We start from the raw sequence: 115,343 nt of genomic DNA, 5'->3' as shown, positions 1-115,343 counted from the left end.
GCCGAAATCTGTGGACCCAGTGGGCCTGTTGTCTCTGAAGAAGTGATTTTAGGTGTGGTTTTATTTGCACCGGGTTGTATCTATCCGTCGCATGCTCATGACGGTATTACAGAAAGTTATATATGTCTTTCGGGGTCAGTTTCAGAAAACAATCAGGGTGTTTATTCACCTGGATCAATGATTTTTAATCCGCCTGCACATACGCATCGAATTACGGTGTCTAAGCGTGAACCTGCGTTATTACTGTATGCCTGGGTGGGCGAGAAAGATAATTTGAAACAACAAGAAATGGTATTTAGTCGTAAGAAGTCTAAACAGTAAATAAAAGTTTTACCGATTGATCATTTGATTATTGGTGAATTTTATTGTGAGAACTGTCATTTAATACCCTTTATAATGCCGTCAATATAAGATATTGCTGTGCAATGATTTAGCTTTGTGTGTTGTGATATTTTTATATACTAATTGGAAAATTGTTTTAAACAGAAAAATGAAAAATATCATCTTCGCTATATTTACAGTTGTTGTCGCGCTGTTTTCGGGAATTAATGTATTTGCTGCAGAGAAGCAATTTGTCATTGTCGGTGACTCTTATCCCCCTTATTCCTACATTGAAAACAACGAATTCAAAGGCACTGATGTAGATATCATCAAAGCGGTTTTTGAAAGACTCAAGATTAAACCCTTATTTAAATTCAGACCATGGGCCAGAGCCATAGCAGAGGTAAAAAGTGGAAGGTCCGATGCTATTTATTCTCTATTTCGCACTAAGGAAAGAGAGGCCTATCTCACTTACCCAGTGATGCCTTTGAGCTATGAAAAGAATATTCTCGTGGTAAATAATGACAGCGATAAAACGGCTAAATCATTAGAGGATATCAAAGGCTGGAGAATCGGAGTAGTCACTGAAAACTCATACGGAAAATCCTTTGATGAATATAAGGATGTGTATCGCGTTGAAAGCATAAGTAATGAACTTCTGGTGCTGCAACTTGACGCTAAAAAGCGTTTTGATGCGATTATTATCAACGAATTATTATTCGACACGATTGTTAATCGTTTTGTCGCCAAAGGTGAGATCAAAAACCCCGCTTTCAGAAAGTTGGAATATGTTCCTAATAATGCACCGTTGTATATGGGTTTCTCAAAAAAGAGCCTTAGTGAACACAAGGATATCGTTGAAAGGTTTAGTGATGCCTTGTTTGCTTTAAATAACGAAGGCGTGGTTGATAAAATCATGAATCAGTATTCGAATCAGACCACAATGAAAGAAACGACTGTTACTGAATAAGCACTGTTACTGAATAAGCAAAGAATTAATCAAAAAAACGCCTCCAAAGTAGGGGGGTGTATATTGGTAATATAGTAAGGGAGTAGTTGCGAAATAAGCACTTTCATAACCTACGCAAGCCTAAAAAATACATTGCTAAAAGAGGCGCATGACCATTAAACGCTTTAAAACTGGCGACTAAATCTTCTATCAATCTGGAAAGCTGATTAGTTAGATATTGGCTAATAAATGTGAATTATCAGTAAATATAAAAATATTATAGTCAATTACAGTATGTACGGTACTTTATTGCGAATAAGCGGTCTTGTGGAGATAAAAAGTCTGTTCTAATATGTTAGAAAACAATTTTAATTTAAAAATAAAAATATGAAATTACTTTTACTATCATTTCTTGTGATCTTCGCGATGACGGATGCCTTTGCAAAAGAGAGGCAGCTTACCATTGTGGGTAATTTCTATCCTCCGCATTCTTATATAGAAAATGATGAGTTTAAAGGCATTGATGTTGATACCATCAAAACAGTGTTTAAAAAGTTAGGTATCAAACCATTATTCAAATTAAGACCATGGGCAAGAGCTTTAGCAGAAGTGAAAAGTGGTGAATCTGATGCAATATTTCCCTTATTTAAAACGAAAGAGAGAAACGTGTTTTTGGAGTATCCAACCGAACCTTTGAGTTACGAAAAAAATATTTTAGTGGTTAGTGGAGATAGCAAGAGAACAGCGAAAACCATTGAAGATATTAAGGGTTGGGGTATTGGTGTAGCGGCTGAAAACTCTTATGGGGAAACATTTGATGAGTATCAGGATATTGAGCGTCTTGAGGCAACTAATAACGAACGTTTGGTGCTACAACTAAATGCCAAGAATAGAATAGATGCGATTATCATTAATGAATTAGTGTTCGATACTATCGTGAGTAATTATATCAAAACGGGAAAAATTAAAAAAGCGAACTTTAGAAAGCTCGAATACGTCCCAAACAATGCGCCATTATTTATAGGTTTCTCCAAGACCAGCGGGATTAATCATGAGCTACTTGCAAAAAAGTTTAGCGACGCAATGAAGCAGCTGAAAGAAGAAGGCGTGTTAAAAAATATCATTGTTTATTAGATCTATAAGGCCAAGAATACTCTTTGTAATAATCGATTATTTGTAGATAAAAAAGTGCCCCAAAGTAGGGGGGTGACTTAATTCATGGGATAAACGGCTTATTCACTTTGTATTAATTCAGCGTGAAATATACTCGCTGTTTACCGATAGATTTAAGCTATCCAGATATTAAAGCAACCCAAATATTAAAGCGCAGCAAATACTCATGAATAAAAATAATACGAAAACAGACTTCACTATCTTACGTTGGGCGGCTCTATTAGAAGGATCATCATTGTTACTTCTATTGTTTGTTGGGATGCCATTGAAATATTATGCTGGGATGGCGGAAGCGGTAAGAATAATTGGTCCCCTGCATGGTGTTTTATTTTTGTCGTTTATCGTTTTATTATTTTTGCATGCAGCAAAAAGAGAATTAGGGATTATAAATACACTGCTTGGTTTTGCTGCCTCATTTATTCCATTCGGTACGTTTGTGTTTAAGGCAAAAGCCTTGGCGTAACTTAGCTTTTACAAAGCTTAAAAATAGCCTCCAAAGTAGGGGGGTGGCTTCGCTTAAATTTCGATTAATGGAGTATTGGTAAAGGGTATGTTGCAAGCCTTTCAGGCTTGTTTAGATGATAACCCTGGGCGAAATCCACGCCAATCTCTGAGATTTTTCTTAAGATTTCTGCATCTTCAACAAATTCTGCAACCGTTTGAATAGACATAGCTTTAGCGGCTTCTGTAATAGACCTGACTACGATCTGGTCGATTTCATTGGTACAAATGTCACGGATGAAAGAACCATCAATCTTCAGGTATTTTACGGGTAAGTTTTTCAGGTAGCCGAATGAAGATACGCCGGTGCCAAAATCATCCAGAGCAAAACTCACGCCATATTGTGAGGCATTATTCATAAAGCGAATGCATTTGTTGAGATTGGTAATCGCTACCGTTTCTGTGATTTCAAGACACAGGTTTTTTGCTTCTTCCGGGTGTTCTGAAATTAACTGATAGAGTTGTTTTCTGGCACAATCATCACTGAGTGTTATGCCAGAAAGGTTTACATTCACATCGGTGTCTTTGCAGTGCTTTATATATTCTAAAGAATTTTTCACCACCCATAAATCGATGGCGGCTATTTTTCCATAACGTTCAGCTGCAGGCAAAAAGGCATTCGGCAGGATGATTTTGTTTTTGTGTTCCATCCGTAGAAGAATTTCTATGTGGTCTTTTTCTTCTTCTGCAATCGCCATGATTTGTTGCTGATAGAGTACAAAATTATATGAATCATCAATACTTGATAAGGACTTGTTGACGTGATTAATGTAATTAATTTGTCTGGTAGGGTCCTTTTTAGACGTGTTTAGTGCGTTTTCCTGAGCTAATGTAACCTGATTGCGCCCATTATTTTTGGAGAGCATACAGGCATCATCTGCTTTAAAAAATACCATATCAGCATCTTTATCTCCGGGTTTAATCGATGTTACGCCTATGCTGATTCCGATGGTAAAGACGTTGTCTTTCCACTGAAATCTTAAACGTTCCACTTTTTCCCTGATTCTATGAGAAAGTTCTACGGCATATTCTATTTCGCAGCGTTTGGTGATGATACAAAACTCATCACCGCCAATTCTGGCCAGATGGTCTGATTCTCGTATTTCCTGCTGCATGATCTCTGCAACCTGTTTTAAAAGAGCATCGCCTGCCAAATGTCCGCCTAGGTCATTGACATACTTAAAACGATCAAGATCCATGTAAATCAACGCATGATTGTGCGATGTGTTTTTAATTACAATATGATCGAGGATCTTTTCGAAACCACTGCGGTTTAAGCACTCTGTTAAATGGTCATGGGTTGCCTGCCACGCAAGTGTTTGTTCCATTTCATAGGTTTCTGTGATGTCATGGAAAGTAATCACAAAATAGTAATTACTCCCTGTATGATTTTGTCGCTTATCTTTTATTTTTTGTACATTAATTTCACAAACGCTGGTTTTTCCGCTTTGTGTTTTAAATACAACCGACTCCTTGGGGGACCAGCTGGTATTTTTTGATGCGTATCTTTCTAATTTTTGGGTGATATCTTCAGTTTGATCGATATTGAGCAAGCGAAAGTATTCATAGTACTTTTTATCAATATCGGTATGTTTTTCAACGTCCATGTAGGCACGTGCAGAATCATTCGCATAAAATATTTTTTTGTTAATGTTGATCGCAATCACGCCATCTTTGATTGCGCCCAAAATGGATTCAAACTTTTGTTTATCAAGCCTTAACATGCTTGATATTTCATGGATTTTATTTCGTTGTTTGGTATTTAATTCAAACTGTTTACGGCTAAGATAAGCAATAGAAAAACGAAGCACAGGTGGAATTAAAGCCTGAATTAAACTTTCATCGAAAGCCTTTAATCGTCTCTCTAATAAAATATAACCGAAATTTTTGATACCGAAACTATAGAAAAAACTGCCGTTGTGTTCGATTTCTTCGATAAAACTATTTTCTGTCGGTAAAAGTTTATTGTAATAACGCGCAAGTTTCTGGTTTTCAGAAATAATATCTTTTGCAGATAATGGAATACAAAATGACTTTTTACGAATGCCAACGAGTTTATTGCTTTTCTGAAAGAAATGAATTCGCTTCAAATTAAGCGTCTTGATTGCTTTAAAAGAAAATTCTTTTAGCAACGCTTCAGGGCTTGTATGAGTACCGATTGATAACAGTAATTCGTGTTGTAACGAAATTAAGCTTTGTGCTTCACAATGAATCATTTGTACATCCTGGATACCACAAGTGACATATTATGCAAACGTAATAAGCCCGCTTCGTTGGTTACCAGTTCCCCTAGGGAAGCGGTGCCAATAATTGATTCTGTGGGTTTTAATGCGTTTGAAATTCGAGAAAGCTCTGTATCACTGACAGATCCCATGTGCGCGCGTCTACCGACACAACTAAAGATTAGCGATAAATTATTATCTGGTTTGTTTTCAATGATTAGATTATTCAGGTTTTGATCAACATAATTGAGTAAGGATTTTGGCTCACCTGCAAGAATGTATATATTAGAAAACTCTGGGATATCCCCCATAAATTCGATGGCACCGTCACTGTAACGAAATGCATCACGCACGATGAGTTCTTCGTCGTAATACTTTATTCCGATGGGGTGTTGGCTTAATAGTTCTTCGATGGATTTGTCAGAAATATCCTCGTCCACATTGTCTTGAATAAACTTACGATATTGCTCTTTAATGGGCAGGTAATCTAATGCTTTTAAACGGTAGCCTGATGCCTCGGTAACCAGGTGCGGACCAGATAAGGCTGACCAGCCATGACAAAGTTGATTGTTTTGATAAAAAGGTAAGTTAATCGTTTGTAAGGCGTCCTCAAGAATGCCGTCATTGGTAAAAATACAAGGTCTTTTATTGTCCTTTAGGTAGCCGGCACCGCCACCTGCAAATCTATAATCGAATTCATTTCGGTAGTAGAGGGCATCTAATGCTTCTTCCAGGCATTTTGCTTTAGCATCGATAAAAATTAGGCAACCTTCGACATCGGGTGGTTTGCTGTCTGAATTTGATTGGGTATACAGCTCTGACTGCGTATTGCTTATTTCCAGAAATGTCTTAACCTGAATTGGGTGGTTCCATGCAATAACGACAGCCCCATCGTTGTAATAGCTGTCATCATGTATTATTTCTGGGAAAATTGCTCCAGACACAGTAATGTCAATTGTCTTTAAATACGCGCTTAAAGAATCCATTTCAGGCATATAGTCTGCCGCTATAATCAGGGTAACGCCTTTTGCGCCTGATTCCATGGCATTGTTTATCAAATTTGAAATATGTTCTGTGGTTCTTATTTGATTATCAAAACTGACTGAGAAATGGTTTTTATGCATAAAGTGGATGAGTTTATTTTTATTATATTTTTTTGTTACGATTAAAATTTCGAGGAATAAGCCCAGAAATACTGAATAATTATTATTAACATAATAGCTAATAATAACTGTAGTGGTAAAAACTTCGGATAAAAGGTTTGTATAAAAAATTCTTTTCTATGAAAACTATTTTTAAATAGAAGTAAAGTTTTGATATTCGAGTATTTACTCCAGAAGAATTACAAAAAAATGCCATAAAAGTGGGGGGGTGTACTTTATTATTCTATACTCTTACTTTTACCTAGAGTGTTAATCATGAAGTTGCGATTGCCCTTTCTTCTCAGTGTGTTTTTTCTATTCTTTCTCTCTTTCGCATCAGGGGTTATTCACGCCAAAGAACTTAAAAACCAAATTGATACAAAAGCACTAGCGGATAAGATGGTTGGTCATTTCATCAAAAAAGAATTTACTGAGGGAATGGCAGTAGCTAAGCCACATTGGCCTTTACCTAAAGTTGAGCTTGATAATCTTATTAAAACCATAGAAAAGCAGTGGCCCATTGTTGATCAGCGATTTGGTCAGGCTGTCGGTTTGGAAATGGTGAGTAAAGAAAAAATAGGAGATTCATTTTTACGTTATTACTATCTACATAAATTTAATAATCACGCTATTTACTGGAAGATAACGTTTTATAAGCCCGAGAAAAACTGGGTTGTGAATGGCGTTAGCTTTAAAGATAACTTGGACATTCTGTACAAATAAACGATTACTAATCAACTATGAATAATAAAACACAAAATAACGAAGCAGCAGACAACGACACTGAGCTCGAACTACTCGCCTCTCAAAATCTCCGTGATGAGTGGTTGATGCTTGAAGACATTAAAAGGGGGGAATCTAAAACGCCTTTGGAATGGTTTATTGCAGCATTAGCGGTAGCCTTTGGTGTTTGGCACATCCTCACTAATATCTTTCTTAATGAGCCGGGGCTTTGGCAAAATGCGATACATTTTGCAGGCTTTGCTTTTTTAGCTTCTACTATTTATAGCGCTTTTGGCAAGAATAAACACAAACCCTGGGCAATTAAGCTTGATCTCTTTTATGGTTTACTCGTTGCTGCATCTGCGCTCTGGGTGGCCGCATCTGAATCGCGAATTTATGATGATACTTTAGCGGTTACCGGTCAGTCTTGGCAGTTTAGTCCTGTGGATTGGTTAGCAGGCGGAATACTGCTATTTGCTGCGCTGGATTTATCCCGAAGAGTATCTGGTTGGGTTATTCCAATACTAATCCTGTTGTCGCTCTCCTATATTATGTTTTTAGGCGAACAGTTACCTGGTGTTTTTCGTTCGGCTAGTTTGCCCCTTAATGACATCATGTTCCGCTCTTTGTTTAATGACGAAGGTATGTTTGGAATTCTGGCGAGTATCTCATCCACAAATATTACCTTGTTCATGATTTTTGGTGGTTTTCTGGTGGTCTCAGGCGCCAGCGATTTTGTTATCGAAAGTTCAAAATTAGTTGCAGGTCGTATCCGTGGTGGTGCTGCATTTGTTGCGGTTCTATCATCTGCCTTAACAGGCACGATTAGTGGTTCAGCGATAGCCAATACAGCGTCTACAGGCGTTATTACGATTCCATTAATGAAGTCTAATGGTTTTCGTGGCAGGTTCGCAGGCGGTGTTGAAGCGGCGGCATCTACCGGTGGGCAGTTAATGCCACCAATAATGGGTGCTGGTGCCTTTGTTATGGCGAGTTACACGTCTATTCCGTATTCGACCATTGTGGCTGTTTCGGTTGTTCCTGCGATTCTATATTTCCTTTCTGTTGCATTTATCGTGCGTATCGAAGCGGTTAAATACAAAGTAGGTGATGATCAGGACTTGGTTATTGATAAAGGTAAAATCATCTCTGGTGGCTTAACCTTTATCCTTCCTTTAACGGTGATGATCTGGTTGCTTATGACAGGTGTAACCCCGAGTTATGCAGCGTCATGGGCGATTGCAGCATTGGTGTTGGTATCATGGGCAACGTTAGTGATTGGTAAAATATTAAACCGCGATGATTTTAAACCTACGGTGATGGGCCCCTCGCGCATTGCGGAAGCGTTTATGTTTGGTATTAGAGCATCGATTCTGACGGGTGTTTTGTTAGTGGCTATCGGTATTATGAATAATGCGATTGTTACCAGTGGTATCGGCAATAGCTTCTCGTTGATGATCGCTCAATGGTCTCAGGGGTCGATGGTAGTTGCCATCATACTCATAGGATTAGCATCATTGGTCTTGGGCATGGGGCTACCGGTTACTGCCGCTTATATTATTCTCGCTATTTTGAGTGCTCCTGCTTTGGCTGGGATATTAGCGGATGGTGTGATCGTCGATCAATTGATCCAAGGTATTACAGATCCCGCTAAATCTGCGATGTTTATGTTAGTTGATAGTCCACACGTGGCATCAATAGCCACAGGAATGACTCGACCCGAAGCGTTAGAGTTAATGTCTGCTATTCCGTTTGAAGTGGCTATTACGCTTCGTCCAGTATTGGTCGATGCTGAACAATTAACCATGTACTTACTGATTGCGCATTTAATCGTGTTCTGGCTGAGTCAGGACAGTAATGTTACTCCACCAGTGTGTTTAGCCGCATTTACCGCTGCGGGTATTGCAAAATCACCGCCTATGGCGACCGGTTTCCAAGCATGGAAAATCGCAAAAGGTTTATATATTGTGCCTTTGATGTTTGCTTATACACCTCTGATTAGTGGCAGCTGGATGGAAATTATTCAGATTGGTTTCTTTGGGCTATTTGGCATTTATGCACTGAATTGTTTGGTACAGAATTACGCTGAAGGCCCCTTGAAAATCTGGCATTACCCGCTATTAATCTTGGGCATTATTGGTGCTTTCCTACCTTTAAATATTATGGCGAATATAGTGGGTGCAGCGTTGATTACCCTTGTCGTAGTGTTGACACATAAAGGTTTATTGAAAGAAAGCCTGACTGAAAGCGCAGCATAAATTAACGAGACAATCGTTTTAATGCGCGTTTTAATGCGCGTTTTTATACGCATTGTATAGATTAAACAAACATCAGACTGATACAGGATTATGTTAGATCAAACAAATAATAAAGTGATAGAGACGATGTTGAGTCATCGTTCGATTCGGAAATTTCAAGATAAATCCATAGATACCGAAACACTGGAAACAATCATTGAATGTGGGCAGGCAGCGGCATCATCCAGTTTTATTCAGGCTTATTCAGTGATTCGTGTTACCAATAGTGATACGCGACGTCAGATTGCAGAAGCCGCAGGTGGGCAAACCTGGGTAGAAGATGCCCCTGAGTTTTTAGTGTTTTGTGCAGATTTAAAACGTATCGAAGTAGCCTGCATCGAACAGGGGGCAGGTAAGCTAGAGGGAAACACCGAGCACTTTTTGGCAGCCAGTGTTGATGTGGCTTTAATGGCTCAGAATGTCCTGCTGGCCGCTGAATCGATGGGTATGGGCGGAGTGTTTATCGGCGGGATTCGAAATAATCCGCAATTGGTGTCTGATTTACTCGGATTACCCGATCAGGTTTATCCGGTATTTGGCATGTGTTTAGGTTGGCCTTCGATAGACCCTGATGTTAAACCTCGCTTTCCAGTAACAACTATTTTGCATCAAGACCATTACGCAACTGAAAAAGTGGAATCTCAAATTGAGTCTTATGACGCACAGATGGAAGCTTATTACCAATCTCGCTCAGGTAAAACACGTGTTTCTAATTGGTCAGAGCAAACAGCGAAAGCCGTTCAGGATAAAAAGCGCGAGCATATGCGATCTTTTTTAAACAATCGCGGATTACTCATTAAATAATTTCACATCCTTTGCCATGCTCCTTTTTTCTAAAGGAGTATGATATTTATTTCTAAATATCAAATAAAAACAATCTCTTGATGACTCTCGAATTAAGTCTATTAACAAGGCTGAAATTGATTTAAGTCAACTATTTTAATAGTGTGCAAATAAAATACTTTACTGACAAGATAATTGCGAGTAAATTTAAACCTACGTTAAGTAAGTTAATAATAATTAAAAGCACAAAACGCTTAAGAGAGGGAAAACAGCACGTATTCTGATTAATTCATATTTATATAACTGAAGAATAAAGCGAAAGAATAGTTGTTCTTAAATAGTCAGTAATAATTATCAGAAATCCGAAAAAATTAACTTACAACAAGTCATTTTGAAAAGCGTTTTTTATAACGTTTTTCGATCAAGAATTGAGTCTTAAGGAAGAGAACTTAAGTATCATTTGGGCTCAATGTGAGGGTATAAGAGAATAATCGTTAGTGGTTTTATTTCATTGTCTACTATCGATTAGTTGGTTATTAATCTCATTATGGTTTGGTGAGACAATCAATTAAATCTTAAATCCATTATATAAAGCGGACTCCGGTCCGCTTTTTTTTGTCTCATATTTATCTATTTTTTTGAAATTTCATCTAAGTCATTGAGTTATAGCGCTTAAAGACATTGTTATTAAATAGACTATAATTATTAAAGCTGCTGAGCAATAATTCTCAGGTTTTAGTAGATTATCAGCGTTTGGTATAAGGAGCTTAGTGACTTATAGTAAATCTTCCACAATATTTTTCACCAGTAGAACGACTATTATTGTCATTCTAAGTATTCTTTTGGCATTTATTGCGATGAATACCAAGCGTATAGATCATCCCCAAAGTAGTATATCAACCAGGAAAAACACCGATTCAGCAAACGAACAAAGTTTCTTCTCTCAGCTTTTTCATACAATACAGAAATTAAATAAGCAGGTCGATACTAACAAGCTTCCTATTATTCTTGCAGACTTGAAACCTTCAATTCCTTTTTCAAAATTAAATTTCAGGCTACATGGTGTTGTTTACAAAGGCGATAATAGCAGTTATGCATTGATCTCTCAGCATGGAGGAGTGCAGGAGGTTTATCAAATAAAATCAATGATCTACCAAAGAGCGATTGTCGAGGAAATCACTAGGAATCAGGTTGTGGTTAACTATTATGGCGAAAAGCATGTGTTAGAAATGGGGGGCTATGGAAGTCAAACCAAGGTGCAATATTTGAATGAGATTTTTAATGATGTGAACGGCGCTGATGAAGATATTTTTCAGCAACGAGTTATGCTGGAACAGGATAAACGTAGAAACCCAATTCGCTTATTAATGATCAGGCGGCCTTATGCCGTTTATGAACAGGGGCAGTTTCTTGGGTATAAAATTATGCCAGGTGGAAATGCAGATCAATTTATTCGACTAGGCTTTCAAAGCGGTGATATTTTAACCAGCCTCAATGGTCAAACTTTTGAAGGACCGAGCATGCAACAATTTATCATCAATGAATTAACTCATTCCCGTAACATTGATTTGGTGGTCGTTCGTGATCAGGACACTTTAAGTATTATCTATGGGTTTTAAAAGAATGGCTTTTTTATCGGGTGGATTAATTTTAAAAATTGCTCGATTAATTGAGAGTCTTGTATAATCAAATAATTGCACACAATCTAAATAAATGATATTTATCAATATATATTAAATGTTATATGCGATAAGGTTGCCTGCAAATATCATTTATTGTTGGTTGCATAGTGAAAATAAGAGGTAAATAACAGATATGTGGCTAGTGAAATCCAAGTTGCTTTGGGGGAGACTTTTTATTAATTTGAAAAGCCAATGCAATGATTAAAAAACTATTATTTATAACAATACTTTTTGCTCAACTATCAGTACCTGTATACGCGGAAACCGTAAAACTAAACTTTGGGGTTTATGGTTCTGAACGGCGAAACTGGGTGGATGATCAAAATGCCCCCATTCTGAAAAATCTTGAAAAAAATCTGGGTAAGCAACTTAATCAAAAAGTAGAAATTAATATCGTCTTTTTTCCTGCCTACAAAGATGCCGTCGATGCGCTGGTGAATAAAAAAATTGATTTCTCACGTTTAGGCGGTGCTTCATACGTTGAAGTCAAACGTAGAAGTCCAAATGTCTCAATCCTTGCGGCAGAATCCAATAAAGGCCAACCTTATTATGATGGGGTAATCGGCGTACTTAAAGATAGTCCTATAAAAAAGTTGGAAGATCTGAAAGGTAAGAGTTTTGCCTTTGGCAATAAATCATCCACGATAGGCAGATATTTATCTCAAAAATTCTTATTTGAAAATGGTATCAGCGCAGATGATTTGGCAGGTTATAACTACCTGGGACGACACGATAATGTCGCCATAGCGATTATTCGTGAGGTTTACGATGCCGGGGCTTTCAAAGAAGATATTCTTAGAAATAAAAATTTTAGTAAAAGAATTAGAGCATTAGCAAGATTTAAAGCGCCGACACAATCCTGGGTTGCTCGTGAAGGGTTGGACCCCGTTTATCTAAAAGGTCTTAAGAAAGGTTTGTTAAACACGCCTAAAGAAGTATTCATCATCAAGAATAGAGATGGTTTTATCGAAAGTAAGGATAGTAATTTTAAAAGCCTCAGAGCATCGATAGAAAATAATGCATTCTTTTTCCTGAACAATGTGGCCCCGGCCAAGCAGTAATTATATCTCTGCGTCTATCTTGTAAAAAAGGCCCCAAAGTAGGGGGGTGACATTTAGTTTTGAAGAATATGTGTTAAACGCTCGTACAAGATTGAAATCAGCTTAGGATGCTCGCTGATCAATGGGCTGATCGAAATCTTAAACGCTGGATATTTTTTCATCACGTTATCACAAATTTCGATAATATCACCGCCTTCACCCGCATGATTTCCCGGAAGAAAAAACATCAATATAACCGAAGCCTGTGTTTCACCTGCCTCTGCTTTTTGTATTAACCAGTCTTCTAAAAGATCACCGTTGAAATCATATTCTTTCCCTTCGCGTCGTTCCATTACCGCTTCTTCTAACGCTGCAGGATTTGCTCCGTTTTCAGCTAACTTTTCTCTAACACGATTCGCCAGATGTTGCCTTACTGCGGTAACTCTGGGAACCGGCGAGCCGTGGTCTACAAGTACCACATTTTTAAGCTCAGCATAGTTTTTAGATCGATAAGAATCGTTAAAAACCTTTAATGCTGTAGCGATAACATGATCATATATGATCGTACTCAGTTCCTCTTCCCCCTGAGGAAGCGGATAGATGGTGTCGGCAATTTTTATCGTAATTGGTCCGAAGGTTTCTTCCAGAGTAACAACCTCGTCCGGAATGAAAGAGGTCAGTGCTCTACTATTCCCAAAGAACAGGGGTAGCAGAATAAACTCTTTCTCTCCTTTGGATAGCTGTTGCTCCATGAAATAGCTAAAGGTATATGCTGGTCTGCCATTTAGTTCGCTCTCGGGAATTCGATTGGAGTGCTTGCAGGATACGGGGTGAATTTTAAATCCGGATTCTATGCTTAGAATTTCAGCCAAATTTCGAAGTTGTAACGTGGCATTGGCACGAAGAGATCCATTATCAATGAGCAGAATGCATGGCATTTATCGTTTTCCTGTGTCGTAAAACTGAGTAAAAATCATAGTAATAAAAATGCTTAAATGATGTCTATCTACCTTAAGTTCATTGTGGTGATCGAACAATTTATTGTTGATGTGTCAGCTTCAGAAAGCTTATCCAACAATTTAAGTCAACAAGCGTTATCAAAGTTAAATCAAGGGAATCCACATAACGTTCTATAACTCACTGAGAAAGAGGGCTTTATCTTTTCGGAGCAGGTCCTGTGGTTTCTCTTACAATTAATTCTGCTTCTAACTCAATACGCTCAATAATATTAGTCTTATCTTTTATCTGCTGCAAAATGTAATCGGCCGCTTTTTCACCCATGCGTCTAGAGGGTGAATTTATGGTCGTTAGTGATGGCTTTAAGAAAGGCAATATCTCGATATTATCAAAACCCGTAATCGATAAATCTTCAGGAACTCTTATGCCTCTCTCCTGTGCGCCATGTAATGCACCAATCGCGAGAACATCATTACCGCAAATGATCGCGGTAATATCCGGGTGCCTATCCAGTAATTTATGGAAAGATTTGCTTCCATTTTCTACGCTGAAGCGACAGTCAATTACTCGGTCGTCCTCTAGTATAATTCCGGCTTCATCCAGTTGTTGTTTCAGTCCTTTAAATCTTTCTTCTGCACGGTCATTGTTTTCTCTGGTACCAGAAATGACACCAAAACTTTCATGACCTAATTCAAGCAAATGTTTAGTGATTTGTTTGCCCGCCTTAATATGATCAAAACCAATACAGCTATATTCTGAATCAGGATCATAAATCCACAGATTAACAATAGGGATCTGATATCGATTGATGGCCTTGTAAATTTCGGGATGATGTTGAGCACCTACCATCACTATCCCATCAATGCCTCTGGATAATAACGTTTGTACTTCGCGTAATTCTATTTCTTCAGAAAAGCTATTGTTGGTTAACAGCAGGGTGTAATTAGCTTTGTTTAAGCCTGTTTGTAAGTATTGAAGGGCTTTAGAGAAGATACTGTTATCAATCGTAGGAACGATAACACCAACCGTATTTGTGCGTCGAGATGCAAGCGCTCTAGCCGCGCCGTCAGGCACATATCCTAATTCATCAATCGCCTGATTAATTTTCTGTTGGACTTCAGTGCGAACCTTATCGGGGGCATTCAGGCAACGCGAAACAGTCGCAGTAGACACATTAGCTTTAGCGGCAACATCTTGTAGGGTCGGTTTTTTCTTTTGCATATGGGGCTCAAGTGTAACAGCGAAAAAATAAATTACCTACAGGTCTAATTTAATAGTACCTGTTTTCAATAGCTTAACTTTTGTGTGACAAATAAATTGTAATTTTATCGCGTAATAAATTGACAAGAATCATTTCCATTACTAATATGTAAGCGCTTACATTAAATTATTCTGGAGAACACAAATGGCTGTTACCTATATCAAAAAAGCGGAAATGAACGCGACAACATTAGAAGACGATACACGTGAAATCGTTTCAAAAATGCTTAAAGAAATTGAAGCAGGTGGCGAAGAACGCTGTGCTGAATATGCAAAACAGTTAGATGGTTACGAAGGAAATATCGTCGTTACACCAGAAGAAATCGAAGCTGCTGAAGGGCGTTTGTCTCAACAGGTTAAAGACGATATAAAATTTGCTTACGATCGTGTTTATGGTTTTGCCGTAAAGCAACGCGAAGCACTCATCGATTTTGAAACGGAATTGTCTCCGGGCTTATGGGCGGGTCAACGCCAAATACCAATGCAAGCGGCTGGTTGTTATGTTCCCGGTGGACGTTATGCTCACGTTGCATCGGCGATTATGTCTGTGGGTACTGCTAAGGCAGCGGGTGTTGATCACGTTATCGCATGTTCTCCACCTAAACCTGGCCATGGAATTAATGATGCGATTTTATACACTGCCAACTACTGCGGCGCAGATACAATCCTGGCACTTGGTGGTGTTCAAGGTATCGCAGCAATGGCCTTTGGTTTATTCACCGGTAAGCCAGCCGATATTCTGGTTGGTCCTGGTAACCGCTTTGTTGCTGAAGCAAAACGTATGTTATATGGCAGAGTAGGTATCGATCTATTTGCAGGACCAACGGAAATCGCCATCATCGCTGATCATACGGCTGATCCGGTTCTTGTGTGTTCGGATCTTGCAGGTCAGGCAGAGCATGGTTTCGACTCACCAGCATGGTTATTTACAACAGACAAAGCGCTAGCAGATAAAGTGATCGAGATGATGCCAGGTGTTATCGCTAAATTACCAGAAACTGCACGCAATGCTGCAACAGCAGCGTGGCGAGATTACGGCGAAGTTATTCTTTGTGATACTGATGAAGAAATGGCGGTAATCAGTGATCAGTACGCAGCTGAGCATTTAGAAGTTCAGGCTGAAAATTTAGATTGGTGGGTTCAGCGTCTTCGCAATTACGGCTCACTATTTGTTGGTGAGGAAACAACGGTTACCTACGGAGATAAATGTTCTGGTACTAACCATATTCTTCCCACTAAAGGTGCAGGCCGTTACACGGGCGGCTTATCTGCCAGTAAATTCGTTAAAACAGTGACGACACAACGCATGACTCGCGAAGCAAATCGTGAAGTAGGTGCGGCAGCGGCAAGAATCTCACGTCTTGAAGGTATGGAAGGTCATGCCCGTTCAGGCGATGATCGTCTCGCTAAATACTTCCCTGAAGAAGAATTCCTACTAGAGATTCCAGGACATGGCGTTGAAGCTTGATCTTAGCGGTAAGGTAGCACTCATAACGGGTGCTACTTCCGGAATCGGTGCGCAGCAAGCGAGAGCTTTAACCGCTGCGGGTGCCAGTGTGGTTTTGATCGGGCGTCGTGAAGATCGCCTGAAAGAATTAGCCAAAGAAATTCGTGATAGCGGCGCAAAAGCGGAGTATTTAGCCGCAGATCTAGCTGATGAAGGCCAGTGGGATATCATTGTTGGAGCGAGTCTTAATTTTTTCGGTCGCGTCGATATTCTGTGTAATACCGCTGGTGTAAACCTGCGTCAGCACGCAGATGATGTGACCTCAGAAAGTTGGGATCAAACACTCACATTGAATTTGAAAGTGCCTTTCATGTTGGCACAAAAGTTAGTCCCTAATATGCGAGAGCGTGGCTGGGGCAAGATTATCAATGTCGCCTCATTGCAGTCCGAGCGAGCATTTGCAAACGGAATCGCTTACGGCGCATCGAAAGGCGGTATTAGTCAGTTAACGCGTGCAATGGCCGAGGCCTGGTCAAAAGATGGAATAGGGTGCAACGCGATTGCCCCTGGATTTTTCCCCACTGAATTGACGGCTCCGGTTTTTGAACAGTCTGAGCTTGCCGATAAACTGGCACAACAAACCGCTATTGGCCGTAATGGCAATCTCGAAGATCTTGATGGCCCCTGTGTGTTTTTAGCGAGTCACGCGTCTGATTATGTGACAGGACAAACGCTTTATATCGATGGTGGGTTTACTGCCAAGTAAGGCTTTTACACTTTCTGGATATCCCCCAAAAAACCTGCTCAAAGTAGGGGGGTGCCATCAGCTTAAGACAAGTATGCACCGATTCTTTTACAACGAAGGAAAAATGCATAACGCAGAAAAAATCAGAAAAAAATAAGAGAAATATCAGAGAGATTTAACTAAAAACAGGAGGATAAGATGAAAGCACTCGTTTACACAGATACGCAAGAAATCACTTACCGTGACGAACCACAACCGAGCCCAAGAGTAGGCGATGTTGTGATGGATGTGTCTGCTGCAGCAATATGCGGTTCTGATATGCATGCGTATCATGGGCATGATGAACGCCGAGTTCCTCCATTGATTTTAGGTCACGAAGTCTGTGGCACAGTTATCGATGGTAAACACGCAGGTAAACGCATGGTTATCAATCCATTGATGACCTGTGGGGTTTGTCATGACTGTTTGAGTGGACGCAGTAATCTTTGTACCAAACGGGAATTAATTGGCATGTACCTGCAAGGCGCATTCGCTGATCAAGTCGCGATTGAAGAGCGCAACTTATTGGAAATCCCTGATGATATGAGTCCTATCAGTGCGTCGATTACAGAGCCAACCGCAACCGCATTACACGCGATAGCTTTAGTTGAAAGAATTGCTTATAGACCATTGTCAGAAATGAAGTGTCTGGTTTTAGGTGGCGGTGCTATTGGCTTGTTAGCGGCTCTGGTACTGAAAGCGAAAGGCGCGTCACAAATAGACCTTGGAGAAACCAATGCATTAAGACGCGCGAGTATCGACGAACAACATTGCGCGACAACCTATGACCCAATCAAAGAGCAACCAACGCATTCGGGAGATTACGATGTGGTTTTAGACTGCGTTGGTTCTGGTATTACCCGCAATGTGTCATGTGAAGCCGTAAGACCAGGTGGCATCATTTCACACGTCGGATTGCAAGACAGTGAAGGTGGTTTTGATAGTCGCAAAATCACACTGCAAGAAGTTACAGTGTTAGGTAATTATTGTTACACAACGGCTGATATGAAAGCGTCAATCGACATGCTTTATCAACAAAGACTAGGAAATTTAAATTGGATTGATGTGCGCCCTATGTCTGCAGGCGGACAAGCATTTGATGATTTACATAACGGGCGCGTCGCTGCAGCCAAAATCGTACTGCAACCTGATCATCTCATTAATTAGTGATCGAGTAATTTTAGATCGCAAAATTAGAACTACCTTGTTTAAGAAGAAAATGATTAAGGATTTACTATGAACAACCCTCAAAAAATCTGGGCAGCTTTATCATATAACTCAGTAGATACTGTTGCATATTTGCCCTGTAATAAATTAAATAATGTTATGAAATACAAGCCAGATGAGTTTGATGTTTGGGATATCACCAAAGAATCAGCAGGCTTGGGTTTATGTTTTGGTCGAAGTCTGGCGGATAAGCGTACCGCAATGATGATTCAAAATACCGGCTTGGGCAATCTGGTCACAGACCTGTACACCATGCAAAAACTGTATCAAACCGCATTACCCATTTTTGTTTCGTGGCGTGGACATTACAAAGAGCCTATCGAAGCACAGATTATCTTTGGTGATAAAGTCGAAGACTTACTCAATGCGATCGACGTTGAATATAAAATTCTCGCAACTGCCGATGATCTTGTCGGTTTAAATGAGGACGTTGCGACTTGTTTTAGCGAGAACAAAGTAAAAGTATATCTACTCTCTCCTGAATTATGGGAAGAAAACCTGCCAGATTACCATCAGTTTGGTGAGCCTAAAATCAATGCGATTCAGGTTGAAGCACCAGCGTACGACGGATCTCCTTCGGTAAACCGAATCGGTGCGATAGAGCAGATTATGGAAGTGGTTGATGATAATGACATCATACTGTCCCAAATCGGTTTCCCGTCAAAAGAGGTGTACAACACCAAAGACAGAGATAACAATTTCTATATGTTGGGTGCATTAGGTTCTGCAACGGAAGTGGGCATCGGGTTGGCAAAATCAATTGAAGGTAAACACGTCTACGTTATCGATGGCGATGGTTCTTTCTTCTTTAACCCGAATCAACTGTTTGATCTGGTGGCGTATAACCCATCGAATCTTACAATTATTTGTCTGGATAATGGCAGTTGGGGATCGACCGGTAATCAGCCAACATTGAGCTCGCAGGGTTATAATTTATCAGCTGTGGTTCGTTCTATGGGTATCGAATCTAGCGTGATGACGGATAATGTCGATGAAATGGCACAAGCGATGAAAGATAAAACACGTTTCTTACATTACATGATCAATGCGGGTAATGATAAAGTCGGTGGTGAAATCCCGATGAAAGCCATTGAGATTAAAGACCGTTTTATGAAGTCTATTCGTTAAAAATAACGTTAAACTTAACGGTAAAAATAGAAAGTCCCCAAATACAGACTGATATTACGAATGAGTTTTTCATTGAAAAAATGAAAAACTCATTCGAGCGTATACAAAACGGGGGAAGGGTGGTTGCATAGTCAGTGAGTATTATTCAAATGCCAAGTTCTTAAAATACAAGAGGCTGTTAGAGACAAATGGTACAAGCACTAATCAGAAAATCTGCCTGTGTTGCTGATCTTAAAAAAAGAGCGAAGTGGCGTATCCCCAAATTTGCATTCGATTATATTGAAGGTGGCTGTAACAGTGAGCTAGCCTTAAGCAATAACAGAACAGCATTAGATGATATTTTTCTTAGACCCGAGTATCTACAGAAATACCAAACACCAGAATTAGGTACGACGTTATTTGGCAAACAGTATGCCTCACCTTTCGGGATTGCGCCCTTAGGTTTGTCAGGTTTGGTTTGGCCAGATGCCTCAGCAATGCATGCGCGAGCAGCGCTCAAAGCCAATATTCCATTTGTTCTAAGCACGGTTTCTACAATCTCAATTGAAGATGCAGCGAAGAACGCAGAAGATAATTTCTGGTTTCAATTATACCCACCTGCAGATGAAGAAATCCTCGATGACATGCTCAAGCGATTGCGTGACGTTGGTTGTCAGAATCTAGTCGTCACGGTTGATGTGCCAACACCCAGTCGACGCATCAGTGCGATTAAAAGTGGTTTGGCAGTACCGCCTAAAATTACCGTGAAAAGTGTGTTAGAAAGTACCATTCGACCATTCTGGTCATTGGCCACGGTAAGGGCTGGGTTACCGCAATTCGCCACGCTTCGACCCTACATTAAAGATGCCAAAAATATTGAAGACATTGCCACGTTTATTCGTGTCACCCTGCGCGATGTCGTTGATGAAAGTAGCTTAAGAAGCCTTCGGGATAAATGGCTGGGTAATTTAATCGTCAAAGGCATTAGCCATGTCGATGATGCACTCACGGTAAAAGAAATTGGTGCTGATGGCATTATCGTTTCAAATCACGGTGGTCGTCAGTTGGATGCCTCTTTACCGCCAGCAGAAACCTTGGAAGAAATTATCGATGCTGTGGGCGCTGATCTAACTGTGATGGCAGATAGTGGCGTGGAAACCGGGGTAGATATCGCCAGATATTTAGCACTTGGTGCTGAAGCGGTATTTGCCGGAAGAGCTTTTTTATATGGCGTTGCAGCGCATGGAGAGCAGGGCGCAGAACATACCATCGATTTATTAAGAGATGAGTTGGAGCAAGTTATGTCTCAGGTGCATTGTGCTAAACCCGAGTTAATGCATCAGTATCTGGAGTGATCTGATTATTAGTGATAAATTGATTCTCTCTAATTCCTTTTTAATGGAGTTGTTATAGGCTTGGTTTGATAGAGAAAGATCAGAGGCAAAGATTAAAGCCACCCCCCTAGTAACAGATACTTTTTCAATCATGATATTCTCACCCCAATGAAGATATCTAAGAACACACCACACTTGACAGAAATAGCGCAGCAACTAAGCTCTGTCGTAGATAGAGACCTAGAGTTTGTTCGGTCAGAACCCATCGGTGGCGGCTGTATCAACCAGATATCCAGACTCATTGATAGCAACGGGAGTGACTGGTTACTCAAAGAAAACCATCCCACATATCTAGAGATGTTTGCCGCTGAAGCCGATGGTCTGGCAGAGATTCAATCCAGCAAAACGATTAGAGTTCCAGATGTGTATTGCCATGGAAAGACACAACAAAGTGCTTACTTGGTGATGGAATATATTGAACTATCTTCTGCCAGCGCGAATGCTAGGACTGGCGCACAATTGGCGCAGATGCATCGACATGTTATGCCTGAGTTTGGTTGGTTTAGGGATAATTATATCGGCACCACCCCACAGTCAAATAAACAGTATTCCTCATGGATTGAGTTCTGGAAAAGCCAGCGTTTACTCCCACAGCTAGAACTAGCCAGAAATAAAGGCTTTTCTAAAAACGATTACGATTCTGGCGTGCGTTTGGCAGAGAGCCTAGGCGTTTTCTTCGACACTTATCAGCCACAAGCATCTTTGTTACACGGCGATTTATGGGGAGGAAATCAGTCACAGGATGACATGGGGAATCCTGTTATTTTCGACCCTGCTGTGTATTACGGGGATCGCGAAGCGGATTTGGCAATGACTGAATTATTTGGTGGATTCAGCGCACAATTCTATTCCGCCTATAAGGATTGCTATCCAGTAGATGAGGGCTATTCGACGCGTAAAACATTATACAACCTCTATCATATTCTCAACCATTTCAACTTATTTGGCGGCGCTTATGCCTCTCAAGCAAAGACTATGATTAACAATTTATTTTACGAATGTTAAAAATGTTTAAAAAAATATGAAAAAAAAACGCCTCAAAGTAGGGGGGTGGCTATTAATTTCTTCTGTTTAGTTTTTAAGCAAGAACAAAACCTTAAAAACGCTTTGTAATAAAAGGCTGAAAATTACGCGCTAAAAGCACATTAGAATTACTGTTGCCCATATAAACTTATTTATGTTTTTGTGGTCTAACCCCGTTACCCGAGATTATTCTATTTCGGGTTCAATGTGAGGGATACACTATGATAATTCGTACAAGATTTAAATTTTTTGTTTTCTCCTTTTATACCTTGTTATTTTCTGCTTTATTCTCCTTGTTACTCTCTTCTCCTCCTGCCTTTGCAGACCTCCCCGAAGCTGTCACCACTAAAAAAGAAATGGTGGTTACGACAAACCCGCTTGCGACAGCTGCGGGTGAAAAAATACTGAGGAATGGAGGTACGGCTGCCGATGCCATGGTCGCAGTGCAAACCGTACTTGGTTTGGTTGAACCACAATCGAGTGGTTTGGGCGGCGGGGCTTTTGTGGTTTATTACGATGCCCGAAAAGGTAAATTAACCACTTTCGATGCTAGAGAAAAAGCACCCGCATCAGCCACTGGCGATCGTTTTGCAGGGCTAGGTTTTGTTGAAGCCTGGCAAAGTGGTTTGTCCGTAGGTGTGCCAGGTACTCCCAGAATGATGGAATACGTGCATGATAAATATGGTCGTTTACCGTGGCGAAAACTCTTTAAACCAGCGATAAAACTGGCACAAAAAGGTTACCCATTGACGGGACGAACCAGTGAACAGGTTCAAGGTCTGCTAAGCCGAAACGCTGCGTGTGATGATCGACTCTATTTCCGTGATCCCACCGCTTTCGAATATTTTGCAAATGCTGACTGTACGGCAAAAGCTGAAGGAACCATGATGTTCAATCAACCTTACGCCGATACGCTCAAAAAATTGCGTAAAAAAGGCGCAGATGGATTCTATTCTGGCGATATCGCTGAAGCCATTGCGGCAGCGACACAAGGTGATTTAGCCATTGCAGGTGATATGACGGTTGAAGATCTTGCTAACTACAATGTGGTTGAACGCGAGCCAGTCTGTCTCGATTATCGTGGTCATAATGTCTGTGGCATGGGCCCACCTTCTTCAGGTGCGCTTGCTGTTGGACAAATCCTCGGTATTTTAGAGAACTTCGATATCTCTGGAGATCCGTTGGCCGTTGAAAACGTCCATCTGTTTACGCAGGCAGGCAGATTAGCTTTTGCCGATCGCGGAAAATATGTGGCTGATAGCGATTTTGTCGAAGTCCCTGTCGATGGCATGTTAAATAAAGATTACCTGGCAACACGCGCAGCGCTGATTGATCCTGAGATGGATATGGGCACGGCATCTCCGGGTGTACCTCCCGGGGTTATCGAATTAGCAGCCGCTGATGTGACCGCAAAAAATAGCGGTACCAGTCATGTTTCTATTGTGGATCAATGGGGCAATGCCTTATCAATGACGACCACTATCGAGAGTTCCTTCGGTAATGGCGTGATGGTGCATGGATTCTTATTAAATAATGAGTTAACAGACTTCTCATTTTCCGCAGAAGATAGCGAAGGTGTTCCGATAGCTAATCGCGTCGAAGCGAATAAACGCCCTCGTAGTTCCATGTCACCTACCATCGTGTTTGATGAAGATGGTCGATTAGAAATCGTGACTGGATCACCGGGTGGATCAAGAATTATTGGTTATACCGCACAATCAATCATGAATATCATTGATTTTGGACTTGATCCTCAGGAAGCGATTAACGTTCCGCACTATATGAATCGTAATGGTCGAACGGATGTAGAAATACCTATTGTTGATGTAACGCTGGATTATGATGCCGAGGCACTTGCCCTATCACTGAAAGAATTAGGGCATAGTGATCCAAGTGTACCTCTGGAAGATCGGTCTGTGGGTGTGATTACCCAAACCAGTGGACTATCGATCATTCAGGTCGTAAGAAAGTCTAGAGGTCACGGACATCATCACAATAACTATGGTGATGAAGAGGAAGAGGAAGTTAACGATGAGGTGATCGATGAAGTGGAAGAAGCAGATGAACTGGTAGAAATAGAAGAGTTGCCAGAAGATACTTTGACAGATAATGTATCAGCCAAAGTGTCAGCTAAAGGTGCTTCTAAAAATCGTGGAAAACACGATTACTCCAAAAGACACTGGAGAAATCATTATCGTACTACTTTAGTCGGTGGTGGTGATTACCGTAGAGATGGAACGGTAGGCGGAAGGTAGTTTAAGCTTATTGTTAACATCTCAGGTGAGGGCGCTTTAGAGCGTCCTCGTTTTATAACGTTCTCATTTTATTCTTAAGGCACCCCCCTACTTATGGGCCGTTTTTTTTAAGCAACTAATCAAGTTGCTTCATATTCGCTAAAACAGTCGTTCGTAATTCATGCAGAGCGCCATCTATTTCAGCCACACTGAATTCATTATCTTTACCGAGTTTTTGCCAGTTTTCTCCCCAGGTAGTGACTAATTTTTCTGATTTTTCTAAAGTGATGTCAGACATTAAATGACTCAAATCTTTAATCAACAATACTTCGGTCCAGCCGCCTCTGGGGCTTCCCTGATAATTATCTTTTTCGAAGTGCGATAAATAGGCTATTTTCTGCAATTCACCCACGTGCATGATTATCTCAAAACCTGCGGTACGGATGTTTCTATTAGACTCACTTTTCTCATTTCTCCAGGTGTTGTATCCCAACGCAGAAAAAGCGACCAACAGGCTAATGATAGCGAGTGAGTTTTGTTTTATTTGTTCCGAAATCTTCATTGTTTACCTACTTTTTCGTTGATTATAGATTGTTAAAAAAATCGTAGAAATCACCTAAGTTATTGATAAATAAATGTATAAAATTCTCTTGAAAAGTACTTAAAGAACCACACTATTGTAAGTGTAAGACATAAGTCGCTAGCCGATTATGACTTATAACTTTATTAATTAATTTATTGCTTCTTAGGAGAATAAAAAATGAATACTATAGATTTAACCCCATTTTACCGCAGTAGTGTAGGTTTCGACCGTTTAGGGTCTTTGATTGATTCTGCAATGCGTTCAGAACAATCAGCTGGTTATCCACCTTACAACATCGAGGTCGTTGGAGAGAGTCAATATGCAATTACACTTGCCCTAGCAGGTTTTGATGATTCGGAAATTGACATCCAGACTGAGAAGGGTGTATTGACCGTAAAAGGCAAAAAAGAAACCAAAAATGAAAAGGCTAATTACCTACATCAAGGCATTGCTAACCGTTCATTCGAGCGTAAGTTTAACCTTGCTGATTATGTAGAAGTCAGTGGCGCATCGCTCGATAAAGGGCTGTTGACGATTCATCTGTTACGCGAAATTCCAGAGGCCATGAAGCCAAAGAAGATTGCGATTAACAGTAACGCTGGCGATACCCTTTCGGTTGAAGACAAGGTCGCTAATCAAAACAACAGTACTCTCGAAAACAAGGTTGTCGAGAATAAGGTTGTCGAGAATAAAGTTGTTGAAAACAATGCACCAGCTAATAGTAACCCAGCCAATAATGCTTCTGAAAGTTACCTCAACGAAGCATCTAAAGGGCAAGCTGCTTAATTAGCAACATTGAGTTTAACTTTTGTTTTTACTATCGTTTTAATTCAGGTTTAACATAAGTTTAACTGAGGTTTAACTCAATTCACTAAAGACGGTGAAAAAGGCAGTCGTAATGACTGCCTTTTTTTGTGTGAAAATTTCATGCATTGGCTGCTTATCGTTTACAATTCTCAGCACTTAACGATCAAAAAGAACTTAACGATCAAAAAGAACTTAACGATCAAAACAGATAACTTAAATAGACAATTCAAATGGCAAACTATGGTGAAGGTGCTGCAACCTATAATGCAGTTGGTGGCGAGAAGGGTTTAACGGCTCTGGTTAACGACTTTTATAAAATCATGCATGAGTCTCCAGATTATAAAAAAATCCGTGATATGCACCCGAAAGATTTAGATCTAACCACCGATAAGTTGTTGGTGTTTTTAACTGGCTGGATGGGCGGCAAGAGTGAGTACTCGAAAAAATACGGTCCAATGAGTATTCCTGGTGCGCATAGTCATTTAGCCATCGATGAGCTGGAGCGTGATATGTGGCTAAGCTGCATGACAGAAGCCTTAATCAAACAAAATTACCCTGAAGACTTAATTGAATACTTAATTATTCAGTTAGGCAGACCGGCAGAGAGAATCAGGGAAGTTAGCGTGATGATGCGCGGGAAGAAACAGAAGTAAGCCACAATAAACTTCAGCAGAACCCAGCGAAAATTGAAAAAGCCACCCCCCTACTTATAGGCACTTTTTTATATGGGTGGCGGGAGAGCAATTACCAGATTTTGATTTTATGGCGATGGCTTTTAGCTGACAAAATATACCAAAAAAGGCCACTAAAGTAGGGGGTGGCTTTTATAAATCGTATAACGGGTTATTAGACTACGGTTAATACATCACAAGGCGCATGATTAATCACACCATTGGTTGATGACCCTACCAAACGCGCTAAACCGCGACGTCCGTGAGAACCCATCACGATTAGATCCACATTGTTTTTACCCGCGTACTCTACAATTTCATCGACGCGATGACCGGATAAAACATGCACATCAATGTTTCTATCAGCAAAACCGAGTTTTTCGATGTGTTCTGTTAATTGTTTCTCGATGTTGGCAATGTGCTTTTCTTCTTGTTCCGGGTTATTGATTAATACCGGTACAGCCAACTCGCCAATGCTGGGGTAAAGCTCCGCAGAAAGTGTTTCAGCCGCATGCACCAAGGATACTTTTGCAGAAAAAGGCTTGGCCAGTTCAAGCGCTTTTTTCAGCGCGATATCAGCGTATTTAGAGAAATCAGTCGCGACTAAAATGTGTCTGTATCCCACGTATTCATTTTCCTCGGCTTTGTTATCGACTTCTTTGAGCCAGTTGATTGCATCTGAATCATTATCAAAAAAGTGAACTTCGGCCTTCATAAATAGATTACCGAGTTCGATCATGACTTTTTCCCAGAGGCTTTCTCCGACAAATGCGATTCGCAGGAAGTCTTCTCCGTGATTCAGTCCAATCTTTAAATCTTCCCACGCAGCTTTAGCTGACCAGCCTTCAAAATCCTCAACCTTTATCAGTAAAGACAGCGGGCTTTCTTTTTTTAAGATTCGCTCTAGCTTAGGGCGAAAAACTGAATAATCTTCCTCGACCAGTTTGCCACTAATTTGAAAAGCATAAATATGGGGTTCGTTTAAGGGAATCTCTTTAATCATGACTTATCTCCAATTAGTTTTTGGTATAACTCATCCACTGAAGCGGTGATTTCCTGATTCATTTGAGCCAGTAAATCATGCTCGTCCTGATCGCCCAGATCTTTGCTTACATTTTTGCTGTAACGGTTGGTTCTAGTAATTTGCTTTCTTACACCAGCTCTTAACTCATCCAGTTGTTTTAAGGCTTTTTCATAATCACCTTGCCATTGCATGGCGTCGTTAAACCAGATTTGTTGCTGTTCAGAAAATTTACTGGCATCGGTTGCCATGTGCTTTTGTAAGTCTTCAGTAAACTCGTTAAAGTCTACAATGGTTTTATCCGCAACTTTTGATAATGAATTCCAGATATTCTCAACCAGATAGGCCTTATCAAAGGCGAAGGTTTCTTTAAGACTTTGATTAAGACGATTAGAAGCATCACCCCATTCACTGAGATTGTTTTTTAATTCGTCGCTGACTTTATCGACTTCTTCGCGGCTTAATTCACTCCATTCGCTGATCTTTTCTTCGGCTTCCTGAAAGGCTTCTTTTAAAGGTTTTTTTTCTTCATTAACGAGCTCTTCAACATGTTTTAGCATGCTCTTGTATGCTTTTTGTAGTTTGTCTTGTAGTTCTATGCTGTCCATTTTGTAATCCTCCCACTGAATATAAAACGACTAAATTACTTATCTCTATGACTTTACTATAGTTTCAATGTTCAAAAATGTATAAGACTTAAGTCAACAATCATGCGTTTTAGACCGCGATTGATTAAGTTGGTTTACTCATGTGATCTTTAAAATAGTTAATAAAATAAAAATGAATCATCAATGGCATGCCGTTTTGCGTAAGGTTTTTAAATGACTGCAATGGTTCTAAATAGATTTTGCTGGCACCTTTGGGGTGGAGTTCATCATAGGAATTCTTGTACTGTTGATAATGCTTTTTAACCATTTTATTGTTACTTATATCAGCACCTTCGGGTACCTGATCGATGGCATTGAATAGAAAGGTTAACGGGATCATTATCCTTGAATTGAATATGACATAATCAGGAATGATTCCAGAGTCGTTCTCACCATATTCCATAATGTACATGAGCTTGTCGCTATCACGATTGAATAGGTTTTGATTAAATTCGGTGAGATTGGTCTGAAAAATCTTTTCACCTTCCAACAGTAAATAATCAGTAAAGGCGTGGATCGACTCAGTGAGTTTTTTATTCGATTGGCTTAAGCGGAATTTCCACAAGCCCAATACATCTAATCGGTTTTTATATTTAGCGATGCTTTGATCCATTACCTCATCAGAGTTAATCATGAGGTTGGTATAAAAATGCCAAAATGCAGGATGTGTATGGGGTTTTTGTTTTTGCCAGCGTAGAATTTTCCCATGTTGTAAGCCTAAATCGCAATGTATCGCCTGGTCTTCTCGCTCAAACTTTACTTTGATAGATTGGCGATAAAAGTCATCATTGAGGTCATCCGTCTTTTCGTCATATTCTTTGTTATCTGCGTACCAGAGCCATTCCACGGCATGTTCTGTGTCACTAAGGCGTTCGTGCGTCCAGCCATTTTCCTTGGTTAGGACCTTGTTCAATTCATCTGCTATCAGGTTTATTTTTTTTTGCTTGTTTCCATCTTTATTAAGCTGTTTAAGCTTGGCTGATTCGATGTTATACGCACTGAGCAAATCATCATTACTGGTTTCAAAGTCCAGCCAGAAACGATGGATGAATAAGATATCTAGCTTATCCGGCTGGATATTGTCTTTGACGTCATCCCATTGTTGTAAGGTTAAATAACCATCTCTTTCTTTATAGGTTTTTATGCCTGCATCAATGGCTAAAGCCTTGCTTTCAATGACGTTTGAATCGGTTATAAAAGCGGGAAAATCTTTATACGCGTTTTCATCAATATATTCTTCAGCGAAACAATTCGATGTCATTACATACCATTGAAGGGTCAGAACTTTGTTTTTCTGTTCTGCCGCTTCCTGCATAATAATATAGGCAAGTTGAGTGATGCTTAATCGACTGGGGGGCGTTGCTGAATCAGTCAGTGTTTTGTTTTTTACCAGTTGATCCCAAAGCTCTGACCCGTAATCAAAATACAGTATTGGTGCACCAGAAACACTGTCTTTTTCGGCGTAATACTGATCAACCCATGTGCCTCTTTGTTGCTCTAAAGTTTTCTCAATATCGACAAGTTGTTCTGGTTTCTCTTTAAAGGGTGGGTAATCTTTTAAGGGGATTTGATACAAATAGCCGGTTTCGATCAAAATCTCTTTGACTCTAAAGTGGGTGAATCCCGTATCGAATAATGCTTGAAATCGATAAAGGTTATAGATGAGTTCGCGTTTTGCTTGTTGTTTTTTCTTAGATTGATTCAGCAGAATAATACTGTCTTCGACCAACCCTTCAATTTCGTGCATCGACATTTTGCTGGTGTATCCCGTAAGTTAAGATTTTATCTATATTGAAGCTGCGATATCGTCCATCGCCTTAGCCAGTGCAAAATCTTTTTCAGTAATACCGCCAGCATCATGGGTCGTTAAATCTACTTTCACTGTTTTGTACACATTAAACCATTCTGGGTGATGGTTATCTCGCTCGGCAATAATGGCTGCCTGAGTCATAAACCCAAAAGCCTGAATGAAGTTTTTAAACACAAATTCACGGTGGAGTTTCTGTTCTTTGATCTGCCATTGATTATGGCTCGCTAGAAATTCCTGTATCTGTTGTTCTGTTGCTTTGCTGGTGCTCATAATAACTCCTTAAAAACGTTATATAGTATTGGGGAGAGGCTTTAGATATACATCTACATCTACATCTACATCTACATCTACATCTACATCTAAAGTTAAAGTAAAACTATTATCGTTCCACGCTAGCCATTTTTAAACCGGCAAATATAAGCATGGCTCCGGCTGATTTGTTGATGATTTTTATCGCTAGCGGTTTCAGGCCAACACTCATGGATTTCCATCCCAGATAGGCGTAAAGGCTATAACAGACTATATCCAGGAGGAAGGTGATTGCACATAAAATCAGTAGCTGAGGAATGATGGCTTGCTCAATATTGATAAATTGAGGAAGCAACGCCGAGAAATAAAGCAGTGCTTTAGGGTTTGAGAACTCAATGATAAATCCCCGAAAAAATACTCGGTGATGACGTCCTACCTGCTTTTCTTCTGGCTTGATAGAAAGTGGCCCTGAACGACTTAGTAATGCGCTGAGACCTAGATATAACAAATACGCTACACCGATCCATTTAATCACTGAAAATAAAGTACTGGAGGCAACTATCAGGGCCGCGATACCTGTAGCGGATAACACAAAATAGACGATATTGGCTGCGGCAATGCCAAGAATTACAAACAGTGAACGTTTGAAGCCATTGGATGCCGCTTCAGCAGTAACGGCAATGGCTGCCGGCCCGGGGGAGAGTACGACAACAAAGGTTGTGAGAAAGAAAAGTAGTAATGTATCAAAGGGGATAATCATATTTCGTTCTCTTTAACTGTTTCTAGTTGTCTGTATTTTTTTAGTGCTTTCTAATTCCCTGTTAAGGAAGCGTTATGTGATTAATTTCAAGGCAAAGTAGGGTGTTATATTTAGCATGATTATCGCAATTTTATAATAGGCGAGGTAATGCATATACAAGCCTTGAAGCTTCTCTTTATCCATACCCAGAAGACGACTGTGTATAGTGCTAATAGGGTCTTTTAGAACGATAAGTAAGATCGTGGAAAAAACCAAAAGACCCATATTGATCACTGAGCACCAGCCGAAGAACGCTATTAATTGTTCCGGGTTGTCCATAATGGCTGTTACTTAGCATCCTCAGTGGCAGAAATAGATGTGTCTAAATCCTTGACGATACCGTCTTCGATACCATAGACCCAGCCGTGAACCGTTAAATCAGCGCCATTTTTCCATGCTCTTTTAACAATGGTGGTGTTCGATACATTCTTTACCTGCTCAATGACATTTAATTCACAAAGACGATCTACTTTTTCATGCTCATCCAGATGATCTAGTTCACCTTCATGAAATCGCTGCACGTCTTCAATATGACGTAACCAGTTATCAATCAGACCATAGCTCTCATCATCCATCGCTGCTTTAATCCCGCCACAGCCATAATGGCCCACCACAATAATATGCTTTACCTTGAGTACATCAACAGCGAACTGGATGACTGATAAACAATTCAAATCAGTATGTACCACGACATTGGCAATATTTCGATGAACAAAAACTTCTCCGGGAGGAAGATTGATAATCTCATTCGCAGGAACACGGCTGTCTGAACAACCTATCCAAAGAATTTCCGGTGCTTGTTGCTTAGATAGGGAAGAGAAAAATTCAGGGTCTTTTCTCTTGATAGAGTTTGCCCATTTCAAGTTGTTTTCAAATAAGTGATCTAGATTTTTCAATTGAAATATTACCGTGTTTTAGTTGGTTTTAATTGGCCCCTAATATAGTGGTTTTTTTCACTGAAGCGAATTGAACTTTTATTGTTTAGGGTTATATTTTATTGATTGTTTAGTGAAATTTAATAATTGGGGATGGTATTCATAACCACTGCCCAGCAGTTTAAGACAATGATAATCAGTAAAAATAAATTACCTACTTTTTTACTCAGTGAGACGATCAGGACTACCGCGATTAATTGCAAAAACTTACCAATGAAAACACCGATGTATAGTCCAAGATTATCGATCAACCACGCGACTACGTTATTCGCTTCTGCATCTGAGCTTAATTTACTCACGAAATACAAGGTGGTGAGATAATCAAAAATGATGGTGACGATGAGTATTGCCCACCAAACGCGATATCTTTTTAACGAAAATAATAAGTTATCTTTTAAGGGTATATCCGAGCCTAAAATTTCCATGGTGCTGTTATTTGTTTTTTCTGCTGCTTATACGTGTATTGATGATTATAAATGACCCACTTTACCGTAAAGTATTAAAATGGCTGCGCCAATAAACACAATAATACCGGTTGATATAATCAGTACTTTTTTTATTTTATCTTTACGAAACTCGTTTTCCAGTATTTTTCGTTGTTCTTCATTCATGCAACTTAGCCTTTTATTTTCATGTTATGACGCGTTTCTCGTGTGATAGCTATCTAATTTCTGAGCTTACTCGTAGGAAAAGGTCTCATCGTCTTTAAGAAACTGTAATATAGGGAGCATATTATCAAAGCAGGCCTTTTATGTCTTATCAAAACGGTTCATCTTCATCTGGTCAAAACAAGTCACGTTCGTCATATCAGGCAGTAATGCAAAAACCTTACTGGGTGTTTGATATGGACGGCACTTTAACCATAGCGCAGCATGACTTTGATGCAATTCGTGAAGAATTAGGGCTACCGGAAGGTTTGCCTATTTTAGAATCCCTGGATAAGTTGCCTGCGGCAGAAGCCAACGCCTTACATACTAAATTGAATCAGATAGAGTTAGATATCGCCCATCAATCAAAACCTGCAGAAGGTGCGGCAGATTTATTAGAATCTCTATCACAGAAGGGATCGAAGCTTGGTTTGCTGACCCGAAATAATGCAATCAATATTGAGGTGACATTAAAAGCAGCAGGGTTGTACGAATTTTTTGACGTTGAAAACTTACTCAGTCGAGATTGTATTAACCCGAAACCTGCTCCAGACGGAATCAATAAATTGCTTTCAGGCTGGCAAGCTAAACCTCAGGATGCTGTCATGGTCGGAGATCATTTACATGATTTACTGGCAGGGAGAAATGCACAAACATTCACACTTTATGTAGATCAGCAGGGTGAGTTTCCGTTTAAGGATCATGCTGATATCTGTATCCAGTCCTTATCGGTTTTACATCAAGTTTGAAGCTGTTCTTGATGTAAATTTTGACGTTCAATGGTCTGGAATGCATTCTGGCGGATATTCATGACTCTATTTATTGGTTTTTTACACCCCCCCACTTTTAGGCCGTTTTTTGTATCATTCTTTTAACTACATTCTATAGCGATATTGTTTAGTTATATTCTTTAGTTATTTTCTTTAGTTACAACAAAAGTGTGAGACCTATTAATACGGGAGTAACAAGCGTCATACCAACATTTAACCCTAACAGAGGTTCAATATTGGCAAACTGCCGGGTTCTGATTTCTTCAATATGAGCATGAAGTCCACGAAAGACTTTGATGCTCGCCAATAACGGCAGTATTGATATCAATGACAGCGCAGGCAAAACTTTTAGACTCACAAGCATAATAATGATTAGACCCGTAATCATGGTGTTGATTGCATACAGCTTTAAGCTGTTCTCAATGCCATAAACAATAGGGAAGTGACGTCTTCCTACCGTTTTATCTGCCTTAATATCGGGGAGTTGATTTAATAGCAGCAGATTATTCGCCAGGAAAAACGGAATCAATGAAAGAAAAAAAGTGTGTATTGAAAGGCTGCTTGTTAACACTAAATAAGTGCCCATTATCATTATTGGTCCGAACGCTAAACCAGGGGCAATTAAGCAAAAGAAGGGGCTACGGTTCAGCCAATTAGTATAGCTTATTATTATTATAATGCCGAAAAGCCCAAAAGGTAGTATACTCGGGCCGTTCTTTATAATAAAAAACAGACCAACCAATATGGTTATGGTTAAAAACACTAGAGCGCTAGAAAAAACGTTGCGAGATGAATTGGGGTTAATAATTAATGCACCACTGCCACCACTGAAACGGGTTTTTTCAGTGAGTGCGTCCAATCCACTTTTGAAGTCGTAGTACTCGTTAAAGCTATTTACACTGATATGTGCTGACACTGCACCGAGGGCAATCAGCAACAAATCAATGACTTGAAAGGATGAACGGTTGTAATAGACTGCCGAATAGGAAAGGAAAATACTGCTGAAAGTAAGCGTTAAAAATGGCAAACGCATTGATTTTAATAGAGTTTTAATGTTCCCCTTCCTCATTCAGTGTTTTTTATATTTATAGTGAAATAGTGTTAGAATACCAATAGAAAAAATTTGCACACAAAAGTTTTGTGATTAATTTCTAAGCAACGTGCATGTGTATTTTAAACTACAATTGTTTTATAAACCTATAACAGAGACAACAATGATGAACTTTGATCTAAATCAATTTATATGCTTTAACTTTTATAACGGCTGGCGAGAGATTACCGGGTTTTACAAAGATACCCTTGGTATGGATGTAACTCCTCAAAAAGTTTATGTGTTAGAAATTCTTGATACCAAAGAAAAACTGACCATGAATGAATTATCAAAAAAGATGAATTTGGATAGTTCTGCCGTTTCTACGCTTATTTCCAGAATGGAAAAGAAAGAACTGGTAAAGCGTACTCACGGAACAAAAGACAGACGTACAGTATATGTGCAACTAACTAGCGAAGGGGAAGCGGTTAGAAACACCTTACGTGAAAACTTTGGTACGTTAACAGACAATATCAATGAAAATATTTCTGAAGAAGACATCAATAAACTTCAAGAAATCGTTGGAAAAATTACAGAAAATCACAAAAAATTAATGGAACAATCTTAATTTATTTTCTATAAAAAATACTATCATTGTTAATTCACAGGCTCTTTATAGAGCCTGTTTAGTATGTGTGACTTTTAGACATCGCTTTTTATACCTCGATTTTTATACCTCAATACTAGAAACAAATGTTTGAAACTCGTGCCTATTAAAGGCACCTAAAAAAGGTGCTCAAAGAATGCGTTTTAAAAAGCATGAGGCGTTAACACTTACAGTTAACGTTTAGTCACTATCCGCATTTTATCTACCTCCAGTTACCTCAATAAAGGTACCCGTTGTATAGCTGGACTCATCCGATACTAACCATGCGATAGCAGCTGCTACTTCCTCGGCTTTGCCACCACGTTTCAGTGGAATATGCTTTTTTATCCTGTCCACGCGATCTGGCTCACCGCCATCGCTATGTATATCGGTATAAATTACGCCAGGCCTAACCCCATTTACACGAATGTTCTCTTCTGCAAGTTCAGTTGCTAAACCTAATGTTAGAGAATCAATAGCCCCTTTTGACGCTGCATAATCAACATATTCACCGCCAGAACCTAAACGCGCAGCCGCTGAAGAGACGTTGACGATGGTTCCGCCTTGCCCTCCATGTTTTGGCGACATACGTTTAATCGCTTCTCGGGAACAAATGAAATAGCTGGTGACGTTAGTGGTCAGGATTTTATTGATTCTATCTGCATCTAATTCTTCCACTCGACATTGCTGCATTAAGATTCCTGCGTTATTGATCAGCGTGTGTAGTGTTCCAAATTCCAGATCGATGATATCGAATAGATGTGCCACGTCAGCTTCAATTGAAACATCAGCTTTTACAGCAATCGCTAAGCGCCCGTGTTTTCGGACCTCATCCACAACAAGGTTCGCAGATGCTTCGTCGTTGTGATAGTTAACGCAAATATCATAGCCATCTTTTGCCAAACGAATAGCGGTTGCCGCACCAATACCCCGACTGGAACCTGTGATCAATGCAACTTTGTTCATGCTTTCCCTCTCATGTTTTATTACTCTATGTGTTAATTCTTTAATCTTAATTTAAGAATAGAATAAAAAAGGCTCCTAAGTAGGGGGGTGACAATAATAGTTATCATTAAATCAAAAACACCGATTAATTTGGCAAGCTTCGAGTTTTAGAACTATCCTTTTGAATACAAAAAATGGGAGATTCAAATGGCTTGTCAATATTTCGCACCCTGCGATCATGGGGCTGATAGTTTTACTATCGCAATTCCAAAAGTAACGTTTGGCAGAGGCACACTGGCTGAAGTCGGTGAACGTGCTCAATCACTAAAAATGTCGAGTGTTGCAGTATTTACCGATAATTTTTTGAAAGAGGGACCCTATATAGAGACGGTTACCAATTCACTAAAAAAAGCGGGAATTGATTACCAGGTTTTCTCTGATATTCTTATCGAGCCGGATGATGTGTGCGTTGACGATGCGGCAAAATTCCTTACTAGCCATGATTTTGATGGCGTGATTTCGGTCGGTGGCGGTTCGGTTATTGATGTGGCGAAAGCTGCAATGGTTTGCGCGAAGTTTCCTGCGCCAGTACGTGATTACTTTGCACCACCTGTGGGTGAGGGTAAGCCAATACCAGGACCATTGTTGCCGCATATCGCTTGCCCAACGACTGCAGGTACGGGTTCTGAATGCACCTCGATTTCAGTGATTCGAATTCGCGAACTGAATACCAAATTTGTGTTTGCCAGCCCGTATATGTTGCCCGATCAGGCTGTCATTGATCCGACCTGTTGTGAGTCTCTCACGCCTAAAGCGGTTGCGTCGACAGGCTTTGATTTACTCAGTCATGCGCTCGAATGTTATACCGCAAGAGCTTATACGCAATGGGATAAGGTTAAAAACCCGAATGCTCGACCACTCACTCAGGGAGCAAACCCCTGGAGTGATCTAGCGGCTACTCAGGCCTTAAAAATTGCTGGTGAATACCTAATACGTGGTGTTACAGATGCGAGTGACCATGAAGCCAGAGATCAACTCATGTGGGGATCAGCGTTGGCGGGCATGGCTTTTGGTAATTCAGGAACACATTTACCGCATGCCTTATCGTATGGTGTGACCCACTTAATGCATGACATCACTACCGAAGGTTATGATGTTAAATCTCCGTTTGTGCCACACGGTATCAGCGTTGTCGTGACTGCACCCGCCACATTTAGATATACCGCGGAAGCAACACCTGAAAGACATCTTGAAGCAGCGACATTTTTACAAGCAGACCAACGCGGCGCTAGCACAGCAGATGCGGGGGAAGTGGTTGCCAATCGTATTATCGAATTGATGCGTGGCACGAATATTCCAAATGGTTTGAGTGGCGTTGGTTTTACTGAAAATGATGTTACACGATTAGCTGAATCTTCTATTCGTCAAGGGCGTGCGATCGCAAATGCACCGAGAGAAAGTAACCTCGTTGATCTTGAAAATATTTACCGTGACGCAATCAGTTATTGGTAAAAAAAGCCCTGAAAGTAGGGGGGTGTATTATTCATAAACGAATAGTACATTCCCTTATTCCTATTCTCGTTTTCATCCTTCATACATCCTTTCTTTGCTTTCAGAGAGCAAAATACTCGAATTCAGACCTAGTTCAGTGAGTAACACTTAGAATACTCAGACTATTAATATATCCAGAACACCGGGAAAATAATAGCTGCAAAATAAAAACAACAGTATTCAACAACAAGGTATTCAACGTGAACAAACAGAGATTAGGTCGTCTTTCAATTCTTTTGCTATCTGCAATTATGCTGAATGCTTGCGAATTATCTTATGAAAGTACGTCACCAAATGACGTTGAGCCAACTGAAACCGAGGCTGCAAAATCCAAGTCAGAAACACACAAGTCAGCATCTAAACCTATAAGCAATCAACCGTTGTCGATTACATGGAACAACGGTGAAAAGCGAATCCCTGATGATGTACGCCTATCAGACCCGTCTTCTTCTATGTCTTTTGTTGATGGGAAAATGGTAAAGGATGATGCTATTCCCTTGATCGATTATCTGGCCAAAAATGGAAAAATAGAATTCAGAAAGGGTAAGGACTTTTTTCCTGATTGGGCGTTAGATATCGATGTTAAAAACCTAAAACCCGATTCTATTATTCGATTAAGTAACCAAACAACGACACTACAAATAACACCAGCAGGAGAAAAACTACCTAAATCAACTTTTCTAAGGAATACCAATGGGGTAATAACCACAGGCAAGTTATCCAACTTGGGAATGCCTATTAACGTCGATGTTAAAACGGGTGATGCAAAGGACGGTATTTATCATGTTCAAGGGAAATCATTCGCAACCATCGGTGATATTCGTGTTAAGGATGGAAAACTTGATAGGCATTACGATAGTTTTCGCACACTAGAACTTGTTACAAGAGATTACCTCAAACAAAAAACAGGTGTTTCGGCATTAATTTTGAAGCACGTTCAATTCAGCAGTGATAAAAACGCCAAAGGCAAAAGCGAAGGCGTAGCAGGATTGCTAGTTTTTAGCCACAAAACGGCGGAAGATCAAACGGCACTCACACGCGTGCACATGCTTAAACAAGCCGAAGGGTGGGTAGCTGATAGAATACTGACGCCAACAGAGCTGATCCAGGTTTCTAGAAAGGGCAAAAAGCGAGAAACGGATCAAATGAAAGTGGCAACGTATGAGAAAGTCGAACGTTTTCTTGAAGAGAAAAAACTCTACAATCACATTGATTCCAGTATTCGTTGTAGAAGCACCAAAGAGATTGGCCTGTGCACAGCCAATATTACGGTATTAGAAAACAACGAAAAGACGTGTACGCGAAAGGCTTACCTCTTTAACAAAGCAAAGGAATGGGAATTTAGTAAAGAAGTCAGCCCAGACCTTAAAATTGATTACAAAACTAAACAGCTGGTTAAAGATAAGAGAAAGGCTAAAAATCTAAAAGAATATATTCTTAATGAATCTATGGGTTTGATGTTTGGTAAATGTTCGATGTTTTAGGTAAGTGTTGACCGAATCGATTTTTGAAAAAACAGCCTCAAAGTGGGGGGGTGTGTTCTAGTATTTTCCATGCCTTGCCATCGGGTTCAACCTGATTTTTAGCCCATTCCAGAAACTCCTTGCGGGTTGAGTAGCCAGAGCTGCGTTTGTTTTTTCCTTCGATGACTTTATAAATTACGATATCTTTATCTGGATCTGCACTTTTAGTGCCTTCAATAATAGGAGAGGATTCATCGACAATCTGGCGAACCGTCCAGTTCTCGCCATGTGTAGCGCTGCTGTAATAACTGCCTACAATCATTTTCTTCGGATCGAATGATGCCTGCTGCGATTTTTTAGTCGCAAGGTTATAGATTCGAATCAAATCATATTCACTAACATCAATAAAAGAATCAATCTCACTCAGTGCATAGACGAAATCTTCGTGTGTGATTGATGGAATCACTTCAGTGTCAGGACTTGGTGTCTCAATCTGGTTTTGCTTTTGTTGTGAAAAGCGATGCAATAAAAAGGGGTAACGACGCCAGGCAAATGGATAGTTAAATAAAATGCCGACCATCAAAATCACAACAACATTGAGCAGAATAGGGGTGAGAATAAACTGGTAGCCTAACTCATGCGTGGCACTTCCCCCGATGACTGCTGACAACGCCGTTGCGCCACCAGGCGGGTGTATGCACTTCAAATAATACATCGCACCAATCGCAATGCCGACCGCAAGGCTCGCTGCCATCAATTCGTTGGGTATCAATTTCGCACAACTCACCCCAATCAAAGCTGAGATCAGATGACCGCCTATAACCGGCCATGGTTGGGAGAGTGGGCCGTGTGGAACAGCAAACAGTAATACCGCAGAAGCGCCCATAGAAGCGATGATTAAGGCGGCACTGCTAGTATCACCACTCAGCATTTGTTGGCTAATAATGATAATGAAGAAAATAGCTGTGAATCCCCCCGTTGCGGATACTATTTTCTCAATGTGGCTGACTGGGGATTGGGCAATTCCGAAGATTGTTTTTAGCTTGGTCATCTACTCGCTTTTAAACTTGGTGAGTTTACTTTCATCAAAAACTAACCTGTCAATTTTTAAGTAGGCGACACGTTCTTCGCTGGAGATGGCTACTTGTTTTATGCCTTCTAACGCTAACAATTCATTTCTTGTTTTTTCAATGTTTTGTAAAGCGTTTAAATTCAATTTAAAAACCTGGTTTTTGAAAAAGTCGGGCTTTGGTAAGCTTACTGCTACGATTAAAAAGACAATCGCGACCAATGCCCCAAAAATAAACACACCTGAAATGCCCCATGATTGCATCACCAAGCCACCGACTGTGCCTCCGAAAAAGATACCTAAAAACTGGGCGCTGGAATATACCCCCATAGCAGTACCTTTGGTGTTCACATCTGAGTATTTAGCGACCAATGAAGGTTGTACGGCTTCCAGAAAATTAAAACCAATAAAGAATAATAAAAAGGCAAACATCAAAGGATAAAAACTGGCCTGACTAATACCTAATAAGCCTTGAGAAAGCACCAGTAACACAACGGCAATAACGAACATGACTTTAATTTTGCGGTATTTCTCCGCGATGATAATCATCGGTAAAGAAACGATGATTGAAATTAACAGAACAGGTAGGTAAATCTTCCAGTGCTGGGTCGTTTCGAGGTTTAAGTAGTCCCGGAATATTAGTGGTAAAACCGTGAAATTAGCAGTCATTAAAAGGTGTAATAAGAACACACTGAGATTCATACGTAATAGGGTGCTTTGCTGCAATACAGGTTTTATATAATCACCAATAATTCCGGCATCACGATGTGTTTTCGTTAGTGTTGGGGTTGGTACTACAAACTGTATTAACAGTATGCCAATAATCGCTAACACGGCAGTTACCCAGAATACGCCAGAAAGCCCGGCAACCTGGCTAATCAAGGGTCCCACGACCATTGCTACTGCAAAGGCTATACCAATACTCATGCCGATAAACGCCATGACTTTTGCACGGTGATCTTCTCGGCTTAAATCAGCAGCTAAAGCCATAGTGGTTGCTGCAATCGCTCCACTGCCTTGAATTGCTCTGGCTAAAATAATGACATAAATATTATCTGAGAGCGCTGCAATAACACTGCCAAAAGCGAATACCAGCAAGCCTCCAATAATGACAGGCTTGCGACCAATCTTATCGGAAAGTAGCCCCAAAGGGATTTGTAACGAGGCCTGAGTTAGGCCATAAATACCAATACATAATCCTATTAGAAAAGGTGTGGAATTTTGTAGCTCTTTGGCAAACAGCGGCAAGATCGGTAAGATCATAAATAAGCCGAGCATGCGGGCTGCAAAAACAGCAGCTAATGATAGTGCAGTGCGGGTTTCGAGCTTATTCATAAATCAGAGCAGTTTTCCTTCGCAGGGCTTTTGTGGGTGCTTTAATGCTGTTAAAAACTTCTTAATAACTTAAAGGTTGCTATCTTTTTATCAAGACGGCGATAATAACAGATTAACTCAAAAACACAGATACTGAATTAAGAATGGATAATATATCTTTACGCGGCGCGCGAACACATAACCTTAAAAATATTGATCTGGATTTGCCTCGCGATAAACTCATCGTCATTACGGGGCTTTCTGGTTCTGGTAAGTCGTCGTTAGCATTTGATACGATTTTCGCCGAAGGGCAGCGTCGCTATGTGGAATCACTGTCTGCATACGCGCGTCAATTCTTATCGATGATGGAAAAACCCGACCTTGATCATATCGAAGGTTTATCTCCTGCCATATCCATTGAGCAAAAAACAACTTCTCATAACCCGCGTTCAACCGTAGGAACGATTACCGAAATCTACGATTATCTTCGTCTTTTATACGCGCGTGCGGGTGAGCCACGTTGTCCGGAGCACGGCACTGCCTTAGATGCGCAAACTGTCAGTGAAATGGTAGACCAGATCATGGCTTTACCAGAAGGCAGTAAGTTAATGATGTTGGCACCTGTGATTCGTAATCGTAAAGGCGAGCATTTACAGTTGTTTGAAGACTTTAAGAGTCAGGGATTTCTGCGTGTCCGAATCGATGGCGTGGTTTACGATTTAGATGATGTGCCGGAACTTGAGTTACGTACAAAACACACAGTTGAAGTCGTTGTCGATCGATTTAAAGTCAAAGATGATATGCAACAGCGTTTAGCGGAATCTTTAGAAACAACCTTACGTTTGGCAGATGATTTAGCTGTTATCGCGTGGATGGATGAAGACGATGCCAAAGCCAACGAAGAGATCCTATTCTCTGCTAACTACGCGTGTAAATTATGTGGCTATTCTCTGCAAGAGTTAGAGCCGCGCCTGTTTTCTTTTAATAGCCCAAGTGGCGCATGCCCGACCTGTGATGGTTTAGGTGTAGAACAGGTTTTTGACGAAGAGCAAGTGGTCAGTAAACCGCAGCTGAGTCTTGCAGAAGGCGCGATCCGAAGCTGGGACAAGCGCAATAATTATTACTATCAAATGATTACATCGTTAGCGGAACACTACGATTTCGATATTGAAGCACCGTTTCAGGATCTGCCTAAAAAGATTCAGAAAATCGTGCTTTATGGTAGCGGTAGAACCAAAGTAGATTTTACCTATGAAGGTAAGAAAGGGCAGCGTTTTATTCGTACCCATCCTTTCGAAGGAATCATTCATAATCTAGAGCGCCGTTACAAAGAAACCGATTCAAATGGGGTGCGTGAAGAGTTAGTAAAGTACATGTCGGTACATGCCTGTTCGAGTTGTCATGGTTTGCGTTTGAACGAAGCGGCACGCAATGTATTTATCACTGATTTAAATTTACCAACAATAACGGATAAAGCGATCGGAGAATGTTTTGAGTTTTTCGAGACGCTCAACCTACCTGGAAAGCAGGGGAAAATTGCAGATAAAATTATCCGTGAAATCAAACTGCGTTTAGAGTTTTTGGTGAATGTGGGTCTTGATTACCTAACCTTAAGTCGTAGCTCAGAAACACTATCGGGTGGAGAAGCGCAACGTATACGACTGGCTTCTCAAATAGGAGCTGGCCTGGTTGGCGTCATGTATGTGTTAGATGAGCCATCGATAGGCTTGCATCAACGCGATAATGATCGTCTGCTGAAAACACTCAGGCATCTGCGTGATCTTGGCAATACCGTGATAGTGGTTGAGCATGATGAAGACGCAATCCGACTCTCTGATTATGTCGTCGATATTGGTCCTGGTGCAGGCGCTCATGGCGGCTATATTGTTGCGCAAGGTAAGCCAGAAGAAATCGAGCAGAATAAAGATTCTGTCACTGGTCAGTTTTTATCCGGTGTGCAGAAAATAGATGTACCGAAAAAACGCGTAAAAGCTGATAAAAAGAAAATGCTTAAGGTGATTGGTGCAACGGGTAATAACTTGCAATCAGTTTCTGCGGCTATTCCCGTTGGCCTTATGACGTGTATTACAGGTGTTTCTGGTTCGGGTAAATCGACCTTAATCAATGCGACTTTATATCCAAATATCGCTCACTTTTTAAATAACAGCTCGCTACGTCGCGCACCCGTTGAAAAAATCGAAGGTTTAGACTTTTTCGACAAGGTTGTGGATGTTAATCAAAGCCCAATAGGTAGAACTCCACGCTCAAATCCAGCAACGTATACGGGCGTATTCACGCCAATTAGAGAGTTGTTTGCGGCAACTGCCGAAGCACGATCTCGTGGTTATTTGCCGGGACGTTTCAGTTTTAACGTTAAAGGCGGTCGCTGTGAAGCCTGTCGTGGAGATGGTGTAACGAAAGTAGAGATGCACTTTCTGCCTGATGTTTATGTTCAGTGCGATGTCTGTCACGGCAAACGTTATAACCGTGAAACCTTAAACGTTCATTACAAAGGTAAAAACATCTACGAAGTTCTGGAAATGACCGTCGAAGAAGCCCGAGTCTTTTTCGATGCGATACCAGGTATCAAAACTAAACTGCAAACCTTATTAGATGTTGGTTTGTCGTATATCACTCTGGGACAAAATGCGACAACTATTTCAGGCGGTGAAGCACAACGCGTCAAACTCGCAAAAGAGTTATCTAAACGCAGTACTGGTAAAACGATTTATATACTGGATGAGCCAACAACCGGATTACATTTCCACGATGTGAAAGTATTGTTATCGGTATTACACCGCCTGCGTGACGAAGGTAACACCATCATCGTTATCGAACATAATCTCGATGTTATAAAAACAGCAGACTGGATTATCGATTTAGGACCTGAGGGTGGAAGCCGAGGTGGACAGATAATCGCCACAGGTACCCCAGAAGATGTGGTTAAAGTTAAAGGTTCGTTTACGGGTGAATATTTAAAACCGATGTTGTAAGTCTTATTAATAAAAAAAGTGCCCGTAAGTAGGGGGGTGATAAGTGTTTTTGCTTTTAATCTAAAGATTAAAAGCAGCTTTCACTAAGCTTGATTCCTGCCAGTACATCAACCACATGCCGTTTTGCTTTCATTACAGTATCAATACTCATATAAAAATCAAAAAAAGTGCTGTCATTTCTTTGGCAACAACTTAAGGTTCATTCGCTTTAAGCTAAATAACCCTATTTCAGATTGAAATCAACCTTCTCAAAGTAGGGGGGGGGCGACCTCGCTCTATAGTTCTGTGTGTTTTTAACATGTAGTCTTTTAATAAAAACTAAAATAAATTATTAAACAATAACTTAGACTAATCTAAAAAATGCTTTGCATATTAATAATTCGTTAAGGTTGTCTTTGATATATTGCAGCCGATCTACTGATATTAATCACATAATTTTAACAATAGCTGAATTAATTCCATTTCAATGTTTTCTTTAGGAATGTCGATTCCAAATATGAATTTACTTTCAAGCTAAACACACTCTCTCAAAGAGCTGGGGAAAAATGATTATAAATACACTTACGATATTTAGTTTACTGCTCCATAAATTTGATAGTTTTTTCAAATTTGTTTTGGCGAGTTTATTCATAGTATCCACTACAGTTATTCATGCTGCTACACCAGTGGTAAACACGACAATAACGTTAGAAAAAACGGGTTCAGAACCTTTTGATACAGGTGTCAGCTGGACTGGTGATGGCCCAGGTGGCGTCGATGGTGGAGTTAATGCAGGTTTAGATGCTGACGAAAATAATAATATCGTCCGTTTACAGGATTCTATTACTTATCGTGTAGAAGTATCAGTGAATGATAGTGACGTCGAAGATTTGACCGCTACTGTTACATTAAATGAAAAACAAAAATGGATCACCATTCCTACGGGCTGTAAAACAGATCCTAGTGAGGTCGGGTCAGAGGGTATTTCTGAAATTCGTAATAGTGATACTGAGTTATTTTGTAATATGGGTCCAGCTATCGAGGGGACAACACGTGTGTTTTTCCCTGCTGCCAGAGCCGTAGGTCTTGATCCTTTAACTGGCGATGTGACTCGAAACGACGATATCGTTACTGCTGGCGTAGTTGCCGAGGCAGTTTCTGTAGAAAATGGAAATTCTGCTCCTGCGTCTGATGGTCCTACTTCCGTTGTTGTTACCGGTTTTTTCCGAGTTGATTTGCAAAAAGAGCTTAAAAGTACAGCTGTTGATCCTGATACAGGTGCTTCGCTTTATAGCGCTCCTCTAAAAAAAGGTCCTACCGGTAGAGCGGGCTCTATTATCGAATACACAGTCTTGGCTGAATATGTTAAAGGGTCACTTCTCGCTGATGGTGATAATGATACAACATCAGGAGGAAGTCCTGGAATTGCAAGCTATAGAATTATTGATGTTTTGACAGATGACAATGAGCATAACAATACGGCAACTCTTTCAACCGGTGCTCAATTGTATACGTGGGATTCACTGACTCCTGCCTGTGAGTTATTAGGAGACCATGGAGCAGCAGCTTCTGTTACCTGTACTCAGCTTTCAGCTGCTATAGATGATATAGGCCCAGGTGCATCAGCTCCAGATGGTTTGAATGATTTAGTGATTCAGATTGATCTAGACAATATTGATGTATCGGATCCAGACAATGATGCGAATTTATTCGAGGTTCGATTAAATGTTTGGTTTGATAAAGTAAATGATATTGATAACCATCAAACCTGTAATGAGTTAAACCAGCCAGAGTGTATTAATACAACAACTAATCGTGTAGGTTTTTGGGATGGCTCAAGTACGATTTTAGACTCATTCGATGAGACTAATGATAATGCTCCTACAGGAAATAACCCTGGTATCGTCTCTACAGAAGATTCAGCGGGCAATCATGTTAATAATTATAATGCTGGTGAAGAGCCATTTCCAAATGAGGTTTCATACCCGTTGACGACGTCTTCACCCGGTTCTTTTGTGGTTCATAAAGCATTTACTAATCTTTTTCCTTTTGCTGATAGGAAGTTTCCTGATCAGAACATGGCTGCTGGTGAGACGCGCCCATTCTTAATGAATGTCTATGATTATCGTTTGATTGATCAGGCGGAAACCCAAGTGTGCGATAAAATCGATACGCAAGTGTTTGAATACGCAGGTGTTGCGCCACCGAATCAAATAGGGAGTCCTGCTCTATATGGTTGGAATCAAAACCAGCCTTGGAATCCAGTTGTTTCTACATGGGGGGGAGCTGTTGGAACGACACTAGCCGATGGCTCGAGTTTAGTAAACTTTCTATTTAGTAATTATCCATACGTTGCTGACCCTGTCACTAATCAAGCCGGTTATCTGGAAGAATTGAGAACTGCTAGTTGTAATGATGATATTAACAATGATGGTTTTGTTGTTATACAAAACGAAGATGGATCATTAGTTGATGAAAACGGTGATGCTGCCACAGGTACTATTATTGATTGGTGGCGAAATGCTGATGATGTACCTCCTCTGGCAGGTGGTGCTGGTGCAGATGAGAATGTTACCCGTGTTAGACAAAACTCAATTTATGATGCTGCCCTTGCTACTGCGCAGGATTCAACACATAAAAACTTTGCAGTTACCGTAAATCATTTAATCACTGCAAAACTTATTACTGCAAGTCCTTATGGTACTAACAATAGATTACCTAACTTTGCTTCATACAACCGTCAAGAAGCTGACGGAACTTACACGGGCTGGACACATGTTGGAGCGAATACTGTAGATCCTTCAGCAGATGCCACGTTTGCTATTCAGTCAGGAACAGTTGATAGAATGACTTTAGTCCCTTCTTCTCATTCCATAGAAAAATACACTGAACCTCGTGGAATTAAAGTAGTACGCGGTGGTGATACTGTCGATTTTATTATAGAACCTGCTGTATTTGGTTTGTGGGATGACACCTCTGTAAACACTGCAACAATCGGTGATAACTTGCCCAATGGCACAGACTATATAGCTAATTCTGAAATGTTTAGTTCTGATGGTGGAACAACCTGGTATACCCGTGCGGAATGGGATGCCCGATTTAATGGTGGTATGGAGGATGTATCTGTAACAAGTGCGGCACATGCGGGTGGTGCAGATCCTCTTAGCTGGGTGTTTGGTTCACTGAATTCTTCAGGAGGAAATAGTGATCAGCTGCCGTTAATAAAATATTCGGTTTATGTTGATCCTGCTAGAGTTTCGGGTACTTTCGTCAATACCGCTACTATAAATTCAGGAATTATCGGTGGTGGTGTAAAACAAGCGAAATATCAGTTAACGATATTGCCTGAATTTGGCTTGGATGTTTTAAAGAGTGTAGATGAAACTGTTTATCAGACAAATTCGCCGTTTACTTTTGATTTAGTCTATAAAAACCTCGGTGGTGAAGATTACAGTGGTGCTGAATTTATTGATATTTTACCTTATAACGGAGATGCCGGAACAACGACGGGGGGATTAAATAGTACCCGAGACCCTCAGTCACAATTCAATGGTACTTATGAAGTTACTTCAATCTCAAAAAGTAATGGAGAAATTTTTTATGCGACAGTAATGACTCCATCTAATATTGAAGAAGATCCTTGTCACGCAAGTAATCTACCAAATGGTTATGACCCAGATGAAGACGGTGGCGTGTGTAATCGTTATTTCGATAATAATGGTAGTTTACCGGGTGGTGGAACTGTTGGCACAAATTCAACAGGGTGGGTTCAATGTACCGCCTTAAGCCCTTTGGCTTGTGGTGGACTTGCTAATGCGGATATCACAGCTATCAAATTTACTGTACCTACATTGGCTGCTACTGATGGTGGACAAACAGTGTCTATTGAAATTACACCAGCTGGAAACGTTGGAGGAACCCCTAGTTTTGATTCCGAAGGGAAAGTTACCGATGCGTCAACTGGTGATATCTACACGAATACCTTTGGTGGACGAATCCCTGAGATTTCTTTAAATGTCATTTCAAACGATGTGAGTGTGACTGTTGTCGCAGGAGCAATTGAAAGCATTTTGTGGGTTGATGGTAATGGTGATGGTGACCAAGACGCTGGTGAACCAGGTATTGGAGGTATAACGGTCAACCTTTTAGATGGCAGTGGTAATCCTATCTATTTCGACCCCATTACTGGCGGTATTGTTTCTGCTGGAACTTCAGGTGCGATTCCTTATGTAACTGAAACAAGTACAGATGGTTCGTATAGTTTTGATAATTTACCTGCAGGTGATTATCAAGTACAAGTGGATTTTACTGATACTGATTTTCCAGCTGATACTGTCCCATTTTTTGATGGCGACGGAAGTACTAGTGCAAATATATCGAATCTTACGTTAGGGGTTTCAAGGGATCCAATTACTGGTGAGCTGACTAATGTGGTTGATAATACAGAACAAAACTTCGGTTATATCGTTCCTCCTGCTATAGGTAATTTTGTTTGGAATGACCTGAATGGAGATGGTATTCAAGATGCTGATGAACCCGGAGTAGATGGAGTTACTGTAACTTTATTGGATAATAATGGTGACACTGTTTCTACAACGACTACATCTAACGGAGGGGCATATAGTTTCTCAGATTTAGAACCAGGTACTTATTCCGTTAAGTTTACAGATATTCCTTCAGGTTATATCGTAACTAACCCAAACCAAGGCGGAGATGATACTTTAGATAGTGATGCTAGCGCTGCAGATGTTCCTACAGATACAGTCACTATTACTTACGGTGACTATAATGATACTTTAGATTTAGGCTTGGTTACTGCCTCTCTTGGTGATTTCGTTTGGAATGATGTTAATCATAATGGTATCCAGGATACAGGTGAGACGGGTGTTGAAGGTGTGACCGTTTTCTTACTCGATGAGAATGGAGTTCGTACCGGAGAACAAACAACTACGGATTCAGATGGTTTTTACCAGTTTACAAACCTATTGCCTGGAGACTCCTTTGGCGTTGAGTTTGATTTAGCAAATTTACCAACCGGCTACGAAGCTACGATTAAAGATGCAGGAAGTGATGACACTAAAGACTCTGATGCTGATACAACAACAGGTAAAACAACTCCTGTAGAGCTTGGGCCAGCAGAAAATAATACAGGTTTTGATCTGGGTATTTTTCAGAGAGTGAGTTTAGGTTCATCTGTATTCATTGATAGTAATAATAACGGTGTACATGATGAGGGTGAAAGTGGGATTGAAGGGCTTACCATACAGTTGTTTAATGAAGGTGATGATCCCACGAGCGCTACTCCAGTAAAAGAAACAGATACCAATTCTGCAGGAGACTACCTATTCAGTGATCTTGTTCCTGGTAGTTATTTTGTGTACATCCCCAATCCGCCTATAGAAGCACCTTTTTCTAGTACGGATATCGTTAGTTCAGCGACAGACAATCAGGTGGATGGTGATGATAATGGTCAACAAGTAGTTAGTGGTGGTCCTGTTCAAAGCCCTGTTATCGAATTAATTTCAGGCGATGAACCCGTTGATGGAACTGAAGCAAATTCCGAGAAAGATACAGGAACTAATACTACGGGCAAGTTCCTGGACTCGAGTTTTGATGAAAACGGTGATATGACGATTGATTTTGGATTTGTACCTTCTTCAATCGGCGATACTATTTGGCAAGATGTTGATTATAGTGGTGGTACAGCGCCTAATGCAGGTGATATCCCTTTAGCAGATGTAGAAGTAACACTCACGCCTGCGAGTGGTGTAGATGCGGGCGCTGGTGATGGTGTGGCAATAACTACCACGACTGATAGTAACGGTAAATACTTGTTCGAATTGTTACCGCCCGGTGAATATACGATTACGGTAGACTCTACATCAGGTGATTTGGGAGCTAATTCTGACTTGAGTATCTTTGTTGATCCTGAAGGCGAGAAAGATTCTTCTTCAAGAGTCAATCTGGCAAGTGGTGAGCAAAATCTCGATCAAGATTTTGCCTATGCAGAGTTAGTAAGTTTAGGTTCATCTGTATTCGTGGATAGTAATAATAACGCTCTACACGATGAAGATGAAAGCGGATTCGAAGGCCTTACTATACAGTTGTTTAATGAAGGTGATGATCCAACGAGCGCTACTCCAGTCAAAGAAACAGATACCGATTCAGAAGGGGATTACCTCTTCAGTGATCTTATTCCAGGCAGTTACTTTGTATACATCCCCACCCCTCCAGTACTTGCTCCTTTATCTAGTATCGACATTGCTAGTTCAGGGGCGGACAACCAGATAGATGGTGATGATAATGGGCAACAAGTCGCTAGTGGTGGACCTGTTCAAAGTCCAGTTATCGTATTAACATCGGGCGGCGAACCGGTAGATGGTACCGGAGCAAATTCCGAGAAAGATGCGGGAACTAACCTCACGGGTAAACTTCAAGACGCTAGTAACGATGCCAGTGGTGATATGACGATTGATTTTGGATTTGTTCCCTCTGCAATAGGCGATACTATCTGGTACGACGTTGACTCTAGTGGTGGTACAGAGCCTAATGCTGGTGATATCCCCTTGGCCGATGTAATAGTCATACTAACGCCTGCAAGTGGCGTCGATGCAGGCGCTGGTGATGGTGTAGCAATAACGACCACGACAGATAGCAACGGTAATTACTTGTTCGAATTATTGCCCCCGGGAGAATATACGATTACGGTAGATACAGCTTCAGGTGACTTAGGTGATAACCTTGATTTGTATGTTTTTGTTGCCCCTGAGGGAGCTATAGAGTCTATCTCAACAGTTAATCTAGCAAGTGGAGAACAAAACCTAGATCAAGATTTTGCTTATACCGAATTAGGAGTGATTAGTGGTAATGTTTCTATAGATACTGATGGTGATGATATTGGTGACGAACCAATGTCTGGCGTACTGATGAGATTATTAGACAACGAAGGTAATCCGGTAATGGACAGTGAAGGTAATCCAATTACCGCACTGACGGACGAGCTTGGTAATTACAGCTTTGCCAATATCATACCGGGTGATTATCAAGTCGCTCAATCTCAACCGGTTGGTTATCAATCAACCACGGGTGAAGGTCAGCCGGATGATCTGATTAGCGCTATCAATGTTAATGGCGGAGAAACGGCAGTGTCGAATGACTTTGTCGAAAGAGTGGTGAACCCTGCGAACATTCCGACACTCAGTGAGTGGGCAATGATCTTCTTGGTGATGATGCTTGGTTTGATCTCTCAACGCGAAGCATTAGCGAGGAGAAGGCGTTACTAAGCTTAACTAATACGTTTAACGTAAAATGAAAAAGGCGAACTGAAGTTCGCCTTTTTTTTGTTCGCAATATTAAGTAAACCACTGTCTTATATGGCTTTAGCCTAGACTCAAATGTATGGGGTAAATTGGCAAAATCATTATCATGCTAAGACTAGAAGACATGGTTAGGATCAAAGCTCATTTACGGATAATCAGGAATAAGCCCATACTATGATGCATCTAAAAAAGTGCTTCAAAGTAGGGGGGTGACATTACACTTTTATTTTTGTGCTTAATTTGCCTATTCGCATAATTAGGACTACGTTTAGTTAGCGATTAACAACAAATCATATATCCAAACATAATCACTTAATAAAGGAGTTTTACAATGACCGCTATTACATTACATGGAAATGCCATTCACACTAATGGAGAGCTACCATCTGTTGGAAGTCAGGCACCTGATTTCGTTTTAACAGCAGGTGATCTTTCTGATGTGTCATTGGCTGATTTTGCCGGCAAGAAGAAATTACTGAATATCGTTCCGAGTCTTGATACGCCAACGTGTGCGCTGTCTACCAAGAAATTTAACGAGTCTGCCGCACAACACGATGATACTGTTTTCTTAACTGTTTCTGCAGATTTGCCATTTGCTCAAGGTCGTTTTTGTGAGGCTGAAAGCTTAAACGTCATCAAGCCATTATCTATCATGCGTTCACAAGCTTTCTCTGAAGATTACGGTGTTAAAATTGTTGATGGTCCACTTGCAGGGATTACTAGCAGAGCGATTGTTGTTATGGATGAGAACAATAATGTTGTCTATAACGAAATGGTTCCTGAAATCGGTGACGAGCCCGACTATGACAAAGCTTTAGCTGCACTTTAAATTTTTTGAAGGGGCTTACTTTTTTAATTATTTTAAAAAAACTGCCCCAAAGTAGGGGGGTGTATTTAACATTCCCTTGCTTCAAAAAATCATTAAAGTATTAAGAATAAAATAGCTAAAAAGTGAATATTAAGATACTTTATGCGAAGTTTGAGATGTACCAAGAACTATCCAGATTTTGGATTCTTAGAAATTAATTAGAAAAGGAAAGTAATAATATGGCCAGCATTAATAAAGTCATTCTTGTCGGAAATCTGGGTCAAGACCCAGAAGTAAAATACATGCCTAGTGGCGGTGCAGTAACCAATATAAGTATTGCAACGACAGATTCGTGGAAAGATAAAGCGAGTGGCGAGAAGAAAGAAAATACAGAGTGGCACCGAGTGGTATTCTTTAATCGTCTTGCGGAAATTGTTGGCGAATATTTACGTAAAGGTTCTCAGGTTTATATCGAAGGCAACTTAAGAACACGTAAATGGCAAGATCAAAACGGTGTTGATAAGTACACGACTGAGATCGTTGCACGTGAAATGCAAATGCTAGGTGGCAGAACAGGTGGAAGCAGTGAGTTTAATCAAGCTCCACAAAGAGAGTCTCGTCCTCAGCAAGGTAGCGGCGGTGGAGAAAGAGGTGCACAAAGAGCGCCACAAAAAGCCCCTGCACGTGATAATACGCCCCCACCACCACAGAATTTTGATAACTTTGATGATGATATTCCATTTTAGGGAACATCTTATGGTGTGATTGTAGAGATTGAATAGCATTTCTACAGTACCTATAAATAGACAATAAAAAACCCGCTTTAAGCGGGTTTTTTATTGTCTGAATTGTTTTTAACGTATATCCAGAGAATTTAGATCTGTAGAGTTATTAACTACTGTCCAACAACCTCACAACATCCCGTATAGAACTCACGATTTACCGTAGCATTTACTTCGTAGGTGAATCGGGTTTTTGATAAACCGTTGTAACAAGCATTGGTCTTTTCCAGGTTAACTTCTACATTGTTACGTCCCTGGTTACCTCCAATATTCATACGCACCTGATTAGGTGTTGCCCAGGCGTGATAGTTAATGGGTACATTAAAGGCTTTGTTTTTGCCGAATTTGATATTCATATTGCGATTAGCAACATTCATTTTAATGTTCCACAACTTAGGGCTTTTACCATTACAAAGCAGCATTTTCGCATTAGGCTGGTTTGATTCGTTTATGTCGAAAGCCGTCTTCATTTCAGTAGCTGCGCCTTCGACAGGTTGATCATAACGATCTCCACCATATTCTGCGGGTCTATCATTGAGTGATTCAACAGGAGCAGCTAATACTTTTGCAGTGCGTTGTGGTGCGTTGATGGATTTATTATTTCTAGAAGCGGCAGCAACATTACTGTTTGCTGGATTAGGTCTTAACAACACCCCCGTTTTTACGAGGTAATTAGAATTGACCCAGCCTTTATCTTTTCTCCAGTTAACTTCCACCCACTTAGTGCCGTTTACAACACGTTGCTTGCCTGTTTCAGTCAGGTCTATGGCGTTGTAAGGTAGTCTTTGTTTGATTCGAGATTTAGTGCTCGGCCACGCACGAAGTTTAAGTGTGTTATTTGGTGAGACTTTGTTTACTTTAAATATTGTAATTTTTTTATCTGTCGTTTTTGCATAAGCCATTGTGATGGACGCATCAACAGTGATTAATGCAAACACAATGAGCGTCGATATTGATACGCGCTTCATAGCTAATTCCCCTTTTTTTTATGTACACATCTACTTAAGATTTATACAGCCCGTGGACATATTAGCGCAAACTATAGGATATATCAAACAGTTTACTTTAAGTGATAAGGCCTAAACTGTTGCTATATATAGTAAAATTAGCTTTTTAGGGTTTTGATGACAATAACGCTAACATCGCGGATAATGGGCGTCCAATTTGTTAAATAGTAATTAGTTATGTCCGTTAAAGAGCCAAATGAAATGGCAGATACAAACATCAATGAAAATGCTGGTGTAAACCTAGGTAAAGACGTCGGTAGAAAAGTCGATTCACAAACCATAGATACCAGTAATACTTCAGGCAAGAAAGCCGGAAAGATATTTATCCAGACACATGGTTGTCAGATGAATGAGTATGATTCAGCGAAAATGGCTGATGTGCTCAATGATGCTAATGGCATGGAATTGACAGACAACGCTGAAGAAGCGGATGTGTTGTTATTGAATACCTGTTCGATTCGTGAAAAAGCGCAAGAGAAAGTATTCCATCAACTTGGTCGCTGGCGAAAACTCAAAGAGAAAAACCCTAATGTGATTATCGGGGTAGGTGGTTGTGTGGCGAGTCAGGAAGGCAAAGCCTTGCATGATCGTGCGCCGGTTGTGGATGTTGTATTTGGTCCTCAAACCTTACATCGTTTGCCTGAAATGGTTGCCGAAGCGAAAAGAGATAAGTCGTTCGTTATTGATACCACATTCCCTGAAATTGAGAAATTCGATCGTTTGCCAGAACCAAGGGCAGATGGGGTAAGCGCGTTTGTCTCGATCATGGAAGGTTGCAGTAAATACTGTACCTTCTGTGTTGTGCCTTACACACGCGGTACTGAAATTTCTCGACCTTTTGATGACATCATTGTTGAAGTCGCAGAGCTTGCGAATCAGGGCGTTCGTGAGATTAATTTACTCGGTCAGAATGTAAATGCCTACCGCGGAACCATGCACGATGGTGAAATTGCTGATCTGGCAATGCTTATTCATTACGTTGCTGCGGTTGAGGGTATTGATCGAATTCGTTACACCACATCACATCCGGTTGAGTTCAGCGATAGTCTGATTCAAGCGTATGCAGAAGTTCCTGAACTTGTTGACCATTTACACCTACCCATCCAAAGTGGCTCAGATAGAATTCTGGCAGCGATGAAGCGCGGGCACATGGCAATCGAATATAAACAGAAAATTCGTAAGCTTAGAGAGGTTCGTCCGAATATTAGTTTATCGTCTGATTTCATTATTGGCTTCCCGGGTGAAACCGATAAAGACTACGAAGATACGATGAAACTGATTGAAGATGTGGGCTTTGATAAAAGCTTTAGCTTTATTTACAGTGCACGTCCGGGAACACCTGCGGCATCGTTTGAAGATAATGTACCAGATGCGGTTAAGAAAACGCGTTTATACCGTTTACAACAACGCATTACTGAGATGGAACAGGAAATCAGCCAGAAGATGGTTGGCACTGTACAGAAAGTATTGGTAGAACGCGCTTCTAAACGTGGTGAAAATCAGGTTGCTGGTCGAACTGAAAATAACCGCATTGTGAATTTTGATGGCGATGCGTCATTAATCGGGAATTTTGCTGAAGTTGAAATAACTGAAGCACAACCAAATTCTTTGCGTGGCACGTTGATTTAGAATTCTAAATGAGAAAAAGTAGTATATTTGTATGACTTTACAATATCTTTACAAGTAATAAACAAAGGTTCCAGGTATGAAATGGCGTGATAGAAAACAAAGCACACATGTTGATGATAGACGTGGTCGCAGCGGTGGTGGAGGCGGAAGAGGATTGCCTTCAATCGGTACATTAATGTTTTTATGGCCGATAGTTAAGCCATTATTACGCTCGAAACTTGGAATCGCAGTAGTAGGCATTGGCGCTGCAGCCTACTTTATCGGTCCATCATTATTAGGCATGGGTGGCAGTTCTAGCTCAAGTGATATTGATCCTAATAGTGAAGATGCGGCATTTATCAAAACCGTTCATGGTGATATAGAAACAGTATGGGCTAAGATTTTTGCTCAGGCTGGGCAACGTTACCCAGTGCCAGAATTGGTTTTATATACAGGCTCAACCAGCAGTGGTTGTGGTCCTGCAAGTTCGCGTATGGGGCCATTCTATTGTCCTGCCGATACAAAGATTTATGTCGACATGGGTTTCTTTGATGATTTAAAGAACAAGCATGGAGCAGGTGGTGATTTTGCTCGTGCTTATGTCCTTGCGCATGAAGTAGGGCATCACATTCAAAATCTTGAAGGTACGCTGGATAAAGTTGAAACGGCTAAACATCGCGTTACCGGAAATGACAAGAATCAATTGCAGGTTCGTGTTGAACTTCAAGCTGACTGTTATGCAGGTGTTTGGGCGAATCACGTACAAAAGCAATTTAAAGCGTTAGAACCAGGTGATCTGGAAGAAGCGCTTACCGCAGCTGCATCCATTGGTGATGACCGATTGCAAAAGCAGGCTCAAGGGTTTGCAATTCCGCATACGTTTACTCACGGTAGTTCAAAACAACGCGTTGAATGGTTTGCTCGAGGTGTGAAAAACGGTCGGGTTCAAGATTGTCAAACCTTTGGTGGTTAAAGCTAAGCGTTCTCAAAGCTCAAATTTATTAATCATAAAGACAAGGCTCTGATTGTTAGAGTCTGGTCTTTATGCATTATTCAGTCTGTATTTGCCTTTCTAAAAAAGTGCTTGTGAGCCATTATGATAATGGCACCCCCCTACTTACAGCCCTTTTTCATAAGAATTTCGTATAAATCTCCCTGTATAGTTTCTCTGACTTGGTTTATTCATGCTAGAATAAATTTTTGAATAAAACTATGAAACGGAAAAATAACCTCATTTGAACATAACAAAAGCAGCTTCACCTGCAGACGGCTCTAAGCACGTCACTGACTCTAATCGTCACTCCCTTTCTTTACACCTTGAACCAGAAGACAATCAACGACTGACAAATTTGTGTGGTCAGTTTGATCAGCACTTGCATCAAATAGAAAAACATTTTGATGTGATAGTGAGTAATCGCGCCTTCGATTTCACTATTTCAGGGTTGCCGTTACAAATTCAGAAAACGATTAATCTGTTACAAGAGCTTTACGATTTAACGGCTACGGAGCAATTGGCTCCTGAAAAAATTCATTTGTTTTTGCAGGAATCAAATCACTCAGAAGCGGTGCTAGATGACGACGGCAAGGTGGATCCTAATAAAGACGCGAGTGTCACAGCCACAATCAGAACCAAGCGTGGTTTATTGCGTGGTCGTGGTCCGAATCAGAACTTTTATATCCGCAGTATTCAAACACACGATTTAACCTTTGGTATTGGCCCTGCAGGGACGGGTAAGACCTACCTTGCTGTTGCTTGTGCCGTAGAAGCTTTGGAGCGAGATGAAGTAAGACGCATCGTGCTGGTAAGACCTGCAGTTGAAGCGGGTGAAAAGCTCGGGTTTTTACCGGGTGATTTATCCCAAAAAGTAGACCCTTATTTGCGTCCGATGTATGACGCACTTTACGAGATGCTGGGCTTTGAAAAAGTCGATAAGCTGATTGAAAAGAACGTCATTGAAGTTGCACCATTGGCTTATATGCGTGGCCGTACGTTGAATGATTCTTTTATCATCATGGATGAAGCGCAGAACACCACCGCTGAACAAATGAAAATGTTTTTAACCCGTATTGGCTTTGGTTCAACCGTTGTTGTTACGGGTGATATCACTCAAATTGATTTGCCGAATAATCAACGTTCTGGTTTAAAGCATGTAATTGACATTCTTCAAGGGGTTAAAGAAATACGATTTTCCTTTTTTGAATCTAAAGATGTTGTCAGGCACAGTCTGGTTCAGCGCATTGTTGATCTATATGAAAAGTATGAGGCTTAATAAACCGTTGCTGATAGTGCGACGGTTAAAGCAATCTTAAAAAACAGTTAAATTGAGTCATGAAGATTTCTGAAAAATTACCGCCTGTTGATGATATGCCCAGCATAAATGTCGAGGTGGAACTGCAAAATCCCTGCAATTACTCATCGATTCCTTCGATATATGAGTTGGAATCCTGGAGTGCCAGTGCCTTGCAATCAGGAGTTGCCGAACAAAAAAAACTGCCTGAAAGTGGGGGGGTGACTTTAGTTGTTCGTGTGGTTGATGATGAAGAGGGGTTAGCGTTAAATCAGACCTATCGAGAAAAACCTAGTACCACTAATATTCTTTCATTTCCTTATGAGTTTCCAGAGGAACTCTTGGCGATTCCAGAGCTCCAAGATCAACCTGTTCATTTAGGAGATCTGGTGGTTTGCGAAAGTGTTGTGAATAGAGAAGCGAAAGAGCAAAATAAAACAGCAAAGCAACATTGGGCACATTTGATTGTACATGGTGTCTTGCACCTGCAAGGCTATGATCATATAGAAGATGATGAAGCTGAATTAATGGAAGCTTTAGAAATAAAAACGTTAGATAAATTGGGATTTAAGAACCCTTACTCATGAATCAAGAAGATAAAAAAATTAAAGCACGACCGTGGCTTCATAAATGGTTGAGAAGCACGATAGATACCAGTGTCATAGATCAGGAGGAGTTAGTTGCTGAGCTAAGACAATCACAAAAAAATAATATTATTTCATCTGAATCTTTGGGAATGCTTGAAGGTGTTCTGCAGGTGGATAATCTTCAAGTGCGCGATATTATGATTCCGCGTGCCAATATTGGTTTTTTACATCTGAATGACAGCTATCACGATATTTTAAAAACGGTGATGAAGGCAGGGCACTCACGCTTTCCGGTCATTGATGAAAACAAAGATGATGTTGAAGGCATTTTGCTCGCCAAAGACCTGCTGAAATATGTCGGCGATGAGGAAAGTTTCGATATTGATGACATCATCAGGCCGCCTTCGTTTGTGCCTGAAAGCCAAAAACTTAATACACTGCTAAGCCAGTTCAGAAACAGTCGCAACCACATGGCGATGGTAGTCGATGAATATTCAGGAACTTCAGGATTGGTAACCATCGAGGATGTTCTGGAACAGATCGTCGGTGATATCGATGACGAACATGATGATGTCGACGAAAAGAAGAATATTCTGGCGCAAAGTGATGGCAGATATACGATTCAGGCGAGCACTGAGCTAGAAGAATTCAATGAATATTTTAATTGTGATATGCCATTGGATCAATATGACACCTTGGGCGGCTTGATTTCACAAAAAGCGGGCAAGATACCGAGGCAGGGCGAGGAAGTGAAGCTGAATAAGTTTTCCTTCAAAATATTACGCAGTGATGGCCGCAGAATACAATTGGTAGAAGTACGAAGATTAGAGAAGTTATAAGCATAAAAGTATGAAGCTGCCTGGGATTCAATCACATTTATCTAAATGGAATTACTTGCTCGTATTGCTTGCAGGCGCGATGCTGGTTTTTGCATTTTCCCCTTTTAATATTTATCCGTTGGCGTGGTTTAGTCCTGCCATCTTGTTTTATTCCTTAAGCAAAGCGCAAACCAAAAAGCAGTATTTTATGCTGTCCTGGTTTTACGGAATAGGCATGTTTGGTGCAGGTGCATCCTGGCCTTTCTATAGTTTGTACTTTTTTGCACATGCTCCATTGTTTGTCGCGATACCGGCTACAGTCGCATTTGTCTTGATCGTTTCTTTATTGAGTCTCGGCTCCTTTGGTTTGCTCGCTTCTTTATTTAGGTACAGACCGTTATTCTTAAAATTGCTGATTTTCTATCCGGCGTCATGGGTGATCGCTGAATGGTTTCGTTCATGGTTTCTCACGGGATTCCCCTGGCTCTATTTAGGCAATAGTCAAATTGATACTTTTTTTGCGGCTTTTGCTCCACTTGCGGGTGTATTTGCGGTGAGCCTATCGAGTGTCATTATTGCTGGTGCCTTACTGAGTTTCGTCCTGGGTAATTCAGTGCAACGACAGGTGTATATCAAATCTGACCCTGTGCATCAATCTGTCAGTGATAATGCCTTGGTGGAAGAACGTTTTGGTTCGTCTATTCGAATTTTATCGGCACTAATTATTGTGCTGTTGGTGAGTAGTGCGTTTGCGTTACAAAGCATAAACTGGACAGAGAAAGTTGATAAGCCGTTGAAAGTGAGTGTGCTTCAGTCAAATATTTCTCAACTCGAAAAGTTGAATCGCGATAACTTGATACCCTCGATAGATCTTTATCGCAGTATGACGTTGAAAAGCATGAGGAGTGATTTGATCGTTTGGCCGGAAACGGGCTTATTCGACTCATTTGATCGGCACATGGAATCACTCATTCAGCCATTACAAAAATCAATTGCTAATACTAATAAAACCATACTGATTGGTGGCTTTTATATCAATGAAAATCAGGGAGTAGAGAATAGCGTATTGGCAGTCTCTGCGGATAATCGGGAAATATATTCCAAACGACATCTGGTGCCCTTTGGAGAATATACGCCTTTATTAGAGTACATTCGCTGGTTGAGCAAATGGATTCAATTGCCTTACGACAATATAACCCCGGGTGTGAATAACGGCACACTGAATATTGGTGACCAGATTGCCCAAATGACAATTTGCTACGAAGATGCATTTGGTTCTGAGATTATTCAATCCTTGCCGCTGGCAACTATGTTAATAAATGTAACGCACGATGGCTGGTTTACGGGGTCTTTAGAGCCGCAACAACACATGCAAATAGCCAGAATGAGGGCGTTGGAAACAGGGCGCTATATGGTGCGTTCTACAACCACGGGACCATCGGGAATAATTAATGAAAAAGGCGAGTTAATTGAAACTGCGCCATTAAACACTAAAAGTATCATTACAGGTAAAGTTCAGCCATTTGCTGGTGTAACGCCTTATGTGCGTTGGGGAAATTGGTTGATTATTGGTATCTTAAGTGTCATTTTACTACTTGGCATAAGCTGGAAAAGGGAAAGGTAAACAATGGCTACGATAAAGAATGTCGCTCAATATATTCATGAATTGCTCGACGTTGATGCATTCAAGGATTACGCACCAAATGGCCTGCAAGTTCAGGGTAAAGAAAAGCTGAAGAAAATAGTCATGGGTGTTTCTGCGACTCAGGCATTCATTGAAGCTGCCATTGAAAAAGAAGCCGATGCCATACTCGTTCACCATGGTTGGTTCTGGGATAAAGAAGACCCAAGAATAATCGGCATGAAGCATAAACGACTCCAGTTATTGATGGAACATGATATAAATCTACTCGCGTATCATTTGCCTTTAGATGCTCATCCTGAACTTGGTAATAATGCTCAGCTAGCCAAAGTATTGGATATTCACATGGAAGATGTGATGGATGGACAAGGTGTGGGTAATTATGGTCGTTTAGAAGAATATATGAGTCTTGAAGAACTGGGGCAAAGTATCGAAAAGAAACTGGGGCGTAAGCCGATGCTGATAAATGCAGGTGACCATGCCATCAGAAGGGTTGCCTGGTGTACCGGTGGTGCGCAGGGATATATTGATAAAGCAGCTAAAGCAGGGGTCGATGCTTATATCAGCGGTGAGATTTCAGAACATACCACGCATACAGCGCGTGAAAATGGTGTACATTATATAGCGGCAGGTCATCATGCGACCGAGCGTTATGGTGTGCAGGCATTGGGAGAGCATGTTGCTGCTAAATTTGGCTTACTCTATGAATTTGTGGATATCGATAACCCTGCTTAAAAAAACGCCTCAAAGTAGGGGGGTGACTTATAGAATAATGAGTTAGAAGTACTATCTAAGTAACTTTAAATAGTTCTGTTTAGTTCTATTTATTCCGTTCTGATATGTTTAAAAGAGATCTATTGCGTTGTTACGGTTACGGTCACGACATCTCTGTAGATACCAGCCGGAATAAACGCATCAAACCCAGCCAAAGACCATCCAACAAGAATAAAATCTAAATCAGTTGGATTTGTATTACATGGAATGCTTAGCTGAGGATTGCTTGTCTCTTCAAAAGTCACCGTTCTATAAATGATTCTATAATTCGCTAAATCATCATTGTTCACTGTATGACGAAGTTTGAAATTATTCTGTGTAGAAAAGTCTAAATCACAATCTCCCGACACATTTGATGCAAGTCCCATCGTTCCCAGATTTACTTGAACTGGAAAGATAAAATTCAATACATCGCCATTGTCGTAAAAACGTGACGCACCAGGTGCTGTCCCTGTGAAATTCACATAAGGGGCGTAAGTATGAGATAGTGTTATTTCTGTATTATCCGACGCTGCGCGAGCTGTAGAAAATGCAGATACAGTTAATAGTAAAGCTATTGCTGTATTTAAGGGTTTGTTTAATTTCATTATCATTATTAGTATTATTTGGTGGGTTGCCAAATTTGTATGCATCAACAATATCTGATTTTAACTGAACCTTACCTGAATACGCCGTTCAGTTTGTCGGAATGGCGTGAACCTAATGCAATTCCAGATTGTTATTTCAGGGTAAAAGAAACCCTTTAATTCGCAACATTTCAGAAAGTTTAATTAAAGGTAGGCCTATCAAGGATGATGGGTCTTCACCTTCTAATCGTTTGAATAAGGTTACCCCTAATCCTTCAGATTTAAAACTGCCAGCGCAGCCATAGGGTTGCTCTGCCTGAAGGTATGATTCTATTTCTCTTGCAGACAGATCACGAAAATCAACATGAAAAGGTACCATTTCTAGTTGATAGCTCTGGTCGCTGCAATCATAAAGGCAAAGACCAGTGAGGAAGCTCACCCGGTTGCCGGAGCTTTCTGTTAATTGTGTGACTGCGTTCTGATGATTGCCCGGCTTGCCTCTAATTTCGTCATTTAAAACTGAACACTGGTCTGATGCAATGATCAAGGCATCGTCATGCCTTGTTGCAACTGCTTTTGCTTTTTCCAGAGACAGACGAATCACATAGTCTTCCGGAGTCTCGTCTTGTAATGGGGTTTCATCGATATCAGGTGAGTCAGTGGTAAAATCGAGCCTTAACCTTTCCAGTAGTTCTTTGCGGAAGGGTGAGGTAGAACCTAAAATGAGGGGTTTTTGTTGCTTATCTGGCATGATTTTTTAAAAGACTCTGGTGTAAAATTTATGATTATTACGGTTGGAATCGTATTTTAGCGTTAGCGTATAAAATAAAGAAGTAAATAAAAACATCGTAATAGTATTAATAATACTTTACAGCAGGGGTATATGCTTAATATAATTCCGCTCTTATGTCGGATAACAGTCAAATACAACGTTTACCGGTTGAGGTAGACCCATTCAAACTAGTAGAACAGGGTCGTCAGTTCAAAGGCAGAATGCCTTTAAGTGATTTTCCTCGCCTTAAAGATTTACTTTATAAGAGTGAATCTAAGACTAACGAAAAACTCGTTAAGGTGGATTTAGAGTTCGCCCGGAACGAAACAGGTTTACCTGTTATCAAAGGACAGATTACAGCAGAAATGCAAATGATATGTAATCGATGTCTTGATGCTACAGCGTTAACCGTTGAAACTCAGACTGAAGTAGTGCTGGTTGGAAGCGATGCGCAGGCAGAAAGATTGCAGGATAGTTTTGATATTTGGTTGGTAGAAGACCAAACACTGGTTTTAAAAGACTTCATCGAAGATGAATTATTACTGGCAATGCCTTTAGTGATAGCACACGATGAATGTGAACCGGCAAGAAGATTGATCGAAGCTTTACCTGAAGATGAATATAATGATGAGCAGAAAGAGAAAGATAACCCTTTTGCTGCTTTAAAAGATATAAAACTTAATTAAGAAACTAGAGTTGATAAATATTGTATTTATTAATTTTTTTTACGTATTGGAGTAACTCATGGCAGTTCAAAAAAGTAAAGTAACGCGTTCAAGAAGAGGACAGCGTCGCTCTCACGATTCTTTATCGAATCCTACATTATCTGTTGATCCAGTTTCTGGTGAGACTCATTTGCGTCATCATATGACACCAGACGGATTTTACCGTGGTCGTCAAGTTATCGCTTCTGCAGTAGAAGTAGAAGACGAGGATGATGACGAGTAAAAATTGTGTTTTACCATATTGAACATTAAAATCGCGGGCATAGACTCGCGATTTTTTGTATATAAAACATAAAAGGTTTGCACGTTAATGACAGAGTTACATCGTATTGCAATAGATACAATGAGCGGAGACAACGGCTTATCAGCTGCAATACCTGCAGCATTGTTATTTTTAAAAGAATACAATGATACCGCTCTAATCCTGGTTGGCGATGAATCTAAAATATTAGATGAGTTAAGAAAGCATAATCAGGAACCTAACGAAAGAATAAAGGTTCAGCACGCATCTGAAGTCGTGTTGATGAATGAGTCACCCGCTTTGGCCTTACGCGGTAAAAAAGACTCGTCAATGCGCGTAGCGATTAATCTTGTTAAAGATGAGTCTGCTGATGCTGCTGTAAGTGCTGGTAATACTGGTGCTTTAATGGCCACTGGCCGTTTTGTTCTGCGAACATTGAAAGGCATCGATCGCCCAGCTATTTGTGCGCCAATACCTGCTGCATCGGGTCACACTTATGTGTTGGATCTTGGTGCTAATATTGACTCAACTTCAGAACATTTATATCAGTTTGCTATTATGGGTTCAGAGCTAGCAACGGCTATTGATGGTGTTGAAAAACCGCGTGTGGGTTTGCTCAATATCGGCTCTGAAGATATGAAGGGTAATGAGCAGGTAAAAGCTGCACATAAACAATTACAAGATGGTGGTTTTAATTATATTGGCTTTGTGGAAGGTAATGATATCTTTCATGGCGAAGTTGATGTCATTGTTTGTGATGGTTTCGTGGGTAATGTTGCACTGAAAACCTCTGAAGGCCTGGCAAAAATGCTTTCACAAGAAATTAAAGCAGGCTATACCAAATCTATATTTACCAAAATTGCAGCTTTGGTGTCTTATCCGGTACTTAAATCGTTCCGTCAACGTTTTGATCACAGGCGCTATAATGGTGCTAGCTTTCTGGGCTTGAAAGGTATAGTGATAAAAAGTCATGGTGGGGCGGATGATGTCGCTTTTGCTAACGCGATAGGGATTGCGCGAAAAGCAGTTATTGAAAAAGTACCTGATAAAATAGAAGAGCAACTGCAAAAACATTTAGTCGATTAGTTCTTTAATATGTCTGTAGTAATATAGTAACCAAATAAAATAGAGAAAATAATAGGATACAGGATGAATTCTAAAATCACAGGCACAGGTAGTTACTTACCTGAAAAGGTATTAACCAATCATGATCTTGAAAAGATGGTTGATACCACGCATGACTGGATTGTAGAGCGCACAGGTATCGAAAAACGTCATATTGCAGCAGCGGATGAAACGACTTGTGATCTTGCTGAAAAAGCCGTCTTAAAAGCCATGGAAATGGCGGGTAAAACGGTTGATGATATTGATCTAATTGTATTTGCTACAACCACTCCTGATCTCATTTTCCCAAGTACTGCGTGTCTATTGCAAAAAAAATTAGGCATTAGCGGCTGTGCGGCTTTTGATATACAGGCTGTTTGTACAGGCTTCGTTTATGCATTAGGCGTTGCTGATAAGTTTATTAAAAGTGGCTCTCATAAATGTGCGTTGGTTATTGGTGCAGAAAAGTTCTCCAATATTATCGACTGGACCGACAGAGGAACCTGTATTTTATTTGCAGATGGCGCTGGAGCTGTGGTTTTAGAAGCAACTGAAGAAGAGGATGGTATTCTTTCTACTCATCTACATGCTGATGGTAAGTATGAGAACTTACTCAATACCACTGCTGGTGTCTCTAAAAACAAAGCCTTGATGGATTCTGGTGGGGCTTTTGTGCAAATGAAAGGTAATGAAGTTTTTCGTGTGGCGGTGAATACGCTTGGCCGTATTGTTGACGAAACACTTGAATACAATAATATGGAAAAGTCTGATATCGATTGGTTAGTACCACATCAGGCTAATATTCGCATTATAAAAGCGACAGCTAAAAAGCTTAAGATGCCAATGGATCGAGTTGTTGTTACTGTGCACGAGCATGGTAATACCTCTGCAGCGTCTGTTCCGCTAGCCTTAGATGTGGCGGTTCGTGATGGACGCATCAAGCGCGGTGAGGTCATTCTGCTAGAGGCCTTTGGTGGTGGTTTCACCTGGGGTTCTGCGCTCATTAAGTTTTAAAAGGTTATTCTAGCTAATTAATGATAGCTCGATATGCGATAAACGGAATTGGTGTTTGTGCTTCGCGAGCTGTTTCTTATTGAGTGCTCTTCGTTTGCTATTATGATGCTTCTGTTTAGTAAGTTATTATGATTTTTCCATTGTTGTAACACTCAGTACTCTTCTTGGTTTTTTGTTGTTTCACCGCTAGTTATTAATATCTTCTTATAAATTATATGACGAACGATCCTAATCAAGATGCTGAAAATCACGAAGAAGGTAGTCAAACCTTTGACAGTAAGTCTTTCTTAAAAACAGTTCCACATAAACCCGGCGTATATCGCATGATTTCGGAGGATGAAAAAATCCTCTATGTGGGAAAAGCAAAAGATCTAAAAAATCGAGTATCCAGTTATTTTCGTGGAAACATCGTAAATTCTCGGACCTATTCAATGGTCAAGCAGATTCGAGACGTACAGGTAACGATAACTGCGACGGAAGCTGAAGCCCTATTGCTCGAAAGTAATTTAATCAAAAAACATCAGCCTCGTTATAACATCTTGCTTCGAGATGATAAAAGTTATCCGTATATTTATCTGTCTAAGCATAAATACCCGCGTTTAACATTTCATCGTGGTGCTAAAAAAGGGAAAGGACAGTACTTTGGACCTTATCCAAGCGCAGGTGCAGTGCGTGAAACCCTCGCTTTGTTGCAGAAACTGTTTCAGGTTCGACAATGTGAAAACAGTTATTTCAGTAATCGTTCGCGGCCTTGTCTGCAATATCAAATCAAACGTTGCACAGCACCCTGTATAAATGAAATATCCGAAGAAGAATATAAAAAACAGGGAGTTAGTCATACCATTAAGTTTCTTCAAGGTAAGAGCCAGCAGGTTATTGAAGAATTGGTAGAATTGATGGATAAGGCTTCGAATGAATTAAATTTTGAACAGGCTGCTAACTACCGTGATCAGATAGAACAATTGCGACAGGTGTCTCAACAGCAAAGTATTAGTGTTGGTCAGTCTAGTGTGGATGTGATTGCATTGCAGTTCGCTTCTAATATTGCCAGTGTTCAAGTGTTAACGATTAGAAATGGGCACAATTTGGGTAATAAGAATTTTTTTCCTAAGTTGCCTACTTTTTTTAAAGAAGCTAAGGGAGAGAAAGGCAAGGGAGAGGATAAGAAAGAATCGGAGATTATCAGCCCTGAAAAGAGCATTCTTTCTTCGTTTCTTTCCCAGTATTACATCTCGCGTGAAATTCCCTCTGAGATCTTATTGAGTCACAAACCTGAAGATAATGAACCACTGGAAGAGATGCTGTCACTGAAAGCCGAAAAGAAAGTGACTTTGGCTTATAAGCTCCGCGGAGATCGACAACGCTGGGTAGACATGGCGGCAAGAAATGCCCAGCATGCCTTGTCTACGCATTTGGCATCTAAAGCAGGTGTTCAAAAACGTGTATTGGCGCTTCAGGAAGAGCTGGGTCTGGATTATATACCTGCACGCATGGAGTGTTTTGATATCAGTCACATGATGGGTGAAGCAACGGTGGCTTCTTGCGTAGTGTTTGGTCTGGAAGGTGCAATCAAGTCCGAATACCGACGATATAATATCAGTGGAATTGTAGGTGGCGATGATTATGCCGCGATGCATCAGGCTTTAGAAAGACGTTATAAGAAGGCCATAGAAAAAGACAGCAAGCTACCTGATATACTCTTTATTGATGGCGGTAAAGGTCAGGTTACACAAGCCGTTGACGTACTCAATAAATTGCAAATAAGCGGTGTTGATATAATTGGCGTGACCAAAGGTGAAGGCCGTCGTCAGGATATGGATACATTAACGGTACTTTCGCAGGAGGACGGCGTTTCATCGGTGAAAGAGAAAATAATGTTGCCTGCACATTCAAGTGCGCTGCATTTAATACAACAGGTACGAGATGAAGCGCATCGATTTGCCATAAGTGGGCATCGACAAAGACGTAAAAAAACGAGAAATACTTCTCCTCTGGAAGGTATTGAAGGCTTGGGTCCAAAGCGGCGCCAGGATTTATTAAAACGTTTTGGTGGAATTAGAGCGATCACCAGAGCAAGTGTGGAAGAGTTAAGTAAGGTCAATGGAATTAGTGCGAAACTGGCCCAAAAGATTTATGATGTATTTCATTCAGAATGATTTATATGAAACCCAATAAACACCCAATTTATAAAGGTAACCGTGACTTTTAATCTACCTATTTTTCTTACAATACTGAGAATACTTGCGATTCCTTTGGTGGTTTTGTTTTTCTATCTGGATATGCCACTTACGGCATCTACTATATTTGGTTTGGCAGGTCTGACAGATTTTGTTGATGGCTATTTGGCACGAAAATATAATCAGGAATCACGGTTTGGTGCTTTTCTTGATCCAGTAGCGGACAAACTACTCGTCGCTGTAGCCTTACTGTTGATTGTAGAGCGCGAAGGCACGATGTGGATAACCATGGCTTCCGTTCTGATTATCTCTCGTGAGATTACAATATCAGCGCTTAGAGAGTGGATGGCAGAAACAGGCCAGCGAAGTAAAGTTGCAGTGGCTTATATTGGCAAGGTTAAAGCCGTTACCCAAATATTATCGTTAATCTTTTTGTTGTATAACCAGGACTTGTGGGGACTCCCACTTAGAGAAGTCGGACTGTTTTTCCTTGTGATCGCGACGGTATTGACTGTGGTTTCGATGGTGCAATATTTACAATCGGCATTTTCATCAGGAAACACAGAGAAATAAATTAAAAAAAGTGCCTGAAAGTAGGGGGGGTGTATTAAATGTTTAAATTATCCTTCATTCAACGATATTCACCAGAGTACCTACTTCTACTTGATCGAATAGGTCCATGATTTCTTGATTTCCCATGCGAACACAGCCATGGGATGCTGGTGTACCTAAGCGGCCTTCTTCGTCTGTGCCGTGAATATAGATATATCGATCGTGACTATCAACGTTTCCACCTGCGTTAACGCCTTGTTCCATCCCTGAAAGCCGGAGAATACGTGAAGTGATATAATCACCATCACTTTTTTCATCCGGTTTTTTGAGAATTTTTACAATCTTTTGGGTGTTTTTACGTGCTTTGAATATTGTACCTAACTCAGCGCCTTCACCAATTTTTTCATCAATTTTGTGCACGCCTAATGGTGTTTTAAAGCTGCCTGATAAATTCCCCAGACCTGCTTCTGCGGTAGATATGGAATAGCTGGAATTAACTTTGTGGTTTTTAATTAGAATTAATTGCTGACGCGTTGCAGAAACAACGATTAGAAGGTCGTGAGGGGAGTCAGGAAAGCGCTGCTTCAGCTCATCAAGCATTGGTAACAAAGCTAGACTATCGGGCTTAGCAGCGCTCATCTTTAAATAGTATGTAACGTCATTAGATTATTATGTGTTTATTAATCGGTATCTGACATATCTATAGCAACCATATTGGCTTTATCTTTCTTTTTGCCGTCATTACGACGTGCTTCCAAGTCAGTAAAGTAGCTTTCTGATTCACCAGTGATATATTTTCCTGTAAATACCGAGCAATCAAACTGTGTGAGTTTAGAATTACCTTTGGTAATTGCGTCAATAAGGTCATCCAGTTCTTGATAAACAAGTCGATCAGCACCGATTTCTTTAGCTACTTCTGCTTCTGTTCTGCCATGCGCAATAAGTTCTTTTGCGGCTGGCATATCGATACCATAGATATTAGGATAACGAATTGCAGGTGATGCAGAAGCGAAATAAACATTCTTCGCGCCAGAATCTCTTGCCATTTGAACAATCTCTTTTGAGGTTGTTCCGCGAACAATAGAATCATCAACAAGCATGACGTTCTTGCCTTTGAATTCAATGTCGAGTGGATTCAATTTACGACGGACAGATTTCTTGCGTTGCTTTTGCCCAGGCATAATGAAGGTGCGACCGATGTAACGATTTTTAATATAACCTTCGCGATATGGCACGCCCAGGGTAATGGCCATTTCAAGTGCGGATGTTCGGCTGGTGTCGGGAATAGGGATGACCACATCAATGTCGTGATCAGGCCATACCTTCATGACTTTTTCAGCAAGGTTGTGTCCCATTCTCATACGGGCTTTGTGCACATATACCTTATCAATAACAGAGTCAGGGCGAGCGAAATAAACATATTCGAAAATACAGCTATTGTAAGTCGCTTTGTCAGAACATTGTTTGGTATGCACTTCGCCATCTTTGGTGATGAAAATAGCTTCGCCAGGTTCGATATCACGAACAATTGCGTATCCCTGAGTTACCAGAGCAACACTTTCAGAGGCTAGCATGTAATCAGTGCCTTGCTCAGATTCTCGTTTTCCAAGCACTAACGGGCGAATACCATTAGGGTCGCGGAAACCTACAATGCCATCACGAGTTATCATGGCAATAACCGCATAAGCTCCGACACAGCGTTTGTGTACGCCTTCAACTGCAGCAAAGACTTCTTCTGGGTGAACACTGTAAGCTTTGTATTTCTGTAATTCCTGAGCAAATATATTAAGAAGAATTTCAGAATCAGACGATGTGTTTATATGTCTTCTATCTTGTTTATAAAGTTCTTTCTTTAATTCGTGAGCATTGGTCAAATTCCCATTATGCGCCAAAGAAATACCGTAAGGAGAGTTAACATAAAAAGGCTGGGCTTCAGAGTTTGAAGAACCACCTGCTGTTGGATAGCGCAGATGACCAACGCCCATATTACCTACCAGGCGTTTCATGTGTTCTTTACGGAATACATCGGTTACTAAGCCGTTTTTACGACGAATATAGAGTCGTTTGCCATCGCTGGTGGCCATTCCAGCAGAATCCTGGCCTCGGTGTTGTAGGACGAGCAAGCCGTCGTAAATTTCTTGATTGACGGGTGTATTACTTAAAATACCAATTATTCCACACATGGAAGATGACCTGAAAAATTAATTACTAGAAGGGACGATTGTATTGATGGGGGTTTCTGTGTCATCTATGGCAGAGTCTCCAGAATTAGAACCATCAGATGGCGTGAGTGTCGTTGTGCCACTCCCACCGTTGTTATCATTAATGTACTGATTTAGATTATCAGGAATTAGCGTCTGTAACCATGCTGAAGCTTCCTGAAATTTAGGTATCAAGGCAGACTCGCTCCACGATTTTTGATTGGGTAACTCTGTCAAGCCTAGTAGCATGGTCAATAACGTAATGGCCAACGCGCCCAGTGCCACGCCGAGACCAGCACCTAATATTCGATCAAATGCACCTAAGCCTACGGCATCAACAGCTTTACTAAAGAGGAAGTTAATAATTGCCCCTAATATCAGTACGCCAAGAAAAATCAGAAGTGCTGCTAAACCAGTCTGTGCAATTTCACTACTAAGTTTGATAGGTAACGCTGCAGCGACTGCATCTTTGTACTTAATCGCTAATAAAATTGCGGCTGCCCATGTGGCAAGGAAAATTCCCATCCATACTATACCGCGCATAAAACCAATCAAGGCAGTAATTAATATAATGACAACTATCGCTATATCAAAATAGTTTAAGTCCATTTAAATATCCTGTGTTTTCAAATAAGTGTCTAAAAAGTTTTCCATGATTATAGTTTCTAAAGAGTATGAGTCATGAAAGAAAGTATAAAACTAATTTAGAAAGACTATTTTGAAACCACTAAGCTATTTTGTACAAAGAAATTTTTCTTATAGCGTCTTTTCATTGAGTCTTGAGCTTTGATTGCGCTATTACGATCGTTATGACCACCAACACGAACACGGTAAAGTATTTTGTTGTTGCTTGTTGTTTGTGTGATGAATGCTACATAACCTTCGCTATTCATGGTGCTAGCTAGTTTATTAGCGCGTGATTGGCTTGATGTCGCTAATAACTGGATAGAGTATTTCCCGCCAGTAGGGTTAGTGTTAGCTGCAGGTGCTGCTTTCTTTGGTGCAGGCTTCTGTTCCACTTTCTTTTTTGCAACCACTTTTTTCTTGGCAGGTGCTTTTGCTTTAGGTTCTTCTTCGATAGTTGGTTTGAATACTTTTTTGGCAGGCTTAGGGTTACTGCTTGCGACTACAGTGTCTTTTTTCACTGGAGCTGCCGTAACAGCCGCCGTGGTAGCTTCGGTCGCGCCTTGGTCCGATGTGCCAACATTATCAACAATTTCTTTTTGTTCATTAAGATTAGGAGGTCTGAATGAAAAGCCAGGTTTAGTGCCGTCATTAGTAGCAGAGCCAGTGTTTGTAGACGTTACATTTTCAACTGCTGTTTTAGCTGAATCGGTAACAGATTTTACACTATCAGTTGCTGTTTTTAAGGTGCCAGTAGCAGATGCGACAACTGCACTTCCTGCATTTGTTACTGTGTCTTTCGCTTCGCCAACTAAGCTGGCAGCCGAATCTGTTACTTTGCTCGTCGCTTCGGATAGGCTTGGTATATTAATTTCAGGTGCTCCAGGGAGTTTCATGTCAACCACTTCCTGACGCTCGCGACTCTTGTCTTTTAGCAAGTACCCTAATAGTAACGCTGCAATTATTGCTAAAACAATTGCCCCAATTCCACGTTTTACCATTGCATTATCCATGATTAAAAAATCTCCTAAAATTACTATTATCTAATACTTCTGATACTACCAGAAAAGAGCCAAAGGCAACTACTCTATCTTCATCTTTAGTGATGTTTTTAAGTAGTTGGCAGGCATCAGAAAAGCGCTCGTGTGTGACTAAATTTGAATCTATAAAACTGTCTGTAAACTGTTGTTTTAAATCGGTTAAGCTTGTGCCTCGTGATCCTTCTAACGGCACTATATGCCATTCGTCTATGACTGGATCCATGAGTTTTAATACTTCATCGATATCTTTGTCTTTCAGCATGGAGAAAAGCGCAAATGTCTTTCCTGATACCTTGTGCGTATCGATGTATTTTGATAATTCTTTGGCTGAATGAGGGTTGTGTGCGACATCTAATAACCATTCGGGAGATTCATTGATAATCTGTAATCTTCCTGTGATGCTGGCTTTTTGTAAGCCTGCAGAGATTGATTCTGGGCTTGTAGGTAAACGATCTTGAATGGCCATTAAACCAGCGATGGCAGTTGAAGCGTTATTGATTTGAAAGTCTCCCTGTAACCTGGGTTTTGGTAAGGAGAGTTCTATTTTTTCATCGCGCCAGATCCAATGCTCAGGATCATTCTTATCTATTGAAAAGCTAAAGTCTTCGTTTAACTGAATCAATTTTATACCTAGGCGTTCGGCCTCGGTTTTAATCATTTCAGGTGGGGTAGGGTCACCGCAAATTGCAGGAGCGGTCGATCGCATAATTCCGGCTTTTTCTTTGGCGATTAGCTCGCGATCATCGCCTAACCAATCGATATGATCGACATCGATACTGGTAATAATTGCCAGATTGGTGTCCCAAAGATTTGCAGCGTCTAGCCTGCCACCAAGGCCTACTTCCAGAACTGCAACATCAATGTCTTGCTGTTGAAAGCACCACATTGCCGCGAGTGTTGAAAATTCGAAATAGGTTAAGCTTACTTCTTCTATCTCATTGTTTTTGTTAGTGATGAATCTAGCTTGGTCGATTGCATCAAAGGCTTCAATAATTAGCGCATCACTGGCTTCGTTACTATTGATGGTGATGCGTTCGTTGTAATTAATGAGGTGTGGAGAAGTATAAGCACCGGTTTTATAGCCCTCAGCCTGTAACATTTCATTTAGAAAAGCGACAGTAGAGCCTTTGCCGTTTGTGCCTGCAACAGTAATGATAGGAAAAGACGGGGTGAGAAGTCCAAGTTGTTCTGCTACACGACCAATTCTTTCTAGCCCGAGATCTATCTCAGAAAGATGTAGTGTTTCCTGCCAGCTCAACCAGTCTTGTAAAGTTTTTTTCATTAGTGGTTAGTATGGAACGCGAGAAGAGAGTTCAAATTTAATGTTGCGTTCAAATAAATAGTGAAGAATCAAAATATAAGTATTAATCAATTAAATCAAACAGCGTAAAAAAGTGCCCCAAAGTAGGGGGGTGACTTTATTGAATGAATAAAGTTAATTTCCTGTATTTATTTAAAGTGAGACATTTGTGTGAAAGAAATAATTGCTGAAACTGATTTAAAAATCAGAGGCTTATAATCATCGTACTTTCACACAAAGGTATTATTGTCCGTATCATGAATGATACTAACAGTTATTGCTCTGCTGGTTTTTCTTCAGTTTCATCATCTTCAACTGGCTTAATGACTTCTGGCTTTGCAATGGCGTCGATCTCTTCCATGTTTGCTGGTTGTGGTTTGTGCGTCAACATACACAGCATATCGATAATATCAGCACGAAGTTTGTGGCGGGTGATGATTCTATCAATCGCACCTTTTTCAATCAGAAACTCGCTTCGCTGGAACCCTTCTGGAAGTTTCTCGCCCACGGTTTGTTCGATAACTCGAGGGCCGGCGAAACCGATTAAAGCGCGCGGTTCTGCAACGATAATGTCACCTAACATGGCGAAACTCGCCGAAACACCACCCATGGTAGGGTCGGTAAGAACAGAAACATAGGGGATGTCAGCTTCAGCCAGCTTGGTAAGAACAGCACTTGTTTTAGCCATCTGCATTAATGAAGAGAGTGCTTCTTGCATGCGTGCTCCGCCACTGGCAGAAAATACGATGTAAGGAATGTTTTGACGAAGCGCTTCGTTGGCACCTTGAACAAATCGTTCGCCAACGACAGACCCCATAGAGCCTCCAAGGAAACGAAAATCAAAAGCAGCAGCGACTAGAGGAACACCATGAACTTGGCCTTTGATCACGATCAATGCATCTTTCTCATCGGTTTCTTTTTGTGCTGCAGTTAAGCGATCTTTATATTTTTTGCTGTCTTTGAATTTTAAGAAATCAATAGGCTCTATATTGGCCGCAATCTCTTCGCGATTACTTTCATCCAGAAACATTTCGAGGCGTTTGCGTCCGCTAAGTCTTTCGTGATGATTACACTTTGGGCAAACTTCCAGATTACGCTCTAAATCTGCACGATAAAGCACTGCTTTACATGCAGGGCACTTATGCCAAAGCCCCTCAGGTATGGTTTTCTTTTTTGCTGTAGTAGCATCAGTACGAATTCGTGAAGGTAATAATTTTTCGAACCAGCTCATATTGAGGGCGTCTCTCATTTGTTTGTCTCAGTGTTACTTTGTGCTAAATCTATCTCAAGTTAATGAAAATACACTGTCGTTTAATTGATGTGTAAATTTCCAGTAACTGTTATTTGTCCATTGCTTCACGCATAGAACTTAACAATGCACCGATTTGGTCTAATATTGTATCAGTATCATCTGGATTGTTTTCTATAATTTTTACAATTGCGCTACCAACAATTACGCCATCAGAAACTGCTGCAACCGCTGAGGCACTTTCCGCATCTTTAATACCAAATCCAACGCCGACAGGAAGCGTCGTATGTTTGTTGATTTTTGCAACATTAGAGGCTACTTCGTCGACATTCAATGCGCTCGAACCAGTAACACCTTTTAGCGAAACGTAATACAGATAACCCGAGCCAGCATGAACGATTTTATCAATACGTTCTTCGGTCGTTGTCGGAGAAAGTAAGAAAATAGGGTCAATCTCGTACTTTTTCAACACATCAACAAGTTGTGTGCTCTCTTCTGGTGGCAAATCTACCGTGAGTAAGCCATCGATACCGCACTCTTTGGCGGCTTTGGCAAATTCTTCATAGCCAAACGCTTCAACGGGGTTTAAGTACCCCATTAGTACGATAGGTGTTGTTGTATTGGTTTTACGGAACTCTGACACCATGTCGATAACATCGTGCAAACTCGTGTGGTGCTCTAACGCTCTTTCACAAGCAAGCTGAATGGTCGGGCCATCAGCCATAGGATCCGAAAATGGAATGCCCAATTCGATGATATCTACGCCCGATTCAACCATGCGATGCATTAATGGTACGGTGATTGTAGGGTTAGAATCACCTGCAGTAATGTATGGAATTAAGGCTTTGCGATTATTTTCTTTGAGAGTGGCAAAGCACTCGGTTAATCTGCCGCTCATAACTTGATCCCTTCTAATGCTGCTACTGTATTAATGTCTTTATCACCGCGGCCTGACAGGTTGATGATAATGGTTTTATCTTTATCCATAGTTGGTGCAAGCTTCATTGCATACGCAAGCGCGTGACTGCTTTCCAGTGCTGGAATGATGCCTTCAATACGGGTTAATGAATGGAAAGCTTCCATCGCTTCATCGTCAGTTACTGCAACTGCGTGAGTTCTACCCAGATCTTTGAGCAAGCAATGTTCTGGCCCAACACCTGGGTAATCCAAACCTGCAGAAATTGAATGTGGTTCAACGACTTGGCCATCTTTATCTGCCATTAAGTACATACGGTTACCGTGCAATACGCCAGGTTTTGCCATACTCAATGGAGCTGCATGTTCACCAGTTTCCAGACCGTGGCCTGCAGCTTCAACACCGTAGATGGCAACATCTAGATCAGGTAAAAACTCGTGGAACAATCCGATGGCGTTTGATCCACCGCCAATACAAGCGATTAGTGCATCAGGTAGGCGACCAGTTTGTTCAAGACATTGCTCTTTCGCTTCGCGACCAATAATGGTTTGGAAATTACGTACCATGCTTGGATAAGGATGTGGGCCAGCAACAGTACCTATGCAGTAAAAAGTATTATCTACATTGGTTACCCAGTCACGCATCGCTTCATTCAAAGCATCTTTCAGGGTTTTAGAACCTGAAGAAACAGGTCTAACTTCTGCGCCTAAGAGTTTCATTCTGTACACATTAGGTGCTTGTCTTTCAACATCGACTTCGCCCATGTAAACCACACACTCAAGACCTAAACGAGCAGCGATTGTAGCTGTTGCAACGCCGTGCTGACCTGCGCCAGTTTCAGCGATGATGCGTGGTTTGCCCATGTGTTTAGCTAATAGAGCCTGACCAATGGTGTTGTTGATTTTATGTGCGCCAGTGTGATTTAAATCTTCTCTTTTAAGGTAGATTTGCGCACCACCAAGCTGTTTAGACCATCTTTCTGCATGATAGAGTGGGCTAGGGCGACCGACATAGTTTCTTAAATCATTATCGTAATTCGCTTGAAACTCAGGGTCATCTTTTAATGAATTGTAGGCTTCGTCGAGCTCTTGTATGGCTTCCATTAATGTTTCAGAAGCAAAGCAACCACCATAGATTCCAAAGTGTCCATTTTCATCTGCTAAGTTGTCCCAATCAATCGTGCTTAAGTCAACATTGCTTAAATCGTGATCGTTTAGGTCATTCTTTATTTGGCTGTTTTTACGGCCATTTACTGTTTCAGTTCTTACAGTGGACACGTTGTACCTCTTTCATTAACTGTGTAATTTTTTGTTTGTCTTTAATTCCTGGCTGGCTTTCTACGCCACTACTGAGATCAATACCATACACATTACAGGCTTGCATAGCATCAGCAACATTATTGGGGTTTAATCCACCTGCTAAAATGATGGGTTTAGCGTAATTTTGTGGAACATGACTCCAGTCGAATGTCTTTCCCGTGCCGCCTGCTTTTCCGGTTGCATGGCTATCAACTAAAAAACCTTTGGCTGTTGTGTATTGATCTGCAAGCTTTTTAAAATCATCTTCTGTCTCTACAGATTCCATACCTATCGCTTTGATGTAAGGGCGTGGAAATGATTGGCAAAAGTCAGGTGTTTCAGAGCCGTGAAATTGTAACAAGTCTAAACCCACATTAGCTAGTACAGTTTCTACAAATTCAATGTCTGGATCCAGAAACAAACCAACGCAAGTGACAAAGGGCGGTAATGAAGTATAGATTTCAGTTGCCGTTTCTATACTTACATTTCTTGGGCTTTTTTCATAAAAAACAAGTCCAATAGAATCAGCACCAGATGCACAGACATGTTGAGCCGCTTCAACGGAAGTAATGCCACAGATTTTCACCCGTGTTCTTGAATATTTTTCGTTTCGATTTGCCATTAGCGGAAGTTAGCATAAGCGGCTGTAACAATGAAGTTACAGTTATAAAGATAATGATTATAAAAAATAATGTTTAGAGGGTTTTTCTAAGCTTATTTTTCTATTTTGATAAAAAAGCCTTCCAAATTAGGGGGGTGTGTTTAAATATACGCTTTTATCGATTGCGATATAGATAACGGTTTTTGTGATGAATTTATATGAACAGGCGTTCTTATGTTTGATGCATAGGGATACTAGCGAAAAACAAAGCATGGTTGCTCAATTAAGAGATGCTTGGGAAAAAGGGGAACTGGATAGAAAGGATTCTGCGTTGATAGAAATTCCTGTTCCTGGTCGTCCTGATCGTCCAGATTTATTAAACCCTGGGTTACTGAAGCAACGAAAGTTGGGTTCTGAGTTAGGTCGTGCAACGCTTGTCCATGCTATTTTGCATATTGAATTCAATGCGATTAATTTGGCGCTTGATGCGGTTTATCGTTTTCGCGATATGCCAGAAGCGTATTATTCTGATTGGTTAAAAGTAGCTGCAGAAGAAGCATATCATTTTTCTTTACTGGAAAAGCGCTTAGCCGATTTAGGATATGCGTATGGGGACTTTCCTGCACATAATGGTTTGTGGGAAATGGTTTTGAAAACAGACCATGATGTGTTGATAAGAATGGCATTGGTGCCCCGTGTTTTAGAGGCTCGTGGTTTGGATGTAACACCGGGTATGATCGAACGTTTCTTGAAAGCGGGAGACAATGAAACGGTAGATATTCTACGCATCATTCTTAACGATGAAATTGGGCACGTAGCGATTGGATCTCGCTGGTTTAAGTATTGTTGTGCAAATAAAGAACTGAATCCGGAAGAGACATTCCGTAATCTCCTCATCGAATATATGGGGAAGGGCTTAAGCGGTCCGTTTCATGAAGAGGCTCGCCTGCAAGCGGGGTTCACTCAGGAAGAAATCGATGAATTAGTCAAAATGGTCTAATTTTATAGGCTATTATCCACTTTAACTTGTTAGGCCATAAGAAGTTGTCGTTTAAATATGTTTTCTGAAATCCTTTAAACTATCTATGTATTCCCTACGATTGTTTCCACTTCGCTTGTTTTCCCCAGGAACTGGTATGGCTCTTTTAAAGTCATGTCTTCTGATTGTCTTGTTTGGCTATGCAATAACTGCGAGCGCCATAGGCACAGAGTCTCATCCGGAAAAGTACTGTAGTGTAGGGAAGATAGAAAGCTTTAAGAAAAAGTTGAAGACTTATAATCAGTTAATTTCAAAATACAGTCAAAAATATGGGGTGTCAGAATCCCTGATTAAAGCCGTAATAACTGCTGAAAGTTGCTTTAATTCATCGGCAGTTTCTCCGGTAGGTGCGCAAGGTTTAATGCAATTGATGCCTGCCACAGCGGCACGTTTTGGTGTTCTCGACAGTTTTGATCCAGAACAAAATATTCAGGGTGGAACCAAATACCTGAAGTTTCTACTGTCTTATTATGATCAATATATCCAGAAAGCGGTTGCTGCCTACAATGCAGGAGAGGGTGCTGTAGATAAGTATCAAGGTATTCCTCCATACAAAGAAACGATTAACTATGTTTCGAAGGTCTCTCAGTTACATAAGATCTATTCTAAAGGGGTCAAGGTTCATGCGGTGTTTCGACAAGGTAAATCTCGATCCTATCGTCCTTTTAAAACGACGAAATCTCGCCTAAGTCCTTATAAAAACGGCAAACGAAATTATGCGCGTAGTAGCTGTTTTAAAACAACATCTCGTCTTAAAAGGGCAACTCGTTACGTCAAAAGGGGCAGGATAAAACAAAGGCTTTATTTTGCCAAAAAAGGCGATACCTTGATGAAAGTGATGCGTAAAACAGGCGTTAATAAAAGCAAAATTAAACTAATGAATAACTTACGATCCAATGCAAGATTGAAAAGAGGGCAAAGATTGTTGTTGTGGGAATGTAGATAATTAAATCGTAAAATGTCGTAAAAACAAGAAGCTTATATTTTAGCCAATAGCTTTTAAGAATGAACGGTAAAGAAAAATTTATCTACATACGTTATAATTACGCACTATAAACGCGCTTTACTGGGCTGTAACAGTGCGAGTTGTAGTTGATGTATCCGGAATCATATAGACCATCTATAAGGCTCCTTAAGTTAGTCAATTATAATTACTAAAAAGTTATCAGAGAATAAATATGAGACCTGCAAGAGTCATTCTGAACGCTAAGTCACCTCTAATCAATACACCCGCCTGGGTTGCACTGCTTGAACATTTTGAGCGTGTAGAAAAAGTCCATATGGTCGAGCTCTTCGATCAAGATCCTGAAAGATTCAAGAAATATTCTATTCAGTTCAATGATATGTTGTTGGACTATTCCAAAAACCGCGTTACCGACGTGACGATGAAATTGCTGTTTTCACTGGCCGAACAAGCGGGGGTGGAAAAGTGGCGCGATAAAATGTTTTCTGGTGAGAAAATCAATAATACTGAAGGTAGAGCAGTATTACATACGGCGCTTAGAAACAGATCGGGCAAACCTGTTTTTGTGGATGATGAAAACGTCATGCCGCTGGTCGATGCCGAGCTAGAGAAAATGCGGGATTTCTCGGACAAGGTGCGTAATGGACAATGGATTGGCTATGCCGGCCTACCCATCACTAATGTAGTTAACATTGGTATTGGTGGTTCTGATTTAGGCCCTAATATGGTTTGTCGGGCATTAGAGCCTTATTCGCACAAAAGCCTTCGTGTACATTTTGTATCGAATGTAGATGGTTCGCACATCGGCCAGATGCTTAGTTATCTTCGTCCTGAAACTACGTTGTTCATTGTGGCGTCTAAAACCTTCACCACACAGGAAACACTCACTAATGCCAATACTGCGAAAAAGTGGTTTTTAGAAGGCGCTGGGCGTGTTACTGAAGGCGATATCTCAAAACACTTTGTCGCAGTGTCAACAAATGAGAAAGAAGTAGAAAAATTTGGAATAGACCCGGTCAATATGTTCCGTTTCTGGGATTGGGTGGGCGGACGTTATTCATTATGGTCTGCCGTAGGTCTGGCTAGTGCGATTTATGTTGGCATGGATAACTTCATCGAAATGCTGGAAGGCGCTCATGAAATGGATAATCATTTTCAAGAGCAACCACTTGATCAGAATATTCCGGTGATTCTGGCAATGCTAGGAATCTGGTATGGTAACTTCTTCCATGCGGAATCCAGCGCTGTTCTTCCTTATGATCATAACTTGCGTATGCTACCCGCTTATCTTGAGCAGGCAGATATGGAGAGCAATGGAAAATCTGTCGATCGAGAAGGTAGGCAGGCAACTTACTCAACAGGAAAAATTATTTGGGGAGCTGAGGGTATTAATGGTCAGCACGCTTTCTACCAGTTATTGCACCAAGGTACGCGTTTAATCCCGACGGATTTTATTGCGTCGATTCAATCTCACGGCAATCATAAAGAACATTGTGACATCCTTGCTTCTAACTTCCTCGCGCAAACAGAAGCGTTGATGAAGGGAAGGACGATGGAAAAGACGCGAGAACAGTTAAAGGAAGCTGATATCGAACTTCATAAGGCAGAGAAACGTTTGCCTCATATGATTTTTAGTGGAAATCAGCCTAGTAATTCAATCGTTATCAAGAAATTGACGCCAAAAGCTTTAGGCTCTTTGTTGGCGATGTACGAACACAAAATTTTTGTTCAGGGTATCGTATGGAATCTAAATTCTTATGATCAGTGGGGTGTTGAGCTAGGCAAGAAGCTAGCGAAAAATATTCTTGAAGAGCTCGAAGACGGTGAAAACCTATATGAGCATGATAGTTCTACGCTTGGTCTGCTCGATTGGTTTAGAAAGAATAGCGCAAAATAAATGCACAAAAAACCCCCTATAAGTAGGGGGGTGTGTTTTGATTTTTATAGATGTGTGTTTTTGCTGATTAACAACAAATTTAACGTTTAGTCACTTTGGTTAAAATCCCGCCTTTACCTAAAGCAAAGATACTGTTTCCATCTACTTCAGGCTCGATTGAATAACCACGTGGATCACCTTTGCTTCTCGCGCTGAACTTTCCATTCGTTGCGTTTATCCAGTGAATATTGCCTTCTTTGTCAGTAATGACAATATCTGAGCTTCCTACAATAGCTGGCACTGAAGGTAATCGTCTTTGAAGGTCGTCCATGCTCCATACTGGTTCTCCAGTTTGCGGATCATATTTCCAGACGTTGCCTTTGTCATCGCTACTGTAAAGTCCCAATTGGTTTGCGTTAACACCTGTGGGTGTTGAATAGGCGCGAGACCAGGCTTTTTTGCCATTCTCGATATTAATTCCAGTAGAACTACCATTCATTGATGCGGCAAATAAAGCGTTACCGAGTTGTTTGATTTTTCCATCGACGTCTGTGATTTGTTCTGGCTCAGTGCTGGCACGAGGCAAGGCTAGAATTGCTTCCCAAATTCCCTGACCATTTTCAATGTTGTATGCAGCTACCTTGCCGTTATCAAACCCTGCGATCACTAATGGTGGTACTAATATTGGTACACCGGCGCCTAATTGACTAAGGGCAGGGGGGCGTTGAGAACGCTGCCAGACTAACTCTCCGGTATTGACTTGTAACGCATGAAGTTTGCCATCAACGGTTCTGAATATGACTCTATTGTTGGCGCTGGCAGACACAGAAAGTATTTCGCTACTGAGTCTTTCGATCCAGAGAATTTTACCCGTTTTGGCATCCAGTGAAATCGCATTGCCATTTATGGTACCTATAAATACCTGATTGGTATTAACAGTATTTGAATTGCTGAAATTACCATTAACGCCTGCGCTAATGGTTTCGCCAATAGCGCTTCTCCACAACATTTTGCCGTTGCTTTTTTGCCATGCGCTGGCAAAAGTGCCGCCAGCAACAAAGACATATTGTTTGTCGATAAATGGGTGAACCTTGTTCTCCCCCATTGCGCTTCCTGTAGCAACTTGCCAATCAGTGCTAGCTTTTATGGTAGGAGTGACGGCTTTTAACGCTTTAAGTGGTGCTGGGCCAGATTTCTTTCCAGTAATTTGGCTGCATCCACTTTGTAGAGCGAATAGCCCGATTAAAAGCAGTACGTAAGGTTTTAAAGTCACTATTTAAGCTCCGCTTTTTAGTTGGTTACCCAGATCATCGCGCTTCATTTTTAACAACTGTGTATTTTGATCACCTGCGCTCAAAATAGCTTTATCGTATGCTTCGTATGCCTGTTTCAACTCTTTCTTGGCAAAATGGATATCGCCATTTAACTCACTAACCAGTGATTGGTATGACGCTGGCATTTTTTCAGCAAGAATTGATTTAGCTTCATCTAATTTGCCGGTACTCACTAGCGCTCTAGCGAGACGAAGTTTAGCCAGATTTGCGAGACTATCTTGTGGGCTCTCAGCAGCTTTTTTTAATTGCGCTATACAGTCATCTGTTTTACCTGCTTCACAGCTGGTTTTTGCAGATTCTAAAGCGGCTAGATATGAATACGACGTGCCACTGTATTCATCATTGAGTTTTTTCAATATTTCTGCAGAGTCAGTGCCTTCCTGGCCAAGCTGAGCATATAGTTTTGAAGCGCCTTCAGACTGAGTTACTTTGTGTTCTTTCCAGTAATTCCAGCCAAACATGCCGCCAACGGTAAGGGCAACGCCTGCAATTACAGAGGTTCCGTTTGAACGCCACCAGGCTTTCAGTTCTTCTGCTTTTTCTTCATCTGATTTAAGATCGTAATCTGCCATTTCTGTTACTGTCCTATAAATAAATTGTGTCTTTCAATACGGTATTTCTTAAGGTGGTGCGACTATACCATGTTGATAATATGTTCTGCTATGAATTCGCTTAGCGCATCTTGCGCTAAGGTTTGTTGTTGGAAATCGTCTTGTAAGCTTTTCAATAAAGGCTTCACTGTGATTTCGTTATTATTTAACTCGCTCTCTCCAAGTATTAAGGCAAAAGCCGCTCCAGATTTATCGGCACGTTTGAGCTGAGATTTAAAACTGCCTGAACCTGCATTACACATTAAGCGTAGCTCAGGGTTTGAGTCGCGTAATGACTCAGCTAAAGCAGTACCTGCTAATTCAGCCCCATCTCCTGCCATCACAAAGTAAGCGTGTGGGAGTGTTTCATTCTTATTAAGACCTTGCTCTTCAACCAGTAGTTGAAGTCGATCCAAGCCAATGCCAAAACCGCAGGCTGACGTTTCTCTTCCGCCTAATTGTTTTACTAAACCATCGTACCTGCCGCCTGCGCAAATAGTGCCTTGCGATCCGAGGTCTTCAGTAATCCATTCAAAAACAGTTCGGTTATAGTAATCGATGCCACGAACCAGGCGCGAGTTAACCTGGTAACTAATGCCGATTTGGTCCAGGCGTTGTTTCAATCCTTCAAAGTGTATTTTAGATTCTTCATCTAGATAGTCGAGTAGGTTGGGGGCATTCTCAACCAACTCTTTCATCGATGGGTTTTTGGTATCCAGAATTCTAAGTGGATTTTTGTGTAAACGTCTTTGAGAATCTTCATCGAGTTGGTCTTGATGAGCGCTAAAATATTCGATTAACACATCTCGATATTGTTGGCGTGCTTCATTGCTGCCAAGTGAGTTGATTTCAAGCCTTACGTTTTTAAAGCCAAGTTTCTTCCAGAAGCGAGCAGCAATTGCTATTACTTCTGCGTCTATTTCAGGGCCATCAATGCCATAGGTTTCAATGCCTGCCTGATAAAATCCTCTGTAACGTCCTTTTTGAGGGCGTTCATGGCGAAACATGGGACCAATGTACCAGATGCGTTGTTGTTGGTTGTGAAATATACCGTGTTGTATTCCCGCTCTCACACAGCCTGCAGTACCTTCGGGGCGTAATGTTAGGCTATCGCCATTTCTGTCTTCAAAGGTGTACATCTCTTTTTCAACGATATCGGTGGCATCGCCAATCGAGCGTTTAAAAAGGTCGGTAGATTCGATAATTGGGGTACGTAACTCGCTATAGCCATAACTGTTAAAAAGCAGGCGTGCGGTGTTTTCGATATATTGCCAGGAGGAGGATTGTTCAGGGAGAATGTCTCGCATTCCGCGAACTGATTGCAGATTTTTTGCCATTATGTATACCGAACTTGTTCCTGAAACTATTAAACGTTTATTCTAAGGTGAAATTGGCAATACTGCCATTGATATACTGGCTGATATCAACCGCTTTGTCATCAACAAATAGTGATAAACCCTGAGCATTTCCTACTCTAAAAGTTAAAGGTTTTTCGATGGTTAGGTCTTTATTGGTGCCTACTTTGTTCAAGCCTTCAAATACGGTTTTGTTATCTTTGTTTCTGATTCTTAACCAGACATCTTTATTGAACACTAATTTAATCTTTAGCTGATCACTTGATCCTGTTGAAGGTGTTTCTTCGTCAGCGGAAGCTTGTTCTGTGTTCTCGTCTGAAGTGTTAGCGTCATTTGTTGTGCTTGTTTCTGTGTTAGTTGCTTGTTGAGTATCTTCTGTTGCCGCTTCAGCGGTGTTTGAGGTATCCGCGGCAGTTTCTGTTTGAGTGTTTGGTGTATCAGTGCTTGTAGCATTGTTTTGATTGTTTGCAGTCGTGTTTGTCTGGTTATTTCCAATATTCAATGGAAGATTAGTGGTGTTATTGTTATCAGGAAGATCGCTATCAGGTAACGGGACGGGTACAGGTAAAGATCCAGTTAGCAAAGGATTGCTACCAGATTCACCGTTAGGTGATTGCAACTGTGTCGATAAGCTACTCCACGTGGTTTTAAACCATTGGTTAACACCAGGAATCATGGCTAACAGGCTAATACCACCTATTAAAAAGGCCAGTAAAATGAGCTGTGCCCAGATAGGGGACATGCTTTTACGTTTGCTGATATCGATATTAGCTGATGTCTTTATCTGATAATTGAGTTCATTTGCATCGGCACCACGTAATGATTCATAGCGATTAATCAGCTCGTTAGGATCCGTGTCACCAAGTTTCGCATAGTTGCGTAAATATCCGCGTACATACGGTGGTTCGGCTAACTGGTCGAAGTCTTCATTTTCGAGGTGAAGAATTACTTCTTCAGATAAGCACATCGCATCAGCGAGTTGCGATGTCGAATAACCAGCATCCTCTCGAAGTTGAATCAGGCGAGCCTGTAATTCGCCTTCGAGGACGACTGGTTGTTCCGTTTTATTTTTTTCTTTGGCCATTGAATCTTCGTGTCTGGTTAGTTGTGCAGTTGTATGGGTCAGTGATGCTGAGATGTTAGTTAGCCTGTTGTGCTTCTTTGCTGGCTGGGAAAAGTCTTAATAATGCGGCTTTACATTTTCCAGCTTTTGCGTGGTCACCCATTTTAGTGTTGATTTTACTACAGAGCTCTAATGCTTCTGGAGATGAATGTCCCACACTCTCATAGCGTAACATGAATGCTTGTGCTCTTGGATAATTCCCGCGATCACTATATAGCTTCGCCATTTCTAGTAATGCGGAAGGGAAAGCTGATTTTTTCTTTAGCGCCTGACGAAAATAAGTTTCGGCTTTAGCATCGTTGTTGGTTTTTCTTAAGCAAATTCCAGCATTAGTATAGGCAAATTCAGGAGTACGATATAGTGGGTCGTTAATTGCAACGTTAAACTGTTTAATCGCTGCCTGTGGGCGTCCTGAGTCGCATAAAAAAGAACCGTAGTTGTTCCTGATTTCAGGGTTTTTAGGACTAATATTTACTGCTTTCAGAAAATACGTTTCTGCTTTTTTTGTGTTGCCTAATTTCTGCTGCAAAATCGCATAGTAATGATTCGATTGTGCTGAATTTGGGTTTTGCTCAAGGGCTTTTAATAACTTTTCATTGGCAAGGTTCAAACGACCTTTTTGTAAATAACGGATACCTAAATCAGAATTATAATTTGAAGCTTCGCTAGATTTAACGGTAGTAGAAGAACATGCACTCAGAAATAAAGCGCTTGCAATAAATGCAGAAGTTAATAGTGTCTTGGTTTTTATAAGGTTAAAAGAGTTAACATTGTTAACCGAAGCTTTTATGTCAGTAATCCCGGAGCTATATATGGTGCTCATTGAAAATCCCCTTTAGTAAGCATCGTAAGCATTGATGATTAGCAAGTAATCAGCAAACTATTCTTATTTTTTTAAATCTTAAGCTATAAAAAGCCAAAAGCTACATTATAAATTAGGATCATAGTTTCGATAGAAGGTTCAGAATTAAGATTCTATCCGCGCAAAATGTACTTCTCTACGACTTTTGTCATTAACTTTTCCAGCTAACTGCCCGCAAGCGGCGTCGATATCTTCGCCTCTTGTTTTCCTGGTCATCACGATTAGCCCACCGCTTTCCAGTATTTCCCTGAATCTATAAATTCTATTATTAGAAGATCGCTTATAACGCGTTTCGGGGAACGGGTTAAATGGTATCAAATTCACCTTTACAGGTACATCCTTTAATAATTTTATCAACTCTCGTGCGTTTTCGTCGCTGTCATTGACCTTATCTAGCATCACATATTCGATAGTGATTTTTTCTCTAGCTGCTTTACCGTCCATAAAACGTAAACAGGAATCGAGCAATTGTTTGATAGGGTATTTACGGTTTACAGGGACTAGCTGATCACGCAATGCATCATTTGGTGCATGTAATGAAATTGCCAGACTCACATCAACGCGGTCGCGCAGGCGATCAAGAGCGGGCACAACACCAGACGTACTCAAAGTAACACGACGTTTACTTAGTCCGTAGGCATTGTCATCAAGCATTAATTCCATCGCTTTAACGACTTTTTCAAAGTTAAGCAATGGTTCACCCATTCCCATCATCACCACATTACTAATAACGCGGTCAGATTCAGGATCAGGTTGTAGAATTTTCTTGGCTATCCATAATTGACCGATGATTTCACCAACGGTCAAATTACGGTTAAAGCCTTGTCGAGCAGTCGAACAAAATGTGCAGTCAAGTGCACAGCCGACCTGTGAAGAAATACACAGCGTTCCGCGTCCATCTTCAGGAATGAAAACGGTTTCTATACAGTTACCGTCTTCAAGTCTAAGCAACCACTTGTGTGTACCATCTTCTGATTTGTCATCGATGGCTACTTCAGGTGCGCGAATTTCAGAAATATTCTGTAATTCTTCGCGAAGTGCTTTGCTCACATTGCTCATGTCATCAAAGTTATCAACGCCATGCTGATGAATCCATTTGATTATCTGCGTGGCACGAAAAGGCTTTTCTCCTCGCTCGAGGAAAAAGGCTTTTAAGTCTTCTGTATTATAATCCAGAAGGTTGATTTTCTTTGTTGTAGTCATTTTATGTTTTTACTCTAAAATTGCGTTAACAATTTTAAGATTAAATTATTAACGAGTACGTGGGCAGATTTCATCTGCTGAGAAGAAGTAATCAGTTTCGATCTGTGCATTCTCTAAGCTGTCTGAACCATGTACTGCATTCTCGTCAATGCTTTGAGCGAAATCAGCACGGATAGTTCCAGCGTCTGCTTCAGCAGGGTTAGTAGCACCCATAAGTTCACGGTTTTTGCTCACTGCATCTTCGCCTTCAAGAACCTGAATCATTACAGGACCTGAAGTCATGAACTCAACTAGATCACCAAAGAAAGGACGCTCTTTGTGTACTGCGTAAAAACCTTCTGCGTCAGCTTTAGAAAGGTGCTTCATTTTAGCTGCAATGATTTTAAGTCCGCCTTTTTCAAAGCGAGAATAGATTTCACCGATAACGTCTTTACCGACTGCATCAGGTTTGATGATAGAAATAGTGCGTTCAATAGCCACGATAGTATACTCCAAAAACGTGTATTCGCGAGTATGCGAATATCATTAAAATAAGACTCACCACGGATATTCCAGAGATGAGGGTCAAAACCGCGCTATTGTACTGTTGTGATGGGTATCAGTAAAGGGTGCTGTCCATTATTAAAGTGATAAAATTAAGGGCTTTTTAAGGTTAAAAATAAATAAAGTATTTGGTTTACACACTCTGCGCGGTTATATTTTCCTTTTTATTTACTATTACACGGCAAAACACATGGCAGACGATCAGTTAAACGAACAAGAAAGCAAAGAATTTTACGCAATGGCAGATACATTTATCGATGTGGCGAATGGACATTGTGATAAAAAAGAAACCAATCATGTAGGTTCAGCAATGCTTTTTGCGACTGCTAGATTCAGCTCCTTTGTGGTTGCATCACAATCACCAGACAAAGATGCGTACGAAGCAGAAATAGAAAATGCTACGGAATTTTTCAGCAACGAATTTAAACGCATGCTGACTCAGAATCTTGAAGATTATAAAACCGCATTTAAAGCGCAGGAAGATGAAGCTCGTTATGAGCACCTAATGAAAAAAGATTAAAAAAGGTAACAAGGTAAAACAAACAGTCTAAAAAACTGCCCCAAAGTAGGGGGGTGTGTTTAAACCATTAATTTAAGCAGGGCGATGTAACAGATTGAAACTTGAAGAAATCATCGATTTAAAGCGTTATCCGATTATGGACGACGCCTTTAAAGAGCAAGCACGTCAAAGGGTGGCTAATAAAGGTGCCTTAGCGATGCCTGGCTTTTTAACTGAAACGGCATTAAACGCAATCCGCGAAGAAGGTGAGCAGAAACAAGATCAGGCTTTTTTCAGTCGTCAGTTGCACAATGTTTATCTGACCGAGAAGAATCCTGAGTATCCTGATGACCACGCATTTAATCGTCAGGTAGAATCTTCTAAAGGCTGTATTACGGATGATATTGTGGGTGAAGAGTCTGAACTTCGTGTGTTGTATAACGCGACGCCCTTCAAAGATTTTTTGAGTTATGTGTTTGGCGAAGATGCCCTTTACCCTTACGCCGATCCTCTCTCTTCAATTAATTTACATTACGCAAAGACTGGTCAGGAATTGGGGTGGCATTTCGATAATTCGTCGTTTGCCATTACCCTCATGATTCAGCCCACTGAAAAAGGTGGGCAGTTTGAATACATCAAAGAAGTGCGAGACGCGGACGCGGGTGAGATGAATTTCGATGCAGTGAATGATGTGCTTGATGGGAAAGTAACACCGAAACAATTATCGATGGATGCTGGCGCTCTAGTTTTATTCAGAGGGCGTAATGCGATACACCGAGTGACACCCAATGAAGGTGAGCGCACTCGAATGTTGGTTGTTTTGGCGTATAACTCGCAGCCTAATATTGCCTTGTCAGAATCTGCACGAATGACGTTTTATGGAAAATTGGGCGAATAAGTTAATGTGTTGTGTTTTCAGCCCTGATTGGCCGAGCTGAATGTTTCATCCGCCTTCCAGATACGATATTTGACTAACTGCCCTTTCGGTACATAAATCACAATCGGTAAGCGGCTATTGTAATCAATGGTTAATGGTTGCCCCGATACGAAAGTCTGTAACGATTGTGTACCTGCGGGAACCCCCATCATAGTGCTCATACCCACATCTTTACCTGTTACTTCGTAATAAGTATAACCCCAGCCTTTTAATGGGCGAGATTCGATACGAGTTCCAAGGCGAATTCGGTTCACGCCATCTGTCATCATCATTTTTCCTGGCAGTAACTCAACTTTGAATGCGTTTTCTTCGCCACGTTCTTTATGCGGTAAGGAAATTACAAAACGTTCCATTCCGGCTGTAGCTGCAGGAAATGCGTTGAGTTCTTTGTGGGTATTGTTTTGTGATGAGTCTTGAGACATTGCTGGCGAAACAGTAAGCATTAGACTAATAAATATAAGAGCACTTAAAATCAGACTATTTTTCATGGTAGTTTTGGCTGTATTTTATAAAATAAGTTCAACGTGTCTTTACAACGCTAAGTCAAAATTATCAGGCTAAAATTCTACTCCTTAATCATGCCCCATAGCACCTTCAGTGCGTCACCACTATCACCACGTTCGTTATAGAACTCGACATGTTGAGTAGGCTTGGCATTGGGTGATAATTCGATCCCCCATAAAGGAATGATTTGATGCGGTAATAGTGAGTAACGTATGTCGACAACACGATGAGGATTCTGTTTATCTAAAGCTATGTATCCATTTGAGAACCAACGAAATCGCTCGATATCTTTTCGTTGTTGTGATGATTTGTCTAACCATGGTAAATCTCTATCGATATCCAGCTTTTCTACTGAATCTCCTTCCCAGGTTTTTACTTTTGTGAGACCTATTTTAATCGCATCCACATGATAGCTGTCGTTTGTTTCAGTGATGATTTTCCAGATGAGTATATTGGCAAAGCTGGGTTTTGCTTCAATACTCAACGTATCTAGCCCACGAGTTGCAGCGAGTTTTTTGCCTTCTTCTAACGCACGTGCGTGTTGATAAGTCGATAAACCAAAATAAAGACCTATCCAGATGAGGCCGAAAAGGACATAACGACGCGCTTTTCTTCTCGCTGCAATGATTACCATGGCCAATAGGGGCAAAGTAACCAATGGGTCGATTACGGAAATTACATCCCAGGAAAAACGCTTGTCCGTCAAAGGCCAGAGTAATTGTGTGCCGTAACTGGTACAGCCATCTAATAAGCCATGTGTTGCATAGCCAATGATGCACCAGATAAGGGTTTGCCAAAAGGTGATGCCAAAACGGCGCCCCAATAAAGGGTGAAGAAATAAGCTACAAATTAATCCGCCGATGGGAATAAAGAGTAAAGAATGGGTGAAATGACGATGGTATTCTATAGCTAACAGTGAATCTTCGGATGAGCGAATCAGAATATCTAAATCAGGCGCCATGCCTGCAAGCCCGCCAATAATGGCGGCTTTGGCGATGTGTTTAACATTGCCCTGAGTTTGTGCAAAGACTGCTCCAAAAGCGCCTTGAGTAATTGGATCCATAGAATTCCTAATATCTGCGCCATAAAGCGTGTGTTTTTGGCAATCGTTGTAATGATGAATAGTGAATTAAGGCTGAGTTTTTATCAACATAAAGTGGATAACTATTTGGTGATTACTTTGTAATCGTTATTGCTTATGCCACCCCCCACCTTTGGGGCACTTTTTACAGATATTAGTGAAAAATGAATGAGAGAGAGGCAAAACGATCAGCGTTCAATTCATCATTTTGATCGTAGCGCTTTCTTGAAAACGCACCTCTTAAGCTGATAGCTTTTGCATGATTTCTATTGCTATAGTAGTTGTTCGTGAGGCATCGGATTTGATGTGGATCTCGTATAAGCATAAATTCATCGTGTTTTAAAATCCCGTGTTAAACAAGTGCCTATCTACACATTGTTTACACGCAAATTCAATTCATATTTATTTCGTATGTATATAAGAGGGAGCCACCATTAAAACGATTCTTTTTACGGTCTTAGCACTTTTGGCCTTTGCCGGAAACTCTGTTTTGTGCCGACTTGCTCTGAAAGGTGATGTCATTGATGCGGCCAGTTTCACTGCGATAAGACTGTTCTCCGGAATCGTATTCCTAATGCTTCTAGTGGTCATCCAGACAAAGGGAAAAGTGAACCTTAAAAAGGGCAGTTGGTTATCTGCTTTTCTTTTATTTCTATATGGAATCACTTTCTCGTATGCCTACATTTCATTAGATACGGGAACAGGTGCGTTGATTTTATTCGGCGTGGTTCAGGTCACTATGATTTTGACAGGTTTATTGCAGGGTAAAAGCCTGATTCCGATAGAGTGGATAGGTCTATGTTTGGCATTTTCCGGATTGGTTTTGTTTTTGGTTCCAGGAGCTGCAGCACCATCCTTGAGTGGTTTTGGATTGATGACATTGTCAGGCATCGCCTGGGCGTTTTATACACTAGCCGGCAGAGGATCCCAGAATCCCTTGTTAGATACGACGAATAACTTTTTAAGAACCTTGCCCTTTATATTACTGCTGATTTTTTTCACTGTTGATAAAGCCCAGCTATCCAGCCAAGGTGTGTTATTGGCGATACTTTCTGGCAGTGTAACGTCTGGACTAGGCTATGCCATTTGGTATTCTGCTCTGTCGGGTTTGACTATCACAAAGGCAGCAATCATTCAGTTATCGGTGCCCATAATCGCGGCGATAGGTGGTGTCATTTTCGTTAGCGAAGAGATCACTACTATGTTGATAGTTTCATCATTGCTGGTACTGGGTGGGATTTTGGTGGTTATTCTTGGTAAGAATATTGGCAAGAGAATTGGTAAGAACATTGATTAGATCTACTCAAGATATTGAGCAGGTCAGGATGAAGTATCTTAATCTGACATATCCATTAATATATTAATAGCTAATATAACGTTTGAAAAAAACGCTCCAAAGTAGGGGGGTGGCTTTGGTATTAAAAGAACTAAAAGTATTAAAGCTTGGTGTATTGCTGGACTGAACTGACTGTTTTAGCAAATGCAACGTCTTCGCCTTTCTTAAGGCGTGCGATCAAGTCATGTAAACCCTTGGCACCAACTCCTTTATACCAGTTTTCCATTGCCTGTCTGGCGATATTATAAACGGGTTTCTCATCACGAACTGCATCTAGCCATTGGTCGTGAGTTTTTAGTTTATTCAAAGGCATTGTCGGGACTGTTTTTGCGTATTTCGGGTTTTTGCAAATCAATACGGCTAAACCTTCATCAAACCACATCGGTACTTTATTCCAGTGAGATTTGCCTAAGCGTTTGTTGAACTCGGCATGTGCGAGCTCATGGGTGATGGTGGTTTTATTCTGTCCTTTGTTGGATAGAAAAACCGTATCATCATTAATGGTCTTGGCATTTGCATATACGCCGCCAAATTTTTTGAAGCACTTTCTTGTCGAGCAGGCGTATATCTTGGGCGATGACTCTGTGCCACCAAAAAAGGTATGAATACTTTCTTTGGATTGTTTGATGTTAGATAAAAGTTGTTCTCTTTGATGGGTTGACATCTTAGGGTCAACGTAGATATTTGGGGCAATACGCATCATGCCAATGCTAAAGTGATTGGCATTGGAGCTAGTTTTAGGTTTAGGATTCTTGTTGCTAACCTTGATGGGGGCATGGCTACAGGCAGAAAGAAAACTTAACGATATTGTTAAGAACGTTACAACTTTTATCATGGTTGGAATTACTTTTTCCAATGGTAAGTATTTGTTTATCATAATATAGAGGTTTTAGTTTAAGCAAATAAAATAAAATTATATGTGCTTGGTTTGCTTTTCTATTTAGATATCGGTTTTGTTTGTTAGTGTTTTTAGGGTATCACCGGGCTTTATTAGAGTTTGATCAAAGTTGAATAAGAGTTGAATAAGAATTTGATTAGAAATTAAACTTGAAAAATGGCTCATAAGTAGGGGGGTGTGTTTTAATAAAAACCTATAGTAATGACCTTATTTTAAATTTGTATGACAAAACAATTTTTAAAACGACAAAACATTTTTAAACGACAACACCGTAAATAACCCGATAACTTTTATAGCCTGAAAAACCATGTTAAATATTACTACGCCACAAATAATGGGAATCCTCAATGTTACGCCAGATAGTTTTTCTGATGGTGGGCAGAACTATCAAACAGAAGTGGCGATTAAACGCGCGTTTGAAATGATGAAACAAGGCGCTACGATTATTGATATTGGGGGTGAATCGACTCGCCCTGGTGCGGATGAGGTGTCTGCCGATGAACAAATTGCCAGAGTGGTTCCCGTCATCGAAGGCATTCGTCAGCAAGATAAAGATATCACCATAAGTGTAGATACCACGTCTAATAAAGTGGCGGAAGTCGCGATTGATGCCGGCGCAAACTGGATCAATGATATTTCCGCCGGTGAAGATTCGGTAAGCGCCGATGGTTCTGAGGAAATTCTTAGATTAGCCGCGGATAAGAATGTACCAATTGTGTTAATGCATCGTCAGGGCAAATCGAAAACCATGCAGGATGCTCCTTTTTACGAAGATGTTTGTGCTGAGGTTAAACACTATTTGAAAGAGCGTGCGGAACTGGCACAGGCTTCTGGTGTTCCTAAAGCTAATATTATTCTCGACCCTGGAATAGGTTTTGGCAAGTTACTGGAACACAATCTGGCTTTACTGTCTAATTTGGAATCGTTAGTCAATCTGGGTTATCCGATATTACTAGGAACCAGCCGTAAACGCTTTATAGGTGAAATTATCGGCGCAAGGAATGGCGATAAACAAGGGGAAAAAAATCCTGAGCAGCGTGTTGCTGGTACTTGTGCGACAACTGTATTAGGAGTTCAGGCAGGTGTTCTTGTATTTAGGGTGCATGATGTTATTGAAAATAAACAAGCCTTGGATGTTACGTGGCGAATTAAAAACGGTTAATTATATTTAATTATCAAGTCAATAATAAATACTTATTCGACAAGTTTTGTTGTTCGCCTGTAATATTCATTTAAATAGAGCGAACGCTCGCTTTTTATTTTTTCCGGATTTCGTGTAAGTATTTAACGGTCATTAACACTACATAACCACCACATAAGCACCACATAAGCACTAAAGGTATCGCATGAAAGAAGATGATCGAATTTCTGAAGTATTGTCATTCTGGTATAGCGATGAGATGAAAAAGCAATGGTTTTCATCTACCCCCGAATTGGATACGCATATCAGGATGAAATTTGAATCCCTTTGGGAGGAGGGGGCAAATCATCAACTGGATTCATGGAAGGATAGTGCGGATGGCTGTTTAGCTTTGTGTATTGTTCTGGATCAATTTCCTTTGAATATGTTTAGAGGAGAAGCAAAATCCTTCTCGACAGAACAACAGGCTGTGACTGTTACAAAGCATGCCATTGAATATGGGTTTGATGATGAAATTGACGATAGCCAGCTGTCGTTTTTGTACATGCCTCTTATGCACAGTGAAAACCTGAGTGATCAGGATTTATCCGTCGAATGTTTTAAGCGAAGGAAGCTAAATGGCAATACGCGTTTTGCTGAGCACCATAGAGGACTCATTGTTAAATTCGGGAGATTCCCACATCGAAATGCGATTTTAGGCCGGCAAAGTACTGCGCAAGAAATCGAATATTTACAATCTGATAAGGCTTTTAATGGTTAGTTTTTAACCATTTTCTACTATACTAATTAATAAAGAATCGTTCATAAGTAACTTACTTTATGAGCTTTTTGAGGAGCAACCTTGGAAACAACACATCAGCAAACCTTAAAACCTTCAAACGTATCTGGGCATCGCGTTATTCAACTCTGGAATAAGTTGGGCCATAACAAAGCAGGTCGCTTTCTCTATAATATTCTTCTGGGTCGTGCTGTACCTTATACGGGATCTATCGGCGCTCAGGTGTTAACGCTTGAACCGGGTTATGTAAAAGTTGCACTTAAAGATAGAAGAGCCGTTCGAAACCATTTGAAAAGTATTCATGCAATAGCGTTGGCGAATTTAGGTGAAATGGCCAGTGGGTTGGCAATGATGTCGTGTATTTCAACATCAACCAAAGCCATAGTGGTTAACTTGGAAATTGAATATGTTAAGAAAGCTCGTGGTCGTTTGATTGCAGAAGGGCACGCTAATCCACCTGCTAATGTCACGGAGAAAACCACCACAATCGTTGATGCGGTGATAAAAGATGCTGACGGAGATGTAGTATCACGTTTGAAAGTACATTGGTTACTTTCCCCCGCAACCGAGAGTAAGTCGACAAAATGAGCCTGGCTTCTGTAACAGACATAATTACTACAACAAAAATAAACTCGGGGCATTCTCCTATGAAGACAGCATTTACCGAACATGCAAAAGTTGAAGTTCCACTCATTTGCGGACCTATGTACCCTTGTTCGAATTTAGAATTGGTAGCAGCTGTATCAAAAGCAGGTGGATTGGGAGTGGTGCAGCCGGTATCGCTTACCTTTGTCCATAAGCAGGACTTCAGACAAGCCCTACGAGACATCAAAGCAATTACAGATAATCCAATCGGGATGAATGCGTTGATTGAAAAATCATCAAAACGCTACCATGATAAAATGGTGGAGTGGGTCGATATCGCTTTGGAAGAAGGCGTACGCTTTTTTATCACGTCTTTAGGTAATCCAAAATGGGTGGTTGATGCCGTAGAGCCACACGGTGGTATTGTTTACCACGATGTCACTGAAAAGAAATGGGCGCAAAAAGGTATTGATGGCGGCGCGCATGGTTTGATCGCGGTGAATAACCGGGCAGGCGGACATGCCGGTGCGAAAAGCAAGCAACAATTGCTGGATGAGTTACAGGGTTTCAATGTACCCATTGTATGCGCTGGCGGGATAGGAAACGAACAACAATATGTCGAAGCAATGGACATGGGTTTTGCGGCGTGTCAGTTAGGTACTCGCTTTATTGCAACTAAAGAGTGCACTAGTAGCGTACCTTATAAAGAAGCAATCGTTAAAGCCGATGAAGATGATATTGTATTGAGTGAACGCATTACAGGCGTCCCTGTTTCAATCATCAATACGGACTTAATTCAGTCTCAGGGCACAAAGCCAGGGAAGTTTGCTAGCTGGTTATTGAAACATCCCAAAGGTAAGCACTGGATGAGAATGTTTTATACTATTCGGGCAGCGTTTAAATTACGTAAGTCTTCGATGGATGAAACGGGTAAACAGGAATACTGGCAAGCCGGAAAAAGCGTGGCAGGTATAAATGAGATAGAACCTGCGGGAGATATTGTTGAACGTTTTAAACAAGCATTAATTAAACGTTAATCAAAACATCGATAAAGACATAGATAAAGACATAGATAAAGAAGGAATAAGCGTAAACCGAATTTTAAACAATTATTGCTATCCATCTGAAAAACCAAAAAAATTAGAGAAATAGAGCTATATTAAAGACATAGACAGTTTGAGTGAGTTATCAGACTACATAGTTTCATATAGTTACATAGTTATAAAATAACGATTAAAAAATAAAAAGACAGATAGAACAATTACCAAGGAGATATTTAGTGGAAAAGGTATGGTTGAAAAGTTACCCGGAATGGGTTCCAGAGTTCATAGATACGAATGAGTATAAATCGTTAGGGGATTTATTCGAAAAGTCGATTAATCAATTTCGCGATAGACCTGCTTATTCCAATCTCGGTACAACTATCTCGTATGATGAACTTGACCAGCAAACCCGAGATTTTGCTGCATATCTGACCAATGTACGTGGTTTGAAGAAAGGCGATCGTATTGCGATTATGATGCCGAATCTTATCCAGTATCCTATTGTTTTATTCGCGGCGTTACGTGCTGGGTTAATCGTGGTTAATACGAATCCGCTATACACGGACCGTGAGCTAGAGCATCAGCTAAAAGATTCCGATGCTACTGCGATCGTGATTCTGGAAAACTTTGCGCATACTTTAGAAGAAGTTATCCAGCATACCAATATTAAAACCGTTATCACCACCAAGATAGGTGATATGGCGCCTTTCCCTAAATCACTGCTGGTAAATTTTGTAGTGAAATATGTGAAGAAAATGGTGCCTTCTTTTAGTTTGCCAATGGCAATAAGCTTTAAAACAGCGCTTGCTGAAGGAAAAGGCAAGCCGTTTACGGAAGCAGAAGTAAGTCATGATGATGTCGCCTTTCTCCAATATACTGGCGGCACTACAGGAGTCGCAAAAGGTGCTGCATTAACGCATGAGAATATGATTGCGAACTTGCTTCAGGCATATCACTGGGCGTCTAAAGATTTAATCGATGGCCAGGAAACATTTATCACTGCCTTGCCGCTTTATCATATCTTCTCGTTAACTGCGAATGCGATGTTTGCGTTAAAAATTGGTGCAAAAAGTGTATTAATAACTAATCCAAGAGATATGCCTGGTTTTGTAAAAGAGCTATCTAAGGAAAAGTTCTCGTTTGTGACAGGGGTAAATACACTCTTTAATGGCCTGTTAAACACCCCGGGTTTTGACCAGTTAGACTTTTCAAACCTAAAACTGGTTTTAGGTGGTGGTATGGCAGTACAAGAATATACCGCTAAAAAATGGAAAGAAGTTACTGGGCATGTTCTTGTAGAAGCTTACGGTCTTACCGAGACTTCTCCAGCCGCTACTATTAATCCGCTCGATATTGATGGTTTTACCGGAAGCATTGGTTTACCTATATCTTCGACCGAGATTAGTATCCGCGATGAAAGCGGCAAGGAACTTGGTTTTGGTGAGGCAGGTGAGTTGTGTATCCGTGGACCTCAAGTCATGCAAGGTTACTGGAACAGACCGAAAGAAACAGACAATGTGTTGAGTAAAGATGGCTGGTTAAAAACAGGTGATGTTGCTGTCGTGTCTGAGAATGGCATGGTAAAACTGGTTGATCGCTTAAAAGATTTAATCATCGTCTCAGGCTTTAATGTATATCCAAATGAGATAGAAAACGTCGTAGCCTTACATCCAAAAGTACTCGAAGTAGGGGCAATTGGTGTTGAACATGCAAAATCAGGTGAAGCGGTTAAAATATTTGTCGTTAAAAGTGATGACAGCCTGACTGAAAAAGAACTTCAAGATTATTGCCACGAAGAAATGACAGGATATAAATGTCCTAAGTACATTGAGTTTGTTTCTGATTTACCAAAAAGTAATGTAGGTAAAGTATTGCGTAAAGATTTGCGAAAACTAAACGAAGCAAATGAAGCATATTTGAGTCTTTAGAAATAGTAATTGAAGAGTAATGAATAGATAAACCAATAACCGGTTTATCCATTCATACCCTGATCATTTTTGAGATTCTAATCTTAAGCTTAAAAAAAACGCCCCAAAGTAGGGGGGTGTATTTGGTTTGTTTCTATAATAATCAGCGTAATAGAAATTATTTTGCATGCTATGTATCCGACTAACAGTAATGACTACAGAATAGTTTTATGAGAAAATAGAGTAATAATTAGGCAAATCGTTATATTTGCGAAGGATTTGCTGGGCTTAATTATTTTTTTAATTTTGGAAAATACTAATAATGAAAAAAACAAAAGAAATCCGTAAAGCTGTCATTCCTGTCGCTGGTCTAGGTACACGTATGTTGCCAGCTACAAAAGCAATTCCTAAGGAAATGTTACCTGTCGTTGATAAACCAATGATTCAATACATCGTTAATGAATGTATTGCTGCCGGTATCACAGAAATTGTATTGGTAACGCATTCTAGTAAGAATGCCATCGAAAACCATTTTGATACGAGTTATGAGCTGGAGTCTACGCTTGAAAAGCGTGTAAAACGTTCATTGCTTGATGAAGTTAGATCTATTTGCCCTGAACATGTAACGATTATGCATGTAAGACAAGGCGTTGCTAAAGGTCTTGGGCATGCGGTTTTGTGTGCTAAACCTCTTATCGGTGATAACCCTTTCGCGGTTGTATTACCTGATGTTTTGATCGATGAAGCGAGCAGTGATCTGTCGACTGAAAACATGGCCGAAATGCTCAGATTATTTGATGAAAACGGCGAAAGCCAGATTATGGTCGAACCTGTTCCTATGGAATTGGTTAGCAGCTACGGTGTAGCCGATTGTAATGGGCATGAAATTTCTGCAGGCAAATCAGCGAAAATGACACAGGTTGTTGAAAAACCTCCAGTGGATCAGGCGCCATCTAATCTTGCTGTTGTTGGTCGATATGTTTTACCTGCTACAATTTGGGATTTATTAGCACATACCCCCGCAGGTGCTGGAGACGAAATCCAGTTAACGGATGCTATTGCGATGTTAATGGATAAAGAAACAGTAAATGCTTTCCATATGACAGGTAAAAGTCATGACTGTGGATCTAAGTTGGGTTATATGATGGCTAATGTTGAATATGGTCTACGTCATCCAGAAATTGGTGATAGATTTAAAGCGTATTTGAAGACTATAAAATAATCTATAGCTGATCTATCAGTGGTCTAACATTGATAGTTCACTCGCCTATTACTCAAGATATGCCGTCTATTAAGACGTGTAAAATAATTCTTTAAAAGTACTGCTGTAAGTCTAATAAATAGACTTGCAGCAGTCACTTATCTCACTCTTCTACAGTATTTTTAATTAGGTTTTTTACAGTATAAATTACGTAAATACCTAATTTTTCTATGATTTTAACTTCTTGATTATCCGTTAATTGCTGACATCTCAAATGCTTTCTCTGCAAAAATATTAGACGCTATTTGTTACCGTTCTATTAAAAACTACCTATTAAATGGTACATGCTACCAATTATCTCAACTCCATTTGGTTAATCTTTGATCAGTTTTAGAATATTCGCATAACAAAAATAATTTATTTAATTTCTAACAAATATAAGAATTATTATGATCTATGTAACCAAAATATACATGCCTGATAGGGAAAAGTTTAAGTCATATATCGATGGTATCTATGAAAGTGGATGGCTAACGAATAATGGTCCTTTAGTACAAGAACTCGAGAAAAAGCTCGAAGATTTCCTTGGAGTAAAAAACTTACTGTGCCTTTCTAGTGGTACTGATGCGCTTCAATTTGCGTATCGTTTACTAGAAGAAGAAGACAAAGAGGTAATAACAACGCCTTTTAGTTTTGTATCTACAGTAAGTGCAATAGCAGCTGAAAGGTTAACACCTGTATTCGCTGATATTGATAAGGATACATACAATATGGATCCTAAAAATATTGAACGATTAATCAATGATAAAACCTGTGCAATCGCACCGTGTCATGTGTTTGGTAACGCTTGTGAGATAGATGAAATTGACGCTATCGCAAAAAAGCATGACCTAAAAGTGATCTACGATGCTTCTCATGCATTTGATGTGGAATACAAAGGCAAACATATTCTGGGATATGGCGATATGTCGATCATCAGCTTCCATGCTACCAAGATGTTCCATACCGTTGAAGGCGGAGCCATCGTTATAAAAGATGATGCACTTTACGAAAAGGCCAAGGTCGTTCGTAACTATGGTATTGATGCGCCCGATTCTGTTTCTATGTTAGGAGTGAACTCTAAGCTTAATGAAGTAGGCGCTGCAATGGGTCTATGCATGCTTGAAGAAGAAGACATCATCCACAAAGAGCGTAAAAAAAGTCACGAATTTTATACACGCAAATTAAGAGAGTTCGTTCAACTGCAAGAAAAGAACCCTTCAGCAGATCAGAGCTATAGTTATTTCCCTGTCGTATTTGATGACGAAAATGAAATGGATCAGGTAAGAACAGCATTGTTTGAAAAGGGCGTGGCAGCTCGTCAATATTTCAAGCCATCTTTAGATACGCTACCTTATGTAAATTGTAGTGAAGTCATGGAAAACTCAAGAGATATCGCTAGCCGTATTTTGGTTATCCCAATGCATTCAGGCGTAGAGCCAATGGTTGCCGAAACGATTATTGATACGCTGAGCAATATGCGCACTTACGAGCAGGCTAGCTGAAAGTGTTAGTTGGTAGTAATCAGCCTTATTTGTTTCCGTATATTGGGTATTGGCAGCTAATCAATCTGTCTGACACATACGTGATATCAGACAGCATGCAATACATCAAAAAAGGTTATGTAAATAGAAACTATATTTTGTTAAACGGTGAGCGCCATAGATTTAGCCTGGAGGTTATGGGCGTTAATGGAACGTCGCTGATTAACGAAGTAAAAGTCGGAAATAATGCCCGTAAAATAATTAGCACGATTAAGCTTAATTATAAAAAGGCACCTCATTTCAATGAGGTATTTCCAATGATTGAAGCACTATTACAAAATCAAGAAAAAAACTTAGCCAGATATTTGGGGCATTCAATTCAAGAGATCGCAAAATACCTTGGAATGAATACCCAGTTTGTCTATTTAAGTGATTTGCAAGGTGAGACAACCTTAAAGGCGCAAGATAGAACCATTGATATTTGTAAAAGGGCAAATGCTGAGAAATACGTTAATGCCATAGGTGGCCAAAGCCTTTATGACAAAGAGTCATTTAAAAAAGAAGGTATGGAATTATCTTTTTTAGAAGTGGCGGATGTTGAATATAAGCAATTTTATAATGACTTTGTCCCTCATCTATCAATCATCGATGTTTTGATGTTCAACTCTAAAGCTGAGGCGAATAAACTGCTAGGTCAGTTTGTTCTTAAATGAATGAGTTCTCAGGAAATAAAATTTGAAATCAAAGAATTATCCATTCTGGAAATCAGTGATTTTTTCAAAGTGCATGATAATGACTACTTCGAGAAACTCAGTGATCGAGTAAACATTAATGAATATAGCGAAAAATTATTAGAAAGCTCCATTCAGTTTACTCTATGGGATAACGTCAATTTGATCGGTCTTTCGCCTTGTTACTTCAATAATGCTGAAGAGAAAATTGGATATATTTCTTCTTTAACGATTAAAGAAGGATTTAGAGGTCGAAAATTAGGATCAAAGTTAATTACCAGGATTAGTGAATACGCAAAAGAGCATGATTTCAATGTAGTGATGGTCAAAATTCATTACTTGAATGAAATGAGTCATAAATTTTATAAAAAAAATGGGTTCACTGACTTCATTGCAGATAAAGAAAATGCCTTTCGATTATTAAGACTTGAAGTAGAGTGATTCAAGTTTTTCATCACACATTATTTTTAAAGCTCCACCTTTAAAGACTATAAAAAACAATATTTTAGGAATACATCCAATGAAAGTATCAGATTATGTGATTCAGTTTTTAGCAGACAATCATATCGATAAAGTCTTTAGCTATATCGGAAAAAACGCGCATTTATGTGATTCTATTGATAAACACCCAGAGATAGAGAACGTCTTTACGATTCATGAGCAGGGCGCAGGATTTGCCGCTGATGCGTATGCGCGTGTTACTGGCAAAAGTGGAGTAGCTACGGTTACAAGTGGCCCAGGTGCGACTAATTTGCTGACTTGTATCGCAGATTGCTATTTCGATTCAGTGCCCACTCTATTTATTATTGGAGATGTTCCTCCGAGTGAATGTAAAGGTGATAGAAATATCCGCCAGTTCGGATTTCAGGAAACCGATATGGTTGTTCTTTCTGAATCAATAACAAAATATGCCATTCAGATCACTGATTTAAAAGATATGCGATATGAGTTAGAAAAAGCGTATTTTATTTCACAGGAAGGCCGAAAAGGTCCTGTGTTAGTCAGTATTCCAGAGAATCTACAGTTCTTAACTGATTTTAATCCAGAAGAGATTGAATCATTTTTTGGTAGCGATGAGCACAAAGAACTACTAGAGAAAAATGCGGTTAATGCTAAATTAGCGGCTGATATAGAGAAGACTGTTAAGCTAATCAATCAAGCAGAAAGACCGGTCGTTTTAGTAGGTGGTGGGGTACGACTTGCTGGTGCAGAAGCTGAATTAATGAAGTTTCTCGAAGCGACTCAAATTCCGATGGTTTACTCCTTAATGGGTAAAGATTCTATTACCAGCGAATATAAATATAATCTGGGTTTTCTAGGTAATTTCGGTACGCGTCACGCAAACTTAACAATCGCAAATTCTGATTTATTAATCGTGCTTGGATCTCGTTTAGATAACTTGCAAACAGGTAGAAAAATTGAAACGTTTGCGCGCGAAGCTCAGAAGGTTCAAGTCGATATAGATGCTAATGAATTAGGTATCAGGGTCGATATGGATTTATTGATAAAGGAAGATGTGCGTGAATTCCTCTATCAATTGAATCTCAGAAAGTATTCAAATGAAATCGACTTTTGGCATGAGAAGGTCCTAAGCTACAAAGCGCAATACCCAGCAGAATACAATAATGATAAAACTGATAGATTGGGTAACCAGATCGTTTACCAAATTTCTAAACATTTAGAAGATGATGATTGTATTTGTGTCGATGTAGGCGAGCACCAAATGCTGGTTGCGCAATCACTTAAACCTAAAGCAAAGCAACGTGTTTTGTTCTCTGGTGGTTTTGGCTCGATGGGGTTTGCACTTCCTGCGGCAATTGGCGCAACACTGGCGACAGGAAAAAGAGCGGTTGTCATTACTGGTGATGGTGGTTTCCAAATGAATATTCAGGAATTGGAAATCATAAAAAGACGAAAACTACCAATTAAGATATTCGTGATTAATAACGAAAGTTTACACATGGTTAAACTTCGTCAGGATGCTTATCTAGAAGGAAACTCTGTAGGTTCAATTAATGATTATAGTGTACCTAATTTTAAGAAAATCGGTAAGGCTTATGGCATCAAAAGTCATCAAGTGACTGACATGGAAAAAATTAAAAAGAGAATCGATAAAAGTTTACAAACTGATGATTGTGAAATAATCGATATTCGTGTGCAGGCGGACATTACAACCGTTGAGCCGAGATTAGACTTTAATCGTTCTTTTGAAGATATGAGGCCGTATTTATCCGAAGAAGAAATGAGTGATCAAATGGTCATAGAGCCAAGCAAAGTTAGCTAGTGAAAAACAAAAGGTGAATTTGTCGATATAATCGTCTATTCGCCTTAGGAAAAAATAGTGAGCGATCTAAAAACAAAAGGGCTAAAGGCATTTATCTGGGATTTACTTGGAAATCTGGGTACACATGCGTCTAGCCTGATCGTCACTATATTCCTTGCACGGCTACTGGAGCCAAGTGACTTCGGCTTGATTGCCATCATTATGGTTATTGTTTCCGTTGCAACCATCTTTTCAGATGTGGGTTTGGGTGGAGCTTTAATTCAGCGATCAAAACTACTACCCATACATTATTCATCCGTTTTCTTTTTCAATATTACAGCGGGATTTTTACTTACCTTACTGACGTATTTATCTGCTGGTCAGATAGCGACATTCTATAACAATCCAGAACTGCTACCTTTGATACAGGTGATGTCATCGCTGTTTATTATTAGTGCTTTCCATGCCGTGCAAAGCGTTATTTTAAGAAAAGAACTGAATTACGAATTACTCACAAAAGTTAACTTGATAGCTTCAGTACTGAGTGGTGTTATCGGTGTTCTGCTCGCGTTTTGGGGAGCAGGGGTATGGAGTTTAGTCGCTCAACTAATATCAAGAGAAGTGTTAATCAATATCCTCATTTGGAGTAGAAGTAGCTGGGTTCCTACTTTAGCTTTCTCTTTCAAAGCATTAAAGCAGCTGTGGGGGTATGGAATGAATATGTTCCTCGCAGGGCTTTTGGATACCATCTATGAGAGAGCAGACTACCTGATTATAGGAAAGCTGTTTGCTCCTGCAACCTTAGGTTTCTTTCATCAGGCGAAGCAGTTGAATATGCTAGTGGTAAAGTACTCTGCGGGTAGTTTGATGTCAGTGCTATTTCCTGTTTTGAGTAAAATTCAAAATGATCTGGAACAATTCAGAAGAGTCGTTATTAAATCTACCGGAATCATCAGCTTTGTGACTTTTCTGATTTTAGGTGGCTTGTTCTTGGTGGCAGATGAGTTAATTGTTTTGTTATTGGGCGCCAAATGGGAAGCATCTATCTTCTATTTTAAAATACTGGCTCTCAGTGGTTTTGCCTATCCTATCAGCGCACTCATGGTGAATGTACTTAGTAGTCGCGGTAAATCCAGAGCTTTCCTAAAGCTGGAAATTTATAAAAAAATAATTCAATCAATCACATTCTATGTGTTGTTTGCCTTTGGTATTAAGGCGTTTTTATATAGCTTGATCGTTACTTCAGCTTTGGGAACCTCACTGAATATATATTTTGCTGCACGTGAATTAGGCTTGTCATTCTTATCTATTGTCCGACCTATTTTGATTCAAACGTTTATCGTTTTTCCTGCTGTTGCAATTACACTGTTCATCAGTTCGCAGTTAGCACTCTCAGACTTTCCTAGTATGCTATTAAAAGGAATAATTTTTGTTGCGTTATATCTGTTATTCAACGGAGTTTTAAAAGTTAAGGCTTTCAAAGATGTTCTAGAACAATTTGATTCTTTACTCACTATATTTAACATTAGAAAAAAAGAAAAACTCACATGATAAATAAAACAGAAAAAGAGATTAGTCAAAACTGGCAAGGGGATGGCATCAAGGTCAGCATTACCTGTGTTGCCTTTAATCATGAGTACTGTATCAGCGAAGCACTGGATAGTTTTCTAATGCAGGAGACAGATTTCCCCTTCGAAATTATCATTAATGATGATGCTTCCACGGATAGAACTGCAGAGATTTTAAAAGAGTATGAAACTGCATTCCCCAACATTGTAAAACCTGTGTATCAAACAGAAAATCAGTTTTCACAGGGCGTAAATACCATGGCAATTCTGTTTCCCAAAATTAAGGGAGAGTATGTTGCATTCTGTGATGGCGATGATTACTGGATAGATAAAGATAAACTAATGATTCAAGTAGAAGAAATGGAAAAGCACCCTGATGTAGATATGTGTTTCCACTCTACTTATAAATTAATCGATAATGTCAGAGAAGAAGTGGCCTCTAGACATGCCGATAAAACAAAAGTATTTACACCTCAGGAAGTCATTCTAGGTGGTGGCGTTTTCTGTCCCACAGCATCATTGTTATTTACCAATCGTTTAATTTCTTCATTACCAAACTGGTTTGAAACGGCAATCCCGGGTGATTTTGTTTCGCAAATAATGGGTGCAGCGAGAGGTGGAGCCTTATTTTTAGACCGTAGCATGGCTGTTTATAGAGTAGGGGTTGAAAGCAGCTGGACAGTTTCTGAAACACTTAAAAGTTCAAAGCGCAGACAGAGTGTTTTGAATAGATTTAAAGAGCAATTAGATTTCATCAATCAATATTTAGACTTCAAGTTTAAGGATGAAATTGAGAAAGTCATACACGATGCTAATCTTGACTTTATTAAAACAAGGACTATCGACGTATCAGTAAGAGAAAGCGTGTATCAACAAAATAAAGAGTCTTTTTCAGTTAAGACAAAAGCATTGTGGTACTTATTGTTTAGAAATCAGCAGTTGCTCAATTCCTTGAAGTTTCTGGTTACACTAAAAGATAAAGTTTTCTTACGGGCTTAATTAAAATCGAAATACTCTTTACAAAAAAAGCGACCATAAAGAGTCGCTTTTTTATTGTCTGATATATTTTTCTATTCGTGTAATTTAAGTCTTTTGCCAATAGTGTAAGACAAGATCAATATTGTTATTTACTCTGTAATGAATAAAAACGTCATAAGCCATGTTGAAGAAAAATACATAATTACTGTAGCTAATCATTTAAACTAACAGGCTTAAAGGACTAGAATAAAAGGATTCTTAATGGATATTGTTTATATTCGTGATTTACGTTTGGATGCTGTGATAGGTATTTATGATTGGGAAAGGCGAATACATCAGCAAATTAATGTGAATATCGAAATGGGCTGGGATAATCGCAATGCGGCTCAATCTGATGATATTAAAGACACATTAAACTATAAAGAAGCCGCAAAACTAGTGAAAGACCTTGTTGATAAAAGTGAATTTCAACTAGTAGAGGCGCTTGCAGAACACATTGCTGAATTATTGTTGGATAAAATGAAGATTCCATGGATAAAAGTATCTCTTGGTAAACCCATGGCAGTCACAGATTCTGCAGAAGTGGGTGTTATAATAGAAAGAACTCGAACAACAGGTTAATTCCTTTTGTGTCAGTTAGATTTTTTAAATGTTAGACCTGATTAAGGTAATGTAAATGGTTGCTGTATATATCGATATTGGGAGCAATATTGATCGAGAAAAGAATATTCAGTCCTGTGTTGATGAATTACAAAGAAAATTTCCTGATATGGTATTTTCTAAGGCGTACGAGAGCGCATCCTTTGGTTTTAAAGGCGATGCTTTTATCAATATATCTGCCGGGTTCGAAACAGATTTAAGCTACGCTGATTTAAAAGATTTTCTAAAAAGTATAGAGAATCAACACGCACGAAAAAGAAGTAAAACCAAATTCATATCCCGCACTTTAGATGTTGATGTACTTCTCTATGGTGATGAAATTTTACGCCCAGATAATGATGTTCCGCGTGCTGAAATACTCAAATTTCCTTTTGTGTTATTCCCTTTGGCAGAAATAGCGGCTGAAACCATACACCCAGAACAAAAGAAAACCATTGCTCAACTAGCAAAAGAGTCAGATTTAGATAAAAATAGTCTCACTGAAGTGCCTGATTTTCCAAAGCTCAAGATTCAATAAAACCCTCAACAGAAAAGCTGATTCATCATGTCCAAAACAAATCGTAAAAAGACACTCGCCGTTAATGTAGACAATATTCTTATTGGTGGAGATGCGCCAGTAGTAGTGCAGTCAATGACGAATACGGATACAGCTGATGTCGTTCGAACAGTTAAACAGGTTGCTGAATTAGCCAAAGCAGGTTCTGAACTTGTGCGTATTACGGTAAATACCATGGAAGCTGCTGAAGCCGTTCCGGAAATCAGAGAGCGTCTAGACAAAATGGGGTGTGATGTTCCATTGATTGGTGATTTTCATTTTAATGGACACAAACTGCTAAGTGCGGTGCCTGAATGTGCCAAAGCCTTAGCTAAGTACCGTATCAATCCCGGAAATGTGGGTAAAGGTAAACGCGGCGATGAGCAATTCGCGCAGATGATTGAGTTCGCGGTTAAATACGATAAAGCGGTGCGTATTGGTGTGAACTGGGGATCATTGGATCAGAAATTATTAGCAAGAATGCTAGACGAAAATCATCAGCTAGATAAACCAAAAGAGCTTTCTGAAGTACAGCACGATGCCTTGATAGAATCAGCATTAAGCAGTGCCGCCAAAGCCGAAGAATATGGCTTACCCGCTAACAAAATTGTTATTTCATGCAAGCTCAGTAGTGCGCAAGAACTTATCAAAGTGTACGAAGAGCTTTCTGACAAGTGTGAATACCCGCTGCATTTAGGGTTAACAGAAGCAGGAATGGGTAGCAAAGGTATTGTCGCATCTACCGCAGCGCTATCTATATTATTACAACAAGGCATAGGGGATACGATACGTATTTCACTAACACCAAAACCGGGTGAAGCGCGCGAAAAAGAGGTGATTGTCGGTCAGCAAATATTACAGTCTCTGGGTCTACGCTCATTCACGCCTCAAGTTGTTGCGTGCCCGGGTTGTGGTCGCACAACAAGCGATTATTTTCAGCATTTAGCGCAAGATATTCAAACCTATCTACTGGATCAAATGCCAATCTGGAGAGATCAATACCCGGGAGTTGAGGAGATGTCAGTCGCAGTCATGGGGTGTGTGGTTAACGGTCCAGGTGAGAGTAAACAAGCAAATATAGGCATCAGTTTACCCGGTAGTGGTGAAAAGCCAGTCGCTCCCGTTTATGAGGATGGGGAGAAAACGGTGACCTTGAAAGGCGATAGCATTGCAGAGGAATTTCAGCAGATAGTTGAAACCTATGTTCAAAGTCATTACTCCTGACTGCTTCATGCTGTTTAAATCACAGCCTATAATTCAATTACTTTTAATTCATAGAAAAATATCGTGCTAAATAATATTCGTGTTGTGCTCGTACGCACTTTTCATCCCGGCAACATCGGCTCGGCGGCGCGTGCGATGAAGACAATGGGCTTAAGTGAGCTTTACTTGGTTGCCCCAAAAGATTTCGAAACGCAACAAGCCAGAGATGAAGCGACAAAGATGTCGACAAGTGCTGACGATATTGTGCAAAGCGCAACACAAGTCGATAATTTATTTGATGCAATAAAAGACTGCACGGTGGTTGTTGCGAGTACGGCAAGAACACGCGGTTATGATCTGCCCGTTTTGAATCCTGAAGAAACGGCAGAAAAGCTTTATACAGCATCGGCCACGAATAAGGTAGCTTTGGTCTTTGGTCCTGAAAGAATGGGGCTGATCAATGAGGATCTCTCACTGTGTAAATATCGTGCGACTATTCCGACGAATCCTGATTACAGCTCTTTGAATATTGCGGCTGCTGTTCAGACTTTTTGTTACGAAATTTTCAAGCAACACCTGGCTGTTTCAGGGGATGGGGCGCTAAATTCAGACGATAGAAATAAAGCGCCAAAACAATACCCTAATACGCAACAGATGGATTTGTTTTACACGCATCTCGATGAAACATTAACTGAAACGGGATTCATTTTTAAGAAGCACCCCGGTGAAATAATGCAGAAGTTACAGACCTTGTTTAATCGCGCTGAGATGGATGAGACAGAATTGAATATCATGCGTGGCATTCTTGCTTCTATTCAAAAAGAACTTAAAGACTAAAAGCGTTATTCAATAACAAAGTAATATCATTAGAAAAAAGTGCTCCAAAGTAGGGGGGGAGACTTGATAATTTCTCAATTACACTAATAAATAAAACCTTGAATAGACAGCTCTAAATCCTTTAATTAAACTAGCTACCTTGACCATTTAAAGCGCTAGGGGGTTCAGATGAGCTCGGGTTTGATTCGTTCCGTAACCACAGATGATGCAGCTGCAATCTGTGAAGTTTATAACTACTATATCGAGAACACCTGTATCTCTTTTGAATACGATCCTGTCTCTGTTGAAGAGATGACTCGTCGCATTAGCGCTACTACCGAGTCTTATCCGTGGATAGTCTATGAGCAGCAAGGCAAGATCATTGGCTATGCCTATGCCAATAAATACGCTGTGAGAGAAGCCTATAAGGGCACTTTAGAAGTGACGATTTATACGGAAAATGGAAACGGTGAAAAGGGTCTTGGCACAAAGCTCTATCAGCACCTGTTTGATCTCATCGATAACACCACTTCAGCGCATACCTTGATGTCAATTATCGCTTTGCCAAACGAAGCAAGCGTGAAACTTCATGAAAAATTAGGTTTTGAAAAAGCGGGCCACTTTAAAGAAGTAGGTTTTAAATTTGATCAATGGGTCGATGTTGGCCATTGGCAGAAGATGCTCTAGTTCATATAACTATATAAACATCCAGTTCTGCACTAGCTCTATTTACCTTGAAAAAAGCCCTCAAAGTAGGGGGGTGACTTAGTAACGTTTAAAGCTAAACCGAAAACGTTATTAAAGTGGCGTGATTAATAATTAATTGTGCCGTGTTTCTCGTCGAGCTAGCTACTCATTTATCAGCTTACGAATAACCTCAACCGCACGATCGACTTCGACAGCATGTGGAAGATATTCTCTGATCTTTCCTGTTTTATCCAAAACGAAAATATAGGCTGTGTGATCAACAAGGTAGCTAGCCGCAGTTGTGCCCTCTGCTTTTCGATATTTAACATCATACCGCGCAGCGATTTCATCAATTTTTTCTTTAGTACCCGTTATTCCCACTATTTGAGGGTGAAAGTACTTTGTATAGTCCGCTAGTTTTTGCAGTGTATCGCGATCTGGGTCTACGCTGATAAGTATCCCTTGAACATGTTTAAGCTCATCTTCGTTGAGCTTTTTAAATGCTGCCCCTACCCGAGATAGCGAGGTTGGGCAAACGTCTGGGCAAAATGTATAACCAAAATACAGAAGAGTAACCTTGCCCTTGTAGTCGCTTAAGCTGACATCACCGTTAATACTTTGTAGCGTGAAATCACCGCCAGGTGGATCGATGTATTCACCAGATTTTGGCTTTGGTGCTTCAAAAAAGCTATTCCCAATAACTAAGCCTAATACAAGCGCGATAATAGAAAGTGGGATAAGGGCTTTTGACATAATTGTGTTTCTCTGGATTTAGTTGATTTAAAATCAGTAGCTTAGAAGAGGTGAATTAATTAACGGCTATTTTCTTCACTTCTGTTTTTACTGTTTTACTCGAACCGTCTTTAAAGGTCAGCTTAATATCGACCATTTCGCCGGGTTGAAGGTCTTTTTTCAAGCCAATCAACATAATGTGGTAACCACCTGGTTTCAGTGCTGCAGATCCATTTGCCTCAACGGATATTTTTTCAACCTGTCCCATTTTCATCATGCCATCAATCATTTTGTGTTCATGTAGCTCCGCATGTTCACTGGCAGTGGTATCTGCAGATACTAGATCTTGTAATGAAGGCGATGAATTTTCCATCGTCATAAACATTGCCGTTACTTTTTGACCGGGAGGCATGGCTCTTATGTAAGGGTCAACAATTGTTATTGAATCTGCAGCTGACATCTCGGCTTTTGCTTCTGTCTTTTTCTCTGACTTTGTCTCTGTTTTAACCACTTTTTTGGTCTCTACCTCTGCTTCAGGTTTGCTGTTGTCACAGGCATTGAGAACAAAAGAACACAAAAGAATTAACGTCAATTGATAGGTTCTAGACATAAGAAATACCGATATAAGTTTATAAATGAACACGTAGTATATAACTGTGAATACGCATTTTCATAGGGTAGTTATGATTAAAAATTGTAGAGAGAAGTCAGCACGATCCATAAAATATTTTAAGGCTGCGGAAGTCTAAGAAATCCTTATATTTCTTAGCTATTTAGGAGTAAGTTAGTCTTAAGTTACAACTCGGTCACGAGTTTTTTGCTGTAGAATAATGGTGTAAAATACGCCTATCATAAATAATAAAATCGTAAAGAGGTAAAGCTATGCCATCGTTTGATGTGGTTTCAGAAGTTGATATGCATGAGTTAAGAAATGCCGTCGATCAAGCCAATAAAGAAGTCAGTACTCGTTATGATTTCAAAGGCTGTGATTGCTCATTTGAATTAAACGATGAAGTCATTACGTTAAAGGCTGAAGGTGAGTTCCAGATAAAACAGATGCGTGATGTATTGCGCTCTAAAATGGTCGCTAGAAAAGTAGATACCAGTGCTCTGGATATTCAGGATATCGAAGGACAGTTAAAAAATACGCGCCAGAGAATTTTACTTAAACAAGGTTTAGATGGTGATGCTGGCCGTAAAGTGAGCAAATTGATTAAGGCTGGTAAATTTAAGGTCACCACTCAAATGCAGGACAAGCAAATGCGAGTTACCGGCAAAAAGCGCGATGACTTGCAACAGGTAATGGCAATGCTACGTGGTGAAGATATTGGAGTACCTGTGCAATTTACAAACTTTAGAGACTAAGTCTGCAGCAGTATTAATCAGGGTTGATTAATGCTGATAACTGAGACTTGTTAAAGAGAATCCTGCCCAGATACCGTGCGCCATCTTTACTGAGATGGCCACCATCAAAAGAAATTAACTTCATGTTATCAGTGAAAACAGGGCAGCTTGCTTCTCGCCCACATACCCAAAAATGTACATCTACAAATGTCTGTACATCCAGTACCTTGGCCATTGCTTTATTAATGGCTTGTTGATGAATATCTACTGCTAATCTCAAGTTCTGCTGTTGGCCCTTAGATAGGTTATGCAGTTGTTCTTTGTTAGGCTTTAAAAAGCTACGTCTACCGATTACATACAGTTTTTGTTCTGGAGAAAGTCCAAGGTTACTGATGGTTTTGGGTAAGGCCTTTACTGCCCACATTCTCCAGAGTGCTGAAAATATAATGATATCGGCTTCTGCTATTTGTCCTTTCGCATTTTCCAGGCTATCTGATTGATTACAGAGGCTTACATCATTTTTATGAATTTCTTTATAAGCTGATTTCCCAAGGTATATCTGGCAACGGGTGGGAATATAGCGCGTTCTTATCTGACTGTTTTTCAAGAACTTGTTTTCAGCAATGGCATTTAGAAAGTCCTGAGCGTGACTATCGCCGATTATCAGAATTCTGGTTCTTGAGTCTTTAGTGTCGAAAGGCTTTTTCATTAAGCGCAGAAAGCGTTTTCTTACATATTCACCATTCTCTTTGTGATTCGTTTGTTCGCTACTGTGCCCACTTTCTTCAAGCGCAATAACATTTGTATCTGCGCTAGTATCAGCCCAAACAGTATTAACAAGAATAAAACTAAATACTATTAAGAAAAGGCGTGCTGCAAGTTTATTAATGGTTTTCATTCTCTGCGTTTTTTCGTTGTCTTTCATCTTCAAATCGTTACGTTGCTATGACATTTGATTGTCGAACAAGTGCGATTTGATTAAGTACGATGTTGATTAAATGTCATGTTGAATATTATAACGCGACGGCATAGTAAAAGATGAAAGCATAGAAGCTTTAGAATGTTTGTAATCATTTGAAAGGCAGGAACAAAAAAACGCCTCAAAGTAGGGGGGTGACCTAAGCAATATAAACAATATAAACAATAAGAGCGTGTCATAAAAAAAGGCGTTCAAATGAACGCCTTTTTTGAGTTGCTTATCTATTCATTAATTAAGCGAATAATTAATGAATAGAGTCGCTAACTAAACATTTACTTTCTTTTTGGTACGTAAATATCCGTACAAGTACCTTCAGC

The 115,343-nt window shown here is 40.3% G+C and carries 106 protein-coding genes and 1 pseudogene (2 of these 107 cut by a window edge); 63 read left to right on the top strand and 44 right to left on the bottom strand.

The features are described from left to right. The 4 genes from OO007_RS14910 to OO007_RS14895 all read left to right on the top strand — a co-directional run. Positions 1-321, top strand: partial view of a dimethylsulfonioproprionate lyase family protein gene (locus OO007_RS14910; RefSeq protein ID WP_325809393.1) — the 3' portion only. The gene continues 342 nt to the left of window position 1, outside the view; the window shows 321 of its 663 coding nt (coding positions 343-663); its start codon lies off the left edge, out of view; the stop codon is at positions 319-321. Positions 322-490: 169 nt separating this feature from the next. Beyond that, positions 491-1,291: a substrate-binding periplasmic protein gene (locus OO007_RS14905; protein WP_325809392.1), complete on the top strand. Its 801-nt coding sequence runs from the start codon at positions 491-493 to the stop codon at positions 1,289-1,291. Positions 1,292-1,657: 366 nt separating this feature from the next. Further along, a complete protein-coding gene (locus OO007_RS14900; protein WP_325809391.1) occupies positions 1,658-2,404 on the top strand; it encodes a substrate-binding periplasmic protein in 747 nt (248 codons plus the stop codon). A 205-nt stretch (positions 2,405-2,609) separates the two neighbouring features. Further along, positions 2,610-2,906, top strand: a complete 297-nt coding sequence (locus tag OO007_RS14895; protein ID WP_325809390.1) for a DUF3817 domain-containing protein — start codon at positions 2,610-2,612, stop codon at positions 2,904-2,906. Positions 2,907-2,970: 64 nt separating this feature from the next. On the opposite strand, the gene OO007_RS14890 is transcribed toward OO007_RS14895, so the two are convergent. Next, the gene (locus tag OO007_RS14890) at positions 2,971-5,160 is read right to left on the bottom strand and encodes an EAL domain-containing protein (RefSeq protein ID WP_325809389.1); all 2,190 of its coding nucleotides are present in this window, start codon (positions 5,158-5,160) and stop codon (positions 2,971-2,973) included. Beyond that, positions 5,157-6,290: an FIST C-terminal domain-containing protein gene (locus OO007_RS14885; protein WP_325809388.1), complete on the bottom strand. Its 1,134-nt coding sequence runs from the start codon at positions 6,288-6,290 to the stop codon at positions 5,157-5,159. The genes OO007_RS14890 and OO007_RS14885 overlap by 4 nt, the downstream gene beginning before the upstream one ends. 294 nt (positions 6,291-6,584) lie before the next feature. On the opposite strand from OO007_RS14885, the gene OO007_RS14880 reads away from it, so the two are divergent. The 5 genes from OO007_RS14880 (at position 6,585) to OO007_RS14860 (ending at position 12,854) form a co-directional block, all read left to right on the top strand. Further along, positions 6,585-7,031, top strand: coding sequence for a hypothetical protein (locus OO007_RS14880; protein ID WP_325809387.1), 447 nt, complete (start codon positions 6,585-6,587; stop codon positions 7,029-7,031). Positions 7,032-7,048: 17 nt separating this feature from the next. Further along, on the top strand, positions 7,049-9,289 hold the full coding sequence (locus tag OO007_RS14875) for a TRAP transporter permease (RefSeq protein ID WP_325809386.1): 2,241 nt from the start codon (positions 7,049-7,051) through the stop codon (positions 9,287-9,289). A gap of 90 nt (positions 9,290-9,379) precedes the next feature. Next, positions 9,380-10,132 carry an oxygen-insensitive NADPH nitroreductase gene (gene nfsA, locus OO007_RS14870; protein WP_325809385.1) on the top strand — a complete coding sequence of 251 codons (753 nt, stop codon included), beginning with the start codon at positions 9,380-9,382 and terminating at the stop codon, positions 10,130-10,132. 749 nt (positions 10,133-10,881) lie between these two features. Continuing rightward, positions 10,882-11,730: a type II secretion system protein N gene (locus OO007_RS14865; RefSeq protein ID WP_325809384.1), complete on the top strand. Its 849-nt coding sequence runs from the start codon at positions 10,882-10,884 to the stop codon at positions 11,728-11,730. Between the two features lie 260 nt (positions 11,731-11,990). Continuing rightward, complete coding sequence (locus OO007_RS14860; protein WP_325809383.1) at positions 11,991-12,854, top strand: PhnD/SsuA/transferrin family substrate-binding protein; 864 nt, start codon at positions 11,991-11,993, stop codon at positions 12,852-12,854. Between the two features lie 53 nt (positions 12,855-12,907). On the opposite strand, the gene OO007_RS14855 is transcribed toward OO007_RS14860, so the two are convergent. Both OO007_RS14855 and OO007_RS14850 read right to left on the bottom strand, forming a co-directional pair. Next, on the bottom strand, positions 12,908-13,771 hold the full coding sequence (locus OO007_RS14855; protein WP_325809382.1) for a sirohydrochlorin chelatase: 864 nt from the start codon (positions 13,769-13,771) through the stop codon (positions 12,908-12,910). Between the two features lie 217 nt (positions 13,772-13,988). Beyond that, the gene (locus OO007_RS14850) at positions 13,989-15,011 is read right to left on the bottom strand and encodes a LacI family DNA-binding transcriptional regulator (protein ID WP_325809381.1); all 1,023 of its coding nucleotides are present in this window, start codon (positions 15,009-15,011) and stop codon (positions 13,989-13,991) included. Between the two features lie 184 nt (positions 15,012-15,195). On the opposite strand from OO007_RS14850, the gene hisD reads away from it, so the two are divergent. The 7 genes from hisD to ggt all read left to right on the top strand — a co-directional run bounded on the left by hisD (position 15,196) and on the right by ggt (position 24,287). Then, positions 15,196-16,518: a histidinol dehydrogenase gene (hisD, locus tag OO007_RS14845; protein ID WP_131906864.1), complete on the top strand. Its 1,323-nt coding sequence runs from the start codon at positions 15,196-15,198 to the stop codon at positions 16,516-16,518. After that, positions 16,502-17,263, top strand: coding sequence for an SDR family NAD(P)-dependent oxidoreductase (locus OO007_RS14840; protein ID WP_325809380.1), 762 nt, complete (start codon positions 16,502-16,504; stop codon positions 17,261-17,263). Before hisD ends, OO007_RS14840 begins: the two co-directional genes overlap by 17 nt. Positions 17,264-17,440: 177 nt before the next feature. Continuing rightward, a complete protein-coding gene (locus OO007_RS14835; protein ID WP_325809379.1) occupies positions 17,441-18,448 on the top strand; it encodes an alcohol dehydrogenase catalytic domain-containing protein in 1,008 nt (335 codons plus the stop codon). A gap of 69 nt (positions 18,449-18,517) precedes the next feature. Then, positions 18,518-19,636, top strand: a complete 1,119-nt coding sequence (locus tag OO007_RS14830) for a thiamine pyrophosphate-dependent enzyme (RefSeq protein WP_325809378.1) — start codon at positions 18,518-18,520, stop codon at positions 19,634-19,636. Positions 19,637-19,824: 188 nt separating this feature from the next. Then, on the top strand, positions 19,825-20,970 hold the full coding sequence (locus OO007_RS14825; RefSeq protein WP_325809377.1) for an alpha-hydroxy acid oxidase: 1,146 nt from the start codon (positions 19,825-19,827) through the stop codon (positions 20,968-20,970). A gap of 147 nt (positions 20,971-21,117) precedes the next feature. After that, positions 21,118-22,014, top strand: coding sequence for a fructosamine kinase family protein (locus OO007_RS14820; RefSeq protein ID WP_325809376.1), 897 nt, complete (start codon positions 21,118-21,120; stop codon positions 22,012-22,014). 239 nt (positions 22,015-22,253) lie between these two features. Further along, positions 22,254-24,287 carry a gamma-glutamyltransferase gene (gene ggt / locus OO007_RS14815; protein ID WP_325809375.1) on the top strand — a complete coding sequence of 678 codons (2,034 nt, stop codon included), beginning with the start codon at positions 22,254-22,256 and terminating at the stop codon, positions 24,285-24,287. A gap of 115 nt (positions 24,288-24,402) precedes the next feature. Here the strand turns inward: ggt and OO007_RS14810 are convergent, their stop codons facing one another. Further along, complete coding sequence (locus OO007_RS14810; RefSeq protein WP_325809374.1) at positions 24,403-24,828, bottom strand: hypothetical protein; 426 nt, start codon at positions 24,826-24,828, stop codon at positions 24,403-24,405. A gap of 198 nt (positions 24,829-25,026) precedes the next feature. On the opposite strand from OO007_RS14810, the gene OO007_RS14805 reads away from it, so the two are divergent. Continuing rightward, the gene (locus OO007_RS14805; protein ID WP_442784347.1) at positions 25,027-25,635 is read left to right on the top strand and encodes an Hsp20 family protein; all 609 of its coding nucleotides are present in this window, start codon (positions 25,027-25,029) and stop codon (positions 25,633-25,635) included. Positions 25,636-25,886: 251 nt separating this feature from the next. Further along, positions 25,887-26,309, top strand: coding sequence for a group II truncated hemoglobin (locus OO007_RS14800; protein ID WP_325809373.1), 423 nt, complete (start codon positions 25,887-25,889; stop codon positions 26,307-26,309). A gap of 193 nt (positions 26,310-26,502) precedes the next feature. Here OO007_RS14800 and OO007_RS14795 read toward each other — a convergent pair whose 3' ends face one another. The 9 genes from OO007_RS14795 to OO007_RS14755 form a co-directional block, all read right to left on the bottom strand. Next, positions 26,503-27,330: a universal stress protein gene (locus OO007_RS14795; RefSeq protein WP_325809372.1), complete on the bottom strand. Its 828-nt coding sequence runs from the start codon at positions 27,328-27,330 to the stop codon at positions 26,503-26,505. Further along, positions 27,327-27,956, bottom strand: coding sequence for a zinc ribbon-containing protein (locus OO007_RS14790; RefSeq protein WP_131906854.1), 630 nt, complete (start codon positions 27,954-27,956; stop codon positions 27,327-27,329). Before OO007_RS14790 ends, OO007_RS14795 begins: the two co-directional genes overlap by 4 nt. 124 nt (positions 27,957-28,080) lie before the next feature. Beyond that, positions 28,081-29,748, bottom strand: a complete 1,668-nt coding sequence (locus OO007_RS14785; protein ID WP_325809371.1) for a hypothetical protein — start codon at positions 29,746-29,748, stop codon at positions 28,081-28,083. A 33-nt stretch (positions 29,749-29,781) separates the two neighbouring features. Continuing rightward, a complete protein-coding gene (locus OO007_RS14780) occupies positions 29,782-30,075 on the bottom strand; it encodes a 4a-hydroxytetrahydrobiopterin dehydratase (protein ID WP_325809370.1) in 294 nt (97 codons plus the stop codon). 109 nt (positions 30,076-30,184) lie between these two features. After that, entirely contained in the window at positions 30,185-30,814 is a 630-nt protein-coding gene (locus tag OO007_RS14775) for a LysE family translocator (RefSeq protein ID WP_131906851.1), read from the bottom strand. Between the two features lie 72 nt (positions 30,815-30,886). Then, the gene (locus OO007_RS14770; protein WP_131906850.1) at positions 30,887-31,132 is read right to left on the bottom strand and encodes a DUF6868 family protein; all 246 of its coding nucleotides are present in this window, start codon (positions 31,130-31,132) and stop codon (positions 30,887-30,889) included. A gap of 8 nt (positions 31,133-31,140) precedes the next feature. Further along, positions 31,141-31,749 carry a carbonate dehydratase gene (gene can / locus OO007_RS14765; RefSeq protein WP_131906849.1) on the bottom strand — a complete coding sequence of 203 codons (609 nt, stop codon included), beginning with the start codon at positions 31,747-31,749 and terminating at the stop codon, positions 31,141-31,143. A 119-nt stretch (positions 31,750-31,868) separates the two neighbouring features. Further along, the gene (locus OO007_RS14760) at positions 31,869-32,213 is read right to left on the bottom strand and encodes a hypothetical protein (protein WP_131906848.1); all 345 of its coding nucleotides are present in this window, start codon (positions 32,211-32,213) and stop codon (positions 31,869-31,871) included. A gap of 45 nt (positions 32,214-32,258) precedes the next feature. After that, the gene (locus OO007_RS14755; protein ID WP_165874731.1) at positions 32,259-32,399 is read right to left on the bottom strand and encodes a hypothetical protein; all 141 of its coding nucleotides are present in this window, start codon (positions 32,397-32,399) and stop codon (positions 32,259-32,261) included. Between the two features lie 140 nt (positions 32,400-32,539). Here OO007_RS14755 and OO007_RS14750 point away from each other — a divergent pair, with 140 nt between their 5' ends. Next, positions 32,540-33,184, top strand: a complete 645-nt coding sequence (locus tag OO007_RS14750) for an HAD family hydrolase (RefSeq protein ID WP_325809369.1) — start codon at positions 32,540-32,542, stop codon at positions 33,182-33,184. Between the two features lie 178 nt (positions 33,185-33,362). On the opposite strand, the gene OO007_RS14745 is transcribed toward OO007_RS14750, so the two are convergent. After that, a complete protein-coding gene (locus tag OO007_RS14745) occupies positions 33,363-34,238 on the bottom strand; it encodes a prenyltransferase (protein WP_325809368.1) in 876 nt (291 codons plus the stop codon). A 181-nt stretch (positions 34,239-34,419) separates the two neighbouring features. Here OO007_RS14745 and OO007_RS14740 point away from each other — a divergent pair, with 181 nt between their 5' ends. Then, positions 34,420-34,863 carry a MarR family winged helix-turn-helix transcriptional regulator gene (locus tag OO007_RS14740; RefSeq protein ID WP_131906846.1) on the top strand — a complete coding sequence of 148 codons (444 nt, stop codon included), beginning with the start codon at positions 34,420-34,422 and terminating at the stop codon, positions 34,861-34,863. Positions 34,864-35,100: 237 nt separating this feature from the next. On the opposite strand, the gene OO007_RS14735 is transcribed toward OO007_RS14740, so the two are convergent. Continuing rightward, a complete protein-coding gene (locus OO007_RS14735; protein WP_131906845.1) occupies positions 35,101-35,847 on the bottom strand; it encodes an SDR family oxidoreductase in 747 nt (248 codons plus the stop codon). 186 nt (positions 35,848-36,033) lie between these two features. On the opposite strand from OO007_RS14735, the gene OO007_RS14730 reads away from it, so the two are divergent. After that, positions 36,034-37,338, top strand: coding sequence for a hydroxyacid-oxoacid transhydrogenase (locus tag OO007_RS14730; RefSeq protein ID WP_325809367.1), 1,305 nt, complete (start codon positions 36,034-36,036; stop codon positions 37,336-37,338). Positions 37,339-37,577: 239 nt separating this feature from the next. Continuing rightward, a complete protein-coding gene (locus tag OO007_RS14725) occupies positions 37,578-38,861 on the top strand; it encodes a hypothetical protein (RefSeq protein WP_325809366.1) in 1,284 nt (427 codons plus the stop codon). A 37-nt stretch (positions 38,862-38,898) separates the two neighbouring features. Here the strand turns inward: OO007_RS14725 and OO007_RS14720 are convergent, their stop codons facing one another. Both OO007_RS14720 and OO007_RS14715 read right to left on the bottom strand, forming a co-directional pair. After that, the gene (locus tag OO007_RS14720; protein WP_325809365.1) at positions 38,899-39,891 is read right to left on the bottom strand and encodes an HPP family protein; all 993 of its coding nucleotides are present in this window, start codon (positions 39,889-39,891) and stop codon (positions 38,899-38,901) included. Next, complete coding sequence (locus OO007_RS14715; protein WP_131906841.1) at positions 39,892-41,244, bottom strand: MFS transporter; 1,353 nt, start codon at positions 41,242-41,244, stop codon at positions 39,892-39,894. 143 nt (positions 41,245-41,387) lie between these two features. On the opposite strand from OO007_RS14715, the gene uvrA reads away from it, so the two are divergent. The 4 genes from uvrA to ssb all read left to right on the top strand — a co-directional run bounded on the left by uvrA (position 41,388) and on the right by ssb (position 53,068). Further along, entirely contained in the window at positions 41,388-44,216 is a 2,829-nt protein-coding gene (uvrA, locus tag OO007_RS14710) for an excinuclease ABC subunit UvrA (RefSeq protein ID WP_325809364.1), read from the top strand. Positions 44,217-44,761: 545 nt separating this feature from the next. Next, complete coding sequence (locus OO007_RS14705; RefSeq protein ID WP_325809363.1) at positions 44,762-51,478, top strand: SdrD B-like domain-containing protein; 6,717 nt, start codon at positions 44,762-44,764, stop codon at positions 51,476-51,478. 367 nt (positions 51,479-51,845) lie between these two features. After that, a complete protein-coding gene (tpx, locus tag OO007_RS14700) occupies positions 51,846-52,343 on the top strand; it encodes a thiol peroxidase (RefSeq protein ID WP_131906838.1) in 498 nt (165 codons plus the stop codon). A gap of 218 nt (positions 52,344-52,561) precedes the next feature. Continuing rightward, on the top strand, positions 52,562-53,068 hold the full coding sequence (gene ssb, locus OO007_RS14695) for a single-stranded DNA-binding protein (protein WP_325809362.1): 507 nt from the start codon (positions 52,562-52,564) through the stop codon (positions 53,066-53,068). A gap of 149 nt (positions 53,069-53,217) precedes the next feature. Here the strand turns inward: ssb and OO007_RS14690 are convergent, their stop codons facing one another. Continuing rightward, a complete protein-coding gene (locus tag OO007_RS14690; RefSeq protein ID WP_131906836.1) occupies positions 53,218-54,072 on the bottom strand; it encodes an SH3 domain-containing protein in 855 nt (284 codons plus the stop codon). 216 nt (positions 54,073-54,288) lie between these two features. Here OO007_RS14690 and miaB point away from each other — a divergent pair, with 216 nt between their 5' ends. The 7 genes from miaB (at position 54,289) to OO007_RS14655 (ending at position 61,789) form a co-directional block, all read left to right on the top strand. After that, positions 54,289-55,740: a tRNA (N6-isopentenyl adenosine(37)-C2)-methylthiotransferase MiaB gene (miaB, locus tag OO007_RS14685; protein ID WP_325809361.1), complete on the top strand. Its 1,452-nt coding sequence runs from the start codon at positions 54,289-54,291 to the stop codon at positions 55,738-55,740. Positions 55,741-55,816: 76 nt separating this feature from the next. Continuing rightward, a complete protein-coding gene (gene ypfJ, locus OO007_RS14680; protein ID WP_131906834.1) occupies positions 55,817-56,692 on the top strand; it encodes a KPN_02809 family neutral zinc metallopeptidase in 876 nt (291 codons plus the stop codon). A 268-nt stretch (positions 56,693-56,960) separates the two neighbouring features. Next, positions 56,961-57,989: a PhoH family protein gene (locus OO007_RS14675; protein ID WP_325809512.1), complete on the top strand. Its 1,029-nt coding sequence runs from the start codon at positions 56,961-56,963 to the stop codon at positions 57,987-57,989. Between the two features lie 59 nt (positions 57,990-58,048). Beyond that, positions 58,049-58,594, top strand: a complete 546-nt coding sequence (gene ybeY / locus OO007_RS14670; protein WP_325809360.1) for an rRNA maturation RNase YbeY — start codon at positions 58,049-58,051, stop codon at positions 58,592-58,594. Further along, positions 58,591-59,433, top strand: coding sequence for an HlyC/CorC family transporter (locus OO007_RS14665; protein ID WP_131906833.1), 843 nt, complete (start codon positions 58,591-58,593; stop codon positions 59,431-59,433). The genes ybeY and OO007_RS14665 overlap by 4 nt, the downstream gene beginning before the upstream one ends. Positions 59,434-59,443: 10 nt before the next feature. After that, entirely contained in the window at positions 59,444-61,036 is a 1,593-nt protein-coding gene (gene lnt, locus OO007_RS14660; protein WP_325809359.1) for an apolipoprotein N-acyltransferase, read from the top strand. A gap of 3 nt (positions 61,037-61,039) precedes the next feature. Further along, positions 61,040-61,789, top strand: a complete 750-nt coding sequence (locus tag OO007_RS14655) for a Nif3-like dinuclear metal center hexameric protein (RefSeq protein WP_325809358.1) — start codon at positions 61,040-61,042, stop codon at positions 61,787-61,789. A 119-nt stretch (positions 61,790-61,908) separates the two neighbouring features. On the opposite strand, the gene OO007_RS14650 is transcribed toward OO007_RS14655, so the two are convergent. Together OO007_RS14650 and OO007_RS14645 are read right to left on the bottom strand one after the other, a co-directional pair. Then, positions 61,909-62,415 (bottom strand): hypothetical protein, encoded by a 507-nt coding sequence (locus OO007_RS14650; protein ID WP_325809357.1) that lies wholly within the window; start codon positions 62,413-62,415, stop codon positions 61,909-61,911. Between the two features lie 136 nt (positions 62,416-62,551). Beyond that, complete coding sequence (locus OO007_RS14645) at positions 62,552-63,145, bottom strand: Maf family protein (RefSeq protein ID WP_325809356.1); 594 nt, start codon at positions 63,143-63,145, stop codon at positions 62,552-62,554. Positions 63,146-63,300: 155 nt separating this feature from the next. On the opposite strand from OO007_RS14645, the gene OO007_RS14640 reads away from it, so the two are divergent. The 6 genes from OO007_RS14640 (at position 63,301) to pgsA (ending at position 69,000) form a co-directional block, all read left to right on the top strand. Further along, positions 63,301-63,852, top strand: coding sequence for a YceD family protein (locus tag OO007_RS14640; protein ID WP_325809355.1), 552 nt, complete (start codon positions 63,301-63,303; stop codon positions 63,850-63,852). Positions 63,853-63,910: 58 nt separating this feature from the next. Further along, positions 63,911-64,114 (top strand): 50S ribosomal protein L32, encoded by a 204-nt coding sequence (gene rpmF / locus OO007_RS14635; RefSeq protein ID WP_131906827.1) that lies wholly within the window; start codon positions 63,911-63,913, stop codon positions 64,112-64,114. A gap of 87 nt (positions 64,115-64,201) precedes the next feature. Continuing rightward, positions 64,202-65,218 carry a phosphate acyltransferase PlsX gene (gene plsX / locus OO007_RS14630; protein ID WP_131906826.1) on the top strand — a complete coding sequence of 339 codons (1,017 nt, stop codon included), beginning with the start codon at positions 64,202-64,204 and terminating at the stop codon, positions 65,216-65,218. Positions 65,219-65,281: 63 nt separating this feature from the next. Next, positions 65,282-66,250 (top strand): beta-ketoacyl-ACP synthase III, encoded by a 969-nt coding sequence (locus OO007_RS14625; RefSeq protein WP_131906825.1) that lies wholly within the window; start codon positions 65,282-65,284, stop codon positions 66,248-66,250. Positions 66,251-66,465: 215 nt separating this feature from the next. Next, positions 66,466-68,406, top strand: a complete 1,941-nt coding sequence (uvrC, locus tag OO007_RS14620; protein WP_325809354.1) for an excinuclease ABC subunit UvrC — start codon at positions 66,466-66,468, stop codon at positions 68,404-68,406. A 42-nt stretch (positions 68,407-68,448) separates the two neighbouring features. After that, complete coding sequence (gene pgsA, locus OO007_RS14615) at positions 68,449-69,000, top strand: CDP-diacylglycerol--glycerol-3-phosphate 3-phosphatidyltransferase (protein WP_325809353.1); 552 nt, start codon at positions 68,449-68,451, stop codon at positions 68,998-69,000. A 54-nt stretch (positions 69,001-69,054) separates the two neighbouring features. Here pgsA and OO007_RS14610 read toward each other — a convergent pair whose 3' ends face one another. The 9 genes from OO007_RS14610 to OO007_RS14570 form a co-directional block, all read right to left on the bottom strand. Then, on the bottom strand, positions 69,055-69,618 hold the full coding sequence (locus tag OO007_RS14610; RefSeq protein WP_325809352.1) for a L,D-transpeptidase: 564 nt from the start codon (positions 69,616-69,618) through the stop codon (positions 69,055-69,057). A gap of 41 nt (positions 69,619-69,659) precedes the next feature. Beyond that, the gene (purF, locus tag OO007_RS14605) at positions 69,660-71,162 is read right to left on the bottom strand and encodes an amidophosphoribosyltransferase (protein ID WP_131906821.1); all 1,503 of its coding nucleotides are present in this window, start codon (positions 71,160-71,162) and stop codon (positions 69,660-69,662) included. An 18-nt stretch (positions 71,163-71,180) separates the two neighbouring features. Continuing rightward, on the bottom strand, positions 71,181-71,789 hold the full coding sequence (locus OO007_RS14600) for a CvpA family protein (RefSeq protein ID WP_131906820.1): 609 nt from the start codon (positions 71,787-71,789) through the stop codon (positions 71,181-71,183). 104 nt (positions 71,790-71,893) lie between these two features. Beyond that, positions 71,894-72,817 (bottom strand): SPOR domain-containing protein, encoded by a 924-nt coding sequence (locus tag OO007_RS14595; protein WP_325809351.1) that lies wholly within the window; start codon positions 72,815-72,817, stop codon positions 71,894-71,896. After that, complete coding sequence (gene folC, locus OO007_RS14590) at positions 72,810-74,126, bottom strand: bifunctional tetrahydrofolate synthase/dihydrofolate synthase (RefSeq protein WP_325809350.1); 1,317 nt, start codon at positions 74,124-74,126, stop codon at positions 72,810-72,812. The genes OO007_RS14595 and folC overlap by 8 nt, the downstream gene beginning before the upstream one ends. A gap of 292 nt (positions 74,127-74,418) precedes the next feature. Further along, positions 74,419-75,375 carry an acetyl-CoA carboxylase, carboxyltransferase subunit beta gene (gene accD / locus OO007_RS14585; protein WP_131906817.1) on the bottom strand — a complete coding sequence of 319 codons (957 nt, stop codon included), beginning with the start codon at positions 75,373-75,375 and terminating at the stop codon, positions 74,419-74,421. 109 nt (positions 75,376-75,484) lie between these two features. Continuing rightward, on the bottom strand, positions 75,485-76,291 hold the full coding sequence (gene trpA, locus OO007_RS14580; protein WP_131906816.1) for a tryptophan synthase subunit alpha: 807 nt from the start codon (positions 76,289-76,291) through the stop codon (positions 75,485-75,487). Further along, entirely contained in the window at positions 76,288-77,487 is a 1,200-nt protein-coding gene (gene trpB / locus OO007_RS14575; RefSeq protein ID WP_131907089.1) for a tryptophan synthase subunit beta, read from the bottom strand. Before trpB ends, trpA begins: the two co-directional genes overlap by 4 nt. Before the next feature lie 79 nt (positions 77,488-77,566). Further along, the gene (locus OO007_RS14570) at positions 77,567-78,229 is read right to left on the bottom strand and encodes a phosphoribosylanthranilate isomerase (protein ID WP_325809349.1); all 663 of its coding nucleotides are present in this window, start codon (positions 78,227-78,229) and stop codon (positions 77,567-77,569) included. A gap of 187 nt (positions 78,230-78,416) precedes the next feature. Here OO007_RS14570 and OO007_RS14565 point away from each other — a divergent pair, with 187 nt between their 5' ends. The 3 genes from OO007_RS14565 (at position 78,417) to pgi (ending at position 82,108) form a co-directional block, all read left to right on the top strand. Continuing rightward, complete coding sequence (locus tag OO007_RS14565) at positions 78,417-79,208, top strand: ferritin-like domain-containing protein (RefSeq protein WP_325809348.1); 792 nt, start codon at positions 78,417-78,419, stop codon at positions 79,206-79,208. Between the two features lie 136 nt (positions 79,209-79,344). Continuing rightward, positions 79,345-80,193, top strand: a complete 849-nt coding sequence (locus tag OO007_RS14560; RefSeq protein ID WP_325809347.1) for a transglycosylase SLT domain-containing protein — start codon at positions 79,345-79,347, stop codon at positions 80,191-80,193. A 232-nt stretch (positions 80,194-80,425) separates the two neighbouring features. Beyond that, entirely contained in the window at positions 80,426-82,108 is a 1,683-nt protein-coding gene (pgi, locus tag OO007_RS14555) for a glucose-6-phosphate isomerase (RefSeq protein ID WP_325809346.1), read from the top strand. A gap of 79 nt (positions 82,109-82,187) precedes the next feature. Here pgi and OO007_RS14550 read toward each other — a convergent pair whose 3' ends face one another. The 7 genes from OO007_RS14550 to ndk all read right to left on the bottom strand — a co-directional run bounded on the left by OO007_RS14550 (position 82,188) and on the right by ndk (position 89,034). Beyond that, positions 82,188-83,360 carry a PQQ-binding-like beta-propeller repeat protein gene (locus OO007_RS14550; RefSeq protein ID WP_325809345.1) on the bottom strand — a complete coding sequence of 391 codons (1,173 nt, stop codon included), beginning with the start codon at positions 83,358-83,360 and terminating at the stop codon, positions 82,188-82,190. Positions 83,361-83,363: 3 nt separating this feature from the next. Next, positions 83,364-83,993, bottom strand: a complete 630-nt coding sequence (locus OO007_RS14545; RefSeq protein WP_131906810.1) for a YfgM family protein — start codon at positions 83,991-83,993, stop codon at positions 83,364-83,366. 62 nt (positions 83,994-84,055) lie between these two features. Continuing rightward, positions 84,056-85,348, bottom strand: a complete 1,293-nt coding sequence (gene hisS, locus OO007_RS14540) for a histidine--tRNA ligase (RefSeq protein WP_325809344.1) — start codon at positions 85,346-85,348, stop codon at positions 84,056-84,058. A 37-nt stretch (positions 85,349-85,385) separates the two neighbouring features. Then, on the bottom strand, positions 85,386-86,450 hold the full coding sequence (locus OO007_RS14535) for a RodZ domain-containing protein (RefSeq protein WP_131906808.1): 1,065 nt from the start codon (positions 86,448-86,450) through the stop codon (positions 85,386-85,388). A 55-nt stretch (positions 86,451-86,505) separates the two neighbouring features. Continuing rightward, positions 86,506-87,312 carry a type IV pilus biogenesis/stability protein PilW gene (gene pilW, locus OO007_RS14530; RefSeq protein WP_325809343.1) on the bottom strand — a complete coding sequence of 269 codons (807 nt, stop codon included), beginning with the start codon at positions 87,310-87,312 and terminating at the stop codon, positions 86,506-86,508. A gap of 144 nt (positions 87,313-87,456) precedes the next feature. After that, positions 87,457-88,554, bottom strand: coding sequence for a 23S rRNA (adenine(2503)-C(2))-methyltransferase RlmN (gene rlmN / locus OO007_RS14525; protein ID WP_131906806.1), 1,098 nt, complete (start codon positions 88,552-88,554; stop codon positions 87,457-87,459). Positions 88,555-88,602: 48 nt separating this feature from the next. Next, on the bottom strand, positions 88,603-89,034 hold the full coding sequence (gene ndk, locus OO007_RS14520; protein WP_131906805.1) for a nucleoside-diphosphate kinase: 432 nt from the start codon (positions 89,032-89,034) through the stop codon (positions 88,603-88,605). A 253-nt stretch (positions 89,035-89,287) separates the two neighbouring features. Between ndk and OO007_RS14515 the strand changes: the two genes are divergently transcribed. Then, entirely contained in the window at positions 89,288-89,617 is a 330-nt protein-coding gene (locus OO007_RS14515; RefSeq protein WP_131906804.1) for a DUF3144 domain-containing protein, read from the top strand. Between the two features lie 94 nt (positions 89,618-89,711). Beyond that, positions 89,712-90,494 carry a HalD/BesD family halogenase gene (locus OO007_RS14510; protein WP_325809342.1) on the top strand — a complete coding sequence of 261 codons (783 nt, stop codon included), beginning with the start codon at positions 89,712-89,714 and terminating at the stop codon, positions 90,492-90,494. A 17-nt stretch (positions 90,495-90,511) separates the two neighbouring features. On the opposite strand, the gene OO007_RS14505 is transcribed toward OO007_RS14510, so the two are convergent. After that, the gene (locus OO007_RS14505) at positions 90,512-91,021 is read right to left on the bottom strand and encodes an ecotin family protein (protein ID WP_325809341.1); all 510 of its coding nucleotides are present in this window, start codon (positions 91,019-91,021) and stop codon (positions 90,512-90,514) included. Positions 91,022-91,098: 77 nt separating this feature from the next. Continuing rightward, positions 91,099-92,100, bottom strand: coding sequence for a metal-dependent hydrolase (locus OO007_RS14500; protein WP_325809340.1), 1,002 nt, complete (start codon positions 92,098-92,100; stop codon positions 91,099-91,101). A gap of 451 nt (positions 92,101-92,551) precedes the next feature. Here OO007_RS14500 and OO007_RS14495 point away from each other — a divergent pair, with 451 nt between their 5' ends. Next, entirely contained in the window at positions 92,552-93,415 is an 864-nt protein-coding gene (locus OO007_RS14495) for a DMT family transporter (RefSeq protein WP_325809511.1), read from the top strand. A gap of 139 nt (positions 93,416-93,554) precedes the next feature. Here the strand turns inward: OO007_RS14495 and OO007_RS14490 are convergent, their stop codons facing one another. After that, positions 93,555-94,289, bottom strand: a complete 735-nt coding sequence (locus OO007_RS14490) for a hypothetical protein (protein ID WP_131906800.1) — start codon at positions 94,287-94,289, stop codon at positions 93,555-93,557. Positions 94,290-94,659: 370 nt separating this feature from the next. Between OO007_RS14490 and folP the strand changes: the two genes are divergently transcribed. From folP to OO007_RS14405, 17 genes are all read left to right on the top strand, one after another. Continuing rightward, positions 94,660-95,514 (top strand): dihydropteroate synthase, encoded by an 855-nt coding sequence (gene folP, locus OO007_RS14485; RefSeq protein ID WP_325809339.1) that lies wholly within the window; start codon positions 94,660-94,662, stop codon positions 95,512-95,514. 184 nt (positions 95,515-95,698) lie between these two features. Then, positions 95,699-96,253, top strand: a complete 555-nt coding sequence (locus OO007_RS14480) for a DUF924 family protein (protein WP_325809338.1) — start codon at positions 95,699-95,701, stop codon at positions 96,251-96,253. Between the two features lie 81 nt (positions 96,254-96,334). Continuing rightward, positions 96,335-96,859, top strand: coding sequence for a DUF4442 domain-containing protein (locus OO007_RS14475; RefSeq protein ID WP_325809337.1), 525 nt, complete (start codon positions 96,335-96,337; stop codon positions 96,857-96,859). 59 nt (positions 96,860-96,918) lie between these two features. After that, the gene (locus OO007_RS14470) at positions 96,919-97,893 is read left to right on the top strand and encodes an NAD(P)H-dependent flavin oxidoreductase (RefSeq protein WP_131906796.1); all 975 of its coding nucleotides are present in this window, start codon (positions 96,919-96,921) and stop codon (positions 97,891-97,893) included. Between the two features lie 242 nt (positions 97,894-98,135). Beyond that, entirely contained in the window at positions 98,136-99,827 is a 1,692-nt protein-coding gene (locus tag OO007_RS14465) for an AMP-binding protein (RefSeq protein ID WP_325809336.1), read from the top strand. Positions 99,828-100,128: 301 nt separating this feature from the next. Then, the gene (gene galU, locus OO007_RS14460) at positions 100,129-101,028 is read left to right on the top strand and encodes a UTP--glucose-1-phosphate uridylyltransferase GalU (RefSeq protein ID WP_131906794.1); all 900 of its coding nucleotides are present in this window, start codon (positions 100,129-100,131) and stop codon (positions 101,026-101,028) included. A gap of 452 nt (positions 101,029-101,480) precedes the next feature. Next, a complete protein-coding gene (locus tag OO007_RS14455; protein ID WP_325809335.1) occupies positions 101,481-102,551 on the top strand; it encodes a DegT/DnrJ/EryC1/StrS family aminotransferase in 1,071 nt (356 codons plus the stop codon). A gap of 2 nt (positions 102,552-102,553) precedes the next feature. Beyond that, positions 102,554-103,243: a WbqC family protein gene (locus tag OO007_RS14450; protein WP_325809334.1), complete on the top strand. Its 690-nt coding sequence runs from the start codon at positions 102,554-102,556 to the stop codon at positions 103,241-103,243. Next, positions 103,244-103,702 carry a GNAT family N-acetyltransferase gene (locus OO007_RS14445; protein ID WP_131906791.1) on the top strand — a complete coding sequence of 153 codons (459 nt, stop codon included), beginning with the start codon at positions 103,244-103,246 and terminating at the stop codon, positions 103,700-103,702. 79 nt (positions 103,703-103,781) lie between these two features. Continuing rightward, a complete protein-coding gene (locus tag OO007_RS14440) occupies positions 103,782-105,545 on the top strand; it encodes a thiamine pyrophosphate-binding protein (RefSeq protein ID WP_325809333.1) in 1,764 nt (587 codons plus the stop codon). Between the two features lie 57 nt (positions 105,546-105,602). After that, positions 105,603-107,075, top strand: a complete 1,473-nt coding sequence (locus OO007_RS14435; RefSeq protein ID WP_165874725.1) for a lipopolysaccharide biosynthesis protein — start codon at positions 105,603-105,605, stop codon at positions 107,073-107,075. After that, complete coding sequence (locus OO007_RS14430; RefSeq protein ID WP_325809332.1) at positions 107,072-108,091, top strand: glycosyltransferase family 2 protein; 1,020 nt, start codon at positions 107,072-107,074, stop codon at positions 108,089-108,091. Before OO007_RS14435 ends, OO007_RS14430 begins: the two co-directional genes overlap by 4 nt. A gap of 240 nt (positions 108,092-108,331) precedes the next feature. Then, a complete protein-coding gene (gene folB, locus OO007_RS14425; RefSeq protein ID WP_325809331.1) occupies positions 108,332-108,691 on the top strand; it encodes a dihydroneopterin aldolase in 360 nt (119 codons plus the stop codon). Between the two features lie 55 nt (positions 108,692-108,746). Further along, the gene (gene folK, locus OO007_RS14420; protein ID WP_325809330.1) at positions 108,747-109,247 is read left to right on the top strand and encodes a 2-amino-4-hydroxy-6-hydroxymethyldihydropteridine diphosphokinase; all 501 of its coding nucleotides are present in this window, start codon (positions 108,747-108,749) and stop codon (positions 109,245-109,247) included. Between the two features lie 27 nt (positions 109,248-109,274). Further along, positions 109,275-110,489: a flavodoxin-dependent (E)-4-hydroxy-3-methylbut-2-enyl-diphosphate synthase gene (gene ispG, locus OO007_RS14415; protein WP_131906785.1), complete on the top strand. Its 1,215-nt coding sequence runs from the start codon at positions 109,275-109,277 to the stop codon at positions 110,487-110,489. A gap of 63 nt (positions 110,490-110,552) precedes the next feature. Beyond that, positions 110,553-111,305 carry an RNA methyltransferase gene (locus OO007_RS14410; RefSeq protein ID WP_325809329.1) on the top strand — a complete coding sequence of 251 codons (753 nt, stop codon included), beginning with the start codon at positions 110,553-110,555 and terminating at the stop codon, positions 111,303-111,305. A 168-nt stretch (positions 111,306-111,473) separates the two neighbouring features. Next, complete coding sequence (locus tag OO007_RS14405; protein ID WP_325809328.1) at positions 111,474-111,971, top strand: GNAT family N-acetyltransferase; 498 nt, start codon at positions 111,474-111,476, stop codon at positions 111,969-111,971. A gap of 162 nt (positions 111,972-112,133) precedes the next feature. Here OO007_RS14405 and OO007_RS14400 read toward each other — a convergent pair whose 3' ends face one another. Both OO007_RS14400 and OO007_RS14395 read right to left on the bottom strand, forming a co-directional pair. Then, positions 112,134-112,724, bottom strand: a complete 591-nt coding sequence (locus OO007_RS14400) for an SCO family protein (RefSeq protein ID WP_131906783.1) — start codon at positions 112,722-112,724, stop codon at positions 112,134-112,136. Positions 112,725-112,779: 55 nt separating this feature from the next. After that, entirely contained in the window at positions 112,780-113,313 is a 534-nt protein-coding gene (locus OO007_RS14395; RefSeq protein WP_325809327.1) for a copper chaperone PCu(A)C, read from the bottom strand. Positions 113,314-113,585: 272 nt separating this feature from the next. Between OO007_RS14395 and OO007_RS14390 the strand changes: the two genes are divergently transcribed. Next, positions 113,586-114,068 (top strand): YajQ family cyclic di-GMP-binding protein, encoded by a 483-nt coding sequence (locus OO007_RS14390; protein ID WP_131906781.1) that lies wholly within the window; start codon positions 113,586-113,588, stop codon positions 114,066-114,068. 13 nt (positions 114,069-114,081) lie between these two features. On the opposite strand, the gene OO007_RS14385 is transcribed toward OO007_RS14390, so the two are convergent. Next, positions 114,082-114,972: an SGNH hydrolase domain-containing protein gene (locus OO007_RS14385; RefSeq protein ID WP_325809326.1), complete on the bottom strand. Its 891-nt coding sequence runs from the start codon at positions 114,970-114,972 to the stop codon at positions 114,082-114,084. Between the two features lie 326 nt (positions 114,973-115,298). Beyond that, positions 115,299-115,343 (bottom strand): annotated as a pseudogene (gene lpdA / locus OO007_RS14380) (dihydrolipoyl dehydrogenase); its annotated part runs 1,386 nt beyond the window's last position; the annotation flags it as partial.

It is taken from the genome of Cocleimonas sp. KMM 6892, assembly GCF_035798195.1.
Lineage (GTDB): Bacteria > Pseudomonadota > Gammaproteobacteria > Thiotrichales > Thiotrichaceae > Cocleimonas > Cocleimonas flava.
This window is presented reverse-complemented; position numbering and strand designations above follow the sequence as displayed.

Excerpts from the sequence above, each read along its gene's own strand:
- OO007_RS14905 (WP_325809392.1), top strand. The coding sequence starts at position 491 with ATGAAAAATATCATCTTCGCTATATTTACAGTTGTTGTCGCGCTGTTT.
- OO007_RS14900 (WP_325809391.1), top strand. The coding sequence starts at position 1,658 with ATGAAATTACTTTTACTATCATTTCTTGTGATCTTCGCGATGACGGAT.
- OO007_RS14895 (WP_325809390.1), top strand. The coding sequence starts at position 2,610 with ATGAATAAAAATAATACGAAAACAGACTTCACTATCTTACGTTGGGCG.
- OO007_RS14890 (WP_325809389.1), bottom strand. The coding sequence starts at position 5,160 with ATGATTCATTGTGAAGCACAAAGCTTAATTTCGTTACAACACGAATTA.
- OO007_RS14885 (WP_325809388.1), bottom strand. The coding sequence starts at position 6,290 with ATGCATAAAAACCATTTCTCAGTCAGTTTTGATAATCAAATAAGAACC.
- OO007_RS14880 (WP_325809387.1), top strand. The coding sequence starts at position 6,585 with ATGAAGTTGCGATTGCCCTTTCTTCTCAGTGTGTTTTTTCTATTCTTT.
- OO007_RS14875 (WP_325809386.1), top strand. The coding sequence starts at position 7,049 with ATGAATAATAAAACACAAAATAACGAAGCAGCAGACAACGACACTGAG.
- nfsA (WP_325809385.1), top strand. The coding sequence starts at position 9,380 with ATGTTAGATCAAACAAATAATAAAGTGATAGAGACGATGTTGAGTCAT.
- OO007_RS14860 (WP_325809383.1), top strand. The coding sequence starts at position 11,991 with ATGATTAAAAAACTATTATTTATAACAATACTTTTTGCTCAACTATCA.
- OO007_RS14855 (WP_325809382.1), bottom strand. The coding sequence starts at position 13,771 with ATGCCATGCATTCTGCTCATTGATAATGGATCTCTTCGTGCCAATGCC.
- OO007_RS14850 (WP_325809381.1), bottom strand. The coding sequence starts at position 15,011 with ATGCAAAAGAAAAAACCGACCCTACAAGATGTTGCCGCTAAAGCTAAT.
- hisD (WP_131906864.1), top strand. The coding sequence starts at position 15,196 with ATGGCTGTTACCTATATCAAAAAAGCGGAAATGAACGCGACAACATTA.
- OO007_RS14840 (WP_325809380.1), top strand. The coding sequence starts at position 16,502 with ATGGCGTTGAAGCTTGATCTTAGCGGTAAGGTAGCACTCATAACGGGT.
- OO007_RS14835 (WP_325809379.1), top strand. The coding sequence starts at position 17,441 with ATGAAAGCACTCGTTTACACAGATACGCAAGAAATCACTTACCGTGAC.
- OO007_RS14830 (WP_325809378.1), top strand. The coding sequence starts at position 18,518 with ATGAACAACCCTCAAAAAATCTGGGCAGCTTTATCATATAACTCAGTA.
- OO007_RS14825 (WP_325809377.1), top strand. The coding sequence starts at position 19,825 with ATGGTACAAGCACTAATCAGAAAATCTGCCTGTGTTGCTGATCTTAAA.
- OO007_RS14820 (WP_325809376.1), top strand. The coding sequence starts at position 21,118 with ATGAAGATATCTAAGAACACACCACACTTGACAGAAATAGCGCAGCAA.
- ggt (WP_325809375.1), top strand. The coding sequence starts at position 22,254 with ATGATAATTCGTACAAGATTTAAATTTTTTGTTTTCTCCTTTTATACC.
- OO007_RS14810 (WP_325809374.1), bottom strand. The coding sequence starts at position 24,828 with ATGAAGATTTCGGAACAAATAAAACAAAACTCACTCGCTATCATTAGC.
- OO007_RS14805 (WP_442784347.1), top strand. The coding sequence starts at position 25,027 with ATGAATACTATAGATTTAACCCCATTTTACCGCAGTAGTGTAGGTTTC.
- OO007_RS14800 (WP_325809373.1), top strand. The coding sequence starts at position 25,887 with ATGGCAAACTATGGTGAAGGTGCTGCAACCTATAATGCAGTTGGTGGC.
- OO007_RS14795 (WP_325809372.1), bottom strand. The coding sequence starts at position 27,330 with ATGATTAAAGAGATTCCCTTAAACGAACCCCATATTTATGCTTTTCAA.
- OO007_RS14790 (WP_131906854.1), bottom strand. The coding sequence starts at position 27,956 with ATGGACAGCATAGAACTACAAGACAAACTACAAAAAGCATACAAGAGC.
- OO007_RS14785 (WP_325809371.1), bottom strand. The coding sequence starts at position 29,748 with ATGTCGATGCACGAAATTGAAGGGTTGGTCGAAGACAGTATTATTCTG.
- OO007_RS14780 (WP_325809370.1), bottom strand. The coding sequence starts at position 30,075 with ATGAGCACCAGCAAAGCAACAGAACAACAGATACAGGAATTTCTAGCG.
- OO007_RS14775 (WP_131906851.1), bottom strand. The coding sequence starts at position 30,814 with ATGATTATCCCCTTTGATACATTACTACTTTTCTTTCTCACAACCTTT.
- OO007_RS14770 (WP_131906850.1), bottom strand. The coding sequence starts at position 31,132 with ATGGACAACCCGGAACAATTAATAGCGTTCTTCGGCTGGTGCTCAGTG.
- OO007_RS14760 (WP_131906848.1), bottom strand. The coding sequence starts at position 32,213 with ATGGAAATTTTAGGCTCGGATATACCCTTAAAAGATAACTTATTATTT.
- OO007_RS14755 (WP_165874731.1), bottom strand. The coding sequence starts at position 32,399 with ATGAATGAAGAACAACGAAAAATACTGGAAAACGAGTTTCGTAAAGAT.
- OO007_RS14750 (WP_325809369.1), top strand. The coding sequence starts at position 32,540 with ATGTCTTATCAAAACGGTTCATCTTCATCTGGTCAAAACAAGTCACGT.
- OO007_RS14745 (WP_325809368.1), bottom strand. The coding sequence starts at position 34,238 with ATGCGTTTGCCATTTTTAACGCTTACTTTCAGCAGTATTTTCCTTTCC.
- OO007_RS14740 (WP_131906846.1), top strand. The coding sequence starts at position 34,420 with ATGATGAACTTTGATCTAAATCAATTTATATGCTTTAACTTTTATAAC.
- OO007_RS14735 (WP_131906845.1), bottom strand. The coding sequence starts at position 35,847 with ATGAACAAAGTTGCATTGATCACAGGTTCCAGTCGGGGTATTGGTGCG.
- OO007_RS14730 (WP_325809367.1), top strand. The coding sequence starts at position 36,034 with ATGGCTTGTCAATATTTCGCACCCTGCGATCATGGGGCTGATAGTTTT.
- OO007_RS14720 (WP_325809365.1), bottom strand. The coding sequence starts at position 39,891 with ATGACCAAGCTAAAAACAATCTTCGGAATTGCCCAATCCCCAGTCAGC.
- OO007_RS14715 (WP_131906841.1), bottom strand. The coding sequence starts at position 41,244 with ATGAATAAGCTCGAAACCCGCACTGCACTATCATTAGCTGCTGTTTTT.
- uvrA (WP_325809364.1), top strand. The coding sequence starts at position 41,388 with ATGGATAATATATCTTTACGCGGCGCGCGAACACATAACCTTAAAAAT.
- OO007_RS14705 (WP_325809363.1), top strand. The coding sequence starts at position 44,762 with ATGATTATAAATACACTTACGATATTTAGTTTACTGCTCCATAAATTT.
- tpx (WP_131906838.1), top strand. The coding sequence starts at position 51,846 with ATGACCGCTATTACATTACATGGAAATGCCATTCACACTAATGGAGAG.
- ssb (WP_325809362.1), top strand. The coding sequence starts at position 52,562 with ATGGCCAGCATTAATAAAGTCATTCTTGTCGGAAATCTGGGTCAAGAC.
- OO007_RS14690 (WP_131906836.1), bottom strand. The coding sequence starts at position 54,072 with ATGAAGCGCGTATCAATATCGACGCTCATTGTGTTTGCATTAATCACT.
- miaB (WP_325809361.1), top strand. The coding sequence starts at position 54,289 with ATGTCCGTTAAAGAGCCAAATGAAATGGCAGATACAAACATCAATGAA.
- ypfJ (WP_131906834.1), top strand. The coding sequence starts at position 55,817 with ATGAAATGGCGTGATAGAAAACAAAGCACACATGTTGATGATAGACGT.
- ybeY (WP_325809360.1), top strand. The coding sequence starts at position 58,049 with ATGAAGATTTCTGAAAAATTACCGCCTGTTGATGATATGCCCAGCATA.
- OO007_RS14665 (WP_131906833.1), top strand. The coding sequence starts at position 58,591 with ATGAATCAAGAAGATAAAAAAATTAAAGCACGACCGTGGCTTCATAAA.
- lnt (WP_325809359.1), top strand. The coding sequence starts at position 59,444 with ATGAAGCTGCCTGGGATTCAATCACATTTATCTAAATGGAATTACTTG.
- OO007_RS14655 (WP_325809358.1), top strand. The coding sequence starts at position 61,040 with ATGGCTACGATAAAGAATGTCGCTCAATATATTCATGAATTGCTCGAC.
- OO007_RS14650 (WP_325809357.1), bottom strand. The coding sequence starts at position 62,415 with ATGAAATTAAACAAACCCTTAAATACAGCAATAGCTTTACTATTAACT.
- OO007_RS14645 (WP_325809356.1), bottom strand. The coding sequence starts at position 63,145 with ATGCCAGATAAGCAACAAAAACCCCTCATTTTAGGTTCTACCTCACCC.
- OO007_RS14640 (WP_325809355.1), top strand. The coding sequence starts at position 63,301 with ATGTCGGATAACAGTCAAATACAACGTTTACCGGTTGAGGTAGACCCA.
- rpmF (WP_131906827.1), top strand. The coding sequence starts at position 63,911 with ATGGCAGTTCAAAAAAGTAAAGTAACGCGTTCAAGAAGAGGACAGCGT.
- plsX (WP_131906826.1), top strand. The coding sequence starts at position 64,202 with ATGACAGAGTTACATCGTATTGCAATAGATACAATGAGCGGAGACAAC.
- OO007_RS14625 (WP_131906825.1), top strand. The coding sequence starts at position 65,282 with ATGAATTCTAAAATCACAGGCACAGGTAGTTACTTACCTGAAAAGGTA.
- uvrC (WP_325809354.1), top strand. The coding sequence starts at position 66,466 with ATGACGAACGATCCTAATCAAGATGCTGAAAATCACGAAGAAGGTAGT.
- OO007_RS14610 (WP_325809352.1), bottom strand. The coding sequence starts at position 69,618 with ATGAGCGCTGCTAAGCCCGATAGTCTAGCTTTGTTACCAATGCTTGAT.
- purF (WP_131906821.1), bottom strand. The coding sequence starts at position 71,162 with ATGTGTGGAATAATTGGTATTTTAAGTAATACACCCGTCAATCAAGAA.
- OO007_RS14600 (WP_131906820.1), bottom strand. The coding sequence starts at position 71,789 with ATGGACTTAAACTATTTTGATATAGCGATAGTTGTCATTATATTAATT.
- OO007_RS14595 (WP_325809351.1), bottom strand. The coding sequence starts at position 72,817 with ATGGATAATGCAATGGTAAAACGTGGAATTGGGGCAATTGTTTTAGCA.
- folC (WP_325809350.1), bottom strand. The coding sequence starts at position 74,126 with ATGAAAAAAACTTTACAAGACTGGTTGAGCTGGCAGGAAACACTACAT.
- accD (WP_131906817.1), bottom strand. The coding sequence starts at position 75,375 with ATGAGCTGGTTCGAAAAATTATTACCTTCACGAATTCGTACTGATGCT.
- trpA (WP_131906816.1), bottom strand. The coding sequence starts at position 76,291 with ATGAGCGGCAGATTAACCGAGTGCTTTGCCACTCTCAAAGAAAATAAT.
- OO007_RS14570 (WP_325809349.1), bottom strand. The coding sequence starts at position 78,229 with ATGGCAAATCGAAACGAAAAATATTCAAGAACACGGGTGAAAATCTGT.
- OO007_RS14565 (WP_325809348.1), top strand. The coding sequence starts at position 78,417 with ATGAATTTATATGAACAGGCGTTCTTATGTTTGATGCATAGGGATACT.
- OO007_RS14560 (WP_325809347.1), top strand. The coding sequence starts at position 79,345 with ATGGCTCTTTTAAAGTCATGTCTTCTGATTGTCTTGTTTGGCTATGCA.
- pgi (WP_325809346.1), top strand. The coding sequence starts at position 80,426 with ATGAGACCTGCAAGAGTCATTCTGAACGCTAAGTCACCTCTAATCAAT.
- OO007_RS14545 (WP_131906810.1), bottom strand. The coding sequence starts at position 83,993 with ATGGCAGATTACGATCTTAAATCAGATGAAGAAAAAGCAGAAGAACTG.
- hisS (WP_325809344.1), bottom strand. The coding sequence starts at position 85,348 with ATGGCAAAAAATCTGCAATCAGTTCGCGGAATGCGAGACATTCTCCCT.
- OO007_RS14535 (WP_131906808.1), bottom strand. The coding sequence starts at position 86,450 with ATGGCCAAAGAAAAAAATAAAACGGAACAACCAGTCGTCCTCGAAGGC.
- pilW (WP_325809343.1), bottom strand. The coding sequence starts at position 87,312 with ATGAGCACCATATATAGCTCCGGGATTACTGACATAAAAGCTTCGGTT.
- rlmN (WP_131906806.1), bottom strand. The coding sequence starts at position 88,554 with ATGACTACAACAAAGAAAATCAACCTTCTGGATTATAATACAGAAGAC.
- OO007_RS14515 (WP_131906804.1), top strand. The coding sequence starts at position 89,288 with ATGGCAGACGATCAGTTAAACGAACAAGAAAGCAAAGAATTTTACGCA.
- OO007_RS14505 (WP_325809341.1), bottom strand. The coding sequence starts at position 91,021 with ATGAAAAATAGTCTGATTTTAAGTGCTCTTATATTTATTAGTCTAATG.
- OO007_RS14500 (WP_325809340.1), bottom strand. The coding sequence starts at position 92,100 with ATGGATCCAATTACTCAAGGCGCTTTTGGAGCAGTCTTTGCACAAACT.
- OO007_RS14490 (WP_131906800.1), bottom strand. The coding sequence starts at position 94,289 with ATGATAAAAGTTGTAACGTTCTTAACAATATCGTTAAGTTTTCTTTCT.
- folP (WP_325809339.1), top strand. The coding sequence starts at position 94,660 with ATGTTAAATATTACTACGCCACAAATAATGGGAATCCTCAATGTTACG.
- OO007_RS14480 (WP_325809338.1), top strand. The coding sequence starts at position 95,699 with ATGAAAGAAGATGATCGAATTTCTGAAGTATTGTCATTCTGGTATAGC.
- OO007_RS14470 (WP_131906796.1), top strand. The coding sequence starts at position 96,919 with ATGAAGACAGCATTTACCGAACATGCAAAAGTTGAAGTTCCACTCATT.
- galU (WP_131906794.1), top strand. The coding sequence starts at position 100,129 with ATGAAAAAAACAAAAGAAATCCGTAAAGCTGTCATTCCTGTCGCTGGT.
- OO007_RS14455 (WP_325809335.1), top strand. The coding sequence starts at position 101,481 with ATGCCTGATAGGGAAAAGTTTAAGTCATATATCGATGGTATCTATGAA.
- OO007_RS14445 (WP_131906791.1), top strand. The coding sequence starts at position 103,244 with ATGAGTTCTCAGGAAATAAAATTTGAAATCAAAGAATTATCCATTCTG.
- OO007_RS14440 (WP_325809333.1), top strand. The coding sequence starts at position 103,782 with ATGAAAGTATCAGATTATGTGATTCAGTTTTTAGCAGACAATCATATC.
- OO007_RS14430 (WP_325809332.1), top strand. The coding sequence starts at position 107,072 with ATGATAAATAAAACAGAAAAAGAGATTAGTCAAAACTGGCAAGGGGAT.
- folB (WP_325809331.1), top strand. The coding sequence starts at position 108,332 with ATGGATATTGTTTATATTCGTGATTTACGTTTGGATGCTGTGATAGGT.
- folK (WP_325809330.1), top strand. The coding sequence starts at position 108,747 with ATGGTTGCTGTATATATCGATATTGGGAGCAATATTGATCGAGAAAAG.
- ispG (WP_131906785.1), top strand. The coding sequence starts at position 109,275 with ATGTCCAAAACAAATCGTAAAAAGACACTCGCCGTTAATGTAGACAAT.
- OO007_RS14405 (WP_325809328.1), top strand. The coding sequence starts at position 111,474 with ATGAGCTCGGGTTTGATTCGTTCCGTAACCACAGATGATGCAGCTGCA.
- OO007_RS14400 (WP_131906783.1), bottom strand. The coding sequence starts at position 112,724 with ATGTCAAAAGCCCTTATCCCACTTTCTATTATCGCGCTTGTATTAGGC.
- OO007_RS14395 (WP_325809327.1), bottom strand. The coding sequence starts at position 113,313 with ATGTCTAGAACCTATCAATTGACGTTAATTCTTTTGTGTTCTTTTGTT.
- OO007_RS14390 (WP_131906781.1), top strand. The coding sequence starts at position 113,586 with ATGCCATCGTTTGATGTGGTTTCAGAAGTTGATATGCATGAGTTAAGA.
- OO007_RS14385 (WP_325809326.1), bottom strand. The coding sequence starts at position 114,972 with ATGAAAGACAACGAAAAAACGCAGAGAATGAAAACCATTAATAAACTT.